The 100,065-nt window shown below is 42.1% G+C and carries 89 protein-coding genes, 1 tRNA gene, 2 rRNA genes and 1 other RNA gene; 50 read left to right on the top strand and 43 right to left on the bottom strand.

The window, feature by feature from the left end:
* From rrf (ACWU4D_RS14585) to rrf (ACWU4D_RS14575), 3 genes are all read left to right on the top strand, one after another.
* A 5S ribosomal RNA gene (rrf, locus tag ACWU4D_RS14585) occupies window positions 1–76 on the top strand; the annotation flags it as partial.
* Between the two features lie 149 nt (window positions 77–225).
* A tRNA-Thr gene (locus ACWU4D_RS14580) sits at window positions 226–301 on the top strand.
* Window positions 302–307: 6 nt separating this feature from the next.
* A 5S ribosomal RNA gene (rrf, locus tag ACWU4D_RS14575) occupies window positions 308–423 on the top strand.
* Window positions 424–584: 161 nt separating this feature from the next.
* Here rrf (ACWU4D_RS14575) and leuD read toward each other — a convergent pair.
* The 4 genes from leuD to leuA all read right to left on the bottom strand — a co-directional run bounded on the left by leuD (window position 585) and on the right by leuA (window position 5,384).
* Window positions 585–1,187, bottom strand: a complete 603-nt coding sequence (gene leuD, locus ACWU4D_RS14570) for a 3-isopropylmalate dehydratase small subunit (RefSeq protein WP_456052169.1) — start codon at window positions 1,185–1,187, stop codon at window positions 585–587.
* Window positions 1,188–1,204: 17 nt separating this feature from the next.
* A complete protein-coding gene (gene leuC, locus ACWU4D_RS14565) occupies window positions 1,205–2,611 on the bottom strand; it encodes a 3-isopropylmalate dehydratase large subunit (RefSeq protein ID WP_456052168.1) in 1,407 nt (468 codons plus the stop codon).
* A 59-nt stretch (window positions 2,612–2,670) separates the two neighbouring features.
* Window positions 2,671–3,762: a 3-isopropylmalate dehydrogenase gene (leuB, locus tag ACWU4D_RS14560; protein WP_456052167.1), complete on the bottom strand. Its 1,092-nt coding sequence runs from the start codon at window positions 3,760–3,762 to the stop codon at window positions 2,671–2,673.
* 74 nt (window positions 3,763–3,836) lie between these two features.
* A complete protein-coding gene (gene leuA / locus ACWU4D_RS14555; protein WP_456052166.1) occupies window positions 3,837–5,384 on the bottom strand; it encodes a 2-isopropylmalate synthase in 1,548 nt (515 codons plus the stop codon).
* Between the two features lie 432 nt (window positions 5,385–5,816).
* Here leuA and ACWU4D_RS14550 point away from each other — a divergent pair, with 432 nt between their 5' ends.
* The 5 genes from ACWU4D_RS14550 (at window position 5,817) to ilvN (ending at window position 11,246) form a co-directional block, all read left to right on the top strand.
* Complete coding sequence (locus ACWU4D_RS14550) at window positions 5,817–6,353, top strand: phosphatase PAP2 family protein (protein ID WP_456052165.1); 537 nt, start codon at window positions 5,817–5,819, stop codon at window positions 6,351–6,353.
* On the top strand, window positions 6,350–7,426 hold the full coding sequence (locus ACWU4D_RS14545) for an MJ1255/VC2487 family glycosyltransferase (RefSeq protein ID WP_456052164.1): 1,077 nt from the start codon (window positions 6,350–6,352) through the stop codon (window positions 7,424–7,426). The genes ACWU4D_RS14550 and ACWU4D_RS14545 overlap by 4 nt, the downstream gene beginning before the upstream one ends.
* Window positions 7,427–7,805: 379 nt before the next feature.
* Entirely contained in the window at window positions 7,806–8,720 is a 915-nt protein-coding gene (gene leuO, locus ACWU4D_RS14540) for a transcriptional regulator LeuO (protein WP_456052177.1), read from the top strand.
* Window positions 8,721–9,030: 310 nt separating this feature from the next.
* On the top strand, window positions 9,031–10,752 hold the full coding sequence (locus ACWU4D_RS14535; protein WP_456052163.1) for an acetolactate synthase 3 large subunit: 1,722 nt from the start codon (window positions 9,031–9,033) through the stop codon (window positions 10,750–10,752).
* Window positions 10,752–11,246, top strand: a complete 495-nt coding sequence (gene ilvN / locus ACWU4D_RS14530) for an acetolactate synthase small subunit (RefSeq protein ID WP_456052162.1) — start codon at window positions 10,752–10,754, stop codon at window positions 11,244–11,246. The genes ACWU4D_RS14535 and ilvN overlap by 1 nt, the downstream gene beginning before the upstream one ends.
* A gap of 81 nt (window positions 11,247–11,327) precedes the next feature.
* Here the strand turns inward: ilvN and tolC are convergent, their stop codons facing one another.
* Window positions 11,328–12,635 (bottom strand): outer membrane channel protein TolC, encoded by a 1,308-nt coding sequence (gene tolC, locus ACWU4D_RS14525; RefSeq protein WP_456052161.1) that lies wholly within the window; start codon window positions 12,633–12,635, stop codon window positions 11,328–11,330.
* 220 nt (window positions 12,636–12,855) lie between these two features.
* On the opposite strand from tolC, the gene nudF reads away from it, so the two are divergent.
* The 6 genes from nudF to parC all read left to right on the top strand — a co-directional run bounded on the left by nudF (window position 12,856) and on the right by parC (window position 19,713).
* Window positions 12,856–13,488 carry an ADP-ribose diphosphatase gene (nudF, locus tag ACWU4D_RS14520; RefSeq protein WP_456052160.1) on the top strand — a complete coding sequence of 211 codons (633 nt, stop codon included), beginning with the start codon at window positions 12,856–12,858 and terminating at the stop codon, window positions 13,486–13,488.
* On the top strand, window positions 13,476–13,928 hold the full coding sequence (locus tag ACWU4D_RS14515; RefSeq protein WP_456052159.1) for a DUF1249 family protein: 453 nt from the start codon (window positions 13,476–13,478) through the stop codon (window positions 13,926–13,928). The genes nudF and ACWU4D_RS14515 overlap by 13 nt, the downstream gene beginning before the upstream one ends.
* A gap of 16 nt (window positions 13,929–13,944) precedes the next feature.
* A complete protein-coding gene (gene cpdA, locus ACWU4D_RS14510; RefSeq protein WP_456052158.1) occupies window positions 13,945–14,766 on the top strand; it encodes a 3',5'-cyclic-AMP phosphodiesterase in 822 nt (273 codons plus the stop codon).
* Between the two features lie 4 nt (window positions 14,767–14,770).
* Window positions 14,771–15,358, top strand: a complete 588-nt coding sequence (gene yqiA / locus ACWU4D_RS14505; RefSeq protein WP_456052157.1) for an esterase YqiA — start codon at window positions 14,771–14,773, stop codon at window positions 15,356–15,358.
* Window positions 15,359–15,575: 217 nt separating this feature from the next.
* Window positions 15,576–17,456, top strand: a complete 1,881-nt coding sequence (parE, locus tag ACWU4D_RS14500; protein WP_456052156.1) for a DNA topoisomerase IV subunit B — start codon at window positions 15,576–15,578, stop codon at window positions 17,454–17,456.
* 4 nt (window positions 17,457–17,460) lie between these two features.
* A complete protein-coding gene (gene parC / locus ACWU4D_RS14495; RefSeq protein WP_456052155.1) occupies window positions 17,461–19,713 on the top strand; it encodes a DNA topoisomerase IV subunit A in 2,253 nt (750 codons plus the stop codon).
* A 62-nt stretch (window positions 19,714–19,775) separates the two neighbouring features.
* Here parC and ACWU4D_RS14490 read toward each other — a convergent pair whose 3' ends face one another.
* From ACWU4D_RS14490 to nadC, 17 genes are all read right to left on the bottom strand, one after another.
* Window positions 19,776–20,261, bottom strand: a complete 486-nt coding sequence (locus tag ACWU4D_RS14490; protein WP_456052154.1) for a DoxX family protein — start codon at window positions 20,259–20,261, stop codon at window positions 19,776–19,778.
* 8 nt (window positions 20,262–20,269) lie between these two features.
* Window positions 20,270–21,034: an HvfC/BufC family peptide modification chaperone gene (locus tag ACWU4D_RS14485; protein WP_456052153.1), complete on the bottom strand. Its 765-nt coding sequence runs from the start codon at window positions 21,032–21,034 to the stop codon at window positions 20,270–20,272.
* Window positions 21,034–21,915, bottom strand: coding sequence for an MNIO family bufferin maturase (gene bufB, locus ACWU4D_RS14480; RefSeq protein ID WP_456052152.1), 882 nt, complete (start codon window positions 21,913–21,915; stop codon window positions 21,034–21,036). The genes ACWU4D_RS14485 and bufB overlap by 1 nt, the downstream gene beginning before the upstream one ends.
* Window positions 21,916–21,929: 14 nt before the next feature.
* Complete coding sequence (locus ACWU4D_RS14475) at window positions 21,930–22,208, bottom strand: BufA1 family periplasmic bufferin-type metallophore (protein WP_456052151.1); 279 nt, start codon at window positions 22,206–22,208, stop codon at window positions 21,930–21,932.
* Between the two features lie 120 nt (window positions 22,209–22,328).
* Window positions 22,329–22,607 (bottom strand): BufA1 family periplasmic bufferin-type metallophore, encoded by a 279-nt coding sequence (locus ACWU4D_RS14470; RefSeq protein WP_456052150.1) that lies wholly within the window; start codon window positions 22,605–22,607, stop codon window positions 22,329–22,331.
* A 127-nt stretch (window positions 22,608–22,734) separates the two neighbouring features.
* Window positions 22,735–23,013, bottom strand: a complete 279-nt coding sequence (locus ACWU4D_RS14465) for a BufA1 family periplasmic bufferin-type metallophore (protein ID WP_456052149.1) — start codon at window positions 23,011–23,013, stop codon at window positions 22,735–22,737.
* Window positions 23,014–23,141: 128 nt separating this feature from the next.
* Window positions 23,142–23,420 carry a BufA1 family periplasmic bufferin-type metallophore gene (locus ACWU4D_RS14460; RefSeq protein ID WP_456052148.1) on the bottom strand — a complete coding sequence of 93 codons (279 nt, stop codon included), beginning with the start codon at window positions 23,418–23,420 and terminating at the stop codon, window positions 23,142–23,144.
* A gap of 73 nt (window positions 23,421–23,493) precedes the next feature.
* Complete coding sequence (locus ACWU4D_RS14455; RefSeq protein WP_456052147.1) at window positions 23,494–23,682, bottom strand: zf-HC2 domain-containing protein; 189 nt, start codon at window positions 23,680–23,682, stop codon at window positions 23,494–23,496.
* A complete protein-coding gene (locus ACWU4D_RS14450; protein WP_456052146.1) occupies window positions 23,682–24,314 on the bottom strand; it encodes an RNA polymerase factor sigma-70 in 633 nt (210 codons plus the stop codon). Before ACWU4D_RS14450 ends, ACWU4D_RS14455 begins: the two co-directional genes overlap by 1 nt.
* A gap of 168 nt (window positions 24,315–24,482) precedes the next feature.
* The gene (gene yacG / locus ACWU4D_RS14445; protein ID WP_456052145.1) at window positions 24,483–24,692 is read right to left on the bottom strand and encodes a DNA gyrase inhibitor YacG; all 210 of its coding nucleotides are present in this window, start codon (window positions 24,690–24,692) and stop codon (window positions 24,483–24,485) included.
* Between the two features lie 34 nt (window positions 24,693–24,726).
* On the bottom strand, window positions 24,727–25,467 hold the full coding sequence (zapD, locus tag ACWU4D_RS14440) for a cell division protein ZapD (protein ID WP_456052144.1): 741 nt from the start codon (window positions 25,465–25,467) through the stop codon (window positions 24,727–24,729).
* Between the two features lie 31 nt (window positions 25,468–25,498).
* Window positions 25,499–26,107, bottom strand: a complete 609-nt coding sequence (coaE, locus tag ACWU4D_RS14435; protein ID WP_456052143.1) for a dephospho-CoA kinase — start codon at window positions 26,105–26,107, stop codon at window positions 25,499–25,501.
* A gap of 13 nt (window positions 26,108–26,120) precedes the next feature.
* On the bottom strand, window positions 26,121–26,978 hold the full coding sequence (locus tag ACWU4D_RS14430; protein WP_456052142.1) for a prepilin peptidase: 858 nt from the start codon (window positions 26,976–26,978) through the stop codon (window positions 26,121–26,123).
* A gap of 70 nt (window positions 26,979–27,048) precedes the next feature.
* Window positions 27,049–28,272 carry a type II secretion system F family protein gene (locus ACWU4D_RS14425; RefSeq protein ID WP_456052141.1) on the bottom strand — a complete coding sequence of 408 codons (1,224 nt, stop codon included), beginning with the start codon at window positions 28,270–28,272 and terminating at the stop codon, window positions 27,049–27,051.
* On the bottom strand, window positions 28,244–29,947 hold the full coding sequence (locus ACWU4D_RS14420) for a GspE/PulE family protein (RefSeq protein ID WP_456052140.1): 1,704 nt from the start codon (window positions 29,945–29,947) through the stop codon (window positions 28,244–28,246). The genes ACWU4D_RS14425 and ACWU4D_RS14420 overlap by 29 nt, the downstream gene beginning before the upstream one ends.
* A gap of 6 nt (window positions 29,948–29,953) precedes the next feature.
* Window positions 29,954–30,388, bottom strand: coding sequence for a pilin (locus ACWU4D_RS14415; RefSeq protein ID WP_456052139.1), 435 nt, complete (start codon window positions 30,386–30,388; stop codon window positions 29,954–29,956).
* A 170-nt stretch (window positions 30,389–30,558) separates the two neighbouring features.
* Complete coding sequence (nadC, locus tag ACWU4D_RS14410; RefSeq protein WP_456052138.1) at window positions 30,559–31,449, bottom strand: carboxylating nicotinate-nucleotide diphosphorylase; 891 nt, start codon at window positions 31,447–31,449, stop codon at window positions 30,559–30,561.
* Window positions 31,450–31,606: 157 nt separating this feature from the next.
* Between nadC and ampD the strand changes: the two genes are divergently transcribed.
* Window positions 31,607–32,152: a 1,6-anhydro-N-acetylmuramyl-L-alanine amidase AmpD gene (ampD, locus tag ACWU4D_RS14405; RefSeq protein WP_456052176.1), complete on the top strand. Its 546-nt coding sequence runs from the start codon at window positions 31,607–31,609 to the stop codon at window positions 32,150–32,152.
* Window positions 32,153–32,162: 10 nt separating this feature from the next.
* Here ampD and fldB read toward each other — a convergent pair whose 3' ends face one another.
* Complete coding sequence (gene fldB / locus ACWU4D_RS14400; RefSeq protein WP_456052137.1) at window positions 32,163–32,681, bottom strand: flavodoxin FldB; 519 nt, start codon at window positions 32,679–32,681, stop codon at window positions 32,163–32,165.
* A 188-nt stretch (window positions 32,682–32,869) separates the two neighbouring features.
* Between fldB and xerD the strand changes: the two genes are divergently transcribed.
* The 7 genes from xerD (at window position 32,870) to lpdA (ending at window position 43,616) form a co-directional block, all read left to right on the top strand.
* The gene (gene xerD, locus ACWU4D_RS14395; protein WP_456052175.1) at window positions 32,870–33,766 is read left to right on the top strand and encodes a site-specific tyrosine recombinase XerD; all 897 of its coding nucleotides are present in this window, start codon (window positions 32,870–32,872) and stop codon (window positions 33,764–33,766) included.
* 11 nt (window positions 33,767–33,777) lie between these two features.
* The gene (gene dsbC / locus ACWU4D_RS14390; protein WP_456052136.1) at window positions 33,778–34,512 is read left to right on the top strand and encodes a bifunctional protein-disulfide isomerase/oxidoreductase DsbC; all 735 of its coding nucleotides are present in this window, start codon (window positions 33,778–33,780) and stop codon (window positions 34,510–34,512) included.
* A gap of 11 nt (window positions 34,513–34,523) precedes the next feature.
* Entirely contained in the window at window positions 34,524–36,263 is a 1,740-nt protein-coding gene (recJ, locus tag ACWU4D_RS14385; protein WP_456052135.1) for a single-stranded-DNA-specific exonuclease RecJ, read from the top strand.
* A 292-nt stretch (window positions 36,264–36,555) separates the two neighbouring features.
* Window positions 36,556–37,326 (top strand): pyruvate dehydrogenase complex transcriptional repressor PdhR, encoded by a 771-nt coding sequence (gene pdhR / locus ACWU4D_RS14380; RefSeq protein WP_456052134.1) that lies wholly within the window; start codon window positions 36,556–36,558, stop codon window positions 37,324–37,326.
* Window positions 37,327–37,375: 49 nt separating this feature from the next.
* Window positions 37,376–40,039, top strand: a complete 2,664-nt coding sequence (gene aceE, locus ACWU4D_RS14375; protein ID WP_456052133.1) for a pyruvate dehydrogenase (acetyl-transferring), homodimeric type — start codon at window positions 37,376–37,378, stop codon at window positions 40,037–40,039.
* Between the two features lie 18 nt (window positions 40,040–40,057).
* Window positions 40,058–41,932: a pyruvate dehydrogenase complex dihydrolipoyllysine-residue acetyltransferase gene (gene aceF / locus ACWU4D_RS14370; protein WP_456052132.1), complete on the top strand. Its 1,875-nt coding sequence runs from the start codon at window positions 40,058–40,060 to the stop codon at window positions 41,930–41,932.
* A gap of 256 nt (window positions 41,933–42,188) precedes the next feature.
* A complete protein-coding gene (gene lpdA, locus ACWU4D_RS14365) occupies window positions 42,189–43,616 on the top strand; it encodes a dihydrolipoyl dehydrogenase (RefSeq protein ID WP_456052131.1) in 1,428 nt (475 codons plus the stop codon).
* Between the two features lie 94 nt (window positions 43,617–43,710).
* Here the strand turns inward: lpdA and ACWU4D_RS14360 are convergent, their stop codons facing one another.
* Entirely contained in the window at window positions 43,711–44,328 is a 618-nt protein-coding gene (locus tag ACWU4D_RS14360; protein ID WP_456052130.1) for a LuxR/HapR/OpaR family quorum-sensing transcriptional regulator, read from the bottom strand.
* A 321-nt stretch (window positions 44,329–44,649) separates the two neighbouring features.
* Here ACWU4D_RS14360 and hpt point away from each other — a divergent pair, with 321 nt between their 5' ends.
* Window positions 44,650–45,183, top strand: a complete 534-nt coding sequence (gene hpt / locus ACWU4D_RS14355; RefSeq protein WP_456052173.1) for a hypoxanthine phosphoribosyltransferase — start codon at window positions 44,650–44,652, stop codon at window positions 45,181–45,183.
* Between the two features lie 83 nt (window positions 45,184–45,266).
* On the opposite strand, the gene can is transcribed toward hpt, so the two are convergent.
* Window positions 45,267–45,938, bottom strand: coding sequence for a carbonate dehydratase (gene can, locus ACWU4D_RS14350; protein ID WP_456052129.1), 672 nt, complete (start codon window positions 45,936–45,938; stop codon window positions 45,267–45,269).
* 283 nt (window positions 45,939–46,221) lie between these two features.
* Here can and ACWU4D_RS14345 point away from each other — a divergent pair, with 283 nt between their 5' ends.
* Complete coding sequence (locus ACWU4D_RS14345; RefSeq protein ID WP_456052128.1) at window positions 46,222–47,133, top strand: ABC transporter ATP-binding protein; 912 nt, start codon at window positions 46,222–46,224, stop codon at window positions 47,131–47,133.
* A gap of 8 nt (window positions 47,134–47,141) precedes the next feature.
* Window positions 47,142–47,912, top strand: a complete 771-nt coding sequence (locus ACWU4D_RS14340; RefSeq protein WP_456052127.1) for an ABC transporter permease — start codon at window positions 47,142–47,144, stop codon at window positions 47,910–47,912.
* Between the two features lie 80 nt (window positions 47,913–47,992).
* Here ACWU4D_RS14340 and panC read toward each other — a convergent pair whose 3' ends face one another.
* From panC to sfsA, 7 genes are all read right to left on the bottom strand, one after another.
* Window positions 47,993–48,844 (bottom strand): pantoate--beta-alanine ligase, encoded by an 852-nt coding sequence (gene panC / locus ACWU4D_RS14335; RefSeq protein ID WP_456052126.1) that lies wholly within the window; start codon window positions 48,842–48,844, stop codon window positions 47,993–47,995.
* A 14-nt stretch (window positions 48,845–48,858) separates the two neighbouring features.
* Window positions 48,859–49,653 (bottom strand): 3-methyl-2-oxobutanoate hydroxymethyltransferase, encoded by a 795-nt coding sequence (panB, locus tag ACWU4D_RS14330; protein ID WP_456052125.1) that lies wholly within the window; start codon window positions 49,651–49,653, stop codon window positions 48,859–48,861.
* A 9-nt stretch (window positions 49,654–49,662) separates the two neighbouring features.
* Window positions 49,663–50,160: a 2-amino-4-hydroxy-6-hydroxymethyldihydropteridine diphosphokinase gene (folK, locus tag ACWU4D_RS14325; protein WP_456052172.1), complete on the bottom strand. Its 498-nt coding sequence runs from the start codon at window positions 50,158–50,160 to the stop codon at window positions 49,663–49,665.
* Complete coding sequence (pcnB, locus tag ACWU4D_RS14320; RefSeq protein WP_456052124.1) at window positions 50,160–51,515, bottom strand: polynucleotide adenylyltransferase PcnB; 1,356 nt, start codon at window positions 51,513–51,515, stop codon at window positions 50,160–50,162. Before pcnB ends, folK begins: the two co-directional genes overlap by 1 nt.
* A 105-nt stretch (window positions 51,516–51,620) precedes the next feature.
* A complete protein-coding gene (gluQRS, locus tag ACWU4D_RS14315; protein WP_456052123.1) occupies window positions 51,621–52,490 on the bottom strand; it encodes a tRNA glutamyl-Q(34) synthetase GluQRS in 870 nt (289 codons plus the stop codon).
* A gap of 118 nt (window positions 52,491–52,608) precedes the next feature.
* Window positions 52,609–53,055, bottom strand: a complete 447-nt coding sequence (gene dksA / locus ACWU4D_RS14310) for an RNA polymerase-binding protein DksA (protein ID WP_456052122.1) — start codon at window positions 53,053–53,055, stop codon at window positions 52,609–52,611.
* 123 nt (window positions 53,056–53,178) lie between these two features.
* Window positions 53,179–53,919: a DNA/RNA nuclease SfsA gene (gene sfsA / locus ACWU4D_RS14305; RefSeq protein WP_456052121.1), complete on the bottom strand. Its 741-nt coding sequence runs from the start codon at window positions 53,917–53,919 to the stop codon at window positions 53,179–53,181.
* A 55-nt stretch (window positions 53,920–53,974) separates the two neighbouring features.
* Between sfsA and hrpB the strand changes: the two genes are divergently transcribed.
* The 4 genes from hrpB to acnB all read left to right on the top strand — a co-directional run bounded on the left by hrpB (window position 53,975) and on the right by acnB (window position 63,999).
* Window positions 53,975–56,449, top strand: coding sequence for an ATP-dependent helicase HrpB (gene hrpB, locus ACWU4D_RS14300; RefSeq protein WP_456052120.1), 2,475 nt, complete (start codon window positions 53,975–53,977; stop codon window positions 56,447–56,449).
* Complete coding sequence (mrcB, locus tag ACWU4D_RS14295) at window positions 56,449–58,824, top strand: penicillin-binding protein 1B (protein WP_456052119.1); 2,376 nt, start codon at window positions 56,449–56,451, stop codon at window positions 58,822–58,824. The genes hrpB and mrcB overlap by 1 nt, the downstream gene beginning before the upstream one ends.
* Window positions 58,825–58,832: 8 nt before the next feature.
* Window positions 58,833–61,178, top strand: coding sequence for a patatin-like phospholipase family protein (locus ACWU4D_RS14290; RefSeq protein ID WP_456052118.1), 2,346 nt, complete (start codon window positions 58,833–58,835; stop codon window positions 61,176–61,178).
* 223 nt (window positions 61,179–61,401) lie between these two features.
* Window positions 61,402–63,999: a bifunctional aconitate hydratase 2/2-methylisocitrate dehydratase gene (gene acnB, locus ACWU4D_RS14285; RefSeq protein WP_456052117.1), complete on the top strand. Its 2,598-nt coding sequence runs from the start codon at window positions 61,402–61,404 to the stop codon at window positions 63,997–63,999.
* A 181-nt stretch (window positions 64,000–64,180) separates the two neighbouring features.
* Here the strand turns inward: acnB and serA are convergent, their stop codons facing one another.
* From serA to zapA, 5 genes are all read right to left on the bottom strand, one after another.
* A complete protein-coding gene (gene serA / locus ACWU4D_RS14280) occupies window positions 64,181–65,410 on the bottom strand; it encodes a phosphoglycerate dehydrogenase (protein WP_456052116.1) in 1,230 nt (409 codons plus the stop codon).
* 251 nt (window positions 65,411–65,661) lie between these two features.
* A complete protein-coding gene (gene rpiA, locus ACWU4D_RS14275) occupies window positions 65,662–66,318 on the bottom strand; it encodes a ribose-5-phosphate isomerase RpiA (RefSeq protein ID WP_456052115.1) in 657 nt (218 codons plus the stop codon).
* A 62-nt stretch (window positions 66,319–66,380) separates the two neighbouring features.
* Complete coding sequence (locus ACWU4D_RS14270; protein WP_456052114.1) at window positions 66,381–66,971, bottom strand: 5-formyltetrahydrofolate cyclo-ligase; 591 nt, start codon at window positions 66,969–66,971, stop codon at window positions 66,381–66,383.
* A gap of 3 nt (window positions 66,972–66,974) precedes the next feature.
* A non-coding RNA gene (gene ssrS / locus ACWU4D_RS14265) (6S RNA) lies at window positions 66,975–67,159 on the bottom strand.
* Window positions 67,160–67,188: 29 nt separating this feature from the next.
* Window positions 67,189–67,491 (bottom strand): cell division protein ZapA, encoded by a 303-nt coding sequence (zapA, locus tag ACWU4D_RS14260; RefSeq protein WP_456052113.1) that lies wholly within the window; start codon window positions 67,489–67,491, stop codon window positions 67,189–67,191.
* Window positions 67,492–67,737: 246 nt separating this feature from the next.
* Here zapA and ACWU4D_RS14255 point away from each other — a divergent pair, with 246 nt between their 5' ends.
* The 3 genes from ACWU4D_RS14255 to ACWU4D_RS14245 are packed head-to-tail and all read left to right on the top strand — an operon-like array spanning window position 67,738 to window position 70,804.
* Complete coding sequence (locus ACWU4D_RS14255) at window positions 67,738–68,328, top strand: UPF0149 family protein (RefSeq protein WP_456052112.1); 591 nt, start codon at window positions 67,738–67,740, stop codon at window positions 68,326–68,328.
* A 36-nt stretch (window positions 68,329–68,364) separates the two neighbouring features.
* Window positions 68,365–69,582 (top strand): 2-octaprenyl-6-methoxyphenyl hydroxylase, encoded by a 1,218-nt coding sequence (gene ubiH / locus ACWU4D_RS14250; RefSeq protein WP_456052111.1) that lies wholly within the window; start codon window positions 68,365–68,367, stop codon window positions 69,580–69,582.
* A 13-nt stretch (window positions 69,583–69,595) separates the two neighbouring features.
* The gene (locus ACWU4D_RS14245) at window positions 69,596–70,804 is read left to right on the top strand and encodes an FAD-dependent 2-octaprenylphenol hydroxylase (RefSeq protein ID WP_456052171.1); all 1,209 of its coding nucleotides are present in this window, start codon (window positions 69,596–69,598) and stop codon (window positions 70,802–70,804) included.
* A gap of 130 nt (window positions 70,805–70,934) precedes the next feature.
* Here the strand turns inward: ACWU4D_RS14245 and ACWU4D_RS14240 are convergent, their stop codons facing one another.
* The 3 genes from ACWU4D_RS14240 to ACWU4D_RS14230 all read right to left on the bottom strand — a co-directional run bounded on the left by ACWU4D_RS14240 (window position 70,935) and on the right by ACWU4D_RS14230 (window position 75,094).
* Complete coding sequence (locus ACWU4D_RS14240) at window positions 70,935–71,141, bottom strand: DUF1107 domain-containing protein (protein ID WP_456052170.1); 207 nt, start codon at window positions 71,139–71,141, stop codon at window positions 70,935–70,937.
* A gap of 356 nt (window positions 71,142–71,497) precedes the next feature.
* On the bottom strand, window positions 71,498–73,471 hold the full coding sequence (locus tag ACWU4D_RS14235; RefSeq protein WP_456052110.1) for a TonB-dependent receptor domain-containing protein: 1,974 nt from the start codon (window positions 73,469–73,471) through the stop codon (window positions 71,498–71,500).
* A gap of 12 nt (window positions 73,472–73,483) precedes the next feature.
* Window positions 73,484–75,094 (bottom strand): alpha/beta hydrolase-fold protein, encoded by a 1,611-nt coding sequence (locus ACWU4D_RS14230; protein WP_456052109.1) that lies wholly within the window; start codon window positions 75,092–75,094, stop codon window positions 73,484–73,486.
* A 122-nt stretch (window positions 75,095–75,216) separates the two neighbouring features.
* On the opposite strand from ACWU4D_RS14230, the gene ACWU4D_RS14225 reads away from it, so the two are divergent.
* Window positions 75,217–76,212, top strand: a complete 996-nt coding sequence (locus ACWU4D_RS14225) for a helix-turn-helix transcriptional regulator (RefSeq protein WP_456052108.1) — start codon at window positions 75,217–75,219, stop codon at window positions 76,210–76,212.
* Between the two features lie 50 nt (window positions 76,213–76,262).
* On the opposite strand, the gene ygfZ is transcribed toward ACWU4D_RS14225, so the two are convergent.
* A complete protein-coding gene (ygfZ, locus tag ACWU4D_RS14220) occupies window positions 76,263–77,225 on the bottom strand; it encodes a tRNA-modifying protein YgfZ (RefSeq protein WP_456052107.1) in 963 nt (320 codons plus the stop codon).
* A gap of 146 nt (window positions 77,226–77,371) precedes the next feature.
* Between ygfZ and ACWU4D_RS14215 the strand changes: the two genes are divergently transcribed.
* Window positions 77,372–77,632: an FAD assembly factor SdhE gene (locus tag ACWU4D_RS14215; RefSeq protein WP_456052106.1), complete on the top strand. Its 261-nt coding sequence runs from the start codon at window positions 77,372–77,374 to the stop codon at window positions 77,630–77,632.
* A 403-nt stretch (window positions 77,633–78,035) separates the two neighbouring features.
* Here the strand turns inward: ACWU4D_RS14215 and nadB are convergent, their stop codons facing one another.
* A complete protein-coding gene (gene nadB, locus ACWU4D_RS14210; RefSeq protein WP_456052105.1) occupies window positions 78,036–79,646 on the bottom strand; it encodes an L-aspartate oxidase in 1,611 nt (536 codons plus the stop codon).
* A 477-nt stretch (window positions 79,647–80,123) separates the two neighbouring features.
* Between nadB and rpoE the strand changes: the two genes are divergently transcribed.
* The 11 genes from rpoE (at window position 80,124) to acpS (ending at window position 89,350) form a co-directional block, all read left to right on the top strand.
* Complete coding sequence (rpoE, locus tag ACWU4D_RS14205) at window positions 80,124–80,696, top strand: RNA polymerase sigma factor RpoE (protein WP_456052104.1); 573 nt, start codon at window positions 80,124–80,126, stop codon at window positions 80,694–80,696.
* A gap of 20 nt (window positions 80,697–80,716) precedes the next feature.
* A complete protein-coding gene (locus tag ACWU4D_RS14200; protein WP_456052103.1) occupies window positions 80,717–81,349 on the top strand; it encodes an RseA family anti-sigma factor in 633 nt (210 codons plus the stop codon).
* The gene (gene rseB / locus ACWU4D_RS14195) at window positions 81,346–82,296 is read left to right on the top strand and encodes a sigma-E factor regulatory protein RseB (RefSeq protein WP_456052102.1); all 951 of its coding nucleotides are present in this window, start codon (window positions 81,346–81,348) and stop codon (window positions 82,294–82,296) included. The genes ACWU4D_RS14200 and rseB overlap by 4 nt, the downstream gene beginning before the upstream one ends.
* 16 nt (window positions 82,297–82,312) lie before the next feature.
* Window positions 82,313–82,786, top strand: coding sequence for a SoxR reducing system RseC family protein (locus ACWU4D_RS14190; protein WP_456052101.1), 474 nt, complete (start codon window positions 82,313–82,315; stop codon window positions 82,784–82,786).
* 130 nt (window positions 82,787–82,916) lie between these two features.
* The gene (lepA, locus tag ACWU4D_RS14185) at window positions 82,917–84,710 is read left to right on the top strand and encodes a translation elongation factor 4 (RefSeq protein ID WP_456052100.1); all 1,794 of its coding nucleotides are present in this window, start codon (window positions 82,917–82,919) and stop codon (window positions 84,708–84,710) included.
* A 139-nt stretch (window positions 84,711–84,849) separates the two neighbouring features.
* Entirely contained in the window at window positions 84,850–85,746 is an 897-nt protein-coding gene (gene lepB, locus ACWU4D_RS14180; RefSeq protein ID WP_456052099.1) for a signal peptidase I, read from the top strand.
* Between the two features lie 33 nt (window positions 85,747–85,779).
* On the top strand, window positions 85,780–86,457 hold the full coding sequence (gene rnc / locus ACWU4D_RS14175; protein WP_456052098.1) for a ribonuclease III: 678 nt from the start codon (window positions 85,780–85,782) through the stop codon (window positions 86,455–86,457).
* Complete coding sequence (gene era / locus ACWU4D_RS14170) at window positions 86,450–87,445, top strand: GTPase Era (protein ID WP_456052097.1); 996 nt, start codon at window positions 86,450–86,452, stop codon at window positions 87,443–87,445. The genes rnc and era overlap by 8 nt, the downstream gene beginning before the upstream one ends.
* A gap of 65 nt (window positions 87,446–87,510) precedes the next feature.
* Window positions 87,511–88,242 carry a DNA repair protein RecO gene (gene recO / locus ACWU4D_RS14165; RefSeq protein ID WP_456052096.1) on the top strand — a complete coding sequence of 244 codons (732 nt, stop codon included), beginning with the start codon at window positions 87,511–87,513 and terminating at the stop codon, window positions 88,240–88,242.
* The gene (gene pdxJ, locus ACWU4D_RS14160) at window positions 88,239–88,970 is read left to right on the top strand and encodes a pyridoxine 5'-phosphate synthase (protein WP_456052095.1); all 732 of its coding nucleotides are present in this window, start codon (window positions 88,239–88,241) and stop codon (window positions 88,968–88,970) included. Before recO ends, pdxJ begins: the two co-directional genes overlap by 4 nt.
* Window positions 88,970–89,350, top strand: a complete 381-nt coding sequence (acpS, locus tag ACWU4D_RS14155; RefSeq protein ID WP_456052094.1) for a holo-ACP synthase — start codon at window positions 88,970–88,972, stop codon at window positions 89,348–89,350. Before pdxJ ends, acpS begins: the two co-directional genes overlap by 1 nt.
* A gap of 63 nt (window positions 89,351–89,413) precedes the next feature.
* Here the strand turns inward: acpS and barA are convergent, their stop codons facing one another.
* On the bottom strand, window positions 89,414–92,206 hold the full coding sequence (gene barA, locus ACWU4D_RS14150) for a two-component sensor histidine kinase BarA (protein WP_456052093.1): 2,793 nt from the start codon (window positions 92,204–92,206) through the stop codon (window positions 89,414–89,416).
* Window positions 92,207–92,379: 173 nt separating this feature from the next.
* Here barA and rlmD point away from each other — a divergent pair, with 173 nt between their 5' ends.
* From rlmD to eno, 5 genes are all read left to right on the top strand, one after another.
* Complete coding sequence (gene rlmD, locus ACWU4D_RS14145) at window positions 92,380–93,696, top strand: 23S rRNA (uracil(1939)-C(5))-methyltransferase RlmD (protein ID WP_456052092.1); 1,317 nt, start codon at window positions 92,380–92,382, stop codon at window positions 93,694–93,696.
* 48 nt (window positions 93,697–93,744) lie between these two features.
* Window positions 93,745–95,967 carry a GTP diphosphokinase gene (gene relA, locus ACWU4D_RS14140; RefSeq protein WP_456052091.1) on the top strand — a complete coding sequence of 741 codons (2,223 nt, stop codon included), beginning with the start codon at window positions 93,745–93,747 and terminating at the stop codon, window positions 95,965–95,967.
* 40 nt (window positions 95,968–96,007) lie between these two features.
* On the top strand, window positions 96,008–96,817 hold the full coding sequence (gene mazG / locus ACWU4D_RS14135; RefSeq protein WP_456052090.1) for a nucleoside triphosphate pyrophosphohydrolase: 810 nt from the start codon (window positions 96,008–96,010) through the stop codon (window positions 96,815–96,817).
* Window positions 96,818–97,047: 230 nt separating this feature from the next.
* A complete protein-coding gene (locus tag ACWU4D_RS14130) occupies window positions 97,048–98,679 on the top strand; it encodes a CTP synthase (protein WP_456052089.1) in 1,632 nt (543 codons plus the stop codon).
* Window positions 98,680–98,767: 88 nt separating this feature from the next.
* The coding region (gene eno, locus ACWU4D_RS14125) for a phosphopyruvate hydratase (protein WP_456052088.1) at window positions 98,768–100,065 on the top strand (1,298 nt) is incomplete at its 3' end.

Below are 100,065 nucleotides of genomic sequence, written 5' to 3'. Positions count from 1 at the left end.
CGAACTCAGAAGTGAAACGAAATAGCGTCGATGGTAGTGTGGGGCTTCCCCATGTGAGAGTAGAACATCGCCAGGCTGCTTTCTTGTTGTTCGATTTTTCTTTTTTATAAAGTATATCTAACAGCAAAACTAGAAAAACTAGTTGAAGCATAGTTATATAAGACTTCGATTGGTTAGAATTTAAAAGCCCGTTTACTTAGCGGGCTTTTTTAGTTAAGAATTTTTGCTGATATAGCTCAGTTGGTAGAGCGCATCCTTGGTAAGGATGAGGTCCCCAGTTCGACTCTGGGTATTAGCACCATATTTGCTTAGCGACCATAGCACTTTGGACCCACCTGATTCCTTTCCGAACTCAGAAGTGAAACAGAGTAGCGCCGATGGTAGTGTGGGGCTTCCCCATGTGAGAGTAGGACATTGCTAGGCTTTAATTTCGAACCCCAGTCAAATGACTGGGGTTTTTGCGTTTTATTTGGACTCAATTTATTGAGTGAAGAGGTTGCGCTTCAATGCATATTGATTGAGTGGCCAAATAAAAAACGCAGCCATAAGGCTGCGTTAAATTGTTTAATTCACTGACTAAAAATCTAAACTAAGAAGCTTGGAATGTTCGCTTCATATTGAGAGATCTTTTCTTCGTGTTGTAGAGTCAGACCAATGTTGTCCAATCCATTCAGTAAACAATGGCGACGGAATGCGTCTATTTCAAAACTGTATTCTTTGCCATTTGCTGACACCTTATTCGCTTCTAGATCGACCGTGACCTGAGCGCCTTCCGTTGATAAAACAAACTCGAAGATTTCATCGACTTCTTCTTCGGTTAAACGAACAGGTACCATTTGGTTGTTGATCGAGTTGCCGTAAAAGATATCTGCGAAGCTCGGTGCAATCATGACTTGAATACCATAGTCAGCTAGTGCCCAAGGTGCATGTTCACGAGATGAACCACAACCGAAGTTTTCTCTTGCGAGAAGGATCGATGCACCTTCGTATCTCGGTGCATTCATCACAAATTCTGGGTTTGCTTGTTCACCAGCGTCATCTAAAAAACGCCAATCATGAAATAAATGCTTACCAAAGCCAATGCGATTTACTTTTTGTAAAAACTGCTTAGGGATGATGGCATCTGTATCGACGTTCGCTGCATCTAGAGGAACGACTAAACCTGTGTGTTGTTTAAATCCTGTCATTATAAAATCCTCTATGGTTATTTGAACGTACGAATATCGACAAAGTGACCGGCAATAGCGGCTGCTGCGGCCATTGCTGGGCTAACTAAGTGAGTACGACCATCACGACCTTGACGACCTTCAAAGTTACGGTTCGACGTAGAAGCACAACGCTCTTTTGGACCTAAGCGGTCGTTGTTCATCGCTAAGCACATAGAACAACCCGGTAGACGCCATTCGAATCCAGCTTCGATGAAAATCTTATCTAGACCTTCTGCTTCAGCTTCTGCTTTTACTTGTTCAGAACCTGGAACGACGAGGGCTTGTACATTTTCAGCTACCGTTTTGCCTTTTGCTACAGCCGCAGCAGCGCGCATGTCTTCAATTCGTGAATTGGTACAAGAGCCGATAAACACTTTATCGATTGGAAAGTCAGAAAGAGACTTTCCAGCTTCAAGCCCCATATACGCCAATGCTTTCTCGGCAGAGGATTGCTCTACTAATTCGTTAATGCTACTTGGAGATGGGATCTTCTCATCTACTGCCATTACTTGGCCCGGGTTAGTGCCCCAGGTGACTTGAGGTTTAATATCAGCACCTTGAAGTGTGACAACGGCATCAAACTCAGCATCATCATCGCTTTTCAATGTTGACCAATACTCAACCGCTTTTTCCCAGTTTTCATCACTTGGTGCAAATTTACGACCTTTCACATAATCAAATGTGGTTTGATCTGGTGCGACTAGACCTGCTTTCGCTCCTAATTCAATGGCCATATTACAGACGGTCATTCGACCTTCCATTGTTAAGTCAGTGATCGCTTCACCGCAAAATTCAACCACATAGCCAGTACCGCCAGCCGCGGTAGTCTCACCAATGATCGCAAGGATAATATCTTTTGCCGTAATACCAGGAGCCACTTTCCCTTGTACTTCAATCTTCATTGTTTTTGCACGAGCTTGCTTCAATGTTTGGGTTGCAAGTACGTGTTCAACTTCAGATGTTCCGATACCAAAGGCAAGCGAACCAAAAGCGCCGTGTGTTGCAGTATGTGAGTCACCGCAAACGATGGTCATACCTGGAAGCGTAATACCAAGCTCTGGGCCCATAACATGAACGATGCCTTGGTACTTGTGGTTAAGGTCGTAAAGGGTAACGCCAAACTCTTCACAGTTCTTGGATAGCGTTTCCATTTGAATACGAGCCATCTCACCAGAAGCATTGATATCTTTCGTCGTGGTTGAAACGTTGTGATCCATCGTTGCAAATGTTTTACCTACTTGACGAACAGGACGACCTTTTTCACGTAAACCATCGAATGCTTGTGGTGAGGTGACTTCGTGAACAAGATGACGGTCGATATATAAAATCGGATTTTCACCTTCTGCCGCTACCGCGACATGAGCGTCATAGATTTTTTCATATAAAGTTTTTGCTGTTGACATTGCTTTTTCCTTGAGCTCATAGAGCCGTTGGAGCAGAGGGCAAGCCCTCTGCCATCAATTTATGAATTTAGTACGTAACTCGCAATTTTATCGCCCATTTCTGATGTAGAAAGTGGCGCTTTGTCTGATGCAAGATCTGCGGTTAGTTCACCAGCTTCCAAGGCTTTACTAACGGCGGCTTCAATGGCTTGTGCTGCTTCTTCTTCGCCTAAGCTGTAACGTAACATTAGCGCTGCAGAGAGGATTTGAGCAACCGGATTTGCGATGTTTTTTCCTGCGATATCTGGCGCACTACCACCTGCAGGTTCATACAAACCAAACTTACTTTCATTCAAACTTGCGGATGGTAACATACCCATTGAGCCAGTAATCATGGCACATTCATCAGAGATGATATCGCCAAAGATATTCGAACAAAGCATGACATCAAACTGAGAAGGATCTTTGATTAGCTGCATTGTTGCGTTATCGATATACATATGTGAAAGCTCGATATCTGGGTAATCTTTAGCAACTTCTTCAACCACTTCACGCCATAAGATTGAGCTTTGTAGAACGTTCGCTTTATCGATAGAGCATACTTTTTTATTTCGTAGGCGAGCAGATTCAAAACCAATTTTTGCGATTCGTTCAATCTCATAACGGTGATAAACCTCAGTATCGAAAGCTTTTTCGTTTGCGCCTTCGCCTTCACGTCCTTTCGGTTGACCGAAGTAAATACCGCCTGTTAGTTCACGAACAACCACAATATTGAAGCCATTTGTAGAGATATCAGCTCGCAACGGTGAAAAGCTCTCTAAGCCATTGTGAATTTGTGCAGGGCGAAGGTTACAAAAGAGTTGGAAATGTTTTCGCAATGGAAGCAATGCGCCACGCTCTGGTTGATCGTTTGGTGCTAGATGTTCCCATTTAGGACCACCGACAGAACCAAATAAAACAGCATCCGACTCTTCACATCCTTTTAAGGTTGCATCGGGAAGCGGGCAACCATGATTGTCGATGGCAATACCACCTACATCGAATGCGTTTTCTTCAAACTGAATGCCGAACTTAGTTTCGATAGCACGCAGTACCTTCAATGCTTGTTGCATTACTTCAGGGCCAATGCCGTCGCCGGGTAAAACCGCTATTTTATAAGATTTGTCTGTCATGGGAGTCCTTTACTCGTTATTTTATTGACCAATTAATAGCCTCTAACTATGAAGAGGCTAAACAGTCTAAGGCCTTATACCGTAAATACTTTCTTTTGTTTGATCTCTTCGATCTGATCGGCACGGTGAATACTATTAATCACGTGCAGCAATGCTTGACCAGATGCTTCAACGATATCGGTTGAAACCCCGGTACCATGATATTTTCGCCCTTTGTAATTCGCGATAATATCCGCTTGGCCTAAGCCATCTTCACCTTCTCCTTTCGCAGTAAGGTGGAATTTATCGAGTACAATATCGTAACCAGTGACTCGATAGATACATTGATATAAAGCATCAACAGGGCCATTACCCACAGCGGCTTCACACTGTTCTTCTTCACCACAAGACATTTTAATTGTGGTGGTTGCCATGATGCTGCCTGATTGAACGCTTAAGTAATTTAACTTATAGAAGTCATCTTCATCTTTTAGATTCGAGAAATACATCAAGGACTCTAGATCGTAATCAAATACTTGCCCTTTACGATCAGCCAGTTTTAAAAAGTCGGCGTAAAGTGCGTCTAGGCTATATTCATCATCTTTGTAGCCCATAGTGTCCATATGACTTTTCACGGCAGCCCGGCCACTACGACTGGTTAAGTTCAATGCTTGATTCTTAAGTCCAATAGACTCAGGAGTCATAATTTCATAGGTATTTTTATTCTTTAACATGCCATCTTGGTGAATACCTGAAGAGTGGCTAAATGCATTGCTACCGACAATCGCTTTGTTACTTTGGATTGGCATATTACAAAGCTGGCTCACTAATCGACTCGTGCGATGGATTTCTTCGTGTTTTAACTGCGTGTGAACACCCATAAGTTCTGCGCGAGTTTTAATGATCATTGCGACTTCTTCGAGAGCGGTATTCCCAGCGCGTTCACCTAGACCATTAATGGTTCCCTCGACCTGTCTTGCTCCTGCTTGTACAGCAGTAATTGAGTTTGCAACGGATAAGCCTAAGTCATCATGACAATGAACCGAAATAATGGCTTTATCGATGTTTGGAACACGATTAAATAGGGTCTGGATTATACCACCAAATTCACTTGGAACGGTATAGCCGACAGTATCTGGAATATTAATTGTGTTGGCACCAGCATCGATTGCGGCCTCTACCATACGACATAGATTATCTATCGGTGTTCGGCCTGCATCTTCACATGAAAATTCAACATCATCGGTGTATTTTCTAGCGTGTTTAACTGCTTTTACGCCCATTTCAACTACTTGGTCATAGCTGCGGCGTAATTTATCTTGAACGTGGACAGTCGACGTCGAGATAAAGGTATGAATACGGAAAGCTTCCGCAACCTTTAAGGCTTCTGCAGCAACGTCGATATCTTTTTCAACGGCACGAGAAAGCGCACATACTCGACTACCTTTTATGTTTTGTGCTATTGCTTTAACCGATTCAAAGTCGCCAGGAGAAGAGACTGGGAAACCCGCTTCGATCACATCCACTCCTAAACGTTCTAGTGCATAGGCAATCTGTAATTTTTCTTTTACTGTTAAACTTGCTGATAATGCCTGTTCGCCATCGCGCAATGTCGTATCGAAGATTATGACTTGATCGTTCATGTTCGCTCCCTAGACCGATTATTTAATCGTTATATTTTATAATTTAAGTAAAAAAAAACCCGCATTCTAATGCGGGTTTCTTGTATTCGTTGTGGTATTTTCGTCCACAGCCTACCCGCGTGATTTGTCCACGATAAGGAGTAGGTCCAGCAGGATAGAAAAACGAAAAGTCATATTAACTCTTACCACTAATTAAGATAACAGATTAGTACCGTACTCATGGTTCAAGGTCAAGCCTAAAGTTACTTTTTACTCATAAAAGTGCGTATTTTTGTTTTTGTATCGTTGAGCAACGGTATTTTGCATGACTTTGGCAAGCGATCGTTATCGGAGGAATTAATCTAAATTCATCTTATAGACAAAAAAAAGTCACGGCTCTGTCATCTTAGCGCTCTAGTTTAATGGTTAGGAGAATGACATAAGGAGTTTCCGATGAAAGTTACCGATTCAATTGTTCGCTTTGATTTGGCTTTTTCTCTGTTTTGTTTGAAGCATCGTTTTAATCTTCCGGTTGCCCGAGTCAGTAAGGAAGTTTCCCGAACAGGTGATGGCCATTTCTACGTAATGCTTGCCGTTTTTGCTTGGCTATTAGATGAAGAGTTGGGAGGTGTGTTTGTTGCGGCAGGATTGTGTGCGTTTTTGATCGAATTGCCAGTGTATTGGATGTTGAAGAATTCGTTTAAGCGTCGTCGTCCTCAGGAATTATCCATTCTGGTGACTGCTTTTATTACACCTTCTGATCGTTTTAGCTTGCCTTCTGGACATACAACAGCCGCTTTTCTTATGGCCTCAATAATCGCCTTTTTCTACCCTTCATTTTCGGTGTTGGCTTTTTCGTGGGCCTGTGCGATTGGCGCTGCGCGGATTTTGCTAGGAGTACACTTTTTTACAGATGTTGTGATTGGAGCTTTGCTAGGGCTTTGTTGTGCAGAACTTGGTATTTGGTTTGCCTTGGAGTTTGTCATTTGAGAATTTTATATGGTGTACAAGGTACGGGGAATGGTCACATAGCTCGAGCAAGAGCGATGGCTGAGGCGTTTAAAAATAACAATATCGACGTTGATTTTTTATTTAGTGGTAGGGAAGAAAGCAAATACTTCTCGATGGAGTGCTTTGGTAATTATCAGACTCGCTCAGGTTTAACCTTTGCGTCTGAAAATGGGAAAGTGAGTTATTTAAAAACGTTACGAGATAATAATTTTATCCAGTTGAGCCGAGATATTAACCAATTGAACTTATCAGGTTACGATCTTGTGATAAGTGACTTTGAACCGATTACAGCATGGGCAGCTCGAAAACAACATAAAACGTGTATAGGACTAAGTCACCAAAACGCCTTTCGCTTTTCGGTACCACGCAAAGGGTCGACTTGGATAGATAGTCTGATTATCAATCGTTTTGCTCCCTCTGATCATTATATTGGATTGCATTGGTATCATTTTGAACAACCAATACTACCTCCTATTGTTCATACATCTCGTTATGATGTCGAGAACAAGGGGTTTATTCTAGTTTACTTGCCGTTTGAGCGCCTGAGTCATATTAGTGAATTATTGTTTCGCTTTAGTAATCATAAGTTTATTTGTTATCACCCAGATGTTGATACACAAGAGTTTGTTGACAGTATTGAGTTTCGTCCCCTTGACTATCAACGGTTTCAACATGATCTACATAGTTGTTCGGGAGTAATCGCGAATGGAGGATTTGAGCTTCCATCTGAAGCAATGTCGTTGGGTAAAAAGTTGCTTCTTAAACCTCTTGATGGTCAGTTTGAACAGCAGTCCAATGTCGCAACACTGGAGATGCTTGGGTTAGCGACCAGTATGAATCATTTGGATGCTTCAGCAGTAAGGTGTTGGTTAGATGAACAGCAAGCTGATCGCGTTGTTTATCCCGACGTTGCTAAAGCGATATGCGAATGGGTAATACAAGGAAATTGGGACGACCAGAGAGAACTGAGTAAGCGATTATGGCGTCAAGTTGATTTTCCAAACTATGCCATAACGGGAGATATGACGATACAAACAATGACCAACCTTTAATATCAAATAGAGATAGTGTTTAGGGATGTGCCTAGTGAATATCGTTTAATTGGGCTATAAACTTATGCATTGCATGAATGTTACTAGAAAATATATATATAAATACGATTTTATGTTTTTTAATATTAAATAAAAGTAATGTTTATCAGTTGGTTATATTGTTAATTCTAAAATCTAATCAATTCTTATCAATATACTTGTCACCAATCAGCCAGATGATAGATAGTAAGCCTCAAGAATAAAAATATACCTAAACGATGTTAAAATACAGGCTCTTTTAAAATGTGAATGAGCAGGATTTCTATCGTAACCCTATTCGTAATTGAGGCTAATCGTGATTGAGAAAAATGAATCTTCAAACCCATTTGATGCTTATCGTATGGAAAGCACGTTACGTGGCGTTGACCTAAATCTATTGACCGTTTTTGATGCGGTAATGCAAGAGCAAAATATTACTCGTGCTGCTTATAATTTGGGTATGTCACAACCTGCCGTGAGTAATGCGGTTTCGCGTTTAAAAGTGATGTTTAATGATGAGCTTTTTATGCGCCAAGGGCGAGGTATTCAACCTACACAACGCGCACGCCAACTCTTTGGGCCGATTCGTCAGGCCTTACAGTTAATCAGAAATGAGTTACCTCGAGCTTCATTTGTCCCAGAAACATCGACTCGCTTATTTAATCTTTCTATTGGTAGTCCGCATGATTTAAGGTTTGCTCCTAAGATTTTTGCAACAATTAATGAGCAAGCTCCTGACATTCAATTGCATTTGGAAGCTGACTTTGATCAAGGTTTGGCTTCACGTCTACGTTATCAAGAAGTTGACTTCGTTATTGATTACACGAGTTTCGACCAGGAAGGTTTCTGCAGTACAGAGCTTTTTAAGGATGAGCTTGTGTTGGTTGTATCCAAGGTGCACCCGCGAATTAAAACGGGTATCAACATTGAACAATTATTGAAAGAAAAGCACGCTAAACTGTCTCAAATGCATGGTATAAAGAGCTTCACAGAGCAAGCTTATAGTAACTTGGATTGTCCTTCTCACTATGAAGGAACAAGTCTAAGTAACGTGTTGTATGTTGTGAGCCAATCTGAATTGGTAACGATAGCGCCACGTTGGCTTGTTGCTGCGTCTCCAAATCATGATAAATTGCAAATGCTACCTGTTCCATTTGATTGCAAAGAAATCAGTGTTTACTTATCGTGGCACGAATCCAGCGAAAAAGATAAAGGGCATACTTGGTTGAAAGAGCAGTTGATGTTGGTATGCCATGATGTCGTAGCGGCACAGTAATATTTAGGAAAGTTCGCAAAAAATTAGCGATGTAATGACTTGATTTTGTAAACGGCTTTTGCTCGAATTCCGAGTGAAAGCCGTTGTCGTTTAAAAGTTCGAGATCTCAAACACAAAATCTGAAATAAACGGTTAGACCAAAAGATAAGAAACAGGTACAGTTGCTCACTCCTTGAATAGGAACGACTATATCAAGGACATAGCCCGAGACTTGCTTGTGCTCGAGTTAGGCTAAAAATAAGCCCTATACTATGTAACATCAAATCCACTAACCGACCACGTTAGATGAGATGTTGATAAGGAGAAAAATATGACGATGTTATCCGGCGCAGAGATGGTGGTTCAATCTCTGATCGAAGAAGGTGTTGAGCAGATTTTCGGGTACCCTGGTGGTTCCGTTTTAGATATCTACGATGCTTTGCACGCAAAAACTGATCAAATCAAACATGTTCTTGTTCGTCATGAACAGGCTGCAACGCATATGGCAGACGGCTTTGCTCGTTCAACCGGTAAACCTGGTGTAGTACTGGTTTGTTCAGGACCAGGCGCAACGAATACCGTTACTGGAATCGCCACAGCTTATATGGATTCTATTCCCATGATCGTTATCTCGGGAAATGTTCCCAATAACCTAATTGGTAATGACGCCTTTCAAGAATGCGACATCGTCGGTGTATCGAGACCCATTGTAAAACACAGCTTTCTTGTAAAAAAAGCAGAAGACATCGCTGAAACGTTTAAAAAAGCATTTTTTATTGCATCAACTGGCCGACCTGGCCCTGTAGTTATTGATTTACCTAAAGATATTTTAAACCCACAAGTCAAGCTTCCTTACGATTACCCCAAAAAACTAAAAATGCGTTCTTATAACCCAACGACGTCTGGGCATAAAGGGCAAATTAAAAAAGCACTTACAGCTCTTATAGCAGCGAAGAGGCCTGTAATGTACGTTGGTGGAGGCGCTGTAATTTCTGAAGCTGATACTCATTTACTAAAGTTGTCAGAAAAACTGAACATTCCCGTGGTCAGTACATTGATGGGGCTTGGTGCTTTTCCTGGTACACATAAAAATGCACTTGGTATGCTCGGCATGCATGGTGTGTATGAAGCTAACATGGCTATGCATAAATCAGATCTGATTTTTGCTATAGGCGTGAGGTTTGATGATCGGACAACCAATAACTTAGATAAGTATTGCCCCGATGCAAAAGTCATTCACATTGATATCGACCCGTCATCTATTTCTAAAAATGTACGAGCGGATCTTCCTATTGTGGGGTCAGCTGAAAAAGTACTGGAAGTTATGAATGCTCTTCTTGAAGATCAATTTTCATCTCATGAACAACCTTCTTTAGATGAGTGGTGGGATTCGATTCAACAGTGGCGTGGAAGAGACTGCCTCGCATATGAAAAATCGAATGATCGTATTAAGCCACAACAAGTTATTGAGACTCTTCATAAAGTGACCAACGGTGATGCCTATGTTGCTTCGGATGTTGGTCAACACCAGATGTTTGCGGCATTATATTACCCATTTAATAAACCTCGTCGCTGGATTAATTCGGGTGGTCTTGGAACGATGGGGTTCGGCTTACCTGCCGGAATGGGAGTAAAGTACTCACACCCAGAAGAAGAAGTTGTTGTGGTAACAGGGGACGGTAGTATTCAGATGAATATTCAAGAGTTGTCCACTTGTTTACAGTACAACATACCAGTGAAAATTATTAATCTAAACAACCGTTTCTTAGGAATGGTTAAGCAATGGCAGGATATTATTTATCAAGGTCGCCACTCTAACTCATATATGACCTCGGTTCCTGATTTTGCGGCAATTGCAGAAGCTTACGGTCACGTAGGTATCCGCATCTCGACACCAGATGAACTGGAAGACGGATTAACAAAAGCATTGGCGATGAAAGATCGTTTGGTGTTTGTGGATATTAGCGTTGATGAAACGGAGCACGTATACCCGATGCAAATTAAAGGTGAGGGTATGGATAACATGTGGTTGAGCAAAACGGAGAGAACCTAATGAGACATTTGATTTCACTATTACTAGAAAACCAGCCTGGTGCACTTTCTCGCGTAGTTGGTTTGTTTTCTCAGCGTGGCTTTAACATTGAAACATTAAATGTATCACCGACTGATGATGCTACGTTATCTCGCCTAAACATCACGACAGAAACCAATGAGATGCAGTTAGAGCAAATCCAAAAACAACTGCATAAATTGATCGATGTTTTAAAAGTTCAAGAAGTCTCTGAGAGTGATTATATTGAACGCGAATTGATGTTAGTTAAAGTCAAAGCGACGGGGAATATTCGAGCTGAAGTCCAGCGAACAGCAGATATTTTCCGTGGACAGATCGTAGATATTACATCATCACAGTATACGGTTCAGATGACGGGGCCGACAGAGAAGTTAGATGCTTTTGTTACTGCAATGGGAGACATTACCGACGTTATCGAAATCGCTCGTAGTGGTGTGGTAGGAATGTCACGTCGAGAACGAGCGTTGAAAGTATAGCTATTGCAACGACAATATATATTGATAATAAAGAGCCAGCATATTGCTGGCTCTTTATGTATAGATAGTGTGCGAAATTGGTTATTTTAATCCTGCATTAATATCAGACACATCTTGTTCACTAAGCGTTCCAACGGATTGGCGTAATTGCAATACACTTAGAATGTAGTCGTATCGAGCATTTGAAAGATTACTATTGGCATTAAATACACGACGAGTTGCGTCAAGTACGTCTACAATCGTTCGAGTTCCAACATCAAAGCCTGCTCGAGTTGCTTCTAAGGCAGAACGTGCTGACACTACTGTTTGGCGGTAGGCTCGAATCGCGCCAATTGAAGCATTGATATTGTTGTTGTTTGCTCGAACGTTTTTAGTAACAGAGCGATACGTTGCTTCTAAATTTTCTCCTGCTTGAATATAACCATATTCTGCTTGCTTAGTATCTGAGTTAACTTGCCCACCAGTATACAGCGGCATAGAAAAATTGAGTCCGATACTCAGACTATTAATAGGATCGTAATAGTCATAATAGCTATTGTCAGAGTCGAATTCACGAATATGATTGAAACCGCCATCTAGCGTTAAACTAGGAAGAGAGCCAGAGCTCGCTAATTTAATTTTATCCTTCGCAAGATCTAGCCCAATACGAGCCGAGAGAAGCGATAGGTTTTTTTCTTGTGCTTGTTGAACTAGTTCGTCTGGTGTTTGTTCTTGTTTTGATGCTGAAAAGCGCGATGTATCGAGGGCATCAAGTGAGTCATAGCCTTTGCCTGTGATTTCACGCAATTCTTCGAAGCTGTTCGTCAGTGAGTTCTCACCTAGTACTTCATCAGCTAAAACGCTGTCATATTGAGCTTGAGCCTCATGAACATCAGTAATAGCAGAAAGTCCGACATCAAAACGTTGCTTGGTTTGTTCTAACTGACGAGCGACGGAGGCTTTTTCTGAACGTATGAACGCCAAACTGTCTTTTGCTCGAAGTACATTAAAATAGGCTTGAGATACTCTGACAATTAGATCTTGTTGCATCATGGCGTACTGAGAATCCGCTTGACGAGCTATTTTTTCCGTAATATCCAGAGAGATCCAGCTAGAGCGCTGAAATAGTTCTTGTGATACGCCAACTCCCACCGACAATTGGCTACTGTTTGCGCCGTCGTAGTCACTGCGTACAATATTGTATCCACCAGAAAGGTTAACTTGAGGTAGCGATACCCCTTTAGCTGAGTTTATTGCCTCATATGCCGCATCTCGTTGTGCTTCCGCACTGAGGAGTTGAGGATTATTTTGTTTAGCTTGCTCATAAATTTCCGTCAGGTTTTCAGACCAAGCTGAAGAGGACATCCCACCAAGGGTTGTCGCGATGATTAGAGGGAGAATTCTTTTCATTGGTCTTAATTCCTACCGTAAATCTAAAATGGGAGAGCGGTCAGTGTAAACGAATACGTTGTATTAGTTTACACTAAATTATTTAGTTGCCCAGTTGTATAGTTAAAATTCTGACGCATTTATTAGAGAATTACTACTATTTGCATAAAAATTTTGGCAAGGTTCTTGGTTAGGCGTGATAACCATGATTAACTAGAGCCTGACAAAAATGAGGTTGATAATGCGTCATATAAAGAAGCAATGGAGAGAGTTTACCTCTCAGGATGTTAAAATAGTAAAAAAAGAGCTGCTTTTTCAAGGCTTTTTTAAAATGATTAAATATCACTTTGTTCATAAGCGTTATGAAGGTGGTGAAAGCCGAGTTGTTCAACGAGAATTGTTTGTTCGTGGGCGAGCTGCGGCACTATTACCGTATGATCCTATTACCGATCAAGTTGTATTAATTGAACAGATTCGTGCTGGATCTTTGGAGCACGCGAATCCATGGCAAATAGAAATCGTCGCCGGAGTTGTCGATAAAGAAGCAGAAAGTGCAGAAGAACTGGTGCGGCGTGAAGCCGTTGAAGAAGCGGGTGTTGATGTTGGTCGTATAGAACCGATTACCGCTTTTTATCCTTCCTCGGGTGGATGTGATGAAGTCGTGGATATTTTTGTTGGAGAAGTTGATGCATCGAGTGCACAAGGCATTCATGGATTGCTTGAAGAAGACGAAGATATTAAAGTAATGGTTCTAAGTCGTGAAGATGCATATCAATTAGTGAAAGATGGTACGATAGAAAACGGTGCATCGATTATTGCTCTACAATGGTTAGAGATAAATCAAAAAGAGTTAAAGGCAAAATGGCTCAAGTAACATTTCAAAATACGTATCATGTTGATTTTCAAGACTTGATGCGAGTATATGAAAAAAATTATGCCAAATTAAATGCACTGTTACCTTCGAGGCCACAAGTCGATGATGTTCGGTGCTACCAAGCTGCTTCGCTACAGTATCAGTTAAAAGTGACTGAGGTCACAAAGTACACAACTTTAGTGAAGGTGTGTCAAAGTGATGATTTATCCGTATTTCCATTACCGACGATGTCTGTCAGGTTATATCACGATGCACGAGTCGCGGAAGTTTTCGAAACAGAGTTGATCAGTCGAGTACAAGCTCGTTATGATTATCCAAACTCTAAAATGGCACAAAAAGATGAAAAAGCACAAATTAATCGATTTTTAGGTGATTGGCTCACTTTTTGTTTAAAACATGGTATTAGTCGGGCCCCGATTAATATTGGTAAGAGTAATTGATTTAGGTTTATGAATTTTGGACGTATCGCTTTCTGTTAAGCAATCTGACATTGCTAGAGTAGTACAGATTACCGACCCTCATTTATTTGGGGTTGATAGCGGTTGTTTGTTGAGTGTGAATACATCAGAAAGCTTCCTAGCCGTTGTTAACTCAGTTAAGTCTCAGGCATTTGACTTTGATGCGATTCTCGCGACTGGTGATATATCTCAAGATCACAGTGAAGCGTCTTATCTCCGTTTTGTTGAGGGCATCTCTTTATTAGATCGCCCTTGTTTTTGGTTACCAGGAAATCATGACTACCAACCTAATATGAATGCAGTGTTACCCAACAAGTGTGTGACTCAGGCAAGTAATGTATTGTTAGGAGAGTATTGGCAGGTTATTAGTCTCGACTCCCAAGTAAGTAGTGTCCCATATGGTAAGTTGAGTGATGAACAATTATTGTTGTTGGACGATAAACTAACTCAATATCCGGAAAGGCATGCCTTAGTACTTTTACATCATAATTCTCTCCCTGTTGGAAGTGCATGGCTTGATATGCACTGCTTACGAGAACGTGAACGTTTTTGGGAAGTAGTCGGGCGTCATTCAAATGTTCGAGTCGTTGCATGTGGTCACGTTCATCAAGATAGCCAAAATCAATATCAAGGCGTAGAGGTATTAACCACACCATCAACATGTATTCAATTCAAACCGAATCATGATGAGTTTGCGTTAGATAGCACTTCTCCTGGTTGGCGTGAAATTGAATTGTATTCCGATGGTTCTATTGCAACTCAAGTTAAGCGCCTCGATAACGGGCTATTTTTGCCTGATTTCACTTCCACGGGGTACTAACCTCGTGAGTTCAAAACCTTCATTACTGCTCTATATCCATGGCTTTAATAGCTCTTCAGAATCTTTTAAAGCACAGGCCATGAAGCAATATTGCGCAACAAATCGACCAGATATTAAGGTCGTAATTCCCAATTTACCCAATTACCCAGACCAAGTTGCTCAATCTCTGACTTCTATTATCGATGACTATATTCAAGATTATACAATCGGTTTAGTTGGCAGTTCTCTTGGTGGGTATATGTCAACATGGCTTAACGCTAAGTATGGTTGTCGCGCTGTGGTCGTGAATCCGGCAGTAAAACCGTATGAGTTGTTAGTGGATTATCTTGGTAAGCAACAGAATATCTATACCAAGGAAGAGTACTGGTTGGAAAGTAAACATGTTGCTCAACTTAAAGCTCTTGATATTGAAACCATTATTAATCCCAAACAATTTTGGTTAATGCAGCAAATGGGGGATGAGGTGCTAGACTATCGTCAAGCAGTTGAAAAGTTTAGCCAAGCTAAGCAGACAATAGAAGAAGGCGGTGATCATAGCTTTATTGGATTTGAGCAGTACGCTGAGAGAATAGTTCAATTTCTTGAGCTCTAGCTCATTTTTGTATTAAGTCACAATATTATATATGATTTTTTTGTCGTTATTTATCATGATTCAACGACTTAGAAAATCTGCTCTTCTTATTTATTTGCCGTCAAATCCAGTCACTAGTAGAGTTTTCAATAAATCGACATGTGTTTTAACAGTTGGATTTTGCTACTATGGATTCATGGTTTTTATCGTTTTTTGATTGATATAAGCACTCCAAAATATGACAGAACAATATAATGCTGGTGCCATTGAGGTACTGAATGGTTTAGAGCCAGTGCGCCGTCGCCCTGGAATGTATACCGATACTGTGCGTCCTAACCATTTAGGGCAAGAAGTTATCGATAATAGTGTCGATGAAGCATTGGCAGGACATGCCTCTAAAGTGCAAGTCATTCTTCATGCCGATCAATCGCTCGAAGTTATTGATGATGGTCGAGGTATGCCCGTTGATATTCACCCAGAAGAGAAAATCTCTGGGGTCGAATTGATTTTTTGTAAACTGCATGCTGGTGGTAAGTTTTCGAATAAAAACTATCAATTCTCTGGTGGTTTGCATGGTGTCGGTATCTCGGTTGTTAATGCGTTGTCAAAACGAGTTGATGTGACCGTACGACGTGATGGTCAGGTGTATGAAATTGCATTTGAGCATGGTAACAAAGTGTCAGAGTTAGCCGTAACTGGGACGTGTGGACGTCGTAATCATGGCACAAGCGTTCATTTTTGGCCTGATGTCAGCTATTTCGATTCACCTAACTTTTCAGTGTCTCGCTTAATAAATAACTTGCGAGCAAAAGCGGTGCTGTGTCCTGGTCTAGAGATTACCTTTCAAGACAAGGTAAATAAAAAATACTATCGCTGGTTTTATGAAGATGGTCTTAAAGATTATCTTGCGGAAGGCGTAAAAGGTTACACCTTACTTCCAGAAGAACCGTTTACTGGAGAGTTCGTTGCTGAAACTGAAGCTGCAACATGGGCATTGATTTGGCAACCAGATGGCGGTGATATGATCACCGAAAGTTACGTCAACCTCATTCCAACAGCTCAAGGTGGTACACATGTCAATGGTTTACGCCAAGGGTTGCTTGATGCAATGCGTGAGTTTTGTGAATTTAGAAATCTATTACCACGTGGTGTTAAGCTAACGGGTGAGGATGTCTTTGATCGCTGTTCTTACGTCTTATCAATCAAAATGCAAGATCCACAATTTGCAGGGCAAACTAAAGAGCGTCTATCTTCTCGTCAAACCGCCGCTTTTGTTTCTGGTGTGGTAAAAGACTCTTTCAGCTTATGGTTAAATGAAAAACCTCAATTAGCCGAACTACTGGCTGAGTTATGTATTTCTAATGCTCATCGCCGGATGCGAGCAAGCAAGAAGGTTGTTCGTAAAAAGATTGCATCAGGCCCAGCCCTTCCTGGGAAATTGACCGATTGTACGGTACAGGATTTATCTCGCACTGAATTGTTCTTAGTGGAAGGGGATTCTGCGGGAGGAAGCGCGAAGCAAGCTCGCGACCGTGAGTTCCAAGCGATTATGCCTCTCCGCGGGAAGATTCTAAATACGTGGGAAGTGGCTGCTGATGAAGTGTTAGCGTCTCAAGAGGTTCATAATATTTCGATTGCGTTAGGCATTGACCCTGATACCGATGAGTTGGAAGGGTTACGCTACGGTAAAGTCTGTATCCTAGCGGATGCCGATTCCGATGGACTTCATATTGCGACGCTTTTATGTGCTCTATTTGTAAAACATTTTAAAGCGCTGGTTAATGCTGGGCATGTGTACGTTGCAATGCCACCTTTGTATCGAATCGATTGTGGAAAAGAAGTATTTTACGCACTCGATGATGAAGAAAAAGACGGTGTACTAGAACGCCTGAGTAAGAAAAAAGCCAAAATCAATGTACAACGGTTTAAAGGACTGGGTGAGATGAACCCGTTGCAGCTAAGAGAAACGACGATGGATCCAAACACTCGTCGGTTGGTGCAATTGACGATCGATGATACAGAAGCAACCGATGAGATGATGGATATGTTGCTAGGTAAAAAACGTGCGGATGACCGACGTAATTGGCTTCAACATTATGGCGATATGGCAGAGGTATAAATAGATGTCGACAGAGATGAACTTTGACGGTGTAGAACAACTGCCGCTACGTAAGTTTACTGAAGAAGCTTACTTGAATTATTCCATGTATGTCATCATGGATCGTGCCTTGCCATACATTGGTGATGGGCTTAAACCTGTTCAGCGTCGAATTATTTATGCGATGTCTGAGCTGGGCCTTTCCGCAGCCTCAAAATATAAAAAGTCAGCACGGACCGTTGGTGATGTGTTAGGTAAATACCATCCTCACGGTGATGCTGCTTGTTATGAAGCGATGGTCTTAATGGCACAACCATTTTCGTACCGTTATCCATTGGTTGATGGTCAAGGCAACTGGGGTGCACCTGATGATCCCAAATCGTTTGCTGCGATGCGTTATACCGAAGCGAAATTGTCTAAATTTGCCGAAGTATTATTGGGTGAGTTAGGGCAGGGGACGATTGAATGGCAACCCAACTTTGATGGCACGATGCGAGAGCCGCAAATGTTACCCGCTCGCTTGCCGCATATTTTACTTAATGGTGTGACCGGTATTGCGGTTGGTATGGCGACGGATATTCCTCCTCACAATGTCCGTGAAGTTGCCGCTGCGACTATCCATTTAATTGATAAACCCAAATCGTCTCTTCCAGAGATCATGGAACACGTTAAAGCACCTGATTATCCTACAGAAGCTGAAATTATTTCTCCGCCGACTGAGTTGGAGAAAATTTACCGAACTGGACGTGGCAGCATAAAACTGCGTGCTGTTTGGCACAAAGAGGGGAGCGACATAGTTATTTCTGCGCTACCTCATCAAGTCTCTGGCGCAAAGCTGCTTGAGCAAATTGCCAATCAGATGCGGGCTAAAAAACTGCCAATGGTTGAAGATTTACGCGATGAATCGGATCATGAAAACCCGACTCGAATCGTTATTGTGCCACGTTCAAATCGCATAGATTGCGATATGCTGATGAATCATTTGTTTGCCTCAACGGATCTTGAAAAAAATTATCGTGTGAATTTAAACATGATTGGTTTGGATAACCGCCCACGAGTGAAGGGATTGGTTGAAATACTGAGCGAGTGGATTGTTTTTCGTCGCGAAACAGTTCGACGTCGTATTCAATATCGTTTAGATAAAGTACTTGCACGTCTGCACATTTTAGAAGGTCTGTTAGTTGCTTATCTAAATCTTGATGAAGTCATTGAAATCATTCGCACGGAAGATGAGCCGAAATCTGTTTTAATGGCACGTTTTGGGATCAGTGATATTCAAGCTGATGCCATTCTTGATACTCGCTTACGTAATCTCGCTAAATTAGAAGAGATGAAGATTCGTGGTGAGCAAGAAGAGCTAGAGAAAGAGCGTGAAAAACTGGAATTATTACTTGGCTCAGAGCGTCGTTTAAACACGTTATTGAAAAAAGAAATTCAAGCCGATGCCGATAAATATGGCGATGATCGCCGTTCACCTATGGTTGAGCGCGCAGAAGCTAAAGCCTTAACAGAGCGTGACTTGATACCAAGTGAGCCAATTACCGTAGTTTTATCTGAGAAAGGTTGGATTCGTCATGCCAAAGGGCACGATGTTGATTGCTCGAATTTAAACTATAAATCGGGCGATAAGTATCTTGCTCATGCTATCGGTAAGAGTAATCAGCAAGCGGTATTTTTAGGTAGTGATGGACGAAGTTATTCACTGGAATCTCATACATTGCCTTCAGCTCGCTCTCAAGGAGAGCCGATTACCGGGCGTTTGAGTATTACTGAAGGTAGTACGATTCGTAAAGTGGTAATGGGGGATGATGATCAACTTTGGTTGGTAGGATCGGATGCAGGGTATGGATTTATCTGTAAGGGCCTTGATCTTCTATCTAAAAACCGAAGTGGGAAAGCATTGGTGAACCTGCCTGCAAATGCTTTAATCATGGAGCCTCAGCCGCTCAATGACCTTGAATCGGATGAAATTTTGGCAATCACAAACCAAGGTCGCATGCTTCTCTTCCCTATCAAAGATTTGCCGCAATTGAACAAAGGTAAAGGGAATAAGATTATTAATATTCCTTCTGCGAAAGCGAAAGAGCGCGAAGAGTTTGTCAATTATCTAATGACGATTCCTCAGGGAGTTACCGTTACCCTTTATGCAGGAAAGCGTAAGTTAGGACTTAAGCCGAGTGATTTAGATAACTTCCGTGGTGAACGTGGACGTCGTGGTGGGTTACTACCTCGAGGTTTGCAAAGAGTGACTCGGATTGAAGTGGATGAAGAAACTTAATTGAGCAATGAGTTGATGTTGAATAGAAAAGCCGAGCAATGCTCGGCTTTTCTAGTTATTCATTATATCCAATCATCAATTGCTCGTTTTACCAAATGATCGAGAGACATCACTCCTGGTCCTCTCGCAACAATAAGAAGTGCAAGTGTTGCCCAAGTTAAATGCGTAGCGTATGCATCGGGATAGACAAAAATTTGAATGGTCATTGTCATTACAAATAAGCCTAACGCTGCTAAACGGCTAGCGAATCCGACAAGTAATAAAATCGGTAAAATATGCTCGGCAAATGTTGCTAAATAGGCTGCAAGTACAGGGGGGATAATAGGTAAAGCGTATTCGTATTCGAATAAATAAAAGGTAGTCTCTTTAATAGATGGCCAACCTAACGCAAACTCTCCAGTGACAAAGTTTATCACTAAACCATCTATCTTCGTTTGAGCTGAAAGCCAAAAGATCGCCGCGAGGCTTAATCGAGCGAGGAATAAAATCACGCTCTCAGGTATTTTAGGTAGTAATTCAACCTTATCGGCTAATTCAGTATATTTCATTGGAAACCTCACACTATCTCAGTAAAAATGGGCAGCTCAAGTAATTGACCTATTAGCTGCGGCAATTTGTCTTCTTCAACACCTTCGCAAGCTTGTGCCAAGGATTGTTTATCTTTTAGTTTTTCAATAATTTGGTACAGATCTTGGCTTATGGGGTAACAACGTCCCCACAAGCCTTGTTTAGCGAAAAGTAGAGTCTCGGCTTGTTTCCAGTTAAGTTGAGTTAAATTGATGTCGCTTTCGGGTTGATGAGCAAAATAAAGCGACCCCGCTGCGTAATTTGTGTTCCAGAGCGATACCGTATCAGCGACAACCCACTGGCCATCAAGCGCATTTTCATGAGTGGACAATATCTGAGTTAGTTCTGCTTTATCGAGCACCGATTGTTCTTGAGATAAAGTTAAACATAATAGCTGATACTCAAGGTACGCGACTTCAGTTAAATATGAATGACTTTTTAATGGTGGAAAATCTGCAATAAATTGGGAGAAATGTTCTCCAAGGTAACTCAACACTGGTGAAGTCGGCGGATGTTGCTGAATGTACTCTTGAGCTAACGCTTTAAAGTAGTCTTCTCCCAGTAATTGCGCACAAACCGGAAATGTTTCCAGCACCGCTTCGATTAATGAGTGAGCTACGTTATTCTGATAGACCGCTAAACGCTTCTTCGCCTGTGATGCTGAAGGTGCATTGATCCAACTGAGGTCATGTGACTCAGAATCTGATGCTGGCTTTATTAGACCTAATATCGAGGTAAATTCATTATTCATCATTAACCCTGCAATTTGGTTGTTGCGGCATCAAGGCGGTAACGATTTGCTTGATTTACTTGTTCTTGGAATACGTCGAATTCAGGAAGCTGACCATCCCATTCAATTAAAGTCGCAATATCACCGTGACGAGTCAACAATTCTAAATACAATTGCCAAACTTCATCATCGATAGGTCGATCGTGAGAATCAATACGTAATGGAGGCGTACTCTTATTATCTAAAGCAAATCCGGCTAAGTGAATTTGCTCAACATGCTGTACTGGAAATTGCTCCAAATATTTTCTAGCGTCTGCTTGGTGATTAAAGCAGCTCACGGCAACATTATTGATGTCGAGTAATAGCCCACATCCTGTTCGTTTTACAATGCTCTGAATAAATTCAATCTCTGACATACAGGTTTGATTGAACATTAAGTAAGTTGCAGGGTTTTCAAGTAAAATTTGTCTCTTCAACTTATCTTGAACTTGATCTATGTGTTGGCAAACTCGATTGAGGGTTGCTTCGGTGTATGGCAACGGCAAAAGATCGTTGTAAAAAATATCATCATGGCTTGACCATGCTAAATGTTCTGAAAATACAATAGGTTCAACTCTATCGACCAATTCCACAACTTGGTTGAGATGATGAATATTGAGCTCATTCTCTCCACCTATCGACAAGCCAACTCCGTGAACGGTAATCGGATAATCTTGACGAATTTTTTCAAGGAAGTGGCGATTTGGGCCACCGGCAGCAAGATAATTCTCAGCATGAATTTCAAAGAAACCTATTTCAGGTTGCTGGCTGATAATTATGTCAAAGTGCTGCGGCTTTAAACTCACCCCTGAACCTTGAGGAAAAGAAGGTATTTTCACACCTTCATTGGTCGATAAGTTAATCATATCTTTCTTCTCACTTAAAACGCTTTAAGCTGACCGAATCCGGTGTCAGAAGTTGTTGATTTCATTGTAGTACAAGTGCCAGCTGGAGCGTATTTCCATGCGTTTCCTTGATGATCAACTTTTGAAGTACCCGCACATGTTGTACCGGGACCAGCTGCACAATCATTTTGGCCAGCAAGAGAAACGCCATAACATTTTTCTTTACTAGCAGCTTGAGCGGGTAGTGTAGCTGCAGCTAACGCGACAGCTGAAGTTAATGCGATTGCGAGTGTCGATTTCGTTGAGTTCTTCATTATTCTTTCCTTTAGTTTCTTGTGTTTAATATATGACGATTATGAATCGTCAATCTATTCCACGTTAGTTCTATTTATAATCAAGGCTTATCTGTTTTGTTCAGGGGCGTGCTGTATAACTTAAAACTCTTTAAGTTGGCCAAAACCAGTATCAGAGGTTGGAGACTCCATTGTGGTACAAGTCCCAGCAGGAACGAGCTTCCAAGCATTGCTTTGGTAATCTGTTTTTGATGTACCAGCACATGAAGTACCAGGACCTGCAGCGCAGTCATTTTGACCAGCAAGGGCTACGCCAAAACATTTTTCTTTATCGGCAGCATGAGCAGGTAATGTCGCTGCTGCTAACGTAACGGCAGAAGTTAATGCAATTGCTAATGTTGATTTTGTTGAGTTTTTCATTATTTCTTCCTTCATTTTTAGTGTTTAATATTTGACGTTATAGAGCATCAATCTATTACACATTATTTATATATTTTTAATTAAGGCTTACTTCTTTTGTTCTATGTTCTAAATAGTGACTTATCACTTAAAATTCTTTAAGTTGACCAAAGCCAGTGTCAGATGTTGGAGATTCCATTGTGGTACAGGTACCAGCAGGAACGAGTTTCCAAGCATTGCTTTGGTAATCTGTTTTTGATGTGCCAGCACATGAAGTACCAGGGCCAGCAGCACAGTCATTTTGCCCAGCAAGAGCAACACCAAAACATTTCTCTTTATCGGCAGCTTGTGCTGGCATAGTCGCCGCTGCTAGTGTTACTGCTGAAGTTAGTGCTAACGCTAGTGTCGATTTAGTCGTGTTTTTCATATCTGTTCCTCACTATTCATGTTTAATATTTGATGTGGCTGGTTATCAATATGTTAAAAATAAATGAATTAAATTTAATTGTAGTCGCTCTGTCAGGGATTTCTGACTAAAAAAGAGTATTTAATAACTTAAAATTCTTTTAGTTGACCAAATCCAGTATTAGATGTTGGAGATTCCATTGTGGTACAAGTGCCAGCAGGAACGAGTTTCCAAGCATTGCTTTGATAATCTGTTTTTGATGTGCCAGCACATGAAGTGCCAGGGCCTGCTGCGCAATCATTTTGTCCAGCAAGAGCGACGCCAAAACATTTTTCTTTATCGGCTGCATGAGCAGGTAGTGTGGCTGCAGCTAGAGTAACTGCAGAAGTGAGAGCAAGTGCTAGTGTTGATTTAGTCGTATTTTTCATAAGTGTTTCCTATTAATTTGGATTCACTTATTTGACGTAGGGTCGGTAGAATCTATTACACAAAAAGATAAAATTATTTTTCTTTTTTATCTTTTTGTAAGTAAGCCTTTGAAATGTTACTAATTTCTTCCATCTGTTGCCCAAAGCGACGGCACCCAGGACACATGGCTGTATGCAACGTAAGCGCGACTTTTTCTTTAGATTCTAAAGGTCGCTCTAAACGTTCTGAGAGCAATTGGGTGGCTTGTTTACAATTTAACATTATGCGGCTCCTTCTTGACAAAACCAGTTATTTTCGAGGCACTCGCGCAATCGTAAACGTGCTCGATATAGAGTAACGTTGAGATGACTGACGGTGATCTCTTCATTTTCAACAATTTCATTACTCTCAAGCTCAAGGAACTCTCTCATCATAAACAAACGTGAATAACGAGCAGGTAACCCTTCTAAACAGGCTTCAAACACACGCCAAAAATGCTCACTCTCAACACCGTTATCAGGTTGATTCCATTTAGCTGGTCGTTCGTGCTTATGCCAGTGACCATTTTCTTTAAACAATTGGTCCATGAGAGCATCGCCGTTTAGACCTTTTCCTTCTTCTAACTGACTTGCAACGGTGAGTCGTTTTTCTTTACGTAAAAGATCGATCAGTTTGTTTTTCAAGATTGAAAAGATCCAAGTTTTTATAGCTGATTTTCGTTCAAATTTATCTAAATGTTGATACGCTGAAATCATCGCTTCTTGAACAGCATCTTCCGCTAACTGAAAGTCTTGTACTTGTAGTTGAGCAAATTTCAGCATATCAACACGCAGTGATTCCATATAAGTACTATCCATAAATGGATTGGTACTAGATTCAGGTTGTTCGAAGCTTGATTCAGTGGCTGAGTTCATTATTGCTTCACCTTCTTGTTTGATTAGACGGACAGTCCATTAATTTTATAACACTCTTTAGTTAAAAAAAATTTAACCATAAAAAAAAAGAGCCATTTAGACTCTTTTAGTACCTATTTCTCATTTATTAAAGCAATTACAAAAAACATAGAAATCATAGATAGTTAATTAATGCTTATAGCCTTCTGGCGCTTCTGACCAGTTATCACCATCCGACATATCAGGAGCTCCAGGGATAGAAACTTCTTCATTTGCCCATTCTCCAAAATCAATCATTTGGCACTTCTTACTGCAAAATGGGCGGAAGGGACTATGTTCACTCCACTCGACTTCTGTTGCACATTGTGGGCATTTTACTTTAATGGTCTTTTGGGTCATATCAATTAAACTTTTAAATGAATGTAAATACTAACTAGCTGCAAATAGCCAATTCAAATTCGATGTCTTGTTGGGTTGCTTTACCTGATTCAAACTCTATGAATTTGATGGCAAAGCGATTTTTATGGCCTGAAATCATCGGAAATACACCGTGTTCCAATGGGATATCTAGGCGGAGCATACTTGCATTTTCGGTATCACACTGGAAAAAACCTCTAGCGGCTAATTTAGCGTCGGCACTTCCTGTTTGACGAGCAAGTTTAAGCCATAAAGACAAGCCTTGCTTTAAAGGTAGCAAAGGATCGGTCCATTTATGAGCATCACCCTGCTTTTGCTCGATCGGAAGGCTAAGCCAATAATGAAGCGCTGGCAAATCAAAGCTACAAGATCCTCCAGGCAAGCTGAAGCGTTGTTTTATCGAGTTAAGGAAGCGATCTTCTTTTAGCGATACACCAAACCGTTCTGATTTCATTATATCTTGATGTGCGGTGTCTATATCATTTAATAGAGCGAGCAAGGTACTTTGATCGACGCCTTCAACATCAAGCCAACTACGATACATTACTCGCTGTTTATCTAGGTCTTTTGCTAATTCATTGCGCAGCTGTATTTGCTCCGAGATATCAACCAAATCAAATAGAGAGCGAAAAAAGAGTTGATAGTCCGACTCACGAGAGAATTGAGTTGATTTATCTATTTGAGCTAGCAGCGATTCGACTCTCAAATAGATTCGTGTTTTTTCATTTAATGGATGTTCAAACTTATGCGTAGTCATCAGTTAGCCTTTATCTATACAGATTTTATTTTTACAAGTTTTCGTCACACATGGCTAGATACTTTTGATGTAATTTCGTGACCATTTGTAAAAGTTCATCATTTGAGAATTGATTTTTAATCACATCATCGGCAACCGCTAAGCGTTGTTGACGTGATGCTTGCGAAGCAACAATTCGTTTTGCATGTTCTCGATCGATTTCATCTCGTTGCATCGTACGTGTTATTTGTATTTCTTCATCGACATCAATAACCAATATGCGGTCGGCCATTGATTGCAGGTTATTCTCTACCAGAAGTGGAATAACCAATAATGTATAAGGAGAATGAGTTTCATCGAGTGCTTCAACCATTCTTCGTCTTATCATTGGGTGGAGTAAATTATCTAGCCAGGCTTTTTCTTTGGGCTGGCTAAATATAATGTGTCTTAATGCAACTCTATCTAGTGTACCGTCGTCCTGTATTACTTTGTTTCCGAAATGTTCCGTTATCCTCAATAGCCCTTCAGAATTAAGAGATACAACATCTCGAGCAATAATGTCGGCATCAACGATTTCGATACCAAAGTGTTGCTGAAATAGATTTGCCACGGTCGTTTTTCCGCTAGCAATGCCTCCGGTCACACCGATTATTAATCCCATGTACTTTCCCTCATCAAGAAAAATACCAACTCAGTATGTTGTATTTCCATATTAATACGACCCATCCAGCGATTGCTAGATAAGGACCAAAAGGGAACGTATTTTCAAATTTTTTGCCTTTGATGATTAACATCGTAATACCCGCGATGGCACCAACAAGAGATGATACGAAAATAACCATTGGTAGTGATTGCCAGCCAAGCCAAGCTCCTAAGGCGGCGAGCAGTTTGAAATCACCGTAACCCATTCCATCTTTACCGGTTAAAATACGAAATATCCAATAGAGAGACCAAAGTGATAAATAACCAAACATTGCACCTAACACTGAGTCCTGCAAAGAAACGGGCGAAATTTGATTGATTGACAATGCAATACCAGCCCACATCAAGGGTAGAGTTAGGCTATCAGGTAGCAGCATGGTATCCAAATCGATAAAAGAGGCCGCGATCAACACATAAGTAAATATCATTAAGGCGATGGCATAGCTGCTTAAACCAAAATGAACCGCTATGACGCCACTTAATACTCCACCAAGCAATTCGACTATTGGGTAGCGTGCAGAAATGGGTTTATGGCAATCGTGACATTTTCCTCGTAATAACAGCCAACCAACGACTGGAATATTATGCCAGGGGCGAATTTTATGATGGCAATGAGGGCAAAAAGAGTGCGGCAAACTTAAATTAAGCGAAGGCGATGGATCGAGTTCAATATTATGCTCAGGAAAGGCTTCTTGCAGTTCTTTTTTCCAATTTACTTCCATCATCTTGGGTAGACGATAAATTACCACGTTTAAAAAACTGCTGATAATTAGTCCGACTAAGGTCGCAAGCAGTGGGAATAACCATATATTGTTGTGAAAAACGTCCATTCGATATTAGCTCAAAGTGTTGCTAAGACAAGGGTATAGGTAAAGTAACACCCGAATGCGAATCAGTATACTATCCTAATACGTTCATTAAGTTAAAGATTGGTAAATACATTGCCACAACTAAACTGCCGACAATTGCTCCTAATGTAACGATAACTAATGGTTCTATCAATTTCTCAAGATTATCGACAGCGTTATCGACGTCTTGTTCAAATATTTTTGTCGTTTGATCCAATGCTTGCCCTAACGTGCCAGACTCTTCTCCCACCATAATAATTTGAATCGAAAACTCTGGAAATACCTCCGTGTCGCGAAGTGCGGTATGAAGTGGTGTTCCCATTGATAGTTGAGATCTTACTGAAGAAATTGTATGTATAAACTTAAGATCATTGGTTGAGCGAGCCGCGCTATCGATAGCATCAAGTATCGGTATACCACAATGGTAGTTTGCTGATAACGTTTGGCAGAATCGAGCTATGGTCGCCTTTTGATTTAATTTTCCAATGATAGGCAACTGAGTTTTTATCAAGGCCCAGATGCGTTGAAATTGAGATGACGAGCGTAACAAGGAACGCATAAGAAGTGAGATGAATAGAGTGATGATGAGTACGTGACCTCCTTGTTGAGTTAAAAAATGAGAAAGGGATAAAATGTTTTGAGTAAACCAAGGCAATTCGGCTCCCAAGCTGCGGAACATAGCGTCAAATTTAGGAATAATCTGAGTGAGCATTAGATAGGCTAAAACTAAAGCAACGATCAAAACAACACTAGGGTAGATCATGGTTTTTTTTACTTTAGTAATGAGTTGCTGTTGTTTTTCTATATGCCTTGTTAAACGTTCAAATGCTTCTGCTAACTGCCCAGCACTCTCACCAGCTTTAATCAATTCTGATACCACACCTTGAAAAGACGAGTGACTTTGATGGAGAGCTTCTGCCATATTGGACCCGTTAGCTATCTCTTGACGCAATCGTTCTAACAGTTGAATTAACCCTGCTTTTGTTGCTTGAGAAGATGCTAACTCAATAATTTGCAATACAGAAAGGCCTGCGGAAAGCATGGTGGCAAATTGGCGGAGTAAAAGGTGACGCTCTTGGCGAGTGACACGTTGATCTATACATTCTATCCATGTCAGGCGACGGCCAGTAATTTTTGTAATCATTAACTGTTGTGGCGCTAATAGGGCCATTGCTTGCTGTTGAGTTAGCGCGATAAGCTTTCCGTGTTTCTTTCTCCCCTCAGGAGAAATACCGTGCCAATGGTATTTATAGATTGGAATTGATGTTTGGCTCATGATTGTCTTTCCATTGAGTGTTTTGTGTGGCACTTGAATCAGGATCAACCACCCGTGACAGTTCTTCGAGAGATGTTAGCCCCTGTTTAACGAGCAATAATCCTTGTTGCCACAATTCGCAGTGTCTTGGTCCTGGATGAGAAAGTGCATTCGTTTTCGGTTGTGGTTGATAAAAATCATACAAGCCCACTCGTCCTCGGTAGCCGGATAGGCAGTGGCGGCATCCAATTGAATTTGCAAGGTAATGTCGGCTCAAGCCATAAGTGTGAGACGTGATAGTTTCGATTTGTTCAAACTTGCAATGCGGACAAAGTTTTCGCACTAAGCGTTGAGCAATCACCATTTTTAAACTGGCATCCAGTTGGTACTTTTCAATGCCCATTTGATTCAATCTCGTTAAGGTTTCGTAAGCGGAATTGGTGTGCAGTGTGGAGAGAACCAAGTGACCAGTTTGAGCTGCTCTTACCGCCATCTTTGCTGTCTCTATATCGCGAATCTCACCGACCATGATGATGTCTGGGTCTTGACGTAATAGGGCTCGTAACACGGTAGAGAAATCGAGGCCAATGGGCTCATTGATCTGAATTTGGTTGACGCCAGATAGTTGAATTTCAATCGGGTCTTCTACCGTTGAAACGTTACGTCTCTCTTGATTGAGGTATTGTAATGCCGCGTACAATGTTGTGGTTTTACCACTTCCTGTCGGTCCGGTGACGAGAATGAGGCCTTGTGGAGCTCGCAGTTGATTATGAAGGCTTTCAAGTTGATCCGACGATAAGCCTAATCTATCGAGAGGGGTATGTGAGTGGCTGCTGCCAAGAATACGTAGAACGACTTTTTCGCCCCAAAGTGTTGGTATGGTAGACACGCGTAGATCAAGCTTATGTTGTTGATCAAGCGAAAATTTAATTCGACCATCTTGAGGTAATCGCTTTTCAGCAATATTGATTTGAGCAAGTAATTTTAATCTCGAGGCAAGTCTGCGATTTAAATGTGAATCAGGAGAGTGAGTTGTGGTAAGCAGACCATCAATTCTCATACGTACGCGATAGTGTTGTTCAAAGGGCTCGAAATGGATATCTGAAGCACCTTGTTGGACACCATGGAGGATAATTTGGTGAATATATTGTCCGATCGGCGTTGAATGTGATTGTTCCTCATTATGCTCAGTGCTCTCGATATCTGGTAGTGAAATCATTGGATCTGGTGGTGTGTGTTGATAGAGAGGTGTTTTCGGTTCAGAGAGACGGGAGGAGTCCAAGCTATCGATGAGTTCTATCGCTTGGGCAATATCGCAGAGTTGACGTTGAATATGAAAGCCCGTGGCAAATTGAAAGGCTAATATACTTTCATGATCGCAAGGATCTACAACCGCTAAGGTTAGCCAATTATGCTGAAGAACGACAGGAATTGCATGATGGCGGATAACCAATTCTTCGAGATCTAAATCATAAATTAGCTCTGTTGATGACTGAACGTCGACAGGGTGGAGAGCTAGCTGAAACATTGCTGCACAATGTTCAGCTAGAGAATAAGTATTGATCTCCGCTTGGCTTGCGATTGCTTGTGGCAAGGTGATTTGCCGCTGGCTACATAGGTCGCAAATATTGTCTATTTGTGAGGTGTTTAAGAATTTACTCTTCTTAAGCACCTCAAGTAAGTTGGACTGATTCATCTCAAATTAACTGCCTGTGGCCGCAGCACATGACTTTAATGTCACCTCCGTATCCTGCGAACATTGCCATCCTTTATCTTCGGATTTGGTAAAGGTCACGAATTTACCATCAAGTTGTGCGTCAGTTGTGAAAGTAAATGTGACCGTGCCATAAGCTGTAGTTCCAGTTTGGGTTAGTGCAATAGTGCCCAATGGTGTCATGTTAGAGCTTGCTCCTATGTCCTTTAAATCAGTGGGGAATTCGTCTTTGTTTTGGATATAAAGGTCGATATTGGTAAGTAATGAACTGACAGTACTCACTGCAACGGAGGCTTCTGAGGTTTTGGTGTGGTTTTGATACGCGGGAACGGCGACTGCCGACAGTATCCCAATAATGGCAACCACAATAAGCAGCTCAATAAGGGTAAAACCCGATTGTTGGTGTTGACGATAGCGTGACATCGCTTTCTCCTTGGTCATAAGTGACGGTAATGGGAGAAGTGATGATGAAAAGGTTTACTATGAGATTCGAGGGCTAGGTGGGGCGGATACGATAGGGGGAGAAGTTTATCATGCTGAATAAACACCTCCCCCTGTCAATTTTTCGAGCTAACTCGTAAAGTGGTCTCTATTTAATCTTGCAGACGCATTGAAAGATCGAGAGCCTGAATGTTCTTAGTCAGTGCACCAACAGAAATATAATCGACACCGGTAGCGGCAAAGCTCGAAATTGTTTCGAGAGTGACATTGCCGGACGTTTCGAGATCGGCACGGTCTGCATTTATCTTCACCGCTTCTTTCATCATATCGGTAGAAAAGTTATCAAGCATGATGATATCAGCGCCGGCATCTATGGCTTGTTGCAGCTCTTCCAAGCTCTCGGTTTCAATTTCGACAGGTTTTCCTGGATTGAGTGCTTTAGCTTGAGATATGGCTTGTTCAATACCACCACAGGCAATGATGTGATTTTCTTTAATTAGATATGCATCAAAGACACCAATACGATGATTGAAACCACCGCCACAGGTCACTGCGTATTTAAGCGCATTGCGCAGCCCAGGAATGGTCTTTCGCGTATCGAGTAGCTTACATTGAGTTCCTGCCAATTGTTCTACGTACTTTGCCGTGATAGTCGCGCAGCCAGAAAGGGTCTGAATAAAGTTCATTGCATTGCGTTCACCGGTAAGTAAAGCTCGAGCAGGGCCCGTTAAGGTACAAATTTTTTGGTTGGGAACAAGAGTATCGCCATCACTTACGTGCCAGTCGATACTTACTTGATTTCCAAGCTGCTTGAATACTTCTTCTGTCCAAGCTTGACCACAAAATATGCCGGCTTCACGAGTGATTAAAATTGCCGTACTCTGTTTATCGACAGGGATAAGGGAAGCTGTGATATCGGCACTAGCGTCGAGCACACCACCGAGATCCTCTTTTAGTGCTTCGGTCACGAAGTTTGCAATATCGCGAGGAAGTTGCTGTTTAAGATAATCGAGGCGAGCTTGGCTATTATGAGTATTTTTCATCGCATTTCTTATTTCGAGTTTGAACAGTGTGGGCATGATACGATGACTGTTAATGAAATTCAGCTATAAATCTAAAAAAGAGGGCGGTTGTAGTAAAACAAACCACTCATTTTTGAAGGATAATGATATAGAGCGTGGTATGGATAAGAAAAATAGCATGATTGATGATTTTGGATGGTACGCTCCGGCAAGAAAAGTGGAATCTCCTTTCTATAATAAGCGTCAATCTGTTGCGGATATTTCACTGCTGGTGGTGCACAATATTAGCTTACCCCCTGGTGAGTTTGGTGGGCCGTATATCGAGCAATTGTTTAGTGGGACTCTTGATCCTCAAGCACATCCATTTTTCAGTGCTATTGCAGGTTTGGAAGTGTCAGCACATTGTTTAATTCGTCGTGATGGAGAGATCGTTCAGTTTGTTCCTTTTACTGCACGAGCTTGGCATGCGGGAGCATCAAGCTTTGCTGGACGCGCTAATTGTAATGATTATTCGATCGGTATCGAGCTTGAAGGCACAGAATTTGTGGCTTACACCGAAGCGCAATATCAAGCGTTAACGGAAGTTACTCACGCGATTCAACAGCAATACCCAGCGATTACCAATAATCATATTACTGGGCACCAATATATTGCGCCCCTGAGGAAAAGCGATCCAGGATTAAGCTTTGATTGGCGGCGTTATCGTACGTTGCTAAAAAACTGAGACTGAAAGATTAAAGGCTCTCTTGGTACTCTTGAAGAATTTGCTCACACCACGCCGCAATACGTTGATCACTCAATTCATATTGGGAATCTTCATCTAATGCTAGGCCAACGAAAAACTCTTGGTCGTCGGTGAGAGCTTTGGAGGCTTCAAATTCGTAACCTTCATTTGGCCAATACCCTAAAAATCGCACGCCAGAGTTAAGCAATTCATCATGCAGTAAACCCATGGCATCAAGATACCATTCACCATAGCCTTCTTGGTCTCCCAAGCCAAACAGCGCAACGTGCTTTCCTTCAAGATCAGGTAGTTTGATGCGATCCCATATGGCTTGCCAATCTTCTTGGATCTCGCCAAAATCCCAAGTTGAAATGCCGAGAATTAAGAAATCATAATTCGCCATGGTTTCTATGTCGGTGTCTTTCACATTATGAATATCAACGAGTTCTTCTCCGATGATTGCGCGAATTTTCTCTGCAGCCATTTCGGTATAACAGGTGGTGGAGCCGTAAAATAGACCAATTTTCATAATGTTCTGGATACTAGTAAATAATAAATGAAGTGTACTCTGAAGCAGGAAAGGGCTCAAGGTCGAAACTTACTTGAGGTTTTTTTGTCAACTATTGAAACAACTTTGTTGGTTAGCTATGTACATTTTGTGTTATTAAGAATAAATAAAAGGGAAAAACGAGAGTGGTAGAGTAAGTGAACCCGAAAGTGTCACCTGACCAAGGCCTGATTGAACAGTTTTTAGATGCGATGTGGGTGGAACGCGGTTTGTCGGAAAATACCGTTCTATCTTATCGCCGCGATATTCAAAAATTACTTCAATGGTTAGAGTCGCACGAACTTTATCTCAGCGTTGTTTCTTTAGATGACCTTCAGAATTATCAGGCTTGGTTGTTCGAGAAGGGATATAAACAGACTTCCCGTGCAAGAATGTTGTCTGCTATTCGTCGCTTGTTTCAATATCTTCATCGCGAGAAAGTGCGAGTGGATGACCCTAGCGCGTTGCTGGTTTCGCCTAAATTGCCGCAGCGACTACCGAAAGACTTAAGTGAAGCGGATGTTGATACGTTGCTCAACGTCCAGAATACTTCCGATCCCATCGAGTTAAGAGATAAAGCAATGCTAGAGTTGCTTTATGCTACCGGACTTCGGGTAACAGAGTTGGTCAGTTTAACGATGGAAAACATCAGCTTAAGACAAGGTGTCGTTCGAGTATTTGGTAAAGGTGGAAAAGAGCGTTTGGTTCCAATGGGTGAAAATGCGATTGAGTGGATTGAACAATTCATTCAATCTGGTCGTCCTGTGTTGCTAGGTGAAAAAACCTCGGACGTTCTTTTTCCAAGTCGCAGAGCACAAATGATGACGAGACAAACTTTCTGGCATCGAATTAAACATTATGCCGTTGTGGCGGGCATTGATGTTGAAAAACTCTCGCCTCACGTATTACGCCATGCTTTTGCGACGCATTTACTTAATCATGGTGCGGACTTGCGAGTTGTACAAATGTTGTTAGGTCATAGTGATTTATCAACTACTCAAATTTATACCCATGTTGCTACTGAGCGACTAAAACAAATTCATAGCGAACATCACCCAAGAGCCTAAGAGGACTATTTATGCGTATTTTACGCCAACTACTTTCTACCATTTCAGCCGTCATTGTATTGTTAACATCGAGTTTTGCTTGGGCTGATACCGGTGACAGTATAAAAGAAAAATTGGCAGAAATTGGTGTGGAGGTCTTAGAAGTTAAGCCTTCAGATGTTGATGGTTTACTTGAATTAAATACAAACCAAGGTGTTTTATTTACCACCTCTGACGGGGAATATTTTATCTCTGGGACACTTTATCATCTCGATGAAAGCGGCAATCTCACTAACGTATTAGCGAAACGTCAGGCCCCACTTAATGCAAAAGCGATTGCGGAATATCGTGATGATATGATCGAATACAAAGCTGAAAATGAGAAATTCGCTGTGACTGTTTTTACAGACATTACTTGTGGCTATTGTGTAAAACTTCACAGCCAGATGAGTGAATACAATGCGTTGGGGATTACGGTTCGATATTTGGCTTTCCCACGTCAAGGCTTGAATAACGAGGTGGCTAACGTGATGGCTGATATCTGGTGTGCTGAAGATCCAAAAAAAGCGATGAACGACGCGAAAGCCCACCAAAAGCTTCCCCAACCTATTTCTGACGAAGCCTGTAAGAGTAAGGTTCCAAATCATTATAACCTTGGACATACATTGGGAGTCCAAGGTACTCCTGCAATCTTTTTACCTGATGGTTCAATGCTAGGTGGATATCTTCCACCTCAGACTTTACTGGAACGTTTGGAAAATCTTTAAAGTAGATATTTATGATAGAAATTCAGCGACGCACGAAGGTAGAAGATCATTCATTACCAGACTCAATACCGACGCTGCTCAGGCAGATTTATTCCAGTCGAGGTGTGGAAAATGAGCAGCAACTTGATAACGGAGTACGTTCACTTCATAGCTATCAAAAATTACATGGTATTGATCGTGCCGTAGAATTGCTGTTCGAAGCCATAAAGCAGCAACAACGAATTATTGTTGTTGGCGACTTTGATGCCGATGGTGCGACGAGCTCTGCACTCTCGGTATTGGCGTTGCGCATGCTAGGTAGCAATAATGTCGATTACTTGGTGCCTAATCGTTTTGAAGATGGATATGGCCTCAGCCCCGACGTTGTCGACCAAGCTATTGAGCTTGGTGCAGAGTTTATTATGACCGTGGACAATGGCGTGTCTTCTATCGATGGCGTTAGTTATGCTAAAGAGAAAGGCTTGGTGACTGTGGTGACCGACCATCATTTGCCGGGTAGTGTCATGCCAAATGCCGATGCGATGGTGAATCCTAATTTACCCGATTGTCATTTTCCTTCAAAAGCGCTTGCGGGTGTTGGTGTCGCATTCTATTTGATGATGGCATTATGTGTGGCGATGCGTCAATCCGGTTGGTTTCAAGCTCAAGGTGTGAGAGAGCCGAAACTGATGGAACTGATTGATTTGGTTGCATTAGGCACGGTCGCGGATGTTGTGCCATTGGATGAAAATAATCGAATTCTCGTTCATCAAGGATTGCAACGAATTCGAGCAGGCAAGGCGAGACCTGGCATTCAAGCATTGATTGAAATTGCGAAACGAGATGCTCGACGTTTGGTTGCAGCGGATTTTGGTTTTGCACTCGGCCCTAGAATTAATGCTGCTGGACGTCTGGATGACATGTCATTCGGAGTCGAACTGCTAATGTGTAATGATATTCATGCTGCTCGAAGAATGGCCAGTGAGCTCGATGGGTTAAATCAAACTCGTCGTGATATCGAGCAAGGGATGAAGCAGGAAGCACTCGCATTTTGTGAACGACTTCAATTTGGCGAAAAACATGACCTTCCTTATGGCATTGTATTGTTTCAGCGAGACTGGCACCAAGGTGTGATAGGTATTCTCGCATCTCGGATTAAAGACACTTATCACCGGCCTGTGATTGCGTTTGCCGATGGCGGAGAGGGGATTTTAAAAGGCTCTTGTCGTTCTATTTCTGGACTCCATATGCGAGATGCGCTCGACCTTATTGATACCCAAAACCCCGGTATTATTCTTAAATTTGGCGGTCATGCTATGGCTGCAGGTTTAAGTATTAAAGAAGAAAACTATCAACAGTTCGTTGCTCTGTTTGATCAAGTCGTGCGGCAATCTATTGATGAGAGTGCGTTAAAAGGCATTATTATGAGCGATGGGGAATTAGCTCCAGAAGAGTTTTCACTGAGTACGGCGGAAATTCTTCGGGCTGGTGGGCCTTGGGGGCAGTCGTTCCCTGAACCTATTTTTGATGGGGAGTTTAAAGTCTTACATCAGAAATTGGTAGGGGGCAGTCATTTGAAATTGATGCTAGAGCCTCTACATAAAGGCTTCTCGACCAACAAAATGATCGATGCTATTGCGTTTAATATTGATGTTCGTCGTTGGCCAGATCCTGCCGTAAAAACCATTCAGTTAGCCTATCGACTCGATATTAATGAGTTTCGGGGTAATCAAACTCTTCAACTTATGATTGAGCATATTGAAGCTCGATAAGCGGTATTATTTACCAAAGATTGGAGTAAATTAAGAGGACTATAGGGTTCTCTTGATTTTATTTGTCATACAAAAATCCTTTCCTAGCAATGGCTTATGTTACGCTAATAAATGGTATTACCAATATTGAGTAATTAAAAAGCATATTTTTTGTAAGGGAATTGTGAACGTGTGATCGATTTCATGATTTATATCAATTTTCCGCTAGACAAAAAGCATCCTCATATGTTAATTTCTTGTGCAATTTAAATTGGTATTACCAATTGGCTACGAAAGCAGAAGAATGATAAATATGACCTATCAAAGGATTCGTCAACCAAAACTGTCAGATGTAATCGAGCAAGAATTGGAAAGATTGATTGTCGAAGGCATATTGGCCCCAGGACAGCAACTTCTTCCAGAGCGAGAGTTAGCGAAACAATTTGATGTTTCTCGTCCCTCAGTGCGTGAAGCTATCCAACGTTTAGAAGGAAAGCGTCTTCTTACTCGTAAACAAGGTGGTGGAACTTTTGTTAGTGAGAAAGTTTGGACCAGTTTTTCTGATCCCTTGCTAAACTTACTGTCAAACCATTCTGAAACGCACCTTGATTTGCTTGAAACTCGTCATGCAATGGAAGGGATAGCAGCTTATTTTGCTGCGATTCGAGGTACTGAAGAAGATTTTAAGCGCATTAAATCTTGTTTGAGTCAGATTGTGCTTGAGCAAAACTCAGCGAATGTTGAAGTGGAAGCCGAGAATGTTGTTGAGTTTTTAATAGCATTAACAGAAGCCTCTCATAACGTTGTTTTACTTCATATTGTTCGTAGCCTTGCACCTTTGCTTGAAAAAAATGTGCAACAGAATTTAAAGCTCTTACATCGTCGCCCTGAGGTGATTGAAAAAGTAGGTAAACACAGAGCTAGCATCGTTGATGCGATACTTTTGGGGGAACCTGAGAAGGCCCGTGAAATGTCACATTCTCATCTAGCTTTCATTGAAGAAACATTGTTGGATTTAAGCAAAGAGCAGACTCGTCGAGAGCGTTCTTTAAGTCGAATTCAGCAGAGTGATAGTGAATCATAGCTATTACTCCTTCGTTTTTAGATCAAACCAACAAAAAGGAAAGATCGGCATGTCTGACATGAAGACTGACGTAGACGCAATGGAAACCCAAGAGTGGCTTGAAGCTCTTGAGTCAGTTGTACGTGAAGAGGGTATTGAACGTGCTCAGTACCTACTTGAGCAGGTATTGGAAAAAGCTCGTTTAGATGGCGTAGATATGCCGACTGGCGTGAACACCAATTACATCAATACGATTCCAGCAGATAAGCAAATCGCTTATCCTGGCGACACGACTTTAGAACGTCGTATTCGCTCTATTATCCGCTGGAACGCAATTATGATTGTATTGCGTGCATCAAAGAAAGACTTGGATTTAGGTGGTCACATGGCCTCTTACCAGTCATCTGCAAGTTTCTATGAAGTGTGTTTTAACCACTTTTTCCGTGCAGCAAACGACACCGATGGTGGCGATTTAGTCTATTATCAAGGTCATATTTCTCCGGGTATTTATTCTCGTGCATTCGTTGAAGGGCGTTTGACAGAAGAGCAACTTGATAACTTCCGTCAAGAAGTGGATGGTAAAGGAGTTCCTTCGTATCCACACCCTAAATTGATGCCTGAATTCTGGCAATTCCCAACGGTATCAATGGGTCTTGGCCCTATCTCTGCAATTTATCAAGCTCGCTTCCTTAAGTATCTTGAAGGACGCGGAATGAAGGATACTTCAGCACAACGTGTTTATGCGTTCCTTGGTGACGGTGAAATGGATGAGCCAGAATCACGTGGTGCTATTTCATTTGCTGCTCGTGAGAAGCTAGATAACCTATGCTTCCTTGTTAACTGTAACCTACAACGTCTTGACGGTCCGGTTATGGGTAACGGTAGCATCATTCAAGAGTTAGAAGGCCTATTTAAAGGTGCTGGCTGGAATGTTGTTAAAGTTATTTGGGGCGCAAACTGGGATTCTCTTCTAGCGAAAGACACTTCTGGTAAGTTGCTCCAGCTAATGAATGAAACCATTGATGGTGATTACCAAACGTTTAAATCGAAAGATGGTGCCTACGTTCGTGAACACTTCTTTGGCAAGTATCCTGAAACTGCAGCACTCGTTGCGGATATGACAGACGCTGAAATTTTTGCTCTTAAGCGTGGTGGTCATGATTCATCGAAACTGTACGCTGCATTTAATAACGCAAAAGAAACCCAAGGCAAACCAACTGTTATTCTAGCGAAAACAGTTAAAGGTTACGGTATGGGTGAAGCAGCTGAAGGTAAAAACATCGCTCACGGTGTGAAGAAAATGGACATGACTCATGTTCAGCACCTACGTAATCGCTTAGGCCTTGAAGATCTTCTTGATGATGAAGCTATCACGAAATTGCCTTACCTCAAATTGGAAGAAGGCTCTGAAGAGTACAAGTATATGCATGCTCGTCGCGAAGCATTACTTGGATATACACCTAAGCGCCAGCCTAAGTTTACTCAAGAATTCAAAGTGCCGACTCTTGAAGATTTCGGTCCACTATTGGTTGAGCAGAAACGTGAAATTTCTACCACAATGGCTTATGTTCGTACTCTAAATATCTTATTGAAAGATAAGAATATTGGTAAGAACATTGTTCCAATTATTTGTGATGAAGCACGTACTTTTGGTATGGAAGGTTTATTCCGTCAGGTTGGTATCTACAACCCACATGGTCAAGACTACACACCTGAAGATCGCGGTGTTGTTTCTTACTATAAAGAAGCTACCTCTGGTCAAGTGCTTCAGGAAGGTATCAACGAATTAGGTTCAATGGCGTCTTGGGTTGCTGCTGCGACATCATACAGCACCAACGATCTACCAATGATCCCGTTCTACATTTACTACTCTATGTTTGGTTTCCAACGTATTGGTGACATGGCATGGTTAGCTGGGGACCAACAAGCTCGCGGTTTCCTACTTGGTGCTACTGCTGGTCGTACGACGCTAAATGGTGAAGGTCTTCAGCACGAAGATGGACATTCACACATTCTTGCAAATACGGTTCCGAACTGTATCTCATACGATCCAACTTTCGCATACGAATTGGCTGTCATCATGCAAGACGGTATCCGTCGCATGTATGGTTCAGAGCAAGAGAATGTGTACTACTACCTAACTATCATGAATGAAAACTATGCGATGCCAGCAATGCCAGAAGGCGCTGAAGAGGGCATTCGTAAAGGGATCTACAAGCTCGAAACTCATGCTGGTAGCAAAGGTAAAGTACAGCTTATGAGTTCCGGTACTATCATGAATGAAGTGCGCAAAGCTGCAACAATCCTAAGTGAAGACTACGGTGTTGCCTCTGATGTCTTTGCTGTGACGTCATTTAACGAGCTAACTCGTGATGGTCAAGCTGCAGAACGTTTCAACATGCTTCACCCAGAAGCAGAAGCGAAAGTACCTTACATCACAACCGTTTTAGGTAGCGAACCTGCAATTGCAGCGACTGACTACATGAAAAACTACTCAGAGCAAGTACGTGCGTTCGTACCAGCAGAGTCATATAAAGTATTGGGTACTGATGGCTTTGGTCGTTCAGATAGCCGCGAAAACTTACGTCGTCATTTTGAAGTAAATGCTGGCTATGTTGTGGTTGCTGCTCTAACAGAACTTATGAAACGTGGTGATATCGAAAAATCTGTCGTAGCAGAAGCTATTAAGAAATTTGATATCGACACTGAAAAAACGAATCCACTTTACGCTTAATATAGGTAGGAAATAGCAATGGCAATCGAAATTAATGTACCAGATATCGGTGCGGATGAGGTTGAAGTCACTGAGATTCTAGTAAGCGTTGGTGACAAGGTTGAAGAAGAACAGTCTCTTATTACTGTAGAAGGTGATAAAGCTTCTATGGAAGTTCCAGCTTCTCAAGCTGGTGTTGTTAAAGAGATCAAAATCGCTACGGGTGACACAGTAAGCACTGGTTCACTTATTATGATTTTTGAAGAAGAGGCGGGTGCAGCAGCACCAGCTTCTGCTCCAGTTGAAGCTGCTCCTGCAGCGGCCGCTCCAGCTGCGGTAGCTGAAGTAAAAGAAGTTCATGTCCCCGATATCGGTGGTGATGAAGTTGAAGTTACTGAAATCATGGTAGCCGTTGGCGATAGCGTAGAAGAAGAGCAATCTTTACTTACGGTTGAAGGCGACAAAGCATCAATGGAAGTACCAGCACCATTTGCCGGTGTGGTAAAAGAAATTAAGGTAGTCTCTGGTGATAAAGTGACGACAGGTTCTCTTGTCTTCATTTTTGAAACTGCAGGCTCTGCTCCAGCAGCAGCGGATCCAGCTCCAGCAGCGGCTCCTGTTGCGGCGGCTTCAGCAGCAAAAGAGGTCAACGTACCTGATATCGGTGGTGACGAAGTTGAAGTTACTGAAATCATGGTAGCTGTTGGCGACAGTGTCGAAGAAGAGCAATCTTTACTTACTGTTGAAGGCGATAAAGCATCAATGGAAGTACCTGCACCGTTTGCTGGTGTAGTAAAAGAAATCAAAGTTGCGACCGGCGATAAAGTAACAACGGGTTCGTTGATCATGGTATTTGAAGTTGTCGGTGCTGCACCAGTAGCTGCCGCTGCTCCTGCGGCTCCAGCCCCAAGTGCTCCAGCAGCGAAAGCCGCAACTCCAAGTGCAAGTTCGTCTGCATCAACGGGTGATTTCAAAGAAAATGCTGATTATGCTCATGCTTCTCCAGTTGTTCGTCGTTTAGCTCGCGAGTTTGGCGTTAACCTTGAGAAAGTAAAAGGGTCTGGTCGTAAGAGCCGAATCCTAAAAGAAGATGTTCAAAGCTACGTGAAAGAAGCATTGAAGCGTCTTGAGTCGGGTGCTGGTGCATCTGGTAAAGGTGATGGTTCAGCATTGGGCTTACTACCTTGGCCTAAAGTTGACTTCAGTAAATTTGGTGATACAGAAGTTAAACCGCTATCTCGTATCAAGAAGATCTCTGGTGCTAACTTGCATCGTAACTGGGTAATGATTCCTCATGTTACACAGTGGGATAACGCTGATATCACTGAAGTTGAAAGCTTCCGTAAAGAGCAAAATGCAATTGAAGCGAAGAAAGACAGTGGCATTAAGATCACGCCGCTTGTTTTCATCATGAAAGCTGTTGCTAAAGCGCTTGAAGCCTTCCCTGCATTTAACTCTTCTCTTTCTGATGACGGTGAAAACTTAATTCTTAAGAAGTACGTGAATGTTGGTATTGCGGTTGATACTCCAAATGGATTAGTCGTTCCAGTCTTTAAAGATGTGAACAAGAAAGGCATCTACGAGCTTTCAGCAGAACTTGCAGAAGTCTCTAAGAAAGCACGTAATGGCAAACTAACGGCAGCAGATATGCAAGGTGGTTGTTTCACCATTTCTAGCTTAGGCGGAATCGGTGGTACTTCATTTACACCAATCGTAAACGCACCTGAAGTTGGCATCTTAGGTGTCTCTAAATCTGAGATGAAGCCAGTATGGAATGGCAAAGAGTTTACTCCGCGTCTACAACTTCCATTGTCGTTATCTTACGACCACAGAGTAATTGATGGTGCCGAAGGTGCACGTTTCATTACTTACTTAAATGGTTGTTTAAGCGATATTCGTCGTTTAGTTCTATAAGTTAAGCGTAAATCCAAGGCGGCAATAGCCGCCTTGATTAATCTTAAAAAGCATATTAATTACTAGGTCAGTTCGATTGAGCTAAAAGATACTTGATTGAATTGTTGTATGGCTCACAGGCTCTGGTGAAATTCTTTTCAACCCATTAACATCTCTGTAAACTATTTTGGTTTATATAAGACATGGTTTGAATCATCGAGTGAATCGATTGAAGCCCGCATCAGCCTGTTAAGGATAACGACTACAAGAGGTCAAAATGAGCAAAGAAATCAAAGCCCAAGTGGTAGTACTTGGTGCCGGCCCTGCTGGATACTCCGCTGCTTTCCGTTGTGCAGATTTAGGTCTTGATACCGTTCTAGTTGAACGTTATAGCACCTTAGGTGGTGTATGTTTAAACGTCGGTTGTATTCCTTCTAAAGCGCTATTACACGTAGCGAAAGTTATTGAAGAAGCGAAAGCACTTTCAGAACACGGTATTGTTTTTGGTGAACCACAGACTGATATCGACAAGATTCGTCTTTGGAAAGAAAAAGTTATTACACAACTAACTGGCGGTCTTGGCGGTATGGCTAAGATGCGTAAAGTGAATGTTGTAAATGGTTTTGGTAAGTTTACTGGCCCGAATACCATTGAAGTTGAAGGTGATGACGGCAAGACTGTTATTAACTTCGATAATGCAATTGTAGCGGCGGGTTCTCGTCCGATTAAATTGCCATTTATTCCTCATGAAGATCCTCGTATTTGGGACTCAACGGATGCACTAGAGCTAAAAGAAGTTCCTGGCAAGCTGTTGATCATGGGTGGTGGTATCATCGGTCTCGAAATGGGTACGGTATATCACTCACTGGGATCTAAAGTCGACGTTGTAGAAATGTTCGATCAAGTGATTCCAGCTGCTGATAAAGACATAGTAAAAGTTTATACCAAGCGTATTAAAGATAAATTCAACTTAATGCTAGAAACGAAAGTTACGGCAGTTGAAGCTAAAGACGACGGTATCTACGTGTCTATGGAAGGCAAGAAAGCACCTGCTGAAGCAGAGCGCTATGATGCTGTACTTGTAGCTATCGGTCGTGTGCCTAATGGTAAGCTTCTTGATGCTGAGAAAGCTGGTATTGAAGTTGATGAACGTGGCTTCATCAATGTTGATAAGCAGCTTAAGACCAATATTCCACATATTTTCGCAATTGGCGATATTGTTGGTCAGCCAATGCTTGCTCACAAAGGCGTGCATGAAGGCCATGTTGCTGCAGAAGTTATTGCTGGTAAGAAGCACTACTTTGATCCTAAAGTTATTCCTTCAATTGCTTACACTGAGCCAGAAGTTGCTTGGGTTGGTAAAACAGAAAAAGAAGCAAAAGAAGAAGGTCTTAACTACGAAACTGCGACTTTCCCTTGGGCTGCATCCGGACGTGCGATCGCATCAGATTGTGCTGATGGTATGACTAAGCTTATCTTTGATAAAGACTCTCACCGTGTGATTGGTGGTGCTATCGTTGGTACTAACGGCGGTGAACTACTTGGTGAAATTGGTCTAGCGATTGAAATGGGTTGTGATGCAGAAGATCTCGCATTAACTATCCATGCTCACCCAACGCTACATGAGTCTGTAGGCTTAGCGGCAGAGGTATTTGAAGGTACAATTACCGATTTGCCTAATGCGAAAGCAGTGAAGAAAAAATAATCTTATCTTCTAGGTTATATACTTAGATGAGAAGATTAAAAAAACCGCGGCACTTGAAGTGCGGCGGTTTTTTATTATGTGGTACGTTATTCAATTACTTGCGTCGTTGATAGATACAAAGCATATCAAGGTAGCAATGGACCATTTCATCAATTTCTTGTTGATCGGTGGTACGGTTAGCCTGAATGAATAACGTGTAGAACATTCCCAAGTATAGGTCAGATAAATGTTCTGGTGAGTACTTGTCACATACGTCGCCATGTTCGATGGCTTTCGTAAACATGTTTTTCACAAGCAGGCGATTAGTGTGATTGGTTGAAACAAACAATGGCCATACTTCTTCGCGAGTCGATGCACTCCATTCAAACCAAACTTTTATCCAATGACAATCTTCTAGTACAAGACGAGTCATCTCATGAGTTAGGTTATACAAATTATCTTTGATGTAAGCATCGATATCGATATTGTCTGCTAGGAAATTAGAAAATTGATGTACTACGTGAGTTAACACATCATCGACCAAATCTTCTCTAGTAGGGAAGTAGTTGAAAACCGTTGCGACGGAAACCTGTGCAATATCTGCAATATCAGCATGGCCGCCACGACCAATACCGCGTTTTGCAAATACTTCTAAGGCTATTTCCATTAACTGAAGTTTACGCTTTTGGGGGGATAAGCGAGTCCGGGGGCGTTTTTTTATTATCGCGTCCATATATTTTTTTCCTTGCCAATTAACGTTGATTTGTTATCACATCTTGGTGATATTTTTATTATGGGTAGTGCATTAATAAGTGTAATTGTGCATATGCAATTTATCAATAGATCAATTGATAAATTACATTATGTAACTTACACATTACTATAGTAATTGCATATATGCGATTTTGGTATTTAATATTGCAAATACTAATAATTAAACTGTTATTTTATCTGGTTGCGCAGTAATGGTAATATATTGGGTTCAAATAAAGAGTGAATGGCAAACTTGCAAGGCGAGTTGCTTAAGTACTTAACATCGATTAATGAGAGAGTCATGGCCCATAAAATAGAAGAGATGATTTCTGAGCAACAAGTTAAACAGAGAATCCAAGAGTTAGGACAAGAAATTTCCGAGCATTATAAAGATAGCGACAATCTCGTTTTAATCGGACTTCTTCGTGGTTCATTTATCATTCTTGCTGACTTAGCGCGAGCAGTTAGCGTGACGCATCAAATCGACTTTATGACAGCATCAAGTTATGGAAATGGTACTGAGAGTTCTCGTGATGTTCGAATTTTAAAAGATCTAGATGATGATATTGTTGGTAAAGATATCATTTTAGTTGAAGACATCATTGATACCGGTAATACGTTAAGTCGAGTAAAAGAAGTATTGAGACTTCGTGAGCCAAATTCAATTGAAGTGTGTACTTTGTTAGATAAGCCCTCTCGCCGTGAAGTTGACGTAGATGCTCGTTGGATTGGCTTCTCGATTCCTGATGAGTTTGTCGTGGGGATGGGATTAGATTTTGCTCAAGATTATCGTCACCTCCCTTATATCGGTAAGGTAACGTTAGAAACCGAATAACGTTACGCTAACGAGTATCATGACAAAAATGCCCAGATTTTTCATATCTGGGCATTTTTATTAGACGCTGAGGTTGGTATTCGCTATCGGTGGCAAAGAAGCTTGAAGTCTTTATTGAGGATTTTTTCCATCGACTTATTGTAATTTTCTTCAACGATTTCTGCTGAATCGCAACGAACTCCTAAATATTCCAATTTCCCATCTTCAATACCGTAAACCAAACCATGGAGCTCGAATTCTTGACCTCGTTCCCATGCATTCTGCAATATTGTAGAATTGGCGAGGTTATACACTTGCTCTGCTACGTTGAGCTCGACCAGTTTGTCCGCTTGATATTCTGGGGCCATACTGTCGATGTAAGTACGATGCTTTTGGTATATGTCTCGAATGTGCAGGAGCCAATTATTAATCAGCCCAAGTTTAGGGTTAGCTAGAGTTGCTTTGATGCCACCACAATCGTAGTGGCCACAAATGATTAGATGTTTAATCTTCAGAACATCAACGGCATATTGAACAACTGAAAGGCAGTTTAAGTCAGTGTGAATTACTAAATTAGCAACATTTCGGTGAACGAATAACTCTCCAGAATGCAGTCCTGTAAGCCGTTCAGCTGGAACTCGGCTATCAGAGCAACCTATCCATAGAAAGTCAGGGCTTTGTCCTTCGGCTAGTTGTGCAAAGTATTCGGGATTTTCAGCTTTGATCGATTCAGACCAGCGCGAATTGTTTTCAAACAGTTGTTTAATTTCTGGCATTGTCCTTCCCTTAATGCGGTGAATTAGGATTGGAAACCAACTCACACAAAACACGAATTGTTGAACGTATCGTTTGGCATCAAAATGTGTGCGGAGTCACTATACACAAAGTTTACATCGTTGATTAGCGAAAATAGTAACAAAGTTTTAGTTCTCAGAGATGCCATTGTATTTGTCACGAATAAATATCAGCGTCGGTCGTAAATTCCTGTTAAATTGTGATGAATGAATTGAGCGATAAATAAGTCGTAAGAGCAATCAAAAATAGAGACATTTACAAGCTATGAATGCATTAGAAATAAGAGGTTTACGCAAAACCTATAATGGTGGTTTTGAAGCCTTAAAAGGGATTGATTTAGACGTAAAACAAGGTGATTTTTATGCGTTGTTAGGGCCAAATGGGGCGGGTAAATCAACCACCATTGGCATTATTGCATCTTTAGTTAATAAAACGTCAGGCAAAGTATCGGTGTTTGGCTATGACATTGATGCACGCTTGGAAGAGGCGAAACAACACCTAGGATTGGTTCCTCAAGAGTTTAATTTCAACCAGTTTGAAACTGTCGAGCAAATTGTCATTCATCAGGCTGGCTATTATGGGGTACCACGCGCATTAGCAAAAGAGCGTGCCAAGAAGTATCTTACTCAGTTGGAGTTGTGGGATAAGCGAAACGAACGAGCGGGAGCGTTATCCGGTGGCATGAAACGTCGCTTGATGATTGTTCGCGCTTTGATGCACGAGCCGAAACTATTAATTCTCGATGAACCGACAGCAGGTGTTGATATTGAGTTGCGCCGCTCGATGTGGACGTTTTTACAAGAGATAAACAACCAAGGTATTACGATTATTCTCACCACTCACTATTTAGAAGAGGCTGAAATGTTGTGTCGTAACATTGGGATCATTCAAGCGGGTGAGCTAATTGAAAATACGTCGATGAAAGCATTGTTGGGTAAGCTTCAAGTTGAAACTTTTATTCTAGATGTTGATTCTTCAGAGACCATTCCGCAACTTAATGGTGTGTTGAAACAAGAAAACAAAGAAGGCTCAATAGAGATTGAGTTGGAAAAATCTCAAGGGTTGAACGATGTCTTTAGCCAGTTAACACAACAAGGGGTAAAAGTGCTTTCGATGAGAAATAAAGCGAATCGATTGGAAGAGCTATTTGTTAGCCTAGTGAGAAACGAAAAATGAGAAGTACTATGTATCAAATTTATTGGACCGCGTTTAGCAGTTTAGTGAGAAAAGAGATCAATCGTTTTACGCGTATTTGGGTACAAACATTAGTGCCGCCAGCGATTACAATGACATTGTATTTTATTATTTTTGGTAATTTGATTGGCTCACGAATTGGGACAATGAATGGTTTTTCTTATATGGAATACATCGTTCCTGGGTTGATCATGATGTCGGTGATAACGAACTCATATTCCAATGTTGCTTCCTCGTTTTTTAGTTCTAAAATGCAGAAGAATATTGAAGAGTTATTGGTTGCTCCAGTCCCAAATTACGTCATTATCGCCGGTTATGTGATGGGAGGCGTAACACGAGGATTGTTGGTTGGCATGTTGGTTACCTGTGTTTCATTATTCTTTGTCGACCTTCAAGTTGAGCATTGGTCTGTGATTATTTTTACCGTGTTTTTGACTTCTGTTGTCTTCTCACTTGGTGGGTTAATTAATGCAGTCTTTGCGCGCACATTTGATGATATTTCGATAGTACCGACTTTTGTGCTAACACCATTGACCTATTTAGGTGGCGTTTTTTATTCAATATCCTTGTTGCCTGAGTTTTGGCAGGTTGTGTCTAAAATTAATCCTATTGTGTATATGGTAAATGCCTTTCGTTATGGCTTTCTTGGTGTTTCTGATGTGAGTATTGTTAGTTCGTTTAGTGTTTTGGGTGTGTTTGTTATCTTGCTATATTCGGTAGCGCATTACTTAATTGCTAAAGGGACTGGGCTTCGTAGCTAGTTGAAGCAGAAACGCTTCAGTTTTCCTATTGATTCAGGTGAAAATAGGGGACTGAAGCGTTATATTTTATTCAGTAATGATTAGATTAGGCTGACAACCTGATTATCGATTAATCGAACATCACCTAAAAAAGCAGCCATGAGTACAACCGCCTTCTCAGTATCTTGATTGATCGGTTGAAGCGTCTGTTCATCTCGAATAAAAATTTCATCAACCTTCATTCCTGCCTGAACTATTTCGCTATTTGCATTCACAATTAACGCTTCGGTATCTCGTTCACCTTGAACCAAGTTCTCACCAATACTTTTCATGATACGCGCTAAATGCGGTGCGACAGTTCGTTGTGAAGTGGTAAGGCGGTTGTTTCGCGAGCTCATGGCTAAACCATCGGATTCTCTTACCGTAGGCACGCCAATGATCTCAATATCTAAACACAAGTCTTCCGTCATCTGACGAATAACCGCAAGTTGCTGAAAGTCTTTTTCGCCAAAGCAAGCAACATCGGGTTGTACGATATTGAATAGTTTTGTCACGATTGTTGCGACGCCACGAAAATGACCGGGACGAGATTCCCCTTCCAAGATATTAGACATGTTTGGAACTTCAACAAACGTCTGTTGATCCAATCCTTTTGGGTACATGATATCTGGCGTTGGCGTAAATACCGCGTCGACTCCCTGTTTGGCGAGTTTAGCGAGATCATCATCCAATGTACGAGGGTAGTTCACTAGATCGTCGGCATTTTCAAATTGCATTGGGTTGACAAAAATACTGACGATAACAATATCGGCCACAGCTTGAGCTTGACGAACTAAGGTTAAATGCCCTTCATGGAGATTTCCCATCGTTGGCACAAACGCGATCCGTTTTTGTGCCAAACGATGCGCGTTAATAACTGTTCTTAGTTTTTTAACTTCTGAATAAGTTTCCATCGTGATCTACCGGCTTAAGCAATGGTATGGTCGGCGTCAGGGAATGATCCGCTTTCTACATCTGCAATGTATTTAGCGGCTGCCTTGCGTATATTCCCTGTTTCAGCAAGAAAGTCTTTGGAAAACTTGGGCATGTAGTTCGCGGAAATACCTAGCATGTCGTGCATAACCAAGATTTGACCGTCGGTTTCTGGCCCTGCTCCAATGCCAATTACGGGGACGTCGACGGCTTCCGTGATCATTTTCGCTAAGCTAGATGGGACACATTCCAACAGGATAATTTGAGCGCCGGCACTTTGTAGGGCAAGTGCATCATCAAGCATTTGCTTTGCTTGCTCATCACTGCGTCCTTGAACTTTATAACCACCAAAAATATTGACAGACTGTGGGGTTAAGCCAAGGTGCGCACATACAGGAACAGCACGTTCAGTGAGCTTTTTAACGGTGTCGACTAACCATGCCCCGCCCTCTAGCTTGACCATATTTGCACCAGCTCGAATAATTTCAGCCGCGTTTTTACACGCTTCTTCTGGAGTAACGTAGCTCATAAAGGGCATGTCAGCCATTAACAAGCAATTAGGGCTTCCTGCACGTACACTACGCGTGTGATAGGCAATATCTTGAACCGTAACAGGGAGAGTGTCACTTTGCCCTTGTAATACCATACCAAGCGAATCACCGACGAGGAGTACTGGCATATTCTCGCTTTCGAATAATTGTGCAAAACTGGCGTCGTAAGCGGTGGATGTCGCAAACTTTCGGCCTTCACTTTTGCATTTAATTAAATCGTTGATTGTGATTTTTTTCATTGTAAATCCTTACTTGGCGTTGGCGTGCTGCCAAATACTGAGGCCATTTTTGTCGACTTGTTTGAGTAAGTCGGTTAATTCGGTCCCATCAGGGAGTATTAAATTTGGGGCAATTTCAGCGAGTGGGTAGAGGACAAACTCTCGAACTTTCATTCCATAGTGAGGTACTGTTAGGCGTTCACTGTCTAGAATTTGTTGACCAAAGAGAAGAATATCCAAATCTAGGCTTCGTGGTCCCCAGCGCTCATCCTTGCGCACTCGACCATGCTCTAATTCGATCTGTTGAGTTAAATTGAGCAGTTCTAGTGGTGCCAGTTGTGTTTCTATCTCGACAACGGCATTGATGTAGTCGGGTTGATCTTGTGGCCCCATTGGCGAGCTACTATACAGCTGAGATGAGCGGATAAAGCGAGTACGTGGAATGCTCTTTAATGCGTCTATTCCACGTTGTGCTTGTTCAACAGGATCATTGAGATTACTGCCGATGGCAATAAATACGGTCGTCATCACGACGATTTCGTCTTATTACGTGGCGTACGTCGACGACGAGGTTTGCCTGGCTCCGTCGATGATTTGCCTAACTCATTCACCATTAGTTGGCGTAGGTTGCGATCGGCCTTTTGGAAAGCCTTCCACCATTCAGCCAGTTTTTTAACTTCACCGCCCTCAAGCTCGCCTCGCATCAGCAATAAATCATACCCAGCTCGGAACTTATTTAACTCAAGTAAACGGAAAGCTCGTTTGCCATTGCGACGTTCTAAACGAAATTGCATCTGCCACATTTCACGAATAGTAGTGGTGTGACGACGCGGAATCGCAAGACGTTTAACAATGCGATCGAGCACCTGATTGGCCGCTTCCATCATTGCATCGTATTCGGACAGGTTTAATTCTGTACTTAACTTATCGGCAATGGATTTCATCGGATACCAAAATATGGCCGCAAACATAAACGCAGGGTTGACGCGTTTTCCGCTTTCGATGCGCAAATCGGTAGAATCAAGTGACAGATCAAGCATTTGCTCTGTCATTGATTCATGGTCTTCGGTGAAATGTTCGGCAACGATAGGGAACAGTTGCTGAAATAAACCATATTCTCGCATGAGGTGATAGGTTTCTAGCCCTATACCTGACTGAAGCATCTTTAATGACTCTTCATAAAGGCGTGCAGGTGGAATATCGCTAAGCAATGGTGCTAGGTCTTCAATCGGCTCCGCGGTCTCTTCTTCAATATCGAAATCGAGCTTAGCTGCAAAGCGAATCGCTCTTAGCATTCGAACCGGATCTTCTCGGTAGCGGGTTTCTGGGTCACCGATCATTCGAACTAGTCGATCTTCGAGATCTTCAATACCACCGGCATAATCATGAATACTGTAGTTAGCTATGTTGTAATACATCGCGTTGACAGTGAAGTCTCGGCGCTCTGCATCTTCATCAATCGATCCATAAACATTATCACGTAATAGCATTCCAGCATCAGACTGTGAACTGGTTTGACTGTTGTTTTCCTGATGATGTCCACGGAATGTGGCGACCTCGATAATGTCACGTCCAAACATCACGTGTGCTAGACGAAAACGGCGACCAATAAGGCGACAGTTGCGAAAGAGTTTGCGCACTTGTTCAGGCGTTGCATTAGTTGCAATATCGAAATCTTTTGGCTCTTGTTTTAACAAGATATCGCGCACACCGCCACCGACTAAGTAGGCTTCAAAGCCGCTACTGTGGAGTCGATATAATACTTTAAGCGCATTATCGCTAATTTGCTTGCGTGAAATACCGTGATCTTCACGTGTGATAACGTTCAGTGAAAGGTCGAAATAACGGTGTTCAATGTGTGTTTTCTGTTCTTTTTTATTCATCGGCTCGGACAAAATAGCGATTAACTATCTTGTTCTTTATTAGTGACCAAGAGTCTATTGACTCAATTTGCGGCTAATAATAGCTCAGGCTAGGTCATTTGAGAATTAAAGTATGATCTCAGTTTCGTTAGGTAGTTGGCATATTTGCCAATTATTACATCCCCAGTCGACAATTGTCGCGACGGATTCTAGTGTAACGTCCTGTGGTAACTGAAATCCAAGAAAGCGCATGGCTTGGATTAATGTGGGTCTTGGATCTGAAATATCAATGGCAGCTGCATGATTTTGCTTTGAGAGTTTACGCCCTTCTTGAGCCATTGCTAGTGGTAGATGAAGATACTGAATGGGCTGATGTCCTAATATTCGATATAAACTTATTTGACGTCCTGTTGGTTCGATTAAATCAGCACCACGGACCACTTCGGTCACCTCCTGAGCAATATCATCGAGGACGACGGCTAGGTTATACGCGAAAAGGCCATCTCTGCGTTTTATAATAAAATCCTCGCCAGCTAATGCGAAAGGGATAAGTGTGTTTCCGTGAAGAACATCATTAAACTGTGTTACAGGATGTTGCATCTTGATACGAACCGCACACTCTTGGCTAGAGGAAATCAGCTTTGTTCGACAGAGACCGGTGTAATATCCACCCATGGCTTTAATCTCTTTTCGACTGCATGTGCAGTAATAAGCTTCACCCTTTGCTAACCATTGGTCAATTTGAGCTTGATAAAAATCATGACGCTGACTTTGATAAAGGATCTGTCCATCCCACTCTAGTCCATAGCATTCGAGAGCTTGTAGGATTTGTTGGGTTGCTCCGGGGACCTCTCGTGGAGGGTCGAGATCTTCGATTCGAACCAACCAATCACCTTGATTAGCTTTGGCTTGAAAATAGCTACCAAGCGCTGCAACTAGAGAACCAAAATGCAGTGGCCCGGAAGGGGAAGGGGCAAATCGACCAACGTAATTCATATTAATAGGCTTGAAAATCCATCACATAACTGACCTTAATTAGGCTAAGAAGGTCATGATGGTAGCGAAAATAAAAAAAGGGAGCAATCGCTCCCTTAGTATTGGTTTATTTGACTTGTTAGCCTTGCATTTGACGTTCTTTGATCTCTGCAAGAGTTTTACAGTCAATACAAAGATCGGCTGTTGGGCGTGCTTCTAGACGACGTACGCCGATTTCAACGCCACAAGATTCGCAAAAACCAAACTCGTCTTCTTCAATTTTGATTAGGGTTTTTTCAATCTTTTTAATTAAACGACGCTCACGATCTCGGTTGCGTAGTTCTAAGCTAAATTCTTCTTCTTGAGAAGCACGATCAACAGGATCAGGGAAATTCGCCGCTTCATCTTGCATGTGGTGTACTGTTCTATCAACTTCATCTCTGAGCTGGTTACGCCACGCACTTAAAATTTTAGTGAAATGTGTCACTTGGTCAGGTGACATATACTCTTCACCAGATTTCTCTTGGTATGGTTCCACACCAGCAATGGCTAGGATGCCAAGCGTTTTCTTTTTAGATTCAGGCATACAGCATCTCCTACAAACACCTAGTCAACTGCATGAGCAGTATTTTAAGGCGGGTATCTATAGCAAAAAGTACTATGTGTGGCAACCACTCATTAACAAACTGCGTTTAATATGCCACTCGCATCAAATTTTTATCTTTTCAGATGAAAAAGGAATCGCTGTTGTTAGTTTTAGTGATTGATTGGTAAATTGAGCTTTATAGCACAATACCTCGACACCAGTATTTATTGCTTCTAATAGTAATAATGAATATGTTGCATCTATATGGTGGGCAGGCGACACTTTTTCAATCCCTGAATGCAAAATAGCGAATAATAATACTGCTCTATCGCCATTTTTAACGACTTCGATTAACTCTCGTAGGTGTTTTTGCCCACGAGTCGTAACGGCGTCGGGAAAGTAACCTTGACCGTTCGCGTCACTTCCTTCAGTTTGGTCGAGTAAAGTGACACTTTTTACTTCGATGTAACAATCTCTTCGATTGGGAGAGCGAAGTAGGATATCGATACGACTGTTTTCCTGCCCATATTTCACTTCTGTTTTAAGTTGTTCGTAATTCAGAAGTTCATCAATTTGATGATCGTTGATCGCTTCAACACATAGTTGATTGGCGCGCACTGTATTTACGCAGATATAATCATTTTGTTGAGTATAAGTGAGTTCCCAACTAAATGGGTATTTTCTCTTAGGGTTATTGGATTGTGAGTACCAAATGGTATCACCGGGAGTCGCGCACCCTGTCATCGCTCCTGTATTGGCGCAATGGATGGTGGTTTCAGTGCCGTCATTTAATTTAATATCGGCAAGAAAGCGTTTATAGCGCTTGATTAAGATTGCGGATTTTAACTCGGGATCGAACTGCATTTATCTACTGTTTTTATGTACAATGATTGCTTCATTAAATCATAAGGGGTTTGCTTTGCAACAATTGCCTATCGAGTCAGTGATCCCTCAGTTAATTTCTGGTATCCAATCACACCCTCAGATTATCTTGCAAGCAGCGCCCGGAGCGGGTAAATCGACCTATTTTCCTTTAGCTTTGTTACGTAGCGATACCGTAACGGGCAAGATTATCATGCTCGAACCTCGACGTTTGGCCGCTAAATCGATAGCTAACTATGTTGCCGCTCAGCTTAATCAAGAAGTTGGGCAACGGGTAGGTTATCGAATAAAAGGTGAAAGTAAGGTGAGTGACCAAACTCAGTTAGAAATCGTCACTGAAGGTGTACTCACTCGGATGATCCAAGATGATCCTGAATTGAACGGTGTTGAGGTCATTATATTTGATGAATTCCATGAACGCAGTTTGCATGCAGATTTAGCGTTAGCCTTATCGCTCGAAGTTCAAACAGCTTTGCGAGATGACCTGAAGTTGGTGGTGATGTCAGCAACATTAGATGGTGATGCGCTCCAGAATTTGTTGCCAGAAGCATTGATGATCGAGTGCGAAGGGCGGTCGTATCCGATTGAAGTTCGATACGCGCCACTCAATCCCAACGATGATGTATTCATTAAAATGGCGCAAAAAATCACGTCATTATGCGATAGTGAGACCGGCTCTATTCTCGCTTTTTTACCCGGTATTTCTTCTATAAAACGCGTAGAAGCGGCATTGAATGACTCTTTATCTGGTCGTGATGATATTGTCATCGCCCCTCTTTATGGCCAACTTAGTTTTCAAGAGCAGCAACGAGCAATCAAACCCGTGACATCTAGGCTGCGAAAAGTGGTATTGGCAACAAATGTAGCCGAAACATCGCTAACGATAGAAGGGGTTCGAGTCGTGGTTGATTCGGGGTTAGAGCGACATGCTCGTTTTGATCCGGTAAGTGGCGTAACCAGGCTAGAGCAAGTTCGAATAGCACAATCTTCAGCCCAACAACGTGCTGGTCGAGCGGGGCGAATTGAACCTGGTATTTGTGTTCGGTTATATTCTGAATCTCAATATCAACAACAAACCAGAGTACCTGTCCCTGATATTTTACATTCTGATCTCACTAGTACTGCATTGGAGTTATCCAACTGGGGAGTACGAGATGTAAAAGAATTAAACTGGCTCGACACACCACCGCAAGCGTTGATTGAACGTAGTAGAGAATTGCTTATTACTCTCGGTTTGATTGATCAGCAGCATCAATTGACCACTATGGGGCAGCAAGCGTATCAGCTCGGAATAGACCCTCGTTTGGCTAGTATGCTATTGCAATCAAGACTGTTGGGAAGTAAAGGGATGGTGAGTGCTATCGCATGTGCGGTGTTAATTGAAGAGCCCGACTTTAATTGTACCGATTTAACGATGGCATTCCATTTGTGGCAACAAGGTAAACACAGCAAACGTCAGCGCCTGATGACTCGATCTAAACAGTTAGCACGCAAACTCAATGTATCGTTTGAGTTATCTAAAGTGGATGAGCAGTGTTTAAGACTTGCGGCGGCTTTAGCGTTTCCCGATAGAATCGCGCAACGTCGAGGCCGTTCAGAAAGCTCCGAATTTAAACTGGCCAATGGTCATGGGGCTAAGCTACGTCAGGAATTCCTTTTCTCTCAGGCAAGTTATCTTGTGGTGTGTGACTTGATGAGACATCACGGAGCCGACAGTCAAATTCAATTGGCGAGTGACATCTCTTTATCTGAATTAATGGAATACTTGACGCATTTAACCAAGGAGGTTGATCATCTCGATTGGGATGAAAAGCGAGGTCGTTTGATTGCGGAACAACGAGTTATGTGCGGTCAGTTAGTGCTAACTACTCGTCTATCGCAGGAACCTGACCAAGAAAAAATAACACAAGCTTTGCTAAATTATGTTCGCCGCTATGGCTTATCTGTATTAAATTTGAATCAAACCACTATCGAATGGCTTGAGAGAGTACGGTGCGCTGTTGAGTGGCTCCCAAATGAACCTTGGCCAGAGTTTAATGAATCTGGATTATTGGAAAACCTTGAAGTTTGGTTAGAGCCTTATATGAATAATGTTCGTACTGCTAAACAATTGAGTAACCTTCCTCATGCAGAAGCGCTCAAAGCTTATCTCGGTTGGCCTTTAAATCAACAACTGGACCAATGGCTGCCCCCTAAATGGAGACTGCCGACTGGAACTCATAAAGCGATTCGATATAGAGTGGGATCGGAACCAACACTCTCGGTTCGAATCCAAGAGGTGTATGGGGAACAAACTTCACCAGTAATTGCACAAGGATCAAAGCGATTATTGCTTGAGTTGCTATCACCGGCTCAGCGGCCGATTCAATTAACTCAAGATTTAGCGGCATTTTGGGCAGGATCTTACAAGGAAGTACAAAAAGAGATGAAAGGGCGGTATCCCAAGCATGTTTGGCCTGATGATCCTGCTAATCATATTGCAACCACTAAAACAAAGCGGCACTTTAACTGATGACAGATAAGAAACCGACAACTCGTGGCTCAGCGACGTCAAAAAGTACACCTAAACGCAGTTCAAAAACGCAGAGTAAATCTGGTACTTCGAAGAAAAAAGGGCAAGACAAAAAGCCTCGCGGTTGGTTGAGGAAAAGCTGGAGCGTTGCCTGGAAATTAGGGGTAGTTGGGTTTACGATCTTGGTATTTTATGGTTTTTATTTAGACGATATTGTTAAGCAGCGCTTTTCTGGGCAGCTCTTCAAGCTTCCAACAGTTGTATATTCACGCATACTGACCTTATCTCCTGGTGATGAAATCAGTCTGAAGGAAGTTCGACAAGAATTGGATGTACTCAATTACCGCAAGGTAACGCAACCACGTTATGCGGGGGAGTATTCGTCTTCAGCGACACGAATTGAGCTGATTCGGCGACCGTTTGAATTTTCCGATGCATCAGAGCCAGAACGTCATGTGATGCTCCATTTTGATGGTAACGAGTTGATGCGTATTCAATCGTTAGAAAGCCGTGGAGATATGGGTTTTTTACGTATTGAACCCAAGTTACTAGGAATGTTAGAAAAAAACAGCGAAGAGCAGAGACTATTCCTACATAGAGAGCAATTTCCTGAAGTGATGGTGGATGCGTTGTTGACCACTGAAGATCGTAACTTCTATCAGCATGATGGTATTGCTCCTTTCGCGATTGCTCGAGCGGCCGTTGTAAACTTTAAAGCAGGACGAACGGTTCAAGGCGGGAGTACATTAACTCAACAGCTAGCTAAAAACCTATTTTTGACCAGCGAACGGTCGTTATGGCGTAAGTTCCGCGAAGCTTTAATGGCACTGATTATTGATTACCGCTACAGCAAAGATCGAATTTTAGAAGGTTACTTGAATGAAGTGTATTTAGGGCAGAGCGGTGCCCAAGCGATTCATGGTTTCGGTCTTGCTTCTCGACTTTACTTCGGACAACCTTTGCAAGAGTTGAGAATAGATCAACTTGCTTTGTTGGTGGGAATGGTTAAAGGGCCTTCATACTATAATCCAGTGCGCTCTCCTGAACGAGCGAAAAAGCGCCGTGATCTGGTTTTAAGACTGATGATGGACCACGATATTCTTACCGCAAAACAATACGCAATGGCTGTTGAGCGTCCATTAGATGTGGTTAAAAACCCAAGTATTGCTCAGCGTCAGCCTGCCTATTTCCAGCAAGTTGCCATTGAATTGAAACAGCAGGTCGGCGATTCCTTTGAATCTGATAAAGGGCTAAAAGTCTTTACAACGCTCGACCCGGTTTCACAATTTGAACTCGAACAAGCGGTATCAAAAACCATCCCTCAATTAGGCTCTGCACAATTGGAATCTGCGGCGGTGGCTGTTGATCGTCATAGTGGTGAGATTCGAGCTATCGTTGGCGGGAAAACGGTAGGATATGATGGGTTTAATCGTGCTCTAAATGCGAGTCGACAAATTGGTTCATTGGCGAAACCTGCGGTGTATTTGACGGCATTGAGTGATCCCCAAAAATATACTTTGGCAACAACATTATCTGATAAACCTATTGCATTGAAATCCAATGATGGTGAGGTGTGGTCACCGCAGAACTTTGATCGTAAATTTCGAGGAGAAGTACCACTTTACTTGGGTTTGGCAAAATCCATTAATGTCCCTACAGTCGATTTAGGGATGCAAGTCACCATTGATGAAGTTAGTAAAACCTTGGTTGCGTTGGGCATGGATAGCCAGGAATTACGCTCGGTTCCGTCTATGTTCCTTGGGGCGTTTAGTCTCGCTCCAATTCAAGTTGCTCAGCTCTATCAAACGATAACCAATTCTGGAAAACGATCGAGATTGTCGGCATTGCGTTCTGTGGTTGATGTTGATGGTAACGTGCTCTATCAATCATTACCTAAAAGCTCTCAATCTGTGCGACAGCAAGCTGCATGGTTGACGACTTATGCGATGAAACGAGCGGTATTAGAAGGAACGGGAAGAGCGTTAAATACGCGTTTCCCTTCCGCTGGCTTAGCTGGAAAAACTGGAACCAGCAATGATACTAGAGACAGTTGGTTTGTTGGTGTTGATGGTCGGGAAGTCACGACTATTTGGGTTGGCCGAGATGACAATAAATCAACAGGCTTAACCGGTGCAACGGGCGCTCAACGGGTCTATTCAAATTACTTGGCCAAGCGCGGAGCGGTCGTATTATCGCTGCCATGGCCAAACGGAATCTCAATGTTCGGTTTTTCCCAAAATAAAAGTGGTGGATTAACCTTAGATTGCAGCAACGACTTTAAGTTACCCATCTGGGATGAAGATGGTGTTTATCAACAAGCGTGTCAAAAGCAGAAAACACCAAGCGGTTGGATTAAAAAGTTATTTAAGTGGTAGTGCTACGAATGAACCTGAACGGAACTAAAATCTTGATGATGGGAAAACATGGGTTGCGAGCTGTATGGTTGGTAAGTCTCTCAATATTGGGATCAATGACGACTGCTATGGCGACAGTGAACGACGATGCATCCATACAAGCACGCAAGCCTAGCGAGCGTCCTGTTATTGCGTTAGTTCTAGCGGGAGGGGGAGCAAAAGGAGCTGCTCATGTTGGTGTTTTGCAAGCACTTGAAGAGATGCACATTCCGATTGATATTATCACCGGAGCCAGTATGGGGGCCTATGTCGGTGGTTTATATGCCAGTGGTCAAACCGCAGAGCAGATCCACGAACATATTGGTCAGGTGGATTGGAATAGCGGTTATCGTGATCAAGTTGATCGAGGTTTACGCCATGTTCGGGAAAAAGAATTTGAAGATCGCTATCAATTAGATGCTGATCTTGGTTTTCGTTATGATTCACTTGATATTCGTGTACCTAAAGGCGTCATTCAGGGGCAAAATATGTTGCGCCTCATCCGTCAGGCTGCGGGTCATATCCCTCGTCTCAATTCATTTGATGAATTACCGATTCGCTACCGTGCGGTGGCAACCGATATAGTGAACTTAGAGCCATTTATTTTAGACAGTGGCTACTTGGTGGATGCTTTTATGGCAAGCATGTCTGTTCCAAGTATTCTTCCACCTTATGAAGTTGATGGGCATATATTGGTCGATGGCGGTGTCACTAATAATATGCCAGTGGATGTTGCCCGTTCGCTGGGAGCAGACATCGTCATTGCCGTAGATATTAGTACTGATTATAAAAATGCTGAACAGTTCACCACTTACATTACTGTCGCTGACCAACTTTCTAACTATTTAGTACGTCAAAGTTCGCAGAAACAAGCAGAAGAATTACTAGAAGGGGACATTTATTTAAAGCCCGATGTTGGCGATATGGAAACGATAGAGTTTGACCGTCTTGATGAAGCGTACCAGAAAGGGTATGAATCGGTTCAACAAGCCTTCGTTTCTTTAGAAAATCTCGCTATGACACCTTCTGATTATGCTGATTATCGTAATAATATCGAACAGGCCGCATACCCCATTGCTCGAGGTAAGACATGGCAATTTAGCGCACTCAAACTGGTCAATCAGAGTCACTATAGTGAAGCAGTATTGAGCGAAATGTTAGATATTCCTCTCAACCAGCCACTTTCTACTGAACAGATTGAGCAGCGGATACGCCAGTTGTATGCATTAGATCGGTTTGAATTGATTTTTTATGACGTTGATTCTTCCGGTGGTTCAGATCAGTTAATTGTTCATGTTCGAGAAAAATCTTGGGGGCCGAATTATTTAACATTTCGCTTAGCGTTAGAAGATGACTTTGATGATCAAAGCCGATATTCGGTAGGGATGAGTAACAGCTTTACGGATTTAGATTCTATTGGCAGTGAATTGCGGCTTGAAATGGAAATGGGGACAGATCGCCGTATTGGGTTGGAGTATTTTCGTCCGCTTACTTTAGACCAACAAGTTTTCACAAGTACCTCATTAGAGTATCAAAATGAACTGCGTAAGTTTTCTGATGAAGATGTAGAAGTTGCTGGTTTGAGTGCGGCCGAGAACTATTTTGAGGTGAACTATGTCGAGTTGGTGGGTGAGTTGTCACTTGGCTATCAATATAACCCTTGGGATGAATTTGAATTTGGGATGCGGATTACCGACGGTGAAGCGAGATTACCTTCCCAAGGTGATATGGAATATCAACGCAGAGGCGTTTATGCACGCTACCAATTCGATACATTGGATAATTCTAAATTTCCTCGAGATGGCGAGTATGTTGATATGGAGTTTATGCGGTCGCACGATAAAGCGGAATTAAGCGATAGTAGCAACTCGAATCGATTAGACGAGTGGGTTTCTGAATATAACTTATCGGCTATTATGGCGAGAAGCTTTGAACGCCATACCTTAATGGTTCAAGGCGACTTATCTAGGTTGGATAGTAAGCGGTTTGATTATCCAATTAATCCGCTATCAATAGGAGGATTTCTGAATCTTTCCGGCATTCCAAGTAACAGTCTAAGTGGTCAAAATAAAGCTTACGCCAGTTTGAATTATCGCTATCGCTGGTTTGATAACGACTTTGGCGTGTTTACTTCTCCAGTCTATTTAGGTGCTTCCTATGAGTACGGTGGAGTATGGTCTAGTTCTAATTTATCGCTATCGAAGGCGCCTTTATTCAATGCAGGAGCTCTTTTTGCAGGAATTGACTCACCGGTTGGGCCGATTATGTTCGGCTATGGACGAACTGAAAATAGCTATGACTCGATCTATTTAGTCGTAGGAGCCAGCTTTAAATAGTAAATAAATGTGTATTTGACGAATCTTGAACTAAGACTTTAGTCGTAAGTTGAGGACCCGCGCCAAGTGAACTCATTTTCATTTAGGCGTATCTTTGCTATTCTGGGTGGACAGTTTGGAGTTCTCGGCAACCATTTAGGTTCACCGTGAGCGCCAAGTTTCCAAGGACGTTTACCCTAAAAGCTATAATAAATGGGGTCAACAGCAAAAAGAGGAAGAAGTCGTGCTCGAAGCCTATCGTAAACACGTCGCAGAGCGTGCTGCAGAGGGAGTTGTACCTAAACCCCTAGATGTAGAACAAGTCACCGGTCTGGTTGAATTATTAAAAGCGCCACCTGCTGGCGAAGAAGCATTTATCCTAGATCTTTTAGAAAATCGCATTCCCCCTGGTGTTGATGAATCTGCTTATGTAAAAGCGGGCTTCTTGGCGGCGATCACCCGTGGTGAAGAATTATCACCCCTTGTAGACCCAACAAAAGCGGCTCAGCTTTTAGGTACTATGCAAGGTGGTTACAACATCGAGCCTCTTGTCAGCTTACTTGATAACGATGCATTAGCGCCAACAGCTGTTGAGGCCTTGTCTCATACTCTATTAATGTTCGATGCGTTTTATGATGTCGAAGAAAAAGCGAAAGCTGGAAATGAGTTTGCTAAACAAGTTATGAATTCTTGGGCAGAAGCCGAATGGTTCTTATCGAAACCTGCGCTGCAAGAAAAAATAACGTTAACCGTATTTAAAGTAACAGGTGAAACGAATACAGATGATCTGTCACCTGCTCCTGATGCATGGTCTCGTCCAGATATCCCTGTCCATGCGTTAGCCATGCTTAAAAATGAACGTGAAGGAATTGAGCCTAATCAACATGGTTCAATCGGTCCTATCAAGCAAATTGAAGCCCTTCAAACGAAAGGTCACCAATTAGTTTATGTGGGTGATGTTGTCGGTACCGGTTCTTCGCGTAAATCAGCAACAAACTCAGTATTGTGGTTTATGGGTGATGATATCCCATTCGTGCCTAATAAACGTGCGGGCGGCTATGTACTTGGTGGTAAAATTGCCCCAATTTTCTTCAATACAATGGAAGATGCCGGTGCATTGCCAATTGAAGTTGATGTCACCAAACTAAACATGGGTGATGTTATCGATGTTTACCCATTTGAAGGCAAAGTTTGCAATCATGATACGGGTGAAGAGTTAGCTCAGTTTGAACTAAAAACAGACGTCTTAATTGATGAGGTTCGTGCTGGTGGTCGTATCCCATTGATCATCGGTCGTGGTTTAACAGACCGTGCTCGTGAAGCACTAGGTCTTGAACCATCAACGGTATTCCGTCGTCCAGTTCCTGTTGCTGACAGTGATAAAGGTTTCACATTAGCACAGAAAATGGTCGGTAAAGCATGTGGTGTTGAAGGTATTCGCCCAGGAACTTACTGTGAGCCGAAAATGGCGACAGTGGGTTCTCAAGATACCACTGGTCCTATGACACGTGACGAGCTCAAAGATTTAGCTTGTCTTGGTTTCTCTGCTGATTTAGTCATGCAGTCTTTCTGTCATACCTCTGCTTATCCAAAACCAATCGATGTGAACACTCACCATACTTTGCCTGATTTTATTATGAATCGTGGTGGGGTGGCATTACGTCCAGGTGATGGTGTAATCCACTCGTGGTTAAACCGTATGCTATTACCTGATACCGTTGGTACTGGTGGTGACTCGCATACTCGTTTCCCATTAGGTATTTCTTTCCCTGCTGGTTCTGGTTTAGTGGCATTCGCTGCGGCAACAGGTGTTATGCCGTTGGATATGCCAGAGTCAGTTCTGGTTCGATTTAAAGGCGAAATGCAACCGGGTATTACGCTACGTGATTTAGTTCATGCGATTCCGTATTACGGTATTCAGCAAGGCTTATTAACCGTAGAAAAAGCCGGTAAAATTAATGAATTCTCTGGTCGTGTTCTTGAAATTGAAGGGGTTGAACACCTTTCTGTTGAACAGGCTTTTGAGTTATCAGATGCATCAGCAGAGCGAAGCGCTGCGGGTTGTACCGTTAAGCTTTCAGAAGAGTCAATTTCTGAATACTTGAACTCAAATATCACCATGTTGAAGTGGATGATTTCTGAAGGTTATGGCGATCGTCGTACCATTGAACGCCGTATTCAAGCGATGGAATCTTGGTTAGCTAATCCAGCCTTGATGGAAGCTGATAAAGACGCAGAATATGCGCATGTTATTGAAATCGATCTTGCTGATATCAAAGAGCCTATCTTATGTGCTCCAAATGACCCAGACGACGCTCGTTTATTGTCTGAAGTTCAAGGAACAAGTATTGATGAAGTCTTTATCGGTTCTTGTATGACCAACATTGGACACTTCCGTGCAGCAGGTAAACTGCTAGAGAAGTTCAATGGTCAACTGGATACTCGTCTGTGGATTGCACCACCGACTAAGATGGATAAAGACCAACTTACTGCTGAAGGTTACTACGGTATCTTTGGACGTGCAGGCGTTCGTATTGAAACTCCAGGTTGTTCGCTCTGTATGGGTAACCAAGCTCGAGTTGCTGATGAATCAACAGTTATGTCGACTTCTACACGTAACTTCCCTAACCGTTTAGGTACGGGTGCGAATGTGTACCTTTCGTCAGCTGAACTTGCGGCAGTTGGTGCTATTATCGGTAGAATTCCAACGATGGAAGAGTACTTAGAGTACGCGAAACAGATCGATGCTACGGCTGCTGATACGTATCGTTACTTAAACTTCCATACTATGGATTTCTATACCAATAAAGCGGATTCAGTGATTGTGCAGCAAGCGGTATAAAAGCGGTTAGATATAATCGACTGAAAAATGAGATAAGGAGCTCTTCGTGATGAAGGGCTCTTTTTTTGTGATAAATCGTGTTATTAAAAAATGCAGTGACAGGTTTATTGGACTAGACAAATAAAAAAGTCACCGCGAGGGTGACTTTTTACTTTTGTAATTTGATTTCGCTAATTACTACTTAGTGAAGGATACGCGCGCGCAATGTACCTTCGATTTTTTTCAGTTTCGTCAGTGCTTCTTCTGAACGAGCGGTTTCCACATCAATAACAACATAGCCAAACTCTGGAGAAGTTTGCAGGTATTGTGCTGCGATGTTAATACCTTCTTCAGCAAAAATGGTGTTTATCTGATTTAGAATACCAGGACGGTTTTCGTGAATATGCAGTAGACGAGAACATTCACGTAATTCCGGTAATGATACTTCAGGGAAGTTAACGCTTGATAAGGTTGAACCGTTATCAGAGTATTTTGCAATCTTGCCAGCAACTTCATAACCAATGTTTTCTTGCGCTTCTTGAGTTGAACCGCCTACGTGTGGCGTTAACAAGACATTATCAAACTTCAATAATGGTGACTCAAATGGGTCAGCATTGGTTTTTGGTTCAACAGGGAACACATCAATAGCTGCGCCACCAATGTGTTTAGACTCAAGTGCAGCGGCTAAAGCATCAATATCAACAACGGTACCACGCGCGGCGTTAATAAAAATCGCACCCGGTTTCATTGCTGCAAATTCAGCTTCGCCCATCATGTTTTTCGTTCCTGCGGTTTCAGGTACATGAAGAGAAATGACATCCGATTGATTCAATAGTTCTGTCATTGATGCTATCTGAGTGGCGTTACCTAACGACAATTTATTTTCTACATCGTAGTAGAAAACTTGCATACCTAAGTTTTCAGCGACAATACCTAATTGGGTACCGATGTGACCGTAACCAATGATACCAAGTTTTTTTCCACGAGCTTCTACACTGTTGTCGGCACTTTTTTTCCAAACACCACGGTGAGCAAGGGCATTCTTTTCAGGGATACCACGGAGAAGTAATAATATTTCACCAAGAACAAGTTCGGCTACACTACGTGTGTTTGAAAATGGGGCATTAAATACAGGTACACCACGTTTTGCCGCTGCTTTTAGATCAACTTGGTTTGTACCAATACAGAAACAGCCAATACCAACGAGTTTTTTCGCTGCATTGATGACTTTTTCAGATAAGTTAGTACGTGAACGAATACCAACAAAGTGAGCATCAGAAATTGATTTTAGAAGCTGTTCTTCATCAATTGAGCCTTTATGGTATTCGATATTGGTGTAACCGGCAGCTTGAAGGGTTTCAACGGCAGAGCTGTGAAGGCCTTCAAGGAGCAAAATTTTAATTTTATCTTTTTCTAGTGATACTTTGGCCATTATTCTCGTCCTTAATTATGCAAAAGGAGGACAAACGAGTCATATGGGCTGCTTACTGTGTAAATTTTACATTTTAGCAACACGCAAACGTTTTCCTCATGCGTATTCTGTGCGACAAATTAACAAAAAAAATTCTTTTTGGGTAAGAAAATTATGTCATAAGCCATAATTTTTTTACGATATGTAATAAAACGGCACGGAATGGTACCGTTTGTTAAGAAATAACACTAACTACGAACCAAAATAGAGACTTATTCTTCTATTTTTGTTCCCTGAGGAGTGCCTGTAATCACTACATCTGCGCCACGATGAGCAAACAGCCCATTTGTGACAACACCAGGAATATTATTTAGAGTGGCTTCAAATTCTTTCGGAGCAGTAATTGCTAAGTCATGAACATCAATAATGATGTTGCCATTATCGGTAATGACACCTTCTCGATAAACAGGGGTGCCGCCTAATTGAGAAAGTTGACGAGAGACTTGCTCACGAGCCATCGGGATCACTTCAACAGGGAGGGGGAATTTTCCTAAAACATCGACAGCTTTGGTGCCATCAACAATACAAACAAATTTGTCAGAAATAGCGGCGACAATTTTTTCACGAGTTAAAGCTGCACCACCGCCTTTAATCATGTCTCGTTCAGGATTGATTTCATCGGCGCCATCGATATACACATCGAGTTTCTCAATGTCATTACAATCGTAAACGGTAATACCGAACGCTTTTAATTTTTCAGTTGATACGATGGAACTGGATACCGCACCTTTTATGTCATCTTTAATCGACCCAAGTGCATCGATAAAATGATTTACGGTTGAACCTGTGCCAACACCAATAATGCCGCCTTTAACCACATACTTTAATGCAGCCCAACCCGCTTCTTTTTTCATCTCATCTTGAGTCATGTTCATCTCCGGAACGATTACATTGATAAATAATTCGCGGCGATTATAGCGTTATTTTTGAGCTAATCCCAAGTCCATATTTTGCTTGGTGTTATTATTTTTGGTAATGGTATATCCCATGTTTCATTTGGTAAGGCATCGACTCGCTGACAATCATGAGCTAAACCAATCGGCGTTGCTCCAATACCTGTTTTAAACCAAGTAGATAGCGTTCGATCGTAATATCCGCCACCCATCCCCAATCGTTTTCCTTTTGTGTCAAAAGCCACCAATGGGGTAAAAATAATATCGAGCTGATCAACGGGAATAATCAGATCTTTTTTTAGTTTTGGTTCAGAAATTTTATAACGGTTTAACGTCATTTCAGTATTGGGTTGATAACGCAAAAAGAGAAGGTTACCGGAAGAGAAAGGATGAATCACAGGCAGATAAACGGATTTGTTTTGTTGCCAGAGCTGTTTTATTAGCGGGAGCGTATCGAGTTCACCATCGGAAGATAGATAAATAGCGATATGTTGTGCATTTTGAAGCTCAGCTAACGTGTTGGCTTGTTCAACTAAATCAGCGCTAGCTTGTTGCTGAAGTGCAGAAGAAAGTAACCGACGTTGAGTTCGAATCGTCTTACGAACGTATTGTCTTGAATGAAGAGTCATGTGGAATACCCCAAAGTGCCGTTGAGAATTAATGGCCCTTGAACCAGCGAGTTCAAGGCGGGTCAGCAAGAACCACCTCAGGCTTCTCGGTACTAGCCGAGCTTGCACAATAGCGATTGAATACTAACCCTTGGATGTTGCTTATCGGCTCGGGGACGTAAATCCTCTGACGAACACCCCAGGGTAAAATTTAATTCTAGTTCAAATGACCAAAGTGTTAGGCTTCGGCAGTTTTGCTCAACGCCTGTTCTAGAGACTCGGTAAGTTTTTCGAGCCTATCGACGAATTCTGATTGATTGTTTTCTTTTTCGCCTTTCAACGTCTGTAACTCATAGCTTATGTTTAGAGCCATAATAGTCATAAGATTGAGTTCATTGTTTACTTTTGTTCGCTCTGCCATTTCTTTTAGTCGTTGATCTAAATCTTGCGCAGCCTTTATCAACGACTCTTCTTGCCCTGAAGGACAATTGACCCGAGTGAGTTTTCCTAAGATTTCAACGTCTACTACTTGAGTGCTCATGAGTTAACCATCGTTTTTTTAACCTATGTCAGCAATGATACTATCGTCACTGTAAGAAGGAAACTATAGGTAAAGGGCTCGTAAGATTCAAGTGTTTCCCGTGATGGATGCTGAAATGCTAAATCAACTACTCAAAACTTAGACAATTCATCAACTCCCGAGGATAATTTATCGCTTTTATCGTTTCGACAACCCCATATCAGTGGTAGGATTAATTTAATTTTTAAGATGATAGAGCTAACCACCATGAGTGATAAACCAAGCGAAATTAAACTTCCTGAGTACCAATCTTTTTCAAATGATTTAAAGGCTGCAATGTTGGCTGTGACTCCGGCGGAAGTTCAAGGGTTGCTCTTAGGTATGTTAAGCGGTGGTTTAGATGTTGAAGACAAAAGCTGGCAGCCACTGTTATTTGACTATACAAACGATGGATTAGCATGGCCTATTGCTGTTCAAAAGAAAACAGAGCAGTTGCTGCGTTTCTCTCAACAAGAACTGATTGATACGGATATGGCGCTAACACTATTGCTTCCCGATGGCGAAGGAAAAGAAGGATTGTTTGAGCGAAGTGATGCGGTTGCTGAGCTGGTAAATCATATAATATCAGGCATTGGTCTAATTGGACTCGACCTTCGTAAACTGACTACCGAAGGTAAAGAGGCAATTGGCGATCTTGAAGAAATAGCCAAATTAGGCATTGATGAAGATGATGACCTCCCTGAGCAAGCACTATTATTGGAGCAGGTTATTGAGCATATTAAAGTCTGTGTCCTGACCTTACATGCCGATCATGGTTTTGTAGCGAAACCAAATGCTAAAGCGCCGACAGTGCACTAAGCACTCATTAGGGAACTATTTTAAGGTAATGAATAGATGACTATAGAATCGAGAGATTTTGATGTCGTTATAGCTGGTGGTGCAATGACTGGTGCGACGTTAGCCTTAATATTATCCAACGCTATGGGTGATAAGGCGTCGATTGCGGTAGTGGAACCTTATCTAGCCGAGAGCTCCGAACATCCTGGGTTTGACTCTCGATCGATCGCTTTATCATTTGGCACCGTAGAAATCTTAAAGCGTTTTTTTTTATGGGATGAATTAGCGGTTGCCGCGACTCCCATTGAACATATCAGCGTTACCGATCAAGGTCATGCAGGAATGACTGAAATTACAGCTCAAGAGCACCACCTTAGTGCGTTAGGCTATGTGGTTGAATTGGCTGATGTTGGTAAGATTTACGCTAATATGCTTAAGGAATCCAGCTCGATAACGTTTTTTTCACAGAAGCGAATTATTGATGTTCAGCGTTCAATTGATTCTGTTGCGATCACATTGGATGATGATTGCGTTATTAATAGTAAGCTCTTGGTTGCTGCCGATGGTGCTCAGTCAGATAGCAGCAAGCAGATTGGTTTAGCTTTAGACGAACATGACTTTAATCAGGTTGCCGTGATTGCAAATATTGGCTTGTCTGAAGATCACAATGGACGAGCGTTTGAACGCTTTACTCAATCAGGTCCATTAGCATTGTTGCCCATGAGTCAGAATCGAATGTCGTTGGTTTGGTGTGTGTCCCCTGATCGCGCTGATGAGTTAATGCAGTCAGAGGATTCATTGTTTCTTGAGCAACTACAGAGTCAATTTGGGTGGCGCTTAGGTGCATTGAAAAAAGTCGGACAACGCTCGAGTTACCCCTTGGTGCTACGCTCTCGACCGCAGACAATATCACATCGTTTTGCTGCTGTTGGGAATGCTGCACAAACCTTACATCCTATTGCTGGTCAGGGATTTAATCTTGGAATTCGAGATGTATCAACCTTAGTTGAATGTTTACAGGCACAAGTCTCTCAAGATAATCAATTGGGTATAGACTTAGATTTGGGCAAATACCAAGGGCTCGAACAATATCGTCAGCGCCGAGAGCAAGATCGAGAGCTTACGATAACAATGACTTCTTCTCTGGTTCATCTATTCTCAAATACTTGGTGGCCAACAGTTGTTGGGCGTAATCTAGGATTGATGGCATTCGATACACTTCCTGCGGTAAAAGCTCCCTTATTTAAGCGCACACTGGGCTTAGTCTCTCGTTGATAAAGGTAACAATATAATGCAAAGTTTTGATATAGCGATTGTTGGTGGCGGTATGGTGGGGTTGACGCTTGCCGCTGCATTAAGTGAAACGGATTTACGTATCGCGATTATCGAAAGTCATACCCCTAAATCAACGATGAGCGATTCGATTGATTTGCGCGTTTCGGCGTTGAATCGCTCTAGTGAAAAAATCCTGCGTCATATTGGTGCTTGGAATGGCATTGTTGAGCGCCGTGCTGCACCTTACCAAGGGATGCGAGTATGGGAGCAAGACAGTTTTGCTTCTATTGAGTTTGACGCGCAGATGATAGCTCAAAATAATCTTGGCCATATTGTCGAGAATCGTGTAATTCAGTTATCTTTACTTGATCGAGTGACACAGCAGTCAAACGTGACCTTGTTTATGCCAAACCAATGTCAAACAATGGCGACAGGTGAGAGTGAAGTGTGGCTGACTCTGGATAATGGGGCATCACTGACCGCAAAACTCGTCGTTGGGGCTGACGGTGCAAACTCATGGGTCAGAAAGCAAAGTGATATTCCATTGACTCATTGGGATTATGGTCATAATGCGATCGTGGCCAATATAAAGACGGTAGAACCTCATCAAGGGATTGCACGTCAGATATTTACACCGCAAGGCCCATTGGCATTCTTGCCTTTAAATGACCCCCATAGCTGTTCGATTGTATGGTCTACAGAACCTGACCGGGCAGATGAGTTGCTTGCACTTTCTGCAGCCGATTTTGAGCGTCATTTAACCGTGGAGTTTGATAATCAACTTGGTCTAACGACCTTGCTTGGTGAACGTGCCGTCGTGCCTTTAAAAATGCGTTTTGCTAGAGATTTTACTCGTGAAAGAATTGCCTTAGTTGGAGATGCTGCACACACCGTTCATCCTTTAGCGGGGCAAGGGGTTAACCTTGGTTTACTGGATGCGGCCTCATTGGCTCAAGAACTGATCCTCGTCTGGCAACAAGGAAAGGACGTTGGTGTACGACGCAACTTACGTTCATACGAGCGTTGGCGTAAAGCAGAAGCGGCAAAAATGGTTGCTTCAATGCAAGGGTTTAAAGAGCTGTTCTCTGGTGAAAACCCTGCTAAAAAGTTGATTCGAGGCGTGGGGATGTCGTTATTTGATCATTTAAGTGGTCCTAAGCATCACGTTATAAAGCGAGCGCTTGGACTTGAAGGTGAACTGCCAGATATAGCCGTTGATTAATTTAGATAAATTAGTCGGTCTGCGTATAAAATATAAGAGGTTTATTGGTTGCTTAAAAGCGGTCTTACGTTGAGTACAACTTAGACTCAATGACCACTTTTAGAGCATTAATTATGTTAAGCCGTTGTTGTTAAGCTACTGCACAACGGAGTTTGCTGATTTCGAGATTGATTTCTTTTACGGTTTGGTAGTGAAGTTGCTGTGCTTCTTCTGGGAGAAGCAATTTACCGTAATTAAAATCGAATTTACCGACGCCATAAATATAAATAGAACCTTTAAAAAATCGAGAAATATGTTTAGCAATCATACTTGGTGTATATCGCTTGAACTGTCTCATACTCATAACTGTTCCTTCTCTTGTTATTATCTAATTAGTATAGACGTCAGATTTAGTATATGAGGGATGTCTGATGAAAAATGTTACCTTTTACGCCATCAATCTATAACTATGTGCACCAAACTACATATTTGGCTATTTATTTCTATAAATTTAAACTATTTGTTGATTGTTTAATTCAATTGTTGTCACGAACATTGTGTAGAAATTAGCGGGATATACCTCAACGTTCTTTTATTGTTAATATCGTAATATCAACAAATTACAGTTTTATTATAGTAAAAACCCACCAGGTTTCTGGTGGGTAAATAATCATAGTGGAATGAATATTACAGTCATTTAGTTGCTGAATTTTTCTAAAACGCGAAATCGACTTTCACATAATATGTTCGACCAACTTCAGTGTCTTCGTAGTCTTGGTCAGATTCATCTAAACGCTCATCGGTAAGATTTGTGATACCTGTTTTGACGGTGAAATTGTTATTGATATCGTATGATCCACCAATTGAGAATATGGAATATGGGTCAAGCGACTCATCGTTGCTATCTTTTTGTTTACCTGTGTAATTAACACCAGCAAATAATGCAAGATTGTCTGAAGCGACCCAGTTTAAGTTGATATTGGCCAACCATTCTGGTGTATACGATATGTCACTGTCATTGGATTTATCTATGGCGCTGGTATAAGTCGCATTAGACACGAGAGAGAGGCTTTCTGATACATCGAATTCGCCTTCAAGTTCGATACCTTTCGTTTCAACACTTTCGAAGTTTTCGTATTGAATAATGGTTGCACCATAATTGCTGTATGGATCGGTATCTCTATCGATTAAGTTCTTAACATCATTAAAGAATAAAGTACCTTGGACGTAACCTCGATTGGCATAATACATCGTAGAAAATTCGTATGTTTTTGAGGTTTGTGGTTTAAGATCTGGATTACCGATCAACGTACAACTACCTCCGCAACTCACGAGCCCGAAATCTTCAGATGATTGGAAGATAGTCGGCGCTTTAAACCCTTCACCGTAGCCCCCCTTAAACGTAAAATTATCGATACCGTTATAGACAAAATAAACCCTTGGGCTAAAGTCATTTCCGTATTGGTTGTTGTGGGTTATTCGTCCACTTACCGTTGCTGTTAGATCATCACTAATTGAATACTCGTCTTGTGCGTAAATGGCAGTTTGAGTTATGGAGCGATCGGCTGTGTAGTCGCGTTGGTTATCCACACTGGTGTAAAAAGCTTGTCCTCCAATCGAGATAAGTTGGTTGTCATAATCAGTTAATTCAAATCGACCATCAAAAGTGTGGTTACTTTGTACCATATCAGCTTCATCAACGAGGGGGTGAGCGTTGTTTTCATGAACTTTAGAGTTTTCGTAGAAGTAAGAGAAGTCTGATTCACCCCAATCCCAATTGCGACTGTGCCCAAGAGTTGAGGTGAGCTTTTCGCTATCGTAGAAATTTACACTTGTGGAGTTGCTGGAACTGGTATAGCTGTATTCTGTTCTGTCATCGTCGGCGAACGCGAGATCAAAATAAATTTCATCTCGGTCTGTCGGTAACCATGTTAAAGCTGCTCGGATGGCTTTTTGTTCTTGTTCTGCTTGGGGAGTGAAGTCATCTCCTGCATTGTCAGGGAACCAAGCATCTTGTTTGCTCACATCGACAGAAAGGGTATACATAAGTACATTAGGGATAATGGACCCAGTAATAAATGCATTACCATCCTTCAACTCGCCATCAGCATTAGAAACCAAACTATGAGCATTGTTGTCATCTGGAGTGCTATAAGTGAATCCTCCCGATACATGGGTTTCTTCGTCTGGCTTTTTCAAAATAATATTAACCACGCCTCCAATGGCTTCACTACCATAAAGTGAAGACATTGGGCCTCGAACGACTTCAATTTGCTCAATCGAATTGAGTGGAATACTCGATAAATCAAACGATGCTCCACGAATAACGGTTTCACTGGAGCTAGTACGTCGTCCATTGACCAAAATTAAGGTGTAGTTACCATTTGAGGAGTTTTGGTTGTGAAGGCCGCGAATAATGATTTTATTTTCGCTCCCTGTACTTTTGGATATGTGGACACCAGCAACGCTCTCCAATGCTGTCGTAATATCTGTAGCAGGAAGTTTATTGATTTCCTCGCTAGTGATTACAGAAATCGAAGCGGGGGCGTCTTTAATGGAAGTCTCGTGCTGCGCTGCAGTTACAACCATAACGTCCATATCGTGGTTACCTTCATTTGCAAAGCTGGATAAAGGTGTTGTCGATGAGAGCGCTATCGCCACTGCAAGGCTTAATTTTGATGATGTCATGGTAATCCCTTATTAGATTGAATCTTTATTTTTATTGGTAAAAAGTGTTGTTAAACCCTGCACCAACATAACTCGCCAGCTAAAGTAGTCGTGACCACCCGGTGCTTCTTGAAAAGTGGTTGTATACCCTTTTTCTAATAACGCTTTATAGAGTTGTCGGTTGGTGTCTAGGATGTTTTTTGAGGCAGGCTCTATTTCGAATAAACCAGCATTTAGGTAAATGTGAATAGGCTTGTTGGGTTCGGAGCGAATGAGATCAGCCATCCAATTGTTGGTTGACTCTGAGGAGGTATCCGACTGAGGTGCCCACCAGAAAGAGCCTGATTGACTAAGTACATTGCCAAATTTCTCGGGATGCTGAAATGCGATGTGCATTGAGGCTAAACCGCCATAACTCGAACCCGATAAAATCGTGTCTTCTGCATTCGGGCAAATTGTCTGTTGCTCACAAAGCCATGGCATAAACTCTAAGGCTAGAAAATCGGAATACGCTTTATTGGGAGTGAGCTCTTTTCCTCTCATGCTGGGGAGTGGAGTATTGATAAACACGGCGCGCATTGGTGGCACGATCTTTTTCGCGATCAAATTGTCCAGAATAATAGGTGTTGGTACTTTATCTAGATAAGCGTCGCCATCAAATAGAATTAAAAGTGGCGCATTACTTTCAATCGGATAGAGACTATTGGGTTGGTAAATACTCACTTTTCGAGGGAGTGAGTTTTCGTTGCCATTATAGATAAAATCAGTGACTGACCCTTTGGGGTTATTAATATCATTGACGAAATTGTCGTTGATGTTATGAGAGAGTGTTAGCGTTGAAGCCGATCCAAATAAATTATCACCTTCACCAAAGTTTGGGTTAGGGTTTAATCGATCGGGCTGGGCGGTTGCAAGTACAGCCCTTCTTTGTTCTCTGCTTTTACTGTCAATGAGTTGGGGAACATTAGGCGCGATTTGATATGACAGCCGAGTGTCTGGCGGAACTTCAAATGAATGAAACCAAATACCACTGTTACCCAACTGTCTTAGATGTTCATGACCACTATAGGGAGCGCCGAGTAATCTAACATTATTGGCGATACCTTTATAAAGAAAGGTCACAATGGCATTGCCATTTTCTTTGTATTCAACCAGCGGTGCTCCACCTCTGGTTTTTAACTGCTGCCAAAAAACTTGTTCAGCTTCACTTGTATCTTGATTGAGTTGTTTTGCCGTCTCCATAAGAAGAGGACTAATGATGGGGATATCTGGTGAGAGATATTGGTTGTTTTTTAATGCTAACTCATTGAAGCGCAATTCAATATTTACAGGAGTTTGTTTAACGCTGGTAAATTCAAATTGGTAGTCATCAGGTTGTGCGATGAACCAAAAAATCTCCACCTCTTTGCTTGGTGAACCAATAAGAGTCTTTACTATCTTTCCTTGTGAATTTCGGATATTTACTTTGGCCAAAGTAGAGTCACTGCGAATATATCCTCGTAAATAGCGAGGTTGGTCGACAGGGATTACGACGGATTCTTTCTGATTCGCATCGAAATGATGGGTCTGATCGAGTGTTAATGTCATTGCGTTTGTGTGTCCTACCCAAGTTGCAATCAATGCTGCTAATACAATCCATTTCATTGGAATTAAAATTTCCTGTAATGATATTTATTCGCATTTATGGTAAGTTTATTTTTCGAGGTGTGACAGCATATTCACTTATGCAAAATCACCATGTTGTTATGAGAAATTGGCAGGTTCCTATGACGAGAAAACTCAAGTCATCGCTTCAAAGAAGTGCATTGATACACTGGGATAATACTGAAAAGAGACAGGTACTTGTCTCTGATAGTCCTAACTCACCAAAAGAACTCGTTGTAGGTCAACTTATTCAATATAACGTGAAAAACAGTTTCTCTCTAAGTGGCGGAACGTCAACGGAATTGGCCGATTATCAGGTTGTTTCGACAGCTAAAAAATCCGTAATTTTGGTTATTTTGCTGGAAGGAAAGTTGGATATTAGCTATGACGATCTTCGATTTGTATTTGATGCCAGTACAGGGCCAACAGGTGTCGTGGTGAACCTGACAAAACCCGCTACTTTCAGGCGGATTATCGAGAAAGGTAATCATGTTACTAAGCTAAACATTGTTATACCTATAGACTGGGTCGAAGATCGCATTGAATCTGGATCAAATGTTGAAACCTTTATTAATCAACACATGGCAAACTGTAGGTTAAATTTGACTGACAGGTTAATGGCGTTGACTTTAGAGATTATTCACCAACGTTCTCCCAAGGGTATCTTGGAGAAAATGACACTAGAAACATTAGGTTATCAGTTTCTTTTTGAGATTTTTGAACAGATTGGAATTAACGATAACGTGGCATTTAGTGGGGTAAAAACAACAACAGAGATGAGTGTAAAAGATCGGAAAGGGGGGCGTTCATTGGATGAATTAGTCTCGTATATTGAAGTTAACTTAGATCGGACGTTGCCGGGGAAAGAACTGGCTCAATACAGTGCAATGAGTGAGTCCAACTTGCAGAGAAAGTTTAAAAGCAAATTAGGCTGCAGTATTCAAAGTTATATTCGACGTAGACGGTTGGAAATCGCTCGTCAGCATCTAGAGCGTGGGACTGCCAGCGTGACAGAAGTGGCTTATAACGCAGGTTATCGACACCCTTCAAATTTTACCAATGCCTTTAAGAAAGCGTTCGGGTATCCACCAGCTGTATCGGCAAACCGAGCAAACTAAGGGAAAATCGACTATTTCCCCTTAGCTGCCTTGTTGTTTGCTAAGAATCGTTATTCTTCATCGAGAGAATATGGCAGTGCTTCAATTTTCCAAATGTCATCCAGCTCTTCGCTTAGTCGAAGTTGAGTCGTTGCTTCTAAATTATTAGGCAATATGATGAGCCCTGTCGCGTGATTATCATTGAATTGGAAACTGGTTAATAACGTGCCTGCTGAGCGCCAATTTTCTCCAACTGAACGTTCCAAGTTAATGTTATCTGCATTCGACCTTGGTCCGCTAACTCGATACATTGCTCGTTTGTTGGTGCCTCTGTATTTTGCTCGAGCAACGGTTTCTTGGCCTGTATAGCACCCTTTCGTAAATGAGATACCACCTAACGCATGTAAGTTTAGCGCTTGCGGAATATGTTGAGCTTGTTCCGCTTGAGTTAATACAGGGTAGTTTTCGATAATATTAAGTAATGTCCATAATGAATCATCACAGATGGGTGCAGAAAACTGCTCAGAAAAAGCTTGTGCATTTTGTGGGCTAAACATAAGCAGCCAACGTTGATTGGAAATCTTTACAGCACTACCGCCTTCAATGCGACGAACATCCCCAGTTTGATCAGGAGTTAGCTTATCCATATAGCTCTGTACATCTTTTCCAATGAGCCCAAGGCAGATATCACCACCTTGTTTTAATTCAACTTTTGAGAAGATCGCGTACTTTTTAAGTTCTTTTAGTTCAGTTTCGATAGCCGATAAAGGCTGAAACAACGCAACCTCATCGTTATGATGGAAAAGAGTAAATACCGACCACATTTTTCCCTTGGCATCGCAATGAGCACCTAAGCTAACGTGTTCCGCGGTTAATGCTTTGACATCACAGGTGACCTGTCCTTGAAGAAATGTTGTTGAATCCTCGCCACTTAATGAGATGTACCCCCATGATGAGAGAGGTGAGAGCGCCAGAGAAGGAAGATCTTCATTGCTAGCGATTGAAGTGTGGGTAACATCGTTGTATCCGGCCATAATTATTGTCCAACAAATCTATTTCCACCTATGTTAAAGCGGATCGCAAATTTTGTCAGCAGCTACCGTTGTGTGATTGAGCCACTAGTTGGATTTGTTCTCCCTTGTTACACTAATGAGCTCATAAACATAATTGGGGATAGAGAATGTATTCAAACCAAGAGAAAGCTCGAATCAAGTGGGCGTGTCGCCGTGGAATGTTGGAACTTGATGTTGTTATCATGCCTTTCTTTGAAGAGTGTTTTGATTCTCTAGATGAATCTGAGCAAAAAGATTTTGTTTCTTTGTTGACGTGTGATGATCCAGATTTATTTTCTTGGATAATGCAACACACTAGAAGTGATAACTTGGCTCATGCTTCCATGGTGGATAAAATCGTTGCTCATAACCTCAGTAAAGTCCGTTAAACTCTACTGTCGGCCTTCTATTCTTGCCTCTTTAGTTGAATTCTCCGTTGTGATGTTTGCTTTAGAGGTAATATGGTTATCTTCTCTTCACGCTGTTGTTCAATTGTTTTGTTCTTTCACGATTATTCGTTGGTTCCAGTCAACATCTATCCTTAGTGCTGAATTGCGCGGTGAAGTCACTTATCAAACAGATGGGACGTTAAAGACGTTCGCGGGAAAAGCGCGACCAATTACATTGTTCTCAACACGGTATTCAGCTGTATTTTTAAGTATAACGTGTGGCTCAGATAGGTATTTACTGTGGCGTGATAGTTGTAAAGAGTCGGATTATCGATGGATTATTTTTAATGAAAAACGGAGGCGTTCAGCCCCCGTCGAACATTGAATATATTAATTGAATCTATTAGTAGTCTTTTGGATCGAGAACCGTAGGGCCACTATTTTCAAGTTGATCTGGGTAATCGAGAGTATAATGTAACCCTCGGCTTTCTTTCCGCTGCATAGCACAACGTACCATCAACTCCGCAACCTGTAGTAGATTGCGCATTTCAATTAAGTTATTAGAAACTCTAAAGTTACTGTAATAATCGTGCGTTTCTTGTTTCAGTAGATCGATGCGGCGTAGTGCACGCTCCAGGCGTTTGTCTGTGCGGACGATACCCATGTAATCCCACATAAACAAGCGTAATTCATGCCAGTTATGTTGAATAATCACTTCTTCATCTGAGTTACCAACTTGGCTTTCATCCCAGGCTGGTAAGCCGCTAGCTAATGTAGATTGCGGAAGTGTTTTTAGTAGCTCTTGAGAAGCCGAACGAGCATATACAACACACTCTAGCAGTGAGTTAGAAGCCATACGGTTTGCACCATGAAGTCCGGTGTAACTTACTTCGCCAATGGCATAAAGCTGTTTTAGATCAGTGCGACCATTTTGATCGACCATAACACCACCACAGGTGTAATGTGCTGCTGGGACAATCGGGATAGGCTCTTTCGTCATATCAATGCCCAGTTCAAGTAGTCGGGAATTGATCGTTGGGAAATGTTTCTCAATAAAGTCTGCCGGTTTATGACTGATGTCTATATACATGCAGTCTGCACCGAGGCGTTTCATTTCATAATCTATTGCTCTCGCGACGACATCACGTGGGGCCAATTCACCTCGTTCATCAAAATCCTTCATAAAGCGAGAGCCATCGGGACGGATTAAGTGGGCACCCTCGCCACGTAATGCTTCAGTTAGAAGGAAATTACGAGCTTCTGGGTGGAATAAGCAAGTTGGATGGAATTGATTGAATTCGAGGTTTGCGACACGACAACCCGCGCGCCATGCCATCGCCACACCATCGCCAGAAGAGACGTCAGGATTCGATGTGTATTGGTAAACTTTTGATGATCCCCCGGTAGCTAAAACAACCGATTTGGCACAGATGGTTTCAACGTGCTCATCATTGCGGTTCCAAACATACGCACCAATCACTTTATTCGCATCACCACCTATTTTATCTTCAGTAATTAGATCGAGTGCATTGTGGCGCTCTAGTACTGTGATATTAGGATGGTATTTCACATTGTCTTGTAATGAGTTCTGCATTGCCATACCCGTTGCATCGGCAGCATGAAGAATTCGTCGATGGCTGTGTCCACCTTCGCGGGTTAAATGATATTTCGGGTTTGTTTCTTTACTATCTTCATCAAGATCAAAAGGCACACCGCCATCGATAAGCCACTGGACTGATTGCTTGGCATTCTCAGCAATATAACGTACCGATGCTTCGTCACAGATTCCGGCTCCAGCGACCAATGTATCTTGCACATGGGATTCAACACTGTCCGATTCATCGAATACTGCGGCAATACCACCTTGAGCGTAAAAGGTAGAACCTTCACTCCAAGGCCCTTTACTAAGGACAATGACGTTGCATTTTTTTGCGATATGCAGGGCTAATGTAAGTCCTGCTGCACCACTACCAATCACTAGTACATCACATTGATGTTCTTGATTTGTGCTCATAACTCGTGTATTTCCTGATGATGTATGGAACGGTTAAGCCTAGAACGACGCAGTGTCTATCTTAACTCTGTTAAGCTCGAAGACTGAATCATAATTTTGTCACGTATTTGTAAAAATATAAACACGATATGTCGCGTTAGTCTATTAGACTTACTGACAATAAAACCATGAGTTTACTGTGTTTACTTGTTTATTTTCATTGCTGTTGTTGGGGAGCAATTGTTCATTATTCTTTAAATGGGATTGATATTCGAACTATCTGGACGCATATTTACCGTACAACATAATATTCATGAAATATCATTGATTTATATTCAATCTCAAAATGTGAGAAAAAATAATAAATCTTGGGAACTTAAACGACTCGACCCAGTCTCACTATAGTGCTCGTGGTAGCAGTGGTGTCAATACTATTTTTGCAGTATTAATATCCATATCTGAGAAGGTAAGGGAGAAACAATAGGAGTAGGCGCTCTAATGAACGAGCCGTTAACTGATCAAGTATTGATTGAGCGAGTTCAGAGTGGGGATAAGCAAGCATTTAATCTATTGGTCTCTAAGTACCAAAATAAGGTTTGCAATCTTATTTCCCGATATGTGAGCAATTCAGGTGATATCCCAGATGTCGCACAAGAGACCTTTATTAAGGCATATAGAGCGTTACCTTCTTTCCGAGGAGAGAGTGCATTTTATACTTGGCTATATCGAATTGCTGTGAATACCGCGAAAAATTATCTTGTAGCGCAAGGACGACGTCCTCCTTCAAGTGATATCGATGCAGAAGATGCAGAAAATTATGAAAGTGGTGGTGCGCTTAAAGAAATATCGAACCCAGAGAACATTTCGCTGTCGAATGAATTGAAGCAGGCTGTGTTTTCAGCGATAGGCTTACTACCAGAAGATTTAAAAACCGCAATGACATTAAGAGAACTCGAAGGCTTGAGTTACGAAGATATTGCTGCGGTCATGGATTGTCCCGTTGGAACTGTTCGCTCTCGTATATTTAGAGCACGTGAAGCAGTTGAAAAGCACATAGCTCCGCTTTTATAACCTAATTAAAGGTCGATATTATGGTGAATAAAATGGCTGATGAAGAAAAACTTTCAGCACTCATGGATGGAGAGTTGGTCGATACCGCTTTTATTAGTGAATTGACTCAGGATTCAGAAAGTCAGAAAACTTGGCGTCATTATCACCTAATCGGTGATGTGATGCGTGGTGATGAGCCTAAACAAGAATGGAATATTGCTGATAGCGTCGCTCTTGCATTGGAAGATGAAGAGCCACATACGCGTTTTTCTCAGTCGGTTGAACCCGATGTAAATGTTGTACCGATAGAGTCTCAACCTAAACCGCAACAAGCCCGCAGACGTTTACCTAGTTGGTTATCCCATCTTGGTCAGGTGTCGATTGCTGCAAGTGTCTGTTTAGTCGTGGTCTTAGGCATTCAACAAAGTAGCACTCAAGAGGCGACTGCTAATCAACAGGTTGCCCCAGTGTTGCAGACGGTACCATTGGCTGGCATTGCTGAGCCTGTGAGCTTGACTCGTGAATCTGTAGAGAAGCAGACTACAACGGACAATACAGCTCAAGATCAGCGCCGTCGAGTGAATGCTTTACTTCAGGATTATGAGCTACAATTGCGTTTAAATAGTGACGCAGCTGTTCCTTCATCTAGTCATCAAGAGTCTATTACTGAATGAATAAATTACTGATCAGTGTCGTTGCGCTGTTCAGTTTGGGTAACTCTTCCGCCTTTGCTGAATCAATGCCAGCAAAGGCGTTGTTACTTGATATGAACCAAGCCAGTCATCAGCTCTCGTATGAGCTTTCCTATATTTTTATTCAAAAAAATGGCATTGAGCCACTACTTTACCGCTACTCGGCAGATGAAAAAGCCAACCTAGCTCACCTTATTTATTTAAGTGGTCCAGTCAGAGAAGTCATCAAACGCAATGATGAAGTTAGCTATATTGAACCAGGGAATGAACCTTATACGGTAAAGTCAAATTCCATGGTGGCACCTATATTTCCCTTATTGAATTCTAACGTTGAAAGGTTGAGTCAGTTTTACGATTTCGTCAATATTGGTCGAGGTCGTGAAGCGGGTGCGGCTTGCCAAGTAATACGAGTTGTACCTAAAGATGGTTTACGTTATTCATATGTCTTATGGGTGAGTGAACACAACAAGTTGCCACTTAGAGCAGACTTAGTTGATCGCGATGGGGAAGTGCTCGAGCAATTCCGTGCGATTTCTTATAATGTGAATGAGCAATTACCTCAATTAATGTCTGGTTTGAATACGGCAGAACTTCCTGCGGTATTATCTCTACCGAGTAATGAATTGAAAGATGCAACGTGGTCGGTTGAATGGTTACCAAATGGATTTGTATCTAAAGAGCTTAGTCGGTATCGTATGGCTATGGTCGAGAAAGAAGTGGAAAATCAATTGTTCTCAGATGGCCTATTTAATTTTTCAGTTTATGTATCTGAGTTAGATGATACATCACTACACGATCAGTTAATTCGTCAGGGAAGGCGGACATTGCTTAGTGTGGTAAAAGGAACCAGTGAAGTCTCAGTTATAGGCGATATTCCACCGTCAACTGCGAAACGAGTGGCTGAGTCGGTTACTTTTAACACGCCTTAATATAGAGAGTGGAACTATGATGACTGCACTTGCAACGGTAACGGGCGTAACCCCTTTGGATAGTGGTTACCACGTTGATTTGAGCTGCCAACAACAGACAAGTTGTAGCGGCTGTGCCTCGTCAAAAAGCTGTAGTACTGGCGTTGTTTCAAAAGCGATGGGGAACAAGTTATTACGTTGGAGTTTAACTACCGACTCTGTTGTGACCCCAGGCCAGCTGATCGAGATCGGGTTCCCTGAAAAAAGTTTACTTCAATCGGCTTCGCTAATTTATTTATTGCCTTTATTTGCGTTATTGCTAGGCGCTGCGGTTGGGGATATCTGGTTAGCGCCGATGTTAAGTGGTGGTGAAGGTGTGGTGATTGTCACCGCAGTATTGTTTACTACCGCCGCTATTTGGCTTGCTAAGCCTTTGACAAAACGTCTAGAACTGCAAACAAAGGATCAAGTCGTTATTGTTAGAATTCTCGGAGAACCGGTTGGTTTGTGAGTTAGCACCGAATTTTTGATGCGAATTTGGTTGAAATTGGGTAGAATCGGCCAACTTGATATGAATGTACTGCCCAACTGCGTCATTCATTTTCTCCTTTTACCTTTAGAGCTAAGTCATTTCAGAATCTATGAAGCACATTCGTAATTTTTCAATTATCGCCCATATCGACCACGGTAAGTCGACTCTATCCGATCGTTTAATTCAAGATTGTGGTGGACTATCTAATCGTGAAATGTCGCAGCAAGTCCTTGATTCTATGGATCTTGAGCGTGAGCGTGGTATCACGATCAAAGCACAAAGCGTAACGCTGGATTATCAAGCTAAAGATGGTGAGACTTATCAACTCAACTTCATTGATACACCAGGACATGTTGACTTTTCTTATGAAGTATCGCGTTCATTAGCGGCCTGTGAAGGGGCGTTATTGGTGGTCGATGCAGCACAAGGTGTAGAGGCTCAAACGCTAGCCAACTGCTATACCGCGATTGAAATGAACCTCGAAGTGGTACCAATTTTAAATAAAATTGATTTACCTGCAGCGGATCCAGAGCGTATTTCAGAAGAGATAGAAGATATCGTGGGTATCGATGCGATTGATGCTGTTCGCTGTTCTGCTAAAACCGGTGTTGGAGTCCACGAAGTTCTCGAGCAAATAGTCTCCACCATTCCTGCTCCGGAAGGTGACCCTGAAGCGCCAACACAAGCATTAATTATCGATTCATGGTTTGATAACTATCTTGGCGTCGTCTCTCTTATTCGTGTTAAAAATGGGGCTTTGAAGAAGCACGATAAAATTAAAGTCATGAGCACTGGGCAAGTCTGGGGCATTGACCGTATTGGTATCTTCACACCTAAACAAATCGATACTGATGGCCTGAATACCGGTGAAGTAGGTTGGGTTGTTTGCGGTATTAAAGACATCCTAGGTGCGCCTGTTGGTGATACATTAACGACTGCTCGAAACAGTTGTGAAGAAGCATTACCGGGCTTCCAGAAGGTGAAACCACAAGTTTACGCTGGTTTGTTCCCTGTTTCATCGGATGACTATGAAAGTTTCCGTGACGCTCTCGGGAAGCTAAGCCTCAATGATGCTTCGATGTTCTATGAGCCAGAAACATCAGCAGCACTAGGTTTTGGTTTCCGTTGTGGCTTCTTGGGTTTACTCCACATGGAGATTATTCAAGAGCGTCTGGAGCGTGAATACGATTTAGACCTGATCACGACTGCACCAACGGTAGTATACGAAGTGGTACTCAATAGCGGTGATACCTTGTATGTCGACAGTCCTGCTAAATTACCCGCGGTAAATGATATTGCAGAGATTCGTGAGCCGATATCACGTTGTAATATTTTGGTACCACAAGAGTACTTGGGTAACGTGATTACGCTGTGTGTTGAAAAACGGGGTGTTCAGGTTGATATGGTTTACCACGGTAACCAAGTGGCATTGACTTATGATGTTCCAATGGCGGAAGTGGTGCTCGATTTCTTTGACCGTTTGAAATCAACTTCTCGTGGTTACGCTTCTCTTGATTACTCATTCCAGCATTTTGAAGAATCAGATATGGTTCGTGTAGATGTGTTATTGAATGCCGAGAAAGTCGATGCGTTAGCGATTATTACTCACAAAGACAATGCACAGACTCGTGGTCGTCAGTTGGTCGAGAAGATGAAAGAGTTTATTCCTCGTCAGATGTTTGATATCGCGATTCAAGCGGCGATTGGTAATCACATCATTGCGCGTTCAACAGTAAAACAGCTGCGTAAAAACGTTCTTGCTAAATGTTATGGTGGTGATATCAGCCGTAAGAAAAAGCTGTTGAAGAAGCAGAAAGAAGGTAAGAAACGAATGAAGCAGATTGGTAATGTAGAACTGCCTCAAGAAGCGTTCCTTGCTATTCTTCATGTTGGTAAAGATTAATGATGAGTCTGTTCTAACAAACTCTCGGTGTGATGTTTTGCAACCGTGTGTTTGTTGAGACCCAGTTTGGTTAAATTACTTGTTTAAGTGAAAGAGTTCCGGCTCTTTCACTTTCGTATTTTTTGGATAAGGGAAGTCAATGGCGAATACATTTTCACTCTTGTTAGTGATCGTTACTTTGGTTACGGGCATTGTGTGGGCGATGGAAAAGTGGGTTTGGGCTAAAAAACGCCAGCAAAAGCTAGCTGAAGTCGAAGCCAAGACCAATGGCCTCGACCCTAAATTGGTCGATAAAATAGCACCACAACCTTGGTGGATTGAAAACAGTGTATCGATTTTCCCAGTGATAGCTTTGGTATTGGTGGTTCGATCATTTATCTACGAGCCTTTTCAAATTCCATCGGGCTCGATGATGCCAACACTGTTGGTCGGTGATTTTATTCTTGTTGAAAAGTACGCTTATGGTCTAAAAGATCCTGTATGGCGTACTCAATTGGTTGAGACTGGTGAAGTCGAGCGTGGTGATGTAGTGGTATTTAAATTCCCACCAAACCCTAAGATTGATTATATTAAACGTGTAGTAGGTATGCCTGGAGATACGGTGCGTTATAGTGCACAGAAACAGGTTTGTATTCAATCTAAAGGAGACTCGAGCTGTAAACCTATTGCGCTTAGCAATGTCGTTGAAAGTGAGTTTATGCAGTCAAATCGTGCTTTACTTCAAGCAGATGAGTCTCTTGGCGATGCTGAGCATCAAATCTTGATTAACACACAACGTATCGACAATGTGTCAGCCTATCAACCACGTCCAGGTGTCAGTGAATGGGTTGTACCAGATGGGCAGTACTTTGTAATGGGTGATAACCGTGACAATAGTGCCGACAGTCGTTATTGGGGCTTTGTACCAGAAGGTAACTTAGTCGGCAAAGCGGTTGCGATTTGGATCAGTTTTGAATTTGAACGTGATGCATCGAGTGCATTACCATCTTGGATACCAACTGGGGTACGATTTAATCGTATCGGGGCAATTAAATAAGGTGATGTATTCACCCAATTATGTTGAGAAGAGATGAATCCTCCTATTAACCGATTAGAAAAACAACTCAATTACGAGTTTAACGATGCTCAGCGACTTGATTTGGCACTGACTCACCGTAGTGCCTCTGCTCTTCACAATGAGAGACTAGAGTTTCTGGGAGATTCGATTTTAAGTTTTGTTATCGCAGATGACTTGTACCATCGTTTTCCTAAGATAAACGAAGGGGACATGAGCCGGATGCGAGCAACGTTGGTGCGTGGTAACACGTTAGCTGAGCTTGGGCGAGAGTTTATCCTTGGAGATTACTTAAAATTAGGTCCAGGTGAATTGAAAAGCGGCGGGTATCGCCGAGACTCTATTCTAGCTGATGCGGTCGAAGCCATCATTGGCGCTATTTATCTTGATAGTGATATCGAAGTCGTTCGTAAAGTCATTTTGAGTTGGTATAAAACCCGACTTGATTCTATCGAACCTGGCGTTTCACAAAAGGATCCGAAAACGCGTTTGCAAGAGTTTTTGCAAGGGCGAAGAAATCCGCTTCCTGTGTATACAGTAACGAACATTAAGGGCGAGGCACATGATCAAGAGTTTACTGTGTCTTGTGAAGTGGCGGGATTAGGAACTCCAGTCGTAGGTAAAGGGACGAGTCGACGCAAAGCTGAACAAGCGGCGGCAGAGCAAGCACTAGAGCAGTTAAGCCATGTCTAACAAAGAACAATCTGAACAAGATTTCGATATTGATGCGTTTTTTGCATCGGATCAAGAAACCTCCGCAGAAGTGGTTGAAAGTCAACCAGAGGACCAACATTGTGGCTTTATTGCTATTGTTGGACGGCCAAATGTCGGTAAGTCGACCTTATTGAACGCTATTTTGCAGCAAAAGATTTCGATTACTTCACGTAAGCCACAAACCACTCGCCACCGTATTATGGGGGTCGAGACTGATGGGAACTATCAGGCGATTTATGTTGATACTCCAGGGCTTCATATTGAAGAAAAGCGCGCAATTAACCGTTTGATGAACCGTGCGGCAAGCAGTTCGTTGAGTGATGTCAATTTGGTTCTATTTCTCGTTGATGGAACCCATTGGACCGCTGACGATGAAATGGTACTGAATAAACTTAGAAATGCGAATTTCCCCGTCGTATTGTGCGTAAATAAAGTCGATAACGTAAAAGATCGCAATGAAGTTATGTTGCACATGCAAGCCATGGGCGAAAAAATGGACTTTGTTGATGTAGTGCCAATCGCGGCAAAGCTCGGTAAAAATATTGATGTTATTCAAAATATTGTGCGCCAACATTTACCTAAAGCGGTACACCACTTTCCAGAAGAGTATGTAACGGATCGCTCGCAGCGCTTTATGGCGTCCGAGATTATTCGTGAAAAGCTCATGCGCTTTACTGGTGAGGAATTACCTTATTCGGTGACTGTTGAAATTGAACGTTTTGATTACAATCCCGATAACGACGGTTTTCATATCAATGCCTTGATTTTGGTTGAACGAACTGGTCAAAAGAAAATGGTGATTGGTAAAAACGGTGAGAAGATCAAAACAATTGGTCGCGAAGCGCGTCTTGATATGGAAGCGCTATTTGAGCGCAAGGTTTATCTAGAAACCTGGGTTAAAGTGAAATCAGGTTGGGCTGATGACGAGCGTGCTCTACGTAGTTTGGGTTATATCGACGACTTGTAATAAAGTGATTCTAGGTGATGTCAGTCAATACTAGTGATTGACCTAGGGGCTGGGAATTCAATGTTATGCCTGAAAATGGTTTGCAGCGTGCGTTTGTCCTACACCGACGCCCATACAGTGAAACGAGTTTAATCATTGATGTATTTACTGAACATCAAGGTCGTTTATCATTGCTGTCGAAAGGGGCCAGACGTCCACGCTCTGGATTGAAAAGCGTGCTTCAACCTTTTACACCGATGTTGATTAAATGGTCGGGAAAAGGCTCAATGAAGACGTTGCGCCAAGCCGAGCCCATTAGCTTGGGGTTACCATTAAGTGGGATCAACCTCTATTCGGGTATGTATATCAACGAATTGCTTTGTCGAGTCATCGCAAGCGAAAGCCCACAACCCGCCCTTTTTTTTGACTACCTTGATGCGCTTACCGAGCTGGCGCATAACAATAACCCGGAACCTGCATTACGACGTTTTGAATTGGCATTATTGTCCAGCCTTGGGTATGGTGTCGACTTCTTGCATTGTGCTGGAACAGGAGAGCCTGTTGAAGCAAGTATGACTTACCGCTTTCGAGAGCAACAAGGGTTTATCGCTTCAGTGCGACAGGACAATTTAACGTTTTTCGGAGAAGAGTTAATCGCAATTAGCGAGCGTCGCTTTATCACTAAAGCACAACTTCATGCGGCGAAACGATTTACTCGTATTGCTCTTAAGCCTTATATCGGCAGTAAGCCGTTAAAAAGCAGAGAACTATTTTTGCCAAAATCAGGCATATCAAAATCACGGAGATTAGGACAATGAGTTCAATTCTATTAGGTGTAAACATCGATCATATTGCGACATTACGTAATGCTCGTGGGACAAAATATCCTGATCCTGTTCACGCAGCAGAAGTGGCTGAACGTGCAGGGGCTGATGGGATTACTATTCATTTACGTGAAGACCGTCGCCATATTCTTGATCGTGATGTGCGTTTGCTACGTGAGACCATTCAAACTCGAATGAACCTCGAGATGGCGGTAACCGATGAAATGGTGGATATTGCATTAGAGACCCAACCAGAGTTTGTCTGCCTTGTTCCTGAAAAGCGTGAAGAGCTGACCACAGAAGGCGGGTTAGATGTTGCTGGCAATCTAGAACGAATTAAAGCGGCGACTCAACAACTTGATGCTGCAGGAATTAAAGTGTCTTTGTTTATTGATGCTGACCCACGTCAAATTGATGCAGCAAAAGCATGTGGAGCTCCATATATTGAACTTCATACCGGTCATTATGCTGATGCTGAAAACGATGCTGAACGTGATGCAGAGTTAAGTCGAATCGCAACAGCAGCAACCTATGCAACAGAGATTGGGATTACAGTAAATGCAGGGCACGGCCTGACGTATCATAACGTCGCACCGATTGCTGCGTTGCCAGAGATTTATGAGTTGAATATCGGCCATTCAATCATTGGGCGCGCGGCGTTTGATGGACTAAGCAAAGCTGTCGCTGATATGAAAGCGGAAATGGAAAAGGCGCGTCGTTAATGGCAATAGTAGGCATAGGCACTGATATCGTTGAAATCGAACGAATCCAAGAAGCAATAAACAAATCCGGTGATAAATTAGCTCAGCGTATTCTCACAGAAGAAGAGCTGGCAGAATATAATTTTCATCACCACCCCGAACGCTTTTTAGCGAAACGTTTTTCAGCAAAGGAAGCCGCTTCAAAAGCACTGGGTACAGGTATCGCTCAGGGCGTTTCTTTTCAGGACTTTTCGATATTAAATGATCAACTCGGTAAACCTAAGCTGACAATGACAGGGCGAGCCGAACAAATTTCACAATTAATTGGCGGCAAAACAATGCATGTCAGTATTTCAGATGAAAAACATTATGCGACTGCGACGGTGATTATTGAATCGTAGCTGTTTTCGTCGCAACAATGAGGCTAAAAACTAATTGAATGCAGTTGTTTGCAACGATAGCTTTTAGGAAATATAGCTTTTAGCCTCATCAACAACCTTTTCCATTTCTTCAAGTAACTCAAATAGTTCAGGTTCTAATTCTTCAACGGTCTTGTTTTGACGTAAGGCGTGTTCTATCACTGCACAGATTTTTTTCAACCTTGGAACGCCACAATAAGCGCAACTACCGTGCAGCTTGTGAATATGCTGAAGCAAATCTTTGTGTTCAATTTTACCGGCTATAGTTTGGTCAATATGGATGACTATTTCTGGAATGGAATCAACTAACATACGCAACATATCTTGAGCTAAATCGAGCTTGTTTGCTGCTTGTTTTAAAGCACTCTCCCAGTCGATGACAGAGAGTTCCTGACCACTTTTTAGGTTGGATGACATATTATCGGAAACAGGCTGGGTAGCTGGGATCTCAAGTTTCTCTATTTGATGTTCATAAGGGTATGGATTCCAATGTACCAAGACTTGTTGAAGAACATGCTCTTCGATTGGCTTTGTAAGATAATCGTCCATCCCTTCATTTAATAATCTCTCCCGTTCACCAGGCATTGCATGGGCAGTAACAGCAATAATCGGAGTATCGCTATTGAACGATTGACGTTTGATTTCCTTAGATGCGGATACTCCATCAATTTGGGGCATCTGAATATCCATTAATATGATGTCAAACTTTTGCTTTATCGATTCTTCAATAGCATCTTGCCCATTGGTACAACTGACAACAGACTTAACACGTTCACATAGAAGCGCCGTAATTAACTTTAAGTTGGCTGGGTTGTCGTCTACCGCCATCACTTTTAAGGGAAGTTTATCTAGGTTAGGTGGAGAAACTAGATCGATACTTCTATCGGATTTAACTGGGTGAAGATCGAGCATGGCTTGAATGATTTTTTTCCGTGAAAGAGGTTTGGTAACACATTTCACTGGATGATGTTTCATCAAGTATTCAGCCAATGCTAGCTCGGTACTTGGTGTGCCAATAATGACATTAGGTGCAAGGTTAAGCACTTGGCGAACTTTTGGTTCTATTGTGATTAATGAGTTATTGCTTGATAGTGCTAAATTATAAATAACATAATCATAAAGGCCTGAATTGGTCGGCACTTCATTAACACTTGTGACATTAATACCCACGCTTTCCAATGTTTTCTGGAGCAGTCGCTTAACCCGTTTATTTGTTTCGATCAGTAACACCGAACTTCCAGCAAGAGGCTTTGGATCAAACCAGTCCGAAATAGGTATTTCTGTTTTCGTTAAGTGCAGATTAAACCAAAAAGTTGATCCTTGGTGTAACCGGCTAGTCAGGCCGATTTTTCCACCCATCTGACTGACGATTTTTTGGGTGATAACCAATCCTAATCCGGTTCCACCATAGCGACGAGATATGCTGGCGTCTGCTTGGCTAAAGGCTTGAAATAGTTGAGCTTGTTGGCGCTCTGAGATACCTATTCCTGTATCTCGAACAGAAAAGAGCAATTCGAAACAATCATCATGTACTGACTTTTGCTCGATAGTGATGTCAATATTCCCAGACTCGGTAAATTTAATCGCATTGCCGACAAGGTTAGTCAGTACTTGCTGAATTCTAAGCGGGTCACCAACCAATCCAATCGGAATATTAGGATCCACTCTTAATGTGATTTCGAGGCCTTTTTCGTGCGCACTCGTGGCTAAGAGATCGATTACCTCTTCGAGATTTTGTTCAAATTCAAAAGGAATGTTCTCTAGCGCTAACTTACCGGCCTCTAATTTGGAGAAGTCGAGAATGTCATTAATGATGTTTAAGAGGTTATTAGCCGACTTTTCAATGGTTTGTAAATAATCTTGTTGGTTTTTGGATAGCTGGGTTTTTAACATTTGTCGTGTAAAACCAATAACGCCATTGAGTGGCGTGCGCAGCTCATGAGACATGTTTGCCAAGAATTCAGATTTAACTCGAGCGGCTTCTTGAGCATGTTTTTTTGCGATGTCGAGTTCAACGTTTTGAATCTCGAGCTGTTCTAATGTTTCACGTAAATCAGACGTTGCTTGGTCGATGCTATGTTGCATTTCACCGTGATACTCGGATAAGGATGCCGCCATGGCATTGATGCCTTTTTTTAGTTCATCCAATTCTCCATGCATGGTGCCTTCAATTCGAACGTCTAGGTGGCCGCGTCGAATACGGTCGAGCATGTTTTTCATATGAGTAATAGGGCGCGTAACGTCGTACATCAAACGGAAGGCAAATAACCCTGAAAGCGCAAGCCCAAGAATTAAAACCATAATTGCGGCAAAAATTTCTTGGTATTGTTGTAAACGTAGTGACGAGAGATCGAGTTCAATTGCAATATAACCAAGTACTGGAATTCGCCGAACATCAGTAGAACCATCAATTAAGCGACTTTCTGCTAAGATCGGCGTTCGTAATATTAAGGTGTGGTTGTCTTTCATTACCGCTGTGCCAAGCGTCGGTATTGGTTTATTTCGTGCAAAGGTTAAAGATTCAAAGTTGGGGTGGAAATTAGACGTCACAAATAACTGATGTTTGCTGTCAAATACTGCGATACTGCGGACAAACTGGGAGTTTTTTCGGTGTGCGTAACTGATAATACGACGAACGGATTCCCGACTTTGATTTCGTAGCGATTCTTCACTCGCAATCGCGAGAGGCTCGATAATATTCGAACCTGCATTGATGACCTGATTTTCCAGGTCTTGATAGCGATTAAAGGAGAAAAAAGCACATAATGCTAAGCCTATAATCAAAGTTGGCGCTAGAGTTAACGTAATAACTCGCGCTCTTAGTCCATATCGATTCATTATTCTCTAAACATCGTTGTGTGGATATGGGAAAATAGCCCCAAAGCTTATGAATACTCCGAGACCGTGTCTTGGTAAGCTTAATCAGTTCAGTACTATTCGACAATCACTGTTAACTTTTAACCGTGATTTTTATAAGCAAATTGCGACACTTCTTCAGCTAGGCATAGATAATGGCACGTTTTTTCCAACCAAAAAAGAAAACTTCACACAATAGTAAGCACATTCCTTTAGTGATCGAAAAACTTGATCATCAAGGTTGTGGTATTGCTTACTATCATCAAAAACCTGTTTTTATCGATGGTGGATTGCCGCAAGAAGAAGTATTGGTTCAGTTTAGCGAAGAGAAAAGCAAATATGCTAGGGCGAAAATTGTAAAAATCTTAGAGCGAAGCCCTCTACGCCAAAAGCCATTTTGCTCTTTTTACCATATGTGTGGCGGATGCGACATGCAGCACTTATCTCATTCACAACAAGTGACTCATAAAGAGAAAACCTTGAGTTATGTGATGAATAAAGTCACAAATGAAAAGATAGAACTGGAACCCACGATTTCAGCGAGTGAACAGGGATATCGACGCCGAGCTCGAGTCAGTTTGCGTTGGGACAAAAAGCAGAACAGGTTAGAGTTCGGTTTTCGTCAGAAGCAAAGTAAGAACATTGTCACTATTGAACAATGTCCAGTATTGGAACCTGAGCTGAATAAACTACTTTCACCTTTAAAGTTATTGCTTGAAACTTTTTATTCTCCTGAAACACTGGGGCATCTTGAAGTGGTGCTTGCAGATAGTGGTGCTGTCATTGTGTTACGTCACACAAAAGCGTTGAAAGCAAGAGATCAAGAAGCGTTGATTGAGTTGGCTGCGTCATTGAATGCTACGCTTTATCTTATGCCGCAAAACAACGAGCTTGACTATATTGATGGGCCAGTACCGGTCTATTCTGAAGTTGGGGTATCGGTTGAGTTTAAACCAAATAATTTTATTCAAGTTAATCGAGCCGTAAATCAAGGTATGGTGGCGCAAGCAATAGATTGGCTTCAGCTTGAATCGAACGACAAAGTGCTCGACTTATTTTGTGGTGTGGGTAACTTTAGTCTTCCTATTGCTAAACGCGTAAGCGAATTGGTAGGAATAGAAGGGGTCGATAGCATGGTTGAGCAAGCGTCGGCCAATGCGGCATTAAATGATTTGAAGAACGCGACATTTTTTCAAGCTAACTTAGAGAAAGATTTGCGAGAAACGTCGTGGGGAAATGAGCAGTTTGATAAGATATTACTCGATCCCGCTCGAGCAGGCGCGCAGCAAGTTGTAGCACAGTTATCACAATTTTCTCCGCAACGTATCGTATATGTATCCTGTAATCCAGCTACATTGGCGCGTGATAGTCAGGTATTGATAGAGCAGGGATACCACTTGGAAAAATTGGCGATGTTGGATATGTTCCCTCATACTGGCCATTTAGAATCCATGGCATTATTTGTTCGATAAATAGATTCATAACAATCGATAGTTAGATTCACAATATAGGTATAGAAAATGGTTGCGGTAAGAAGCGCACATTTAACGTCAGACTCGGTATTTCAGCTTGATAGCTGGATGAGCAGTTTGGGGCAAGACAAGGCGACAACAGAGCGTTTGACAAAGGTTTATCAATCGATAGAGCAGATTGATGCGGATCAAAACCTAAAAACGATGGTGTTGTGGCGTGGTCGAGAAATGATCGAAATCTTAGTGATGCTGTCAATGGATCGAGCCACTTTGGTGGCCGCTCTACTGTTTCCGGCTTTTGTGAACGGTGTTATGAGTCGTGAACAGTTGGAAGAAGAGTATGGCAAAGAGATCATTAAGCTTATCGATGGTGTCGATGAAATGGCCGCAATCGGTCAACTAAACTCGTCAAGCCAGCATCACGATGCGTCTGAACAAGTGGATAATGTCCGTCGAATGCTCCTTGCAATGGTCGATGACTTTCGCTGTGTGGTGATTAAGCTGGCAGAGCGAATCTGTAATTTACGGGAAGTCAAAGACGAGCTAGATGAGGTTCGTCGCCAAGCGGCAAAAGAGTGCGCCAATATCTATTCACCATTGGCAAACCGTCTGGGGATAGGGCAACTTAAATGGGAAATGGAAGATTACGCTTTTCGCTATCAGCAGCCGGATACCTATAAACAGATCGCGAAACAGCTTTCCGAACGTCGTGTTGTTCGCGAGCAATATATTAAGAATTTTGTCGATAATCTTCGTGCTGAAATGAGCTCATGCAGTATTAATGCGGATGTTAGTGGGCGACCTAAACACATCTACAGTATTTGGCGAAAAATGCAGAAGAAAAACCTCGCATTTGATGAGCTATTTGATGTGCGAGCGGTACGGATTATTGCCGACAAACTACAGGATTGTTATGCGGCACTTGGCGTCGTTCATACTCAATTTAAGCACTTGCCTCAAGAGTTTGATGATTATGTTGCTAATCCGAAACCTAACGGATATCAATCAATTCATACAGTGATCCTCGGGCCAGAAGGCAAGACTATCGAGATTCAGATTCGTACTAAACAAATGCACGAGGATTCTGAACTCGGTGTTGCCGCTCACTGGAAATATAAAGAAGGTAAATCGGTTGGTCGTAGTGGCTACGATGAGAAAATTGCATGGCTACGTAAACTGCTCGATTGGCAAGAAGAGATGTCAGATTCTGGCGAGATGCTAGATGAGTTACGCAGCCAAGTATTTGATGACCGAGTTTATGCCTTTACTCCACGAGGTGATGTGGTTGATCTGCCAATGGGCGCGACCCCGTTGGACTTTGCGTATCATATTCACTCAGAAGTTGGGCACCGTTGTATTGGCGCGAAAGTGGGCGGGCGTATTGTGCCATTTACCCATAAGCTAGCCATGGGTGATCAAGTTGAAATCATCACGACAAAAGAAGCGAATCCATCACGAGATTGGCTGAATCCTGCAACAGGTTTTGTTCACTCAGGACGTGCTCGTGCCAAAATTAATGCCTGGTTTAGAAAACAGAGCCGAGAGAAAAATCTTGAGGCAGGCAAAGAGATTTTAGAAGCAGAACTGCAAAAGATCGGTGCAACACTAAAAGATGCAACAGATTATGCCCTGAAGCGCTTCAATGTAAACTCTCCTGAAGAATTGTATGTCGGCGTTGGTAGCGGTGATTTACGCATCAACCAAGTGCTGAATCACATTAATGCTCTAGTGAATAAGCCGACTGCTGAAGAAGAAGACAAACTCGCACTGGAAAAACTCAAAATTTCAGAAACGAAAACTTCGAGCACAGCTAAAACCAGTAAAGATGCAGTTGTGGTTCAAGGCGTAGATAACCTAATGAATCATATCGCACGTTGCTGTCGTCCAATTCCTGGAGATGAAATTAAAGGCTACATTACTCAAGGGCGTGGTATATCGGTCCACCGCAGTGATTGTGAGCAACTTGAAGAACTTCGACACCATGCACCAGAACGGATTATCGATACGGTTTGGGGGGCGGGAGTTGGTGGCACCTATATTCTGACGATTCGCGTTGAGGCAATGGAAAGAACGGGTCTATTGAAAGACATAACTAGCTTATTGGCCAATGAAAAAGTTAAAGTCGCCAGTATGAAAAGTCGTAGTGATTATAAACGACAAATGATTTTTATGGATTTTGATTTGGAATTAACCAGTGTAGAAATATTGTCTCGCATCCAAGGGAAAATTGAACAAACTAAGGATGTTTTATCCGTTAAACGATTGGGTTAATCAAGACCTATGGTTAAGACAAGTCAATTAAGGGAAGTCGATGTCGCATCCGATTGAAAAACTGCAAGAAATAATGGCGCAATTAAGAGATCCAGAGAATGGCTGCCCATGGGATAAAAAGCAGAGCTTTGAAACCATCGTTCCTCACACAATCGAAGAAACCTATGAAGTTGTCGACGCCATTTACAACAAAGATTACACGAACTTAAAAGAAGAGCTTGGCGACTTTGTGTTTCAAGCCATTTTCTACAGCCAATTAGCACAAGAAAAAGGGCTGTTTGATTTCTCAGATGTGATCGATGAAGTCAATGCAAAGTTGATTCGTCGTCACCCTCATGTTTTTGGTGATCAAACTTTTGGAAGTGATGAAGAGATCAATGCCAATTGGGACAAAGTTAAAGCCGAAGAAAAGTTACAAAAACAAGAGAGTGACAAGGTCGACTCAATTTTTGATTCCATCCCACAATCACTTCCCGCATTAAGCAAAGCGAATAAACTGCAAAAGCGTGCCGCAAAGTATGGATTCGATTGGGACTCTCTAGGCCCTGTGGTAGCGAAGGTTGAGGAAGAGATTGAAGAAGTGATGGATGAAGCTCTGCAAGTCAATATTGACCAAGACAAGTTAGAAGAAGAGTTGGGCGATATGATGTTTGCTATGGTGAATATGGTTCGTCATTTGGGCCACGATCCTGAAGCTGCATTAACCAAAGCTAACTTGAAATTTATGCGCCGCTTTCATCAAATTGAACAAAAAGTTGCGCATAATAACGCTAAGCTTACCGATTACAATCTAAGTGAATTGGATGGCATGTGGGATGAAATAAAGCGTGAAGAGAAAGTCCGGAAATAAAATGATCATATCAATGTGGTAAAACAGAGCTAGATCAGTTGTTTACTACATAGAGCAAGTCATTACATCAAATTTTGCTTTCAGAACTAAATCTGTTGAATTGATTTGAAGCAAAAAAGAAAACAGAAGAGTGTGATAAGTTTCACGTTGTGGCGGTTAAGGGGTTCTGGTATATTTGCTTCCCGTCCAGATGAACTCATTTCCCTCATTCAACCAACTTCAGGTTAAACATGACGACAAATTATATTTTTGTTACTGGCGGGGTAGTATCCTCCCTTGGTAAAGGTATTGCAGCAGCATCCTTAGCAGCGATTTTAGAAGCTCGCGGCATTAAAGTGACTATGATGAAGCTGGATCCGTATATTAACGTTGATCCAGGTACCATGAGTCCAACTCAGCATGGTGAAGTTTTTGTCACTGAAGATGGTGCTGAAACCGATCTCGACTTAGGTCACTATGAGCGTTTTATTCGCACCAAAATGACGAAACGGAATAACTTTACTGCAGGTCGTGTTTATGCAGACGTCCTTCGTAAAGAGCGCCGTGGCGATTACTTAGGTGCGACGATTCAGGTTATTCCTCATATTACTAACGCGATTAAAGATCGTGTTATCGCTGGCTCTGAAGGTCATGATATTGCTATCGTTGAAGTTGGCGGTACGGTTGGTGATATCGAATCACTGCCTTTTATGGAAGCAATTCGTCAGCTAGCGGTTGAATTAGGTCGTGAACGTGCAATGTTTATGCATTTGACACTGGTTCCTTATTTAGCAGCTGCAGGTGAAGTAAAAACCAAACCAACGCAACATTCAGTGAAAGAGCTATTATCAATCGGTATTCAGCCAGACATTCTTGTATGTCGTTCAGATCGTGTTATTCCGGCTAACGAACGTAAGAAAATTGCACTATTCTGTAATGTTCAAGAGAAAGCGGTTATTTCAATGAAGGATGTAGATTCAATCTACAAAATTCCTCAGTTAATTAAATCGCAAGGCTTGGACGATATTGTTTGTACGCGTTTTGGACTGGATGCTCCAGAAGCTGATTTGTCTGAATGGGAACAGGTTATTTACGAAGAAGCTAACCCAACAGGTGAAGTAACCATCGGAATGGTGGGTAAATACATCGAACTTCCAGATGCATATAAATCGGTGAATGAAGCTTTAATTCATGCGGGCCTTAAGAATCGTTTGAATGTGACGATTCGTTATGTTGATTCGCAAGACCTTGAAAATAAGGGAACAGAAGTATTAGGTGAATTGGATGCGATTCTCGTTCCTGGTGGGTTTGGAGACCGTGGGGTTGAAGGTAAAATTTTAGCCGCTCAATATGCTCGTGAAAATGGTGTACCTTACTTAGGCATCTGCCTAGGGATGCAGGTAGCATTAATTGAATATGCTCGTAATGTCGCAGGATTAGAAGGTGCACATTCAACCGAGTTTGATAAAGATTCGAAATACCCAGTGGTTGGTTTAATCACTGAATGGATTGACTCAGATGGTGCTGTTGAAGCACGTTCAGAGCAATCAGATTTAGGCGGTACAATGCGTTTAGGCTCTCAGTTATGTCACTTAGAAAAAGGGACAAAAGCTCATGAGCTCTATGGAAGTGAAACCATTCACGAACGTCATCGTCACCGCTATGAAGTAAATAATGTTCTTCGTCCACAAATTGAAAAGGCTGGTCTTAAAGTCTCAGGGCTTTCAGCGGACAAGAAATTGGTAGAAGTGATTGAGAACCCAAATCACCCGTGGTTTGTTGCGGCTCAATTCCACCCAGAATTTACTTCGACTCCACGCGATGGCCATCCGCTATTCGCTGGATTTGTTAAAGCTGCTGGTGAATATCAGCGCTCAGAATAGTGAAAAGTTCTAAAAGGACCCGGGTAGTTGTATTTGTAACAGCTACCTTTAAATTTGATATTTAATTTCAAAATGAGAGGAAACATTAATGTCTAAGATCGTTAAAGTTCTAGGTCGTGAAATCATCGACTCACGTGGTAACCCAACTGTTGAAGCTGAAGTACACCTAGAAGGCGGTTTCGTCGGTATGGCTGCTGCTCCATCTGGCGCATCTACTGGTTCTCGCGAAGCTCTTGAGCTACGTGACGGTGACAAAGCCCGTTTCCTAGGTAAAGGTGTACTTAAAGCAGTTGCTGCTGTAAACGGCGACATCGCTGAAGCATTACTTGGTAAAGATGCAAAAGATCAAGCAGCTGTTGACCAAGTTATGATTGACCTAGATGGTACTGAAAACAAGAATAAGTTTGGTGCAAACGCAATCCTAGCGGTTTCTCTAGCAAACGCTAAAGCTGCAGCTGCTGCGAAAGGCATGCCTTTATACGAGCACATCGCTGAGCTTAACGGTACAGCTGGCGTATTCTCTATGCCTCTTCCAATGATGAACATCATCAATGGTGGTGAGCACGCTGATAACAACGTTGATATCCAAGAATTCATGATTCAACCAGTTGGCGCTTCTACTCTTAAAGAAGGTCTACGTATCGGTGCTGAAGTATTCCACAACCTAGCTAAAGTACTTAAAGCTAAAGGTCTAAGCACTGCTGTTGGTGATGAAGGTGGTTTCGCTCCAAACCTTGAGTCTAACGCTGCTGCACTAGCTGCAATCAAAGAAGCTGTAGAAGCGGCTGGTTACGTTCTAGGTAAAGACGTTACTCTAGCAATGGACTGTGCTGCATCTGAGTTCTACGACAAAGAAGCTGGCAACTACAACATGAAAGGCGAAGGTAAAGTATTCTCTTCTGAAGAGTTTAACTTCTACCTACAAGGTCTTGCTAACGATTATCCAATCGTTTCTATCGAAGACGGTCTTGACGAGTCAGATTGGGATGGTTTCAAACACCAGACTGAACTTCTAGGTGACAAACTACAACTTGTTGGTGACGATCTATTCGTAACTAACACTAAGATCCTAGCTCAAGGTATCGAGAAAGGCGTAGCGAACTCTATCCTAATCAAGTTCAACCAAATCGGTTCTTTAACTGAAACTCTAGCAGCGATCAAAATGGCGAAAGATGCAGGCTACACAGCTGTTATCTCTCACCGTTCTGGCGAAACTGAAGATGCAACTATCGCTGATCTAGCGGTAGGTACTGCAGCAGGTCAAATCAAAACAGGTTCTATGAGCCGTTCTGACCGTGTAGCTAAGTACAACCAGTTAATCCGTATCGAAGAAGCTCTAGGTGCTAAAGCTCCTTACAACGGTTTACAAGAAGTTAAAGGTCAGTA

Source organism: Vibrio phycocola (assembly GCF_053850235.1).
The sequence above is the reverse complement of the archived record's forward strand: the minus strand, read 5'-3'. Positions and strand labels throughout refer to the sequence as shown.

What these genes read in the sequence shown, in the direction of transcription:
- ACWU4D_RS14345 (WP_456052128.1), top strand. Translation starts at nt 46,222, where the DNA reads ATGAATGCATTAGAAATAAGAGGTTTACGCAAAACCTATAATGGTGGT.
- rnc (WP_456052098.1), top strand. Translation starts at nt 85,780, where the DNA reads ATGAATCCTCCTATTAACCGATTAGAAAAACAACTCAATTACGAGTTT.
- ACWU4D_RS14430 (WP_456052142.1), bottom strand. Translation starts at nt 26,978, where the DNA reads ATGGACGTTTTTCACAACAATATATGGTTATTCCCACTGCTTGCGACC.
- ACWU4D_RS14360 (WP_456052130.1), bottom strand. Translation starts at nt 44,328, where the DNA reads ATGGACGCGATAATAAAAAAACGCCCCCGGACTCGCTTATCCCCCCAA.
- ACWU4D_RS14535 (WP_456052163.1), top strand. Translation starts at nt 9,031, where the DNA reads ATGACGATGTTATCCGGCGCAGAGATGGTGGTTCAATCTCTGATCGAA.
- barA (WP_456052093.1), bottom strand. Translation starts at nt 92,206, where the DNA reads ATGAATCGATATGGACTAAGAGCGCGAGTTATTACGTTAACTCTAGCG.
- aceF (WP_456052132.1), top strand. Translation starts at nt 40,058, where the DNA reads ATGGCAATCGAAATTAATGTACCAGATATCGGTGCGGATGAGGTTGAA.
- serA (WP_456052116.1), bottom strand. Translation starts at nt 65,410, where the DNA reads ATGGCCAAAGTATCACTAGAAAAAGATAAAATTAAAATTTTGCTCCTT.
- ACWU4D_RS14225 (WP_456052108.1), top strand. Translation starts at nt 75,217, where the DNA reads ATGACGAGAAAACTCAAGTCATCGCTTCAAAGAAGTGCATTGATACAC.
- ACWU4D_RS14465 (WP_456052149.1), bottom strand. Translation starts at nt 23,013, where the DNA reads ATGAAAAACACGACTAAATCGACACTAGCGTTAGCACTAACTTCAGCA.
- ACWU4D_RS14200 (WP_456052103.1), top strand. Translation starts at nt 80,717, where the DNA reads ATGGTGAATAAAATGGCTGATGAAGAAAAACTTTCAGCACTCATGGAT.
- ACWU4D_RS14515 (WP_456052159.1), top strand. Translation starts at nt 13,476, where the DNA reads ATGGCTCAAGTAACATTTCAAAATACGTATCATGTTGATTTTCAAGAC.
- rseB (WP_456052102.1), top strand. Translation starts at nt 81,346, where the DNA reads ATGAATAAATTACTGATCAGTGTCGTTGCGCTGTTCAGTTTGGGTAAC.
- ACWU4D_RS14340 (WP_456052127.1), top strand. Translation starts at nt 47,142, where the DNA reads ATGTATCAAATTTATTGGACCGCGTTTAGCAGTTTAGTGAGAAAAGAG.
- pdhR (WP_456052134.1), top strand. Translation starts at nt 36,556, where the DNA reads ATGACCTATCAAAGGATTCGTCAACCAAAACTGTCAGATGTAATCGAG.
- leuO (WP_456052177.1), top strand. Translation starts at nt 7,806, where the DNA reads ATGGAAAGCACGTTACGTGGCGTTGACCTAAATCTATTGACCGTTTTT.
- zapD (WP_456052144.1), bottom strand. Translation starts at nt 25,467, where the DNA reads ATGACTACGCATAAGTTTGAACATCCATTAAATGAAAAAACACGAATC.
- ACWU4D_RS14460 (WP_456052148.1), bottom strand. Translation starts at nt 23,420, where the DNA reads ATGAAAAATACGACTAAATCAACACTAGCACTTGCTCTCACTTCTGCA.
- nadB (WP_456052105.1), bottom strand. Translation starts at nt 79,646, where the DNA reads ATGAGCACAAATCAAGAACATCAATGTGATGTACTAGTGATTGGTAGT.
- lepB (WP_456052099.1), top strand. Translation starts at nt 84,850, where the DNA reads ATGGCGAATACATTTTCACTCTTGTTAGTGATCGTTACTTTGGTTACG.
- leuB (WP_456052167.1), bottom strand. Translation starts at nt 3,762, where the DNA reads ATGACAGACAAATCTTATAAAATAGCGGTTTTACCCGGCGACGGCATT.
- zapA (WP_456052113.1), bottom strand. Translation starts at nt 67,491, where the DNA reads ATGAGCACTCAAGTAGTAGACGTTGAAATCTTAGGAAAACTCACTCGG.
- bufB (WP_456052152.1), bottom strand. Translation starts at nt 21,915, where the DNA reads ATGATTAACTTATCGACCAATGAAGGTGTGAAAATACCTTCTTTTCCT.
- ACWU4D_RS14270 (WP_456052114.1), bottom strand. Translation starts at nt 66,971, where the DNA reads ATGACTCTTCATTCAAGACAATACGTTCGTAAGACGATTCGAACTCAA.
- dsbC (WP_456052136.1), top strand. Translation starts at nt 33,778, where the DNA reads ATGCGTATTTTACGCCAACTACTTTCTACCATTTCAGCCGTCATTGTA.
- can (WP_456052129.1), bottom strand. Translation starts at nt 45,938, where the DNA reads ATGCCAGAAATTAAACAACTGTTTGAAAACAATTCGCGCTGGTCTGAA.
- folK (WP_456052172.1), bottom strand. Translation starts at nt 50,160, where the DNA reads ATGACGACCGTATTTATTGCCATCGGCAGTAATCTCAATGATCCTGTT.
- ACWU4D_RS14130 (WP_456052089.1), top strand. Translation starts at nt 97,048, where the DNA reads ATGACGACAAATTATATTTTTGTTACTGGCGGGGTAGTATCCTCCCTT.
- coaE (WP_456052143.1), bottom strand. Translation starts at nt 26,107, where the DNA reads ATGGGATTAATAATCGGTGTGACCGGAGGCATTGCTAGCGGAAAAACG.
- mazG (WP_456052090.1), top strand. Translation starts at nt 96,008, where the DNA reads ATGTCGCATCCGATTGAAAAACTGCAAGAAATAATGGCGCAATTAAGA.
- ACWU4D_RS14490 (WP_456052154.1), bottom strand. Translation starts at nt 20,261, where the DNA reads ATGAAATATACTGAATTAGCCGATAAGGTTGAATTACTACCTAAAATA.
- recO (WP_456052096.1), top strand. Translation starts at nt 87,511, where the DNA reads ATGCCTGAAAATGGTTTGCAGCGTGCGTTTGTCCTACACCGACGCCCA.
- gluQRS (WP_456052123.1), bottom strand. Translation starts at nt 52,490, where the DNA reads ATGAATTACGTTGGTCGATTTGCCCCTTCCCCTTCCGGGCCACTGCAT.
- pcnB (WP_456052124.1), bottom strand. Translation starts at nt 51,515, where the DNA reads ATGAATAAAAAAGAACAGAAAACACACATTGAACACCGTTATTTCGAC.
- ACWU4D_RS14455 (WP_456052147.1), bottom strand. Translation starts at nt 23,682, where the DNA reads ATGTTAAATTGTAAACAAGCCACCCAATTGCTCTCAGAACGTTTAGAG.
- ygfZ (WP_456052107.1), bottom strand. Translation starts at nt 77,225, where the DNA reads ATGGCCGGATACAACGATGTTACCCACACTTCAATCGCTAGCAATGAA.
- ACWU4D_RS14215 (WP_456052106.1), top strand. Translation starts at nt 77,372, where the DNA reads ATGTATTCAAACCAAGAGAAAGCTCGAATCAAGTGGGCGTGTCGCCGT.
- nudF (WP_456052160.1), top strand. Translation starts at nt 12,856, where the DNA reads ATGCGTCATATAAAGAAGCAATGGAGAGAGTTTACCTCTCAGGATGTT.
- ACWU4D_RS14240 (WP_456052170.1), bottom strand. Translation starts at nt 71,141, where the DNA reads ATGAGACAGTTCAAGCGATATACACCAAGTATGATTGCTAAACATATT.
- ACWU4D_RS14485 (WP_456052153.1), bottom strand. Translation starts at nt 21,034, where the DNA reads ATGATGAATAATGAATTTACCTCGATATTAGGTCTAATAAAGCCAGCA.
- lepA (WP_456052100.1), top strand. Translation starts at nt 82,917, where the DNA reads ATGAAGCACATTCGTAATTTTTCAATTATCGCCCATATCGACCACGGT.
- leuC (WP_456052168.1), bottom strand. Translation starts at nt 2,611, where the DNA reads ATGTCAACAGCAAAAACTTTATATGAAAAAATCTATGACGCTCATGTC.
- ubiH (WP_456052111.1), top strand. Translation starts at nt 68,365, where the DNA reads ATGACTATAGAATCGAGAGATTTTGATGTCGTTATAGCTGGTGGTGCA.
- yacG (WP_456052145.1), bottom strand. Translation starts at nt 24,692, where the DNA reads ATGACCCAAAAGACCATTAAAGTAAAATGCCCACAATGTGCAACAGAA.
- hpt (WP_456052173.1), top strand. Translation starts at nt 44,650, where the DNA reads ATGGCCCATAAAATAGAAGAGATGATTTCTGAGCAACAAGTTAAACAG.
- mrcB (WP_456052119.1), top strand. Translation starts at nt 56,449, where the DNA reads ATGACAGATAAGAAACCGACAACTCGTGGCTCAGCGACGTCAAAAAGT.
- ACWU4D_RS14420 (WP_456052140.1), bottom strand. Translation starts at nt 29,947, where the DNA reads ATGAATCAGTCCAACTTACTTGAGGTGCTTAAGAAGAGTAAATTCTTA.
- aceE (WP_456052133.1), top strand. Translation starts at nt 37,376, where the DNA reads ATGTCTGACATGAAGACTGACGTAGACGCAATGGAAACCCAAGAGTGG.
- acpS (WP_456052094.1), top strand. Translation starts at nt 88,970, where the DNA reads ATGGCAATAGTAGGCATAGGCACTGATATCGTTGAAATCGAACGAATC.
- parE (WP_456052156.1), top strand. Translation starts at nt 15,576, where the DNA reads ATGACAGAACAATATAATGCTGGTGCCATTGAGGTACTGAATGGTTTA.
- ACWU4D_RS14450 (WP_456052146.1), bottom strand. Translation starts at nt 24,314, where the DNA reads ATGAACTCAGCCACTGAATCAAGCTTCGAACAACCTGAATCTAGTACC.
- lpdA (WP_456052131.1), top strand. Translation starts at nt 42,189, where the DNA reads ATGAGCAAAGAAATCAAAGCCCAAGTGGTAGTACTTGGTGCCGGCCCT.
- ilvN (WP_456052162.1), top strand. Translation starts at nt 10,752, where the DNA reads ATGAGACATTTGATTTCACTATTACTAGAAAACCAGCCTGGTGCACTT.
- parC (WP_456052155.1), top strand. Translation starts at nt 17,461, where the DNA reads ATGTCGACAGAGATGAACTTTGACGGTGTAGAACAACTGCCGCTACGT.
- ACWU4D_RS14550 (WP_456052165.1), top strand. Translation starts at nt 5,817, where the DNA reads ATGAAAGTTACCGATTCAATTGTTCGCTTTGATTTGGCTTTTTCTCTG.
- ACWU4D_RS14425 (WP_456052141.1), bottom strand. Translation starts at nt 28,272, where the DNA reads ATGAGCCAAACATCAATTCCAATCTATAAATACCATTGGCACGGTATT.
- nadC (WP_456052138.1), bottom strand. Translation starts at nt 31,449, where the DNA reads ATGAAAAATACTCATAATAGCCAAGCTCGCCTCGATTATCTTAAACAG.
- rpiA (WP_456052115.1), bottom strand. Translation starts at nt 66,318, where the DNA reads ATGACTCAAGATGAGATGAAAAAAGAAGCGGGTTGGGCTGCATTAAAG.
- sfsA (WP_456052121.1), bottom strand. Translation starts at nt 53,919, where the DNA reads ATGCAGTTCGATCCCGAGTTAAAATCCGCAATCTTAATCAAGCGCTAT.
- ACWU4D_RS14230 (WP_456052109.1), bottom strand. Translation starts at nt 75,094, where the DNA reads ATGAAATGGATTGTATTAGCAGCATTGATTGCAACTTGGGTAGGACAC.
- ampD (WP_456052176.1), top strand. Translation starts at nt 31,607, where the DNA reads ATGATTGATGATTTTGGATGGTACGCTCCGGCAAGAAAAGTGGAATCT.
- fldB (WP_456052137.1), bottom strand. Translation starts at nt 32,681, where the DNA reads ATGAAAATTGGTCTATTTTACGGCTCCACCACCTGTTATACCGAAATG.
- rpoE (WP_456052104.1), top strand. Translation starts at nt 80,124, where the DNA reads ATGAACGAGCCGTTAACTGATCAAGTATTGATTGAGCGAGTTCAGAGT.
- tolC (WP_456052161.1), bottom strand. Translation starts at nt 12,635, where the DNA reads ATGAAAAGAATTCTCCCTCTAATCATCGCGACAACCCTTGGTGGGATG.
- ACWU4D_RS14470 (WP_456052150.1), bottom strand. Translation starts at nt 22,607, where the DNA reads ATGAAAAACTCAACAAAATCAACATTAGCAATTGCATTAACTTCTGCC.
- ACWU4D_RS14235 (WP_456052110.1), bottom strand. Translation starts at nt 73,471, where the DNA reads ATGACATCATCAAAATTAAGCCTTGCAGTGGCGATAGCGCTCTCATCG.
- ACWU4D_RS14475 (WP_456052151.1), bottom strand. Translation starts at nt 22,208, where the DNA reads ATGAAGAACTCAACGAAATCGACACTCGCAATCGCATTAACTTCAGCT.
- ACWU4D_RS14255 (WP_456052112.1), top strand. Translation starts at nt 67,738, where the DNA reads ATGAGTGATAAACCAAGCGAAATTAAACTTCCTGAGTACCAATCTTTT.
- ACWU4D_RS14190 (WP_456052101.1), top strand. Translation starts at nt 82,313, where the DNA reads ATGATGACTGCACTTGCAACGGTAACGGGCGTAACCCCTTTGGATAGT.
- dksA (WP_456052122.1), bottom strand. Translation starts at nt 53,055, where the DNA reads ATGCCTGAATCTAAAAAGAAAACGCTTGGCATCCTAGCCATTGCTGGT.
- era (WP_456052097.1), top strand. Translation starts at nt 86,450, where the DNA reads ATGTCTAACAAAGAACAATCTGAACAAGATTTCGATATTGATGCGTTT.
- recJ (WP_456052135.1), top strand. Translation starts at nt 34,524, where the DNA reads ATGATAGAAATTCAGCGACGCACGAAGGTAGAAGATCATTCATTACCA.
- leuD (WP_456052169.1), bottom strand. Translation starts at nt 1,187, where the DNA reads ATGACAGGATTTAAACAACACACAGGTTTAGTCGTTCCTCTAGATGCA.
- panC (WP_456052126.1), bottom strand. Translation starts at nt 48,844, where the DNA reads ATGGAAACTTATTCAGAAGTTAAAAAACTAAGAACAGTTATTAACGCG.
- rlmD (WP_456052092.1), top strand. Translation starts at nt 92,380, where the DNA reads ATGGCACGTTTTTTCCAACCAAAAAAGAAAACTTCACACAATAGTAAG.
- panB (WP_456052125.1), bottom strand. Translation starts at nt 49,653, where the DNA reads ATGAAAAAAATCACAATCAACGATTTAATTAAATGCAAAAGTGAAGGC.
- leuA (WP_456052166.1), bottom strand. Translation starts at nt 5,384, where the DNA reads ATGAACGATCAAGTCATAATCTTCGATACGACATTGCGCGATGGCGAA.
- ACWU4D_RS14290 (WP_456052118.1), top strand. Translation starts at nt 58,833, where the DNA reads ATGAACCTGAACGGAACTAAAATCTTGATGATGGGAAAACATGGGTTG.
- pdxJ (WP_456052095.1), top strand. Translation starts at nt 88,239, where the DNA reads ATGAGTTCAATTCTATTAGGTGTAAACATCGATCATATTGCGACATTA.
- ACWU4D_RS14415 (WP_456052139.1), bottom strand. Translation starts at nt 30,388, where the DNA reads ATGTCACGCTATCGTCAACACCAACAATCGGGTTTTACCCTTATTGAG.
- relA (WP_456052091.1), top strand. Translation starts at nt 93,745, where the DNA reads ATGGTTGCGGTAAGAAGCGCACATTTAACGTCAGACTCGGTATTTCAG.